Origin of the sequence: Vibrio bivalvicida, assembly GCF_001399455.2 — a bacterium.
GTDB lineage: Bacteria > Pseudomonadota > Gammaproteobacteria > Enterobacterales > Vibrionaceae > Vibrio > Vibrio bivalvicida.
In genome coordinates, this window is the sequence record NZ_LLEI02000016.1 from 1 (window position 1) to 110031 (window position 110031).

Here is a 110031-nt window from a genome sequence, read left to right on the forward strand (position 1 = left end):
AGAACTGAACAGTATTGGGCTATTATGTATTCTCACCTAATTAAGCAACAAAGCCGCTTGAAAGGGAAAGATGGTTTTTTGCTCGCTATTGTTGTGGGGCTTGCAGGGCTGCAAGCTAGTTTGGGATTATATGGCAACTTCCACAAACCAGCGTTTGTATATTCTAGTGTAGATATCGTGTTTATACAAAAAATCTTCATGTGTTTCTTTTTTATGATATTTTTACATAGATTCGAAAATTACTCCAATAAGCTTCTGTGTACATTGGCATCAACGAGCTTTTCGGTGTTTTTTATTCACCCATACATCATTCAAGCTTGGCCTAAACTCGGGCTTGGAAGTATCGGTCAGGGTTCTTGGTTAGTCTTTCTATTTACTGTTGTGATGATTTGTTCAATGTCGGTGGTTCTTGCAAAAACAGCAAAATTAATCTTTAAAAGACACAGTAGAATGGTTGTTGGTTATTGAAAATGAGACAATGAATTCTTAAAACTGATATTGTTATATTATTTTAGATTTAAATAGTAGTTAGTCATATCCATATTTAGTAGTCTCAATTAGCATGTATATATTTCATAGTTTATAGCTTGAAACAAGGAAACTAAGATGAAACTCTTCTCACGACTCTTCGTTCCACTCGGGTTAGCTTTATCTTTGTCTGCGGTTGCTGCAGTAGAGGAGTCCGAGAGTACGGTACTTACAGATACTGATATTATGGGTGCTTACCAAGCAAATCCAGAAGATGTGTTACAAGTACTTCAATCGCTATTGGTAATAGATGGCATTGATACACAGCGAGTGCTTCAGACTGCTTTCGAACTGGCGCCAGAACTCGCCCAAGAAATTTCTGAAATTGCACGTGTTGCAGGAATTGCCAGCGAAGACGTTACTACCGCAGCGCTGCTTTCTGGAGTCGACCCTACTCAAATTGGTGACGCGACTGCGGCGGGTATTTCAAGTATTGCTTTATCTCCACCAGCGATACCTGCTGTCGGTAGCGATGGTGGCGGTGGTAGTGGCGTTATCTCTCCGAACTAATCAAGCAAGAGCTCAACATTGGTTGGGCTTTCTTTTGTCCTCAAAGATCAATCTCGCATGAAAAACTTAGAGAAGCTGGTTTTCTATTCGCTCCTTGTTTTAATCGTTTGGCTCCCTGTACCACTTGGTAGCAATAGGGCATGGGCTTGGTCCATCGCCCAGATCTGGATTGCTCTGCAAACGGTAGCTTTAATTGTTATCTATTGGCGAGCTTTACCTTGGAATTATATTAATAAATACAGTTGGTTGCTTATCCCTATTGGCTTGTTTCAGGTCTGGGTCGCGATCCAATCACTAGTCTTACCTAAAGAGTTAGTTGCTTTCTTGTCACAAAATGCCGCAGAAATATACTCATTAGTGGGGGCAGACAACTACTCAATTAGCTTAGACCGAGGAATGACGACGGCGTCACTGTTGAAGGGCATTTCCTATTTTCTGCTTGTGTTTAATGCGACTCTGTTAGTCAACTCTGGAAACAGACTTAAATCAACTGCTTTGGCGATAGTAATTGCAGGAACCGGTCAGGCTTTCTACGCTGCCCTGGTTGTAAAACTAGGCATAACCGAAAGCCTTATCTGGGGATTACCTGAAAAAGAGATCGCAACGGGTTCATTTGTCTATAAAAACCACTTGGCTAATTATTTAATCATGTCGGCGGCTATGGGAGTGGGGCTGATCATTTCGCAGTTACACATCTCAGAGTCCGGTTCTTGGATAGTAAGATTTAAACGGATTCTTTCAAGTGTTATGAGTAGCAAAATGCTAATCAGGTTATCTCTTGTTATTATGGTGATCGCGTTGGTGCTGACACGTTCAAGAATGGGAAACGCGGCTTTTTTCGTTGCAATTACGGTTACAGGGTTGTTTGCACTCGCTTTTTACCGCAGCAAACCAAGGGCGTTAACTGTTCTAATAGTTAGTATTCTGTTGATTGATACGTTTGTTGTCGGCGCTTTATTTGGATTAGATAAGGTAAAGCAGCGCTTGGTAGAAACATCGGTAGAGTTAGAGTCTAGAGATCAAGTTGTAATGTGGAGTTTGGATATCATTAAAGACTATCCACTGACTGGCACAGGTTTGTCGACTTTTTACACCGTATTTCCCGGTTATAGCCATGCCAGCATAGGGTTTTATGATCACGCTCATAATGACTATGTTCAGTTTGCAGTCGAAGTGGGTGTGCCCGCTACGCTAATGTTGGGTTTAGTTGTTCTGTATGCTCTCTTCTTGTCGTTACAGACTGTATCGAAGCGTAACAGTCACACAATGAAAGGAATCGCATTTGGAAGTGCAATGGCAATCATAGGTGTGTTGATCCATATCTCGGTCGATTTTAACCTCCAGCCAATGGCGAATGCTGCAACGTTTATTATGATACTTTTCTTTTGTTTTGCTGCTTCGAATTTGCCTGCTCGAAATGAAAAAGCTTTTATTGCACAACGAATCCTGAGAGGGGAAGCTGAACATGTTTGATTCAATTCTATTAGTGTGTACGGCAAATATATGTCGCTCACCCATTGCAGAAGCGCTGTTTAGACACCACTTTCCAAATAAACGTATCTTCTCTGCAGGGACAAAAGTGGAAGCGTTGAATCTTATTGACGTGCCAGCTGATAAAGGCTCGATTCAAGCCACGAAATGGAATGGCTTAGACATCTCCGACCACCGCGCTACGCAGGTAACAAGTGAGCTATTAGAGAATAGCGATCTAATTTTGGTAATGGATGAAACCCAAAAAGAGTGCTTATCAAGATATTCTTCTGGTGTGAGAAGTAAGACCCTACTCATTGGTCAATGGATAAATATCGGTGAAGTCGCCGATCCCTATGGCAAAAGCGATGAAGCCTTTGACGTCTGTTTTCGCTGTTTAGAACAGGCGGTGCTCAGTTGGAAGAAGCGAATCCCTAGTTAGAGTTTCTGTTGCGATTCGGTTAACAGCGTGAATAGCTATTTTTTAAAACAGCTGTTCTGCACAAAATGGTGTACTTGTCCGGGCACTATAGATGAGTAGATCAAACTGGTATGGCTGCTTTTAATTTCAGTATGATCCGTCATGCCTTCGATTTTGGTTTCTTCAACCGTGACAGTACCGTCAGACACCATTTTGCTATCCATCAGTAATAACGCTCTCGCTCCAAGAGGTAGTGTCCCGGCAATACAGCCTAGTTTCTGGGGAAAAGACCAATCCCCTTCATGTTGAGCGAGACCAAAAGAGGGAGAGTTGCCCAAAATCGCGCTCATACCAAGCTCTTGAATTCGAGTGACAATCGATGCTCCTTGCATGGGAGAGCCAATAGTGACGACATGTGACACGACTTTTTCACTAGTCTGGCGTGACTGAAGGTAGTGCTTAATAATAAGCCCCCCTAAACTATGACCAACAAGGATATTGGGCATTGCGTCGGACAGCGCACTATCGATAGCTGAAAACACTTGCTGCTCGTCAATGGCTACGCTGTTGTAAGATAAGATCTTGGTGCGGTAGCCAAATTCTCTCAGCTTGTGGCTGAGTGGTTGCATCACCATGCCATGCATATAAAGCCCATGCAAGATAATGATTTTCATATGAATCTCCATAACAACGGATATAGAGAATCTAACCATTTTCGTCAGTAAAATCATCTTTTTTAACGCGATTATGTGTCGCTAAATCAGCGTATTTAAGTGACAGATTGATTCGATTAAATACTATTTAGATGTTCAATTCTTGCGCCTAACTAGTATTGTTGGTTGGTAATAGAGGAGAGTTGCGACCAATATCTAGCATGTTCATACTTGGAGGGCATACTCTCCGGTGTAAAGCAGCCAGCTTAGAGCGGACTACTAACCTCGTCGACCAAATAAAGAATGGACTGGTATGGTATACCGCTGTGATGTGATAGCCCAATCTCGCAGGTGCGACTATTACTGAATCCACGGTGGCATCCATCGGGCACCTGTTCTTTAAGGGGGTGGACAGCGGCTTCGTTTAATTCAGGTGTGGTGAAGCCTTTATCACCAGCCCAGCCACAACAAGAAATGTGTTCTGGTAGCACGACGTCAGATACACAGGCTTTTGCTAGTGACAGCATCTCGCTTTCTAATCCCATACGCCTTGAACTGCATGTAACATGAAGCATGACCGTTTCTTGTTTGGTTGTAATCGAAAGGTGTGGCATCAAGTACTTGGCGACAAATCCGGTTGGTTCAAGTATCTCCATAGGTTTTGTAAAGCTCTCAATGCTGCGTTTGGCGCAAGGGCTAGTGTCCATCAAAACAGGATATTCGCCTTCGTAACTGGATTTCCAAAGAGCGGCTTCTAGCTGCCGTGCTTTCTGGCTTGCAACCTCGGTCATACCTTTACTTTCATAGGGCATACCACAGCATTGTTCATCAAGCTGTTCAGGGATGATAACTTCGAACCCTGCTTTTTTGATGAGTGACAATGTCACTTCAGTTAGGCTGCGTTGGTCATGTGCGTTGCTTTGTTGGCCCATGGTACGGGATGCGCAAGAAGGAAGATAAACCACTTTCTTATCGGAGCGCACTAATAGCTCTAACGCTTTGTCGAGCTTATGACTATTTGACTGAGGTGTTTCAGACATCCAGATTGGGGTTTTGTTATTCGTCATTTTACGAACCCCATTAGTTATCGACGATACTGTTCCCTCACCAATCACTTTTATCGCAATTTGGTTAGCTTTGAGAGAGGCTCGTGTAAGAGTTGTGGTGGTAGCAAAATGGTCGGCTGTCCATTGCGCGATAGGGGTAAATTTTTGGTACTTTGCGGTTCGCAGCTGTTTAACCAAATCACCAGTGTTGATCCCTACTGGGCACCTATCTGCGCATAAGCCGGTCGCGGCGCAAGTATCAATACCTTGGTACTCAAAGATACGCTCTAGTTCCGAGGCTTGAGTTTTTTCTCCTGATGCCCTGCGCCTTTGTAATTCTCGATATAATACGATGCGTTGACGAGGCGAGAGGGTGAGTGTGCGTGAAGGACAGACGGGTTCGCAGAAGCCACACTCAATGCAACGATCGACTAATGAATCCGCTGCGGGCATAGGCTTGAGGTTTTCAATATGCGAATGGGGGTTATCATTAATAATGACACCCGGATTAAGCAACCCTTCGGGATCAAATAAAGCTTTGATTTTCTGCATCAAGCTATAGCCATCTTTCCCCCATTCTAGTTCGACATAAGGCGCCATATTGCGCCCTGTACCATGTTCTGCTTTTAGTGACCCCTGATATTTCACCGCCACTAAATCGGCAACGTCATCCATAAAGTTGCCATAGCGGGATATTTCTTGTTGTGAATCGAAACCTTGGGTGAAAACGAAATGCAGATTTCCTTCTAATGCATGGCCAAAAATGATCGCTTCATTGTACTCATATTGGTCAAAGAGTGCTTGAAGGTCACGTACACCATTAGCAAGGTTTTCTACCGGGAAGGCCACATCCTCAATGATAACCGTGGTACCAACTTCGCGCACAGCACCGACGGCTGGGAACATACCTTTTCGTATCCCCCAGAGCGTTGCAACGGTTTTGGGATCGAGTGTAAATGGCACGGACTCTATGATGGTGTAGTCCGATAGCGAGCCGAGTATGGCCTCGCATTGTGTGTCAATTTCCGTTTGTTCACTCGCATGTGTTTCGACTAAAAGGGCCGCCGCTTCTAAATCGAGTTGTTTGATAAATTCCGGCATTCCCGCTTTGTCAGCGACTGACCTAAGTGCTCGCCCATCCATTAGTTCAACTGCGGCCACAGGGGTTTTCGACAGGGTAGTAACCGCTTTACTTGCTTCTTCAATATTGGCGAAGACTAATAGTGAAGACGCTTTAAAATTATGTTCTATAACCGTGTTGTACGTGATTTCTGCGATGAAACCTAGCGTACCCTCAGAGCCAATGATCAGATGTTCTAATACTTCAATCGGGTCACTAAAATCGACCAGTGCATTTAAGGCATAACCTGTGGTGTTTTTTAAGCGATATTTATGGCGAATTCGTTCGCTTAATTCTGAATTTTGTTGTGTTTCTCTAACCAGTTCAGTCAGTCCGTTAACGATATCTGGGCGAGTGGCGAAAAAAGCAGAAATACTGTCTTTGCATGAAGTATCAAGCAGCGTACCGTCACTTAGAACCAGTTTTACGCTGTCGATGGTGCGATAGGAATTATGCGCTGTACCACAGCACATTCCACTGGCGTTGTTTGCCGCGATGCCGCCAATTTTGCACGTATTAATGGACGCAGGATCAGGGCCAATCTTGCGCTTGTAAGGGGCTAGGTACTTGTTGGCATCGGCACCAATGACTCCGGGCTGCAAGACAATCTTATTACCACCCTCAATGATCTCATGTCCGCGCCAATCATCTGTCAAAGCAATAAGGACAGAATCTGACACCGCCTGACCAGATAAGCTGGTGCCCGCTGCGCGAAATGTAAAATGAATCCCCATCTCTCTGCAGCATTGAATAGTATAGATAACTTCGTTGAGGCTTTTCAGACGTAAAACAATTTGCGGGACTAAGCGATAAAAACTCGCGTCGGTGCCGTAGGCTAGGCGCTTGGCGTGTTCAGTGATAATGCGTTGTTCATCTATTTCAACAGCGAGCAGAGCTTCTAGCTGACGGTACTTATTATCACTTTCTTGATTCGACATCTTTTCTTCCTTGTGCATGCTACTGACAATGTATTTTTATGAGGTCAGTAGTAAAAAGGTGTCACATGCTGGGCTGATTTATTGTGACACCTTTGGAATTACTTAAAATTGGCTAATGAGTCTTGGTTTAAATCGTGAATGCTCTTGGCGCCAGTAAGCGTCATTGCTACGCGCATCTCTTTGTCATAAAGATCGAGAAGATTTTCCACGCCAGTTTGCCCTTGTGCTGCAAGCGCATAGACAAATGAGCGACCGAGTAGAGTACAGTCTGCACCAAGGGCCAGCATGCGAACAACGTCTAACCCCGTACGAACTCCTGAATCTACGAAAATCTTTAGGTCTCCTTTTACGGCGTCTGCGATACTAGGTAGAGCCTTGGCCGTAGAGAGTACACCGTCAAGCTGGCGTCCACCGTGGTTTGATACCACAATGCCATCGGCGCCAAAGGTAACCGCATCTTTGGCATCCTGCTCATCAAGAATTCCCTTGATTACCATTGGGCCGTCCCAGAACTCACGGATCCACTCTAGGTCTTTCCATGAAATAGAAGGGTCAAAGTTATCTCCCAGCCATCCAATATAGTCTTCAAGTTTTGTCGGCTCACCACGATAGGTTGAAATGTTGCCAAGATCATGTGGCTTACCAAAGAGTCCTACATCAAATGCCCAACTAGGGTGGCGCATTGCTTGAAATACTCGACGGGCCGCTGCGTTGGGGCCGCTCATACCTGAATGCATATCTCGATAACGAGCCCCAGGAACAGGCATGTCTACAGTAAAAACGAGTGTGGTAACACCAGCAGCCTTTGCGCGTTCAAGCACGTTCTTCATAAAGCCGCGGTCTTTAAGTACGTATAACTGGAACCACATTGGGCGCTTTATCGCAGGAACCACTTCTTCAATAGGGCAGACAGAAACCGTCGACATGGTAAATGGAATACCTTTATTATCTGCTGCTTTGGCTGCTTGAACTTCGCCTCTTCGAGCGTACATTCCGGTAAGCCCAACGGGTGCTAGGGCAATCGGCATGGCAAACTTTTCTCCGAAGATTTCAGTTTCTAGGCTTAGATCTTCCATGTTTTTTAGTACACGTTGTTTGAGTGCGATATCGGCAAGGTCTTGCGTGTTTCTCCTTAATGTATGCTCTCCATAAGAGCCACCATCAATGTAATGAAAAAGGAACGGTGGGAGCTTAGCTTTGGCAGCGGCACGGTAGTCAGTAGAAGCAGAGATAATCATAAGGTTATTCCTATAAATAATTTATGAGGTGCCTTTCTTTCAAGGTTTAGTATGGTCGACTATAGGTACTAGCCCATATAGGTAATTGGTCGTAAAGGAGGTGTTAATACCCGGGAGTTTTTTGTCAGGTCTATGAGTGTTAACACCTTAAGAACAATACGATTAACTCATTAGTGCGTCAGTGATTTGTAAACCGTAGATAGCAACAAGACCAATCACACCAGTGACAAACAAATAGTAGATGGTTGGGATAATCGTTTTACGCAATGTGGCACCTTCTCGCCCAAGTAATCCTACCGTTGCAGACGCGGCTACTACGTTGTGAATCGCAATCATATTGCCCGCGGCAGCACCTACTGCTTGTAAAGCGACCACAATAGCACTTGATATAGTCAGTGTTTGCGCGACTTCGAACTGGAACTGGCTAAACATCATGTTCGACACTGTGTTTGAGCCAGCGATAAACGCACCTAAAGCACCAACTGTTGCGCTTAGAGCTGGGAAAGCATCACCAACGAGGCCTGCAGCGAAGTTTGCTGTCGTAACAGGCATACTTGCTAAGTCAGCGCCGTTGATTCCGGAATTAATAAAGATACGAACCATTGGAATTGTGAACACTAGGACAAAACCAGCACCAACGAGTGTTTTACTCGATTCGCCGAATGCTTTGGCAAGCGGTACAACACTGCGAGACTGAAGGAGCACAGCGACCAATGCAACAAATACTAGGATACCGCCAGGGAGGTATAATGGTTGGATAGCAGTACTAATCCCTGCTTCACCAAGTATGTTGCCGAAAGACAGGCTGACACTACGAAGCACTGCTTTGAACTCAGCACTGACGCGGCTAGCAACTAGCACAACCGCGAGTAGTACATAAGGTAGCCATGCAAGTGCCATGTTCATAGGTTTAGTTTTAGAGTCATCTAGTTCGATTTTTAGTGAGCCTAACCATTCCGCTGGCCACTTGTTTTCATCCTCAAAATCCCACGTTGATTTAGGTACTAAGAATCCATGTTTTGCAGCAGAAACGACAATGGACAGACCGACTAAGCCGCCAATTAAAGAAGGGAATTCTGCGCCAAGGAAGACACCAGTCAAGGCATATGGAATGGTGAATGAGAGGCCTGCGAAGACCGCAAATGGCAAGATATCTAATCCTTCAGTCCAACTTCTGTTTTTGCCAAAAAAGCGAGTCAGCATCATTGCCATTAGTACTGGGATTAGCGTACCAACACAGGCATGAATCAAAGCGACACTTGATGTAATTTGCTGGAGGTAGGCTTCCCATGTAGAGCCGTTAGCCAGCAGAGCAGCGTCTATGCTATGGGTATCAAGACCCTTATTAACACCGACAATGATTGGAGTGCCCATTGCGCCGAAAGAAACAGGCGTTGATTGAATCATCATCCCCATTAATACCGCAGCGAGTGCTGGGAAACCAATTGCAACAAGTAATGGAGCTGCAATCGCGGCAGGAGTGCCAAAGCCTGAGGCTCCTTCGATAAATGAACCAAAACACCATGCAATGATGATGGCCTGCACACGCCTATCTGGAGAGATATTCGTGAACCCGTTTCGTATAGTCGATATTGCGCCAGTATGTTTTAACGTGTTGAGTAAGAAAATGGCTCCGAACACAATCCATAGTACAGAGAGTGTAATTCCTAGCCCCTGAAATACAGATGCAAGCACACGAGTTGTCGACATGTCCCAAGCAAATAGGGCAATAATGACTGTTAAACCAAAAGCGACGGGCATCGCGCGTTTTGCTGGCCAGTTGAGGCCGACGAGGAGTATGGCAGCTACCACAATCGGTGAGAAAGCCACTAGGGCAAGTAATGTGTCACTCATTGGTACATCCTTTTACATTCTTCAGTTAGGGCTCTAAAGAGTCTCTTAGATTTATTATTTGTGATGTTATTGTTAACTGAAGGTGAATTTACCCCTTTCTTTTTTATTGATATAGGGAAATAATGAAAATTATTAGTTCCAAAAATGACATAATAAATGCGTGCAGATGACTTAATCCTATTTTCTCAAGTAGTAGAACTGGGTAGTTTTAGCAAAGTTGCTGAGATAAATGACCTTACAAATTCGGTAGTTAGCAAAAGAATAGCAAGGCTAGAGGAACAGCTGGGAGTTCAGCTATTATATCGAACAACGCGCAAATTAACGTTAACAGAAGCGGGTAAAGCGTTAACGCATGGTGCTAAAAACGTGAAGCAAGCCGCTCAGGAGGCTATGGACGCAGTTTCAGGCTATGGCGAGAATGTCAGCGGTCATATTAAAATGTCAGTACCTACAATATCGGGGGATCTGATATTGGCCGATGCGGTGGCAGAATTTTGTAATTCGCACCCTGGGTTATCTGTAGATATGTCGCTTGATAATCGTTTTGTCGATTTGGTTGAAGGGGGTTATGACCTAGTAATAAGAACAGGTTATCTTGAAGATTCAAGTTTAATTGCTCGACATATTCTCGATTCACAATGGGTGGTATGTGCGTCTCCTTCCTACATTGCGAGAAATGGTAAGCCGATAGAACCACAAGACCTCGAACAACATAACTGTCTTCAATATGCCTACCAAACAACGGGGGCGAGTGAGTGGGAATTTAAAGCAAAAGATGACAACTACATTGTTAAAGTGGCAGGTTCCTTTTCTACGGATAATGCTACTGCTTTAAGAAAAGCAGCGCTAGGAGGACACGGAATCGCTTATGTTCCAAGATGTTTGGTCTATCACGACATACGTAATGGCCAACTAGTGGACATATTTCCAGAGCAAGTGGGGAAAAAGCTTGGCATCTACGCGGTTTATCCATTTACTCGCCAACCACCGAATAAAGTTAAGTTACTTATAGAACATATTCGTACCCGATACCTTGCCATTTCACATTACTTTTGACCTGTGCGAGTGAGGAGAGGTTCTGATGAATGACATACAAAGTTGCTATCTTCACTTTCACTTTTGTTGAATAAATAAAGGTATTGCCCATCAACGTAGTAATTCACATCTATGGAAAACCCTTCTAGCCTGTCGATGTGGTTTACGAAAACACCGACATCATTAGGCTTAATGGCCCACATAATCTTTTCATAGACCATCTTCAACTCACTATCTGACAGTTTGTAGTTAACCGTGTAAGCAACTTCAAAAGAACGTTGCGCACCGCTACGGAGATAAACATCGCCACTATGATACTGAGTCATCATGTTGCCAGAGGTAAAGAACAGGGTATGTGTTTCATCTATCGCCAGGTACTCATTGAATGAAGCTCGAAGAAAGTGACTTTTGCTTTCTGAACAAATCCAACGTGTTCCAGCAAGCCTACTGTCATCATGTTGTGTTTTTAAGAAAAAAGATACCGTGAGTGAAGTGACGAGCGCTAGAACTATAGTAATTAGTTGCATTCACTTTTCCTTTGAATCGCTATCTTGTTTAAAACTTCAGCCAGAGTATCTTCCTTAGTCGAAAACTGGCGATAAGATTGGTTATCTATAGGGCTTTGTGTGAACACGAACATTTTTGCGGCGAGACGGCTTTCATCGTATAGAGAGCGATAAACTCTTAAATAGACATTGGTCGCACACTGTCTAAAGTGGCGGCTATCTAATCCTTCTACAACCTTGGTTATATCAAATACTTCACCACTAACATTGTTAAAATAAAGGGTTAGCTGGCCAATCTCGAGCTTAGTGTAATCGCTTGTATCCATAAAGTTTGGCATTGATGGCGATAGAAAAAGGTCGCATGCCGTGAGTAACATTAAGTTAGCGAAAACAACAAATAGCGCAGCTTTTGCTCCAGTCGTCACGCCGCAGGTCCCAATTCGATCAACCCAACGTGATTTATCTTTGGCAGCCATTGGTGCTTTCACCACGCCATTGTCGATGCTTGAAGGAGGAGTGCCGATATTTGCAGGTGAGTTGACACAGGGTAAGGTCAAATAGTAGCCCATTTTGCTCACTGTTTTAATTTCAATGTTTTTAGCTTTAAGAGAAATCAACGCTCTTCTTAACTCTGAAATAACATTGGTGAGCGCTTGGTCGGTGACAACACGCCCGTGCCAGCATACTTCGTAGATCTTCTCTCTTTTGACTGGAGTGCCGTGATTTTCAATCAACAGGTTGAAAACATCGAATGTTAACGGACGTAACTCTATTGAGTGGCCAGTGTTATTGCGTAGCGTCCTTGAAGAAGTGTCCAATTGCAAATTGGATAGTGTGACTATGTTCATTACAACAACTTAAACATTATGCCCGCGATCTTAGCGAAGCGATTCTTACCTGAAAGCGAATTAGTGTATAAGTTGAGTGTATAAAATCAACGATTGGATTTATAAAATTAATCACACAGAAATATTTGCAATAAAAACAATTACATGAAAAATTGTGAAATAGTTCATGTTTTACATACAGGCTAATATGAGAGAAATTTTTGGTTGCCATTAAGTTTTTTGGTTGCTGGGTGGTTACTGTGACGACTTCTTGCAATCACATAATAAAGAAACTATGAAAAAACTAATTTTAGCAACAATGATCTTCTCTTCTTTCGCTTCTGCTCAGGATTTTGGTGGGTTTTATATAGGGGCGGGTGTTGGTTCTACAAACTTTGAAGATGATGGCTATACATCAGATATGCAAAAAGTCGTGTCAGAGCTTTACAATGACTCTTCCATTACCGCCAGCAACAATATTGATGGCCAAACATACAAGCTGATCGCAGGGTATATGTTTAACCGAGTTGTAGGTATAGAGGCGCAGTATACCAAGTATGCCCCAATTAAAATAACAGACTCGAAGTCTTTGTTTAATCATGAACAACGTTATTCTTCATATACCTTTTCGGCGAATGTTGGTTATACATTTGACAATGGTCTAAGACCATTTGGTACTGCTGGTTTAGGTAGCATTGATCTCGATGAGTCTGGATCTGAAGCCGGTGGAGCAATTAGACTCGGTGTTGGGCTAGAATACTATATTCCACAGGTAGAAGGGCTTTCATTTCGAGCTGCGTATGAGGTTGATAGTTTTGTTTTGGACTTCAATGGTAAGGAATATAATCAATCTATAGGAAGCTTCTACGCGTCGGCAAGTTACAAATTCTAAGCGTATTGTAAATAAAAATCCGACGCATCCTTGCGTCGGCTTTTCGTTTCGGCGGCCAAGCCGAACTAGGTTTAGAGCCGGGATATTGGTCAGTTATCGTCGATAGTAAAAGGTAATTATTACAATCCGTATTTAATTTTCGATTTTCTAGACAAAAACTGCTGGTGCGGAAGTTTTTGAGCAGGAGTTAGGAGAGCATACGGCAGATTTTCAGCAAAGAGCTGTGGAGCGAAAAGCGTGACACACACAGGTAAATAGCCTTTCGGGCATTGGTATCCCAAAGAGATGGCCAAAATGCAGGTTCTGAGCATCGTAAACTTTATTTACGGCCAAGATAAGCGATGTCAACCTATAAAACAGTTAAATATCAATCTCACTTAGTTTGTGGAGGGATTTAGTTCCTTAGATGATGCCAAGACTTGGGACTGCACGGTTAAAAGAATACAAGGCTGTATCAAGAATGTGAAACATCACCAAAGTATAACAGTGAGCCCAGCTCAATGTGGGGCAAGTTTATCTCCAAGAGCAGCCAATTAATCCTGAGGGCTAGAGTCGACAAATGCGGCACTGGAGCTTGTTCTTAAAGCCGAAAAACCAATTTTGTCAACACAGTGTAACATTTACGACCGCTTTATTGAAAAGCAGTTGTTGGGTGATTAGAGTGACGACTTCTTGCAAACACATAATAAAGAAACTATGAAAAAACTAATTTTAGCAACAATGATCTTCTCTTCTTTCGCTTCTGCTCAGGATTTTGGTGGGTTTTATATAGGGGCGGGTGTTGGTTCTACAAACTTTGAAGATGATGGCTATACATCAGATATGCAAAAAGTCGTGTCAGAGCTTTACAATGACTCTTCCATTACCGCCAGCAACAATATTGATGGCCAAACATACAAGCTGATCGCAGGGTATATGTTTAACCGAGTTGTAGGTATAGAGGCGCAGTATACCAAGTATGCCCCAATTAAAATAACAGACTCGAAGTCTTTGTTTAATCATGAACAACGTTATTCTTCATATACCTTTTCGGCGAATGTTGGTTATACATTTGACAATGGTCTAAGACCATTTGGTACTGCTGGTTTAGGTAGCATTGATCTCGATGAGTCTGGATCTGAAGCCGGTGGAGCAATTAGACTCGGTGTTGGGCTAGAATACTATATTCCACAGGTAGAAGGGCTTTCATTTCGAGCTGCGTATGAGGTTGATAGTTTTGTTTTGGACTTCAATGGTAAGGAATATAATCAATCTATAGGAAGCTTCTACGCGTCGGCAAGTTACAAATTCTAAGCGTATTGCAAATAAAAAGCCGACGCATCCTTGCGTCGGCTTTTTGTTTCGGCGGCCAAACCGAACTAATGAAAGCTTAGGCTGCTTCGGTTGATTCTTCCAAATCAAATGATGCAGCGATAAGTTTTTTGGTGTAATCACTTTGAGGATTATGGAATATTTCGTCTGCTGTACCTTGTTCCATTACTTCCCCTTTTTGCATCACAAGTACACGATCTGATAGTGCTTTTACGACACTTAAGTCATGACTTATGAACAAGAAACCGATGTTGTGCTTGTTTTGAAGATCTTTAAGAAGATCGATAACTGTTAGCTGCACTGACCGGTCTAACGCTGATGTTGGCTCATCAAGCAAAATGAATGAAGGCTCAAGAATCAATGCTCGCGCGATAGCAATTCGTTGGCGCTGACCACCAGAAAACTCATGTGGGTAGCGGTTGATTGAGTGTGGATCTAAGCGCACTTCATCTAGTGCTTTTCGTGCTCTAGCCATACGCTCTGAACGTGTCAACTGTGGTTGGTGAACGGTCAGTGCTTCGGTAATGATGTCTCCAACTGTCATACGTGGCGACAGAGAACCATACGGATCTTGGAATACCATTTGGATGTCTTTTTTCAACTCGAAACGTTGTTTTTCTGACAGTTGACTAACATCTTGTTGTTTAAACTCGATATGACCTGTTGAAGGGAGCAAGCCAATCAAGGCGCGACCTAGAGTAGATTTGCCTGAACCAGATTCGCCTACAATACCTAGTGTTTCCCCTTGTTTCAGTTCTAGCGAGATGCCTTTCACCGCTTCAAAATACTCATTACGGTGCGGCAGAAAATGAGATTTAGTCAGGAACTTAACCCGTATATCGTTGGCTTTAAGTAGCTGCGGTGCCATCTCTTCTATTGGATCTTTGCTACCTTTGGGAATTGAGTTAATCAGCATCTGAGTATATTCATGCTTCGGTTCGGCGAATAGCTCGTCACATTGGCCTTGCTCTACCACGTCCCCTTTACACATAACGATCACGCGATCTGCGAGGTGTTTAACGACACCGAGATCGTGTGTAATGAAGAGTATAGACATGCCCATCTTCGCTTGAATCTCTTTAATGAGATTGAGAACTTCAGCCTGAACTGTCACATCAAGTGCAGTGGTGGGCTCATCTGCAATCAAGATATCTGGTTCATTGATCAGCGCCATTGCTATCATAATGCGTTGCAACTGACCACCAGAGAACTCATGCGGATATTTGGTATAGGCTTGCTTAGGGTTTGGTAGATGGACTAAGTCAAAAAGATCAAGAACTCGCTGTTTTGCCTGAGATCGAGTCACACTACGATGGCACATGATTGCCTCTGCAACTTGAATTCCAACACGCATAAATGGATTGAGCGAGGTCATAGGCTCTTGAAAAATCATACCAATTCGATCACCGCGAATACGTTGCATCTCTTTCTCTGATTTATCTAACAACTCGTCATTTTCAAACTCAATACTAGATCGCGAATCAACAATGGCATTGTTTGGCAAAAGCTGCATTAGTGCATTGGTGGACACCGACTTGCCGCTACCCGACTCGCCAACTATTGCAAGGGTTTCACCTTGTAGCAGGTCGAAGCTTACATTTTTTACCGCGTCTACAATTCCATCGTTGGTGGTAAAACTTACGCAGAGGTTTTTAACCTTAAGAATAGGCATCTGTGACATCGTACATCCTTATTAATTTATAGTGTGTGAGCTTTCCATAGCGGAGTTATATTGCTTGAGCGTCGAAAAATAATGGTGAGCTTTTTGTACATGTTCGAATTCCAGCATCCATTGAGCGCTGCGTTGAGCACTACAAAAAGCCCCCATATGACGCAATAAATCGTCACACTGATTTTGTATAATATGTTGGGTGGCATGAACCAAATCGAATGATTCAATTGAAACAAATTGAAGCTGAGCATAGGTCTGGTTTAGCAGGTTGAACGCTTGCCGATGTTGCCCCATCTTATTGAGAATTTCAGACTGAGAAACCGCTGCGTCACGCAAGCCCGTGACTAGACAGCTAAACTGACAAGGTTTGGTCTGATTATCTATCAGCGCAACTTGCAAGTGAGAAGGTAGGTGACTTAGCACGAGTTCGTATAGGTAATGTGCTTCTGGCCAGTGACCTTGTTCTAGCAATTGCTCTGCTTTTAGATAATGTGTCCAGCATTGCTGCAAATCCATGTCCAAATACTCCGCTGTTTAATACTCGCCCTATTTAAATGCAATTTATTATCCAATGCAAATGGTTATCATTTAAATGCTGGCTATTTAGATGTAAATGATTAAAAAGTGAGCGGTTGAACGTGATTTGGCTGTAAGTCACTAAAACTTAAACAAATGTAGCCTAAACTAGCTTTAAGAAAACAATAACTACAAGGATAGAGTGATGACCATTCAAAGACTTGAAGCGAATCAGCTATATCTATCAGCTGAGCTAGAAAAACTACAAAGCAAGTCGACAAAAGAGTTGGCGCCTATCGATGAGATTGTCGGGCAAGAGCGAGCACAAAAGGCAGTTGAGTTTGCTATGTCGATCAAAGAAAAGGGATATAACATCTATGCGATAGGCCAAAATGGCTTAGGTAAGCGAACCATGATTTTGCGTTATCTCAATCGCCACCAACACGATGAAGCAGCACTATTCGATTGGTGCTATGTCGCCAATTTCGAAGATATTCGGACGCCGAAAGTTCTCAAACTTCCTTGTGGAATCGGCAATCAATTCAAGCAAGATATTGAGAAACTTATGTCTAAGCTTGTGAATGCAATGCCGCTTGCGTTTGACAACGAACTATACTACAGCCGAGCTGACAAACTAAAAAACCAACTTGCGACCAAGCAAGAAGCTGAACTCGCTGTCATCACAAAGGAGGCGAAGTCAAAAGGCATTAGCTTGACCATTACTTCACAAGGTGATTACCAGTTTGTCGCAATGAATGGTGAAGATCTGCATACTGAAGAGACTTTTGAGGAGCTTAGTAAGAGAGAGCAAGAGTACTTTGGCGATACCATTGACGAGCTCGAAGTTGAGCTAAGAAATATGGTGCGCCAACTTACCGAATGGGAAGAGACTTACACAGAGAAGATTAAAAAGCTCAATGATGAAGTCACTTTAGATGTGATTACTCATTTTATTAAGCAACTGAAAAAGGACTACTCAGGCTATCCCGTAATCAAATCTTACTTAACGGAGCTACAGCAAGATATTGTTGATAATGCCGATATCTTCCTCGAACAAAGTGCTGAGCAAGGTGAGGTCGCCACTGCCTCTCTGGATAAAAAATTACCACGCCGTTATAAAGTTAATGTTCTCGTAAGCCGTAAGGGAGACGAGTTCCCAATTGTGGTTGAAGAAAACCCAAACTATCACACTTTGTTCGGTTATATTGAAACGGCGACTTTTAAAGGCACCGTATTTACTGATTTCTCTTTGATTCGTCCCGGTAGCTTGCATAAGGCCAATGGGGGGGTATTGTTGATGGATGCGCAGAAGGTATTAGAGCAGCCTTACGTTTGGGATGGTCTAAAACGAGCTTTGCGTGCTCGCCAATTAAGTTTTACTTCTCTAGAGAAAGAAGTCACGCTCACCGGTACTGTGTCTCTTGATCCAGAAGCGATTCCTCTGGATGTGAAAATTATCTTGTTTGGTGACTACCGCACCTACCAGTTGCTTCAGCACTACGATCCAGAGTTTAGCGAACTATTCCGTGTCACTGCTGATTTTGAAGACGAAATGAAACGTGATAGTGACTCTGAATTACAGTACGCGCGGTTTATTTCAAGCGTCGTAAACGACAATAATATGCTTCACTGCGACCGTAAAGCGATCGCAAGAATCATTGAACACAGTTCGCGATTGGTGGGAGATCAGAACAAGATATCACTTCATTCAGCGAATATCGCCAATTTGCTGCGAGAGTCCAACTATGTTGCGAGACAAGCTAACTCAAACATGATTCGTTCCAGCCATGTGGAAGAGGCGTTGTCTAACCAAGAGCTGCGTGTTAGTCGTTTGAAAGACAGTGTTATGGAAAGCTTTATTAATGGTACAACGTTAATTCATACTCACGGTGAGGCAGTCGGACAAGTTAATGCATTGTCAGTGCTCAGCACCAGTGAATACATGTTTGGCGCACCTAACCGTATAACCGCGACTACTTGCTATGGCGAAGGCGAAGTCATTGATATTGAACGAAGTGTTGATCTTGGTGGTAGTATTCACTCGAAGGGTGTGATGATCTTAACGGCCTACCTGTCCTCAGTGTTTGGTAAGACAGCGAAAGTGCCACTGAATACAACCATTACCTTTGAACAGTCGTACGGTGGTGTTGATGGTGACAGTGCGAGTATGGCTGAGTTCTGCGCCGTTGTTTCAGCTTTTGCCAAGCAACCTAATCGTCAGGATATCGCGATAACGGGGTCGATGAACCAGTTTGGTGAGTCTCAGCCTATAGGTGGTGTCAACGAGAAGATTGAAGGTTTCTTTGACGTATGTGAAATCAAAGGGCGTACTAATGAGCAAGGTGTGATTATCCCGCGTTCGAATATGCATAACTTGATGCTAAGGCCAGATATTGTCAAGGCGGTAGAGAAAGGTGAATTCCATATCTGGGCAATTGATCATGTTACCGAGGCGATTGAACTCTTCACAGGAAAAGCCGCCGGAACACCAAGTGATGAGGGAAGCTATCCGATTGATACCGTGTTCGGGATCGCTCAAGCCAAACTTAATGCATTAAGAAAATAAAACTGACAGAGCCCCGACGAAGGGGCTCTTTCTTATCTATTCGAAACCACGTTCTAACAGAGAATTAAAGCTCCAACACTTCGTTTCCGGAGGCGATACCTCTAGCGAAGGCATCTACATTCTCAAGGGTTGTCTCGGCAATATTTCCTAGTGCTTCATTGGTTAAGAAAGCCTGGTGACCTGTGAACAAAACGTTGTGACAAGCTGAAAGCCTGCGAAATACATCGTCGACGATGACGTCGTTAGATTTATCTTGGAAAAACAGCTCTTTTTCATGCTCATAAACATCAAGACCTAACGCTCCAATTCGACCTCGCTTGAGGGCTTCCACGGCTGCTGCTGAATCTAGTAAGCCTCCACGGCTTGTGTTGATGATCATGACACCATCTTTCATTTGCTCGAAAGCTGCTTCATCTAATAAATGGTAATTTTCGTCAGACATCGGGCAATGTAATGTGATGATATCGCTTTGTTCATATAGCGCTTGTTTAGAAACGTATTTCGCATCCAAGTCAATAGCGAGCTGATTCTCATATGGGTCATGACACAAGATCGTCATACCCAAGCCTTTCAGGATACGCATAGTTGCGATACCAATTTTTCCTGTGCCGATTACGCCTACCGTTTTGCCGTAGAAATTAAAGCCCACAAGACCCTCTAAATTGAAGTTCGCATCTCGGGTTCGTTGATAAGCTTTGTGAAAACGGCGATTTAGGCTCATCATGAGACCGACGGTGTGTTCGGCGACAGACTCGGGGGAGTATGCTGGAACTCGAACAATTTGAATACCTAGTCGTTTTGCGGCTTCGAGATCGACACGATCAAATCCGGCACAACGCATTGCCACCATCTTAACGCCTTGCTGATATAAAGCGTCGAGTACTTTCTCTGAAAGATCGTCATTAACAAAAGCGCAGATAACTTGACAGCCTTGGGCCATTTTTGCGGTTTTAGTCGTTAATTGAAACTCGTGGAAATGGAGATTGAAACCATATTGCTGGTTTACTTTAGAGAAAGAGTCTTCATCGTAAGATTTGGAACTAAATACAGCGACATCTATCATAAAAAACTCTCAAAGGTAAAAGGAGATTAACGGCGCCTATTGAATACCTTATTAGAAAGAAAATAAACCATAAATTTACTAAGGCTATATGCCTATTGCACCGATAGATAAAACATTGATATATATTGTGTTTAAAAGTAAGGGAAGTATGAGAAAATCAATGATTACATTAACCCCAATGACACCAGCTTATCTTGAGCAGGTTATGACATTAAGTATCGCCGAAGATCAGCTCCCTTACGTTGGAACAATAGAAGAAGTTTTGCTCAACGCTGACGATAAAGTTCATCCTCATTTGGTGTTGGCCGATGATAACGTAGTTGGTATTTTTCTTATCGATACGATGTACAGTGGTGGGTACGACTTCGCACCCCGCAGAGCTCTGGGGTTTAGAGCATTCTTAGTCGACATTACGTGCCAAGGAAAGGGGTATGGAAGTGCTACAACGGCTGAGTTGGGTTCTTACCTCGCTCAGCAGTACCCGAACTTTAACACTGTTTACCTGACCGTTAACTGTAAAAATCCAGTCGCATATCGGTGTTATTTAAACAATGGATTTTCAGACAGCGGTGAGCTTTATTTGGGAGGTGCTGCCGGACCACAGCATATTATGTTGATGGAATTGTAATTGATGAGAGATATTCAGAGACTTAAATTAACACTATTATCACTACCCCTTAAGTATTACTAAATTTATATAATGGTCACACAAACTATTCATTTTACTGCTACCGTTATACTTGATAATAAAAATCCGACCAGTATATAACCATCTCTTATTTATGGTTTTTGCTGAAAGGAATCATTATTTCGACGTTTGGTTAGGGTGATATGGATATGTTATTTCAAAAACTCAAAGATGTCTCAATTGCCGTGAGAGCATGGTCAATACTTGGCCTATTCGCAATCGGTTTGTTCGCCAATACTTTGTTGAATATTGATCAATCTCGCCAGCACATGCGTGAAAACTATGAGCGAGGGGTTGAAACTTTGGTTCAAAGCTCGGTGAGCGTTATCGACTACTATCACAAGCAAAGTGAAACGGGCGCATTAACCAAGGAAGTGGCGCAAGCTCGCGCATTAGAGACAATCTCAGCAATGCGATTTGATGGTGACAACTACATCTTCATTGGTGATCGTGACGGTTACCAGCTTGCAAGTGGTGTCCTATCTTTACTTGGTAAGAACATCATGAGCCTGCAAGACAGTAATGGCCTGTATTTCGTGAAGGATCTCTATCAAACCGCAAAAAGTGGCGGTGGTTTCGTCAACTACCACTGGAAGAACCCAGACAAAGAGACTCTCGACCCTAAGACGAGTTATGCGATAATGTTTGAGCCCTGGGGATGGATGGTCGGCTCGGGAATGAATATGGTGGCATTGGAAGCGGTAACCTACCGATCCGAAGTGACTTCCTTGAGTTATGCGGTTGGCATTTTAGTTGTGCTATCGCTGGTGGTTGGCTACTTTATTAAAACCATTACTTCTCCGTTAAAACGTACCCTCAAAGCAATGAATACACTAGCGCAAGGAGAGGGGGACTTAACTCAACGTTTGCCAGAAGAAGGTAGTAAGGAACTGATTCACTTGGCGCGTTATTTCAATCAGTTTGTTGCATCTATTCAATCTATAATGCTCAATATCAGTGATGCAGGTACTCAAGTTTCAGCTTCCGCTACTCAGTTGTCTAATTCTGTACACCACATTGATGATAGCTTGAATCAACAGCAAAACGACGTGGATATGCTGGCTACTGCTATGACTGAAATGCTTGCTACGGTAGAAGAAGTTGCAGGTAGAACCACTGAAGCCAATGACGCAAGTCGACTCGCTGCGAAAGAGACCCAGAATAGCCACACAATCATTCAGAAAAATGTAACCGAAGCCAATGAACTGGCTAAGCAGATTAATTCAGCAGGTCAGGTGGTTCAGAAACTCGCAACCGATGCAAGAAATGTTGACACTGTTCTAGAAGTGATTCGCGGCGTAGCTGAACAAACCAATCTACTGGCACTTAATGCAGCAATTGAAGCTGCACGCGCGGGCGAGCAAGGTCGAGGCTTTGCAGTGGTTGCAGACGAGGTTAGAACGCTATCTCAGCGAACTCAGGAATCAACACTTGAGATTCAGAATATCGTAGAAAAACTACAAACAGGCGCTGAAAATGTAGTCGTGGTAATGAACCAAGGAGCAGATAAGGCTAACCAAGCCTCTGCACTCTCTTCTGAGGCTGGTCAGACGCTTGACAAGATCAATCGAGAAGTTCATACCATTGAAGAAATGGCACAACATATCGCGACTGCTGCTGAAGAGCAAACGGTGACGGTCAACGATATAAATCGCAATGTCGTGAGCCTTAGTGATATGGCAAGCTCTGTATCAAGTGAATCAGCGCAAATGGCGAGTTCTGGTAAAGAGCTAAGACATGTTTCCGAAGATCTTATGAGCATGATAAACCGCTTTAAGCTTGCTTAGCATTTAGGGGAACTCAGTTCACGTAAACCTATTGGAATATCAGGTGCCGCTAGTGTTAGAATCGCAGCAAAATTTCTAGCACTAGCGTATCTATGAGACACCTAAAAACCACTGTCCATCCTGATTTGGAACATTTAGACGACAAACTTATCTTTAAGCGCAATGCGGCGCGCGCCATCGTCGTTGATGGTGAAGATATCCTGCTTCTATATACAGAACGTTACCATGATTACACCATACCAGGGGGTGGTCTTGATGAGGGTGAAGACATCATTGCGGGAATGGTTCGTGAGCTAGAAGAAGAGACGGGCGCTAACAACATTCATGGAATCAAGCCTTTTGGGATCTATGAAGAGTTTCGACCGTGGCACAAAGATAACGCCGATGCCGTACATATGATTTCTTACTGCTATACGTGTAAAGTTAACCGAGAACTCGGTGAGACCAACTACGAAGACTATGAAATTAAGAACGGTATGAAAGCCGTGTGGATGAATATTCACGATGCCATTGCGCATAATGAAAAGACCATCGCCGAAAGCCCGAAAAAGGGGATGAGTATCGAACGTGAAACATTTTTGCTTCACCTTGTTGCGAAAGAAATGCTTTGAATACAGCGCATTTTGAAACTCTATCGAACAAACGCCTGAGGTGAAACAGTGTTAGCATATAGCTGGAAGCTGTAACTTTCTAATCTCCGTTTCGGTACCTGAGATTCAATAAAAAATGCCCCGCTCAATGAGCGGGGCATTTTAGTTTCGAGATGCAGAGATTAAGCTAGAAGCTCTTTCGCTGTGTTTACTACGTTTTCAGTAGTGAAACCGAACATCTTGAATAGTTCACCTGCAGGTGCAGATTCACCAAATGTTGTCATACCGATGATCTTGCCACCGAAGCCAACGTACTTGTACCAGAAGTCAGCAATGCCAGCTTCTACGGCGATACGAACTGTTACGTCAGATGGAAGTACAGATTCACGGTAGTCAGCGTCTTGCTTGTCGAACGCGTCAGTAGCAGGCATAGATACTACGCGTACTTTCTTACCTTCAGCCGTTAGCTCAGCAGCAGCGTTGACCGCTAGCTCAACTTCAGAACCTGTTGCGATAAGGATAAGCTCAGGTTTGCCTGCACAATCTTTCAGGATGTAACCACCCTTAGCGATGTTAGCTACTTGTGCAACGTCACGATCTTGTTGTGCAAGGTTTTGGCGAGAGAAGATTAGCGATGTAGGCCCATCTTTACGCTCGATTGCTAGTTTCCAAGCTACTGCAGACTCAACTTGGTCACATGGACGCCATGTGCTCATGTTTGGAGTTAGACGTAGAGAAGCGATCTGCTCAACAGGTTGGTGAGTCGGACCATCTTCGCCTAGGCCGATAGAGTCGTGCGTGTAAACTTGGATGTTCTGAACTTTCATCAGAGCCGCCATACGCATTGCGTTACGAGCGTATTCCATGAACATTAGGAACGTAGCGCCGTAAGGAACAAAACCGCCGTGTAGCGCGATACCGTTCATGATCGCTGTCATACCGAATTCACGTACACCGTAGTGGATGTAGTTACCCGCTGGATCTTCAGCAGATACTGACTTAGAGCCAGACCACATAGTTAGGTTAGAAGGCGCAAGGTCAGCCGAGCCACCTAGGAATTCAGGTAGCATAGCACCGAACGCTTCTAGTGCGTTTTGAGATGCTTTACGTGATGCAATGTTTGCTGGGTTAGCTTGAAGATCAGCAATGATTGCGTTTGCTTTCTCTTCCCACTGCGCTGGTAGTTCACCGTTTACGCGGCGTTTGAATTCTGCTGCAAGCTCTGGATACGCTGCTTCATAAGCTGCAAGTTTCTCGTTCCACGCTGCTTCCTTAGCTGCGCCTGCTTCTTTCGCATCCCACTGCGCGTAGACATCTTGCGGAATTTCAAACGGACCGTGCTCCCAACCTAGTTCTTTACGTGTAGCTGCAATTTCTTCAGCGCCTAAAGGTGCACCGTGACAGTCGTGAGAGCCAGACTTGTTAGGTGAACCAAAACCGATGATAGTCTTAGTACAGATTAGAGTAGGGCGTGGATCTGCTTTCGCTGCAACGATAGCGGCGTTGATTGCTTCAGCATCGTGGCCATCAACTGCTGGGATTACGTGCCAGCCGTACGCTTCAAAACGCTTAGGCGTATCGTCAGAGAACCAACCTTCAACGTGACCATCGATAGAGATGCCGTTGTCATCCCAGAACGCGATAAGTTTACCAAGACCTAGCGTACCTGCTAGAGAGCATGCTTCGTGAGAGATACCTTCCATCAGACAGCCATCACCCATGAATGCATAAGTGAAGTGGTCTACTATGTCGTGGCCTTCTTTGTTGAATTGTGCTGCTAGAGTCTTCTCAGCTAGCGCCATGCCTACAGCGTTAGTGATACCTTGACCTAGAGGACCAGTTGTTGTTTCGATACCTGGTGCGTAACCGTACTCAGGGTGACCTGGAGTCTTAGAGTGCAGTTGACGGAAGTTCTTGAGATCTTCAATTGAAAGCTCGTAACCTGCTAGGTGCAGTAGAGAGTAAATCAGCATAGAGCCGTGGCCGTTTGAAAGAACGAAACGGTCGCGGTCAGCCCACTCTGGGTTTGAAGGGTTGTGGTTTAGGTGAGAGCGCCAAAGAACTTCAGCGATGTCAGCCATACCCATAGGTGCGCCTGGGTGACCAGAGTTTGCTTGTTGTACACCATCCATGCTTAGAGCGCGGATTGCGTTTGCTAGATTTTTACGATCCATAATAAATACCGATAAATAGATTGTTTCTTAGAAAGGATGTTAAGAGGGGAACGCAAACGTTCCCCTCTAGAAATTCTGTTGATTAAAGCTTAGCTTCAATCATTGCTTCGAGTTTGCCTTGGTCAACTGCAAAGTTGCGGATACCCTCAGCTAGCTTCTCAACTGCCATTGGGTCTTGGTTGTGATCCCATAGGAACTCAGCGTGAGTCATTGCAGCAGGGCGCTCTTTAGCACCTTTAGAGTCAACTAGCTTCTCTACGACTTCACCTTCAGCTGCTTCTAGTTCAGCAAGAAGTGCAGGAGCGATAGTTAGACGGTCACAACCCGCTAGCTCTAGGATCTCACCGATGTTACGGAAGCTTGCGCCCATTACTACAGTGTTGTAGCCGTACTCTTTGTAGTAGTTGTAGATGCTAGTTACAGATAGTACGCCTGGATCTTCTTGAGCTTCGAAGTCACGGCCTTCTTTCGCTTTGTACCAGTCCATGATACGACCAACGAATGGCGAGATTAGGAATACGCCAGCTTCAGCACAAGCACGAGCCTGAGCGAAAGAGAATAGGAGAGTAAGGTTACAGTTGATGCCTTCTTTCTCTAGGATTTCAGCTGCGCGGATACCTTCCCAAGTAGAAGCCAGTTTGATAAGGATGCGATCGTTAGTGATACCAGCATCGTTGTACATTTTAACTAGCTGACGTGCTTTCGCTACGCTGCCTTCCATATCGTAAGATAGACGAGCATCTACCTCTGTAGAGATACGGCCAGGGATAGTTTTTAGGATTTCTTTACCGATGTTTACCGCTAGCATGTCACAAGTGTCTTGTACTTGCTGTGCTTTGTCAGAGCTTTGCGCTTTAGCGTATTCAATTGAAGCATCGATTAGAGGTGCATACTCTTCGATTTGAGCTGCTTTCAGGATTAGAGATGGGTTAGTTGTTGCATCTTCTGGCTGGTACTTTTTGATTGCGTCGATTTCACCAGTGTCTGCTACTACTGTCGTTAGTTTACGAAGTTGCTCTAATTTGTTGCTCATTTCGATCATCCTATTTCATTGGGCTTCCACATCGCTAAGCGACATGGGGGGCAATTGCAAGCGAGTTAAGTAATAGTCGAACTTTCAAACGAAGGACAACTTCGCTTACTCAACTTAAATAATTTTCAACGTATGAACATTTGTTGTGAACATTTGCTCGAACGCTGAGTAAATGATGGGTTCATAATTATCTCATACAGCTAGAAAGTCAATTGTTGAATGAGCTTTTAAGTGATGTTCATCAAGTATTTTTTTAGTTACCTACACTAGGTAGGGAAACTAAACGTTTGCCAAGGTAGCGCAAGGGTTGTAGATAAACTTACTAGACGAAAATATGGGCTGAGAAAATGTAATTAGTGTGAGCAAATGTTGGAAAAAAGAAGCGTCGTGACATATGCTACGACCGTGAGCACATGTTAGGTGCAATTCTTTAGCTGTGGAAGATAAGCCAATGAGTAAATCTCAAAATGACATTTCTGATGATAATGCTGATCTACTGACCGAAATTTCCGTCGCCTACTATCAGGATGGAGCGACTCAGGAAGAAATTTCCAAGAAGTTTTCTGTCTCTCGTGCCAAGGTTGGCCGTATGTTAAAACAGGCTCGCGATGAAGGTATTGTTGAAATTACGGTTAAGTATCACCCGGTGTTTAGTGCCAAAATAGAACAGCGTCTTATTGAACGCTTTGGTGTTAAGCGTGCATTAATCGCCCTTGATCAGCCGGTTGAAGAGCAACAACGACAACAAGTTGCAGGGCTAGTGTCAAAATATATGGCCAGTTCTATTCAAAATGGGTCAGTGGTTACCGTTGGGCAGGGGCGTAATGTTTCTGCCGTTGCTCACCATGTTGGTGTTATTCCTCAGCGTGATGTTAAGTTTGTTTGTGGCATCGGTGGCATTCACCCGAGAGGAGGGATGTTTAACGCCGACCACATATGTCGTCAGTTCGCTAAAAGTTATGGTGGAACGTCGGAAACCCTATATGCCCCCGCATATGCAGAAAACCGAGAGCAGAAGCTCGCTTTCATGCAAAACGCGACCGTTAAGCAAACCTTGGATCTTGCACGTAAAGCTGATGTAGCTCTGGTTGGTATTGGTGATATGAGTGAGAACAGCTACATGGTCGATCTTGGCTGGTTTACGGCTGATGAAGTTGTTCAGTCTCGAATGCAGCAGGGGGTTGTGGGCGATTTTGCAGGTTATGACTTCTTTGACATTCACGGTCAATCTGCCAAAACGGTCATGAGTGACCGCGTTATTGGACTGAGTATTGATGAGTTTAGGCCGATCTCTGAGGTGATTGCTATTGCAGCCGAAAACAGTAAGCCGCTAGCGCTGCTGGGTGCTCTCAGAACAGGTGTGATAGATGTTATTGCTACCAGCGTGAGCAATGCATTAACGGTATTAAACCTTGATGAACAAATGAAGTAATCTGATGAAGTACAAATTCATATTGTTTGTGTTCGCATCATAACTTGTCTTTTGAGATTAGTTTCAAAAAGTCAATAAAAGCACGAATTCTTGATGGCATCTGTAGTCCGTAGTTATGAACAACCCAAACAGGTGCTATCAGCTTGACTTGTTCGCCAGTGACCTGAACCAATTTCTGTTGCAGTAATTCTTCACCGATAGCTAACTTTGGCAGACAAGCAATTCCAAGTCCTGATAACGCCATTAGTTTAATAGTAGGGACACTATCTCCGATACGATTTGCTCGAAAACGATAGCTTATTGAATTCGTGTTACTTGTATCAAACTTTCTCTCGACATTTGTTCCTTCCCACTGATTCGCAATGTAGTCGCAGTTAGCCAAATCAGACTTAGACAGAGGAAGAGATAGATCTTTCTGTGCGATATAATCTGGTGAGCAGCACAACACTTGCTCAAGTTCGCCAAGCTTGAATGCCCTAGCACTCGAATCAGGCAACTCTCCAACCGTAACAGATAAATCAATATACTTTTCAATAAGATTTAACCGCATGTCATTAGCTATCAACTGTGGTTCGATCTGCGGGTTAAGTCTGACAAAATCGCATATAGCAGGGCCTATCAACTGGTTCATCAATGTATGAGGTGAGGTTATCGTTATTGTACCTGCAAGGTCGGCATTGGCACTACGTGCTTCTTCTTCTGCCAGAGACATCAGTTTGTTTAATTCTAAACACCTTTGGTAGAAACGTTGGCCAGCTTCGGTAAGGGATTGGCGGCGTGTAGTGCGGGTAATGAGCTTAACATTGAGGTGGTGTTCAAGTGCTTGAAGGTGATGACTAACGACAGATTTCGACACGTCGAGTTGATCCGAGGCTTTGGTTATCGATCCTGACTCTACGATTTGAACGAAAACTTGCATGCGGTGAAGGTCTGATTTCATTTTATTGTTCGATTAAATAAGACTGTTAGTTATATAGTAAGGTATTTATCTAATCAGTAAAACAATTAAGATTGCATTTGAACTCAAACAATAAGCCTAAAGGAGAGAACCATGAGTATTTTAGTGCAATTTCAACTAAATCACGCGCCTGAGAATAACCAGTTAGTTAAAGATTTCTTTACCGAGATCTTACCAGACACTCGATCTTTTGAAGGGAATATATCTGCACACTTGTTTCAAAATAGCCAGGTTGATAAAACCTTGGTGTTGTTTGAAGAGTGGCAAAGCGAAATGCATTTTAAAAAGTACATTAGTTGGAGAAAAGAGATAGGAGATTTTGACCGACTTGGCGCTCTGTTGTCACAAGAACCAAATATTTCTATCTTATCTAAGGAAGTCTGATGAATAAGGTATGGAGCCCGTCAAATGTTCCTCTACCTGCGGCGAATTACCATCAGTGTGCTGTGATTCCAGCCAGTTCTACGAAACTACACATAGCGGGGCAGCTAGGCATTGATATCAATGGAGATGTTCCTGAAAGTGTCGAAGAGCAAATAGTATTAACTTGGTCCAACCTACAAGGTGTTTTGCATGCCAATAAAATGGACATAGAAGATTTAGTTAGTGTGCGGATTTACCTAACTGATCGAAATGACTTGCCCTTATATCGCCTTGCCAAGGAACGCTTACCTTTCGATGTTGGTGGGTTGCCGACTACATTACTGTTTGTTGAAGGTTTGTTTGACTTACGTTGGAAAGTAGAAATAGAAGCTGAGGCTGCAAAATCTTTTGACAACAAAAAGTGACTGATAAAGGCGGCACTGTCGCCTTTTATTTGTGTTACAAGGTCACTACTAGCGAAGATCCATAATCCCTCCAATCCTATCCAAAAATCTCAGAGCAGTATTGCTAGTGAAGCCGAAATAATTCGTAATGGTGCATAGATCACATTAATGGTTTTTTATAAAGCTCACTCGATTCCATATTTCTCGTTCATTTTTACAGCTCCTTAACAACCAGTAGCCACAATGAACATGGTTTCTCAATTTGTCGCTGTTACCCATTGTTAGAAAATTCGTCTGCTATTTTTGTCGTTTATAGTATAAAACTCATGTAAAGCCTAGTTTAGAGTCAACATTCTAAGTTCAATCAATTCAATCCCTATTTGGTTATATTCTCATTTTTTTTACACATACGTTATGTGAAATTTTGTTGATAAGTGTTGCGTTGTATAAGTCATGTTTATGGCACTATAAATATTGCTGTTTGTATCTATATGACACAATTGTTATTTTGCAGCTAAATTATTTAGATCACTAAAAAAAACATAAAAACCGCAACATCGAGGTAGTTTCGACCATGAAAACCGTCAATAGAAGTATCGACGTCAAATACCTAAGAACTTTTTCGCAGGTTGCTAAGCATAAGAGTTTTACAGCAGCGGCCGAGTCGCTGTTTATGACCCAACCTGCGGTTTCACAACATATTAAGAAGATTGAAAGTACGATAGGGGCAAGTATTTTTGATAGAAAAGATGGTTTTGTACTCACAAAGCATGGTCAGGTTCTACTTGAATATGTTGACCAAACCATGTCTATGTATGAGAAGTTGTTCCACGATTTGGAAAGTGTTGAGTTGCGCGATCAGTTCAACATTGCAATTGCAGAGTCATTTTGCCCAGATATGGTCGACAAGATCATCAATGAATTTAGAACGCTGAACAATATCGACCTGTCCATCACCAGTTTCGCGAGCTGTGGGCATCTGGATATCGATAACTATGACTTGATTTTTTCAGTCAGTAGACTTCCGTGCATTAATGGACGTTCCTACCAACTCAATACAGTCAATTACGCTATTGCTCATTCACATGTGATGGATCCCCGTGAGTGCTATCCGCAACGCATAGTGTATTGTCATACGCTAAATCGATCGGACGTCCAAGACATACTTAAGCAGCATGGAATCGATGCTTCTTTAGTGACGAGCTGGGTTTCAACCAACTCACTGCGTTTGATTAAGAATGAACTCGAAACAAATGGAACGGTATTAATTTTCCCGGAATGGTCAGTTAGAAACCTAGACTGCCGAAAAGTGATCATCAATCAGAAAGCCAACATGTATGTTTGGTGTAGTGATGATGTTACTCACGAGCTCGAAGAACTAGGATTAAAATCTAAAATGCAAGAGCTGTTTGAACTTCGGGAAGATGCGTACATGAAGCAACAAGACGCCAGTTTTAACGCCTGTCACTTACCCTGTGTTTAGAAACTGAGAAAAGAGAGAGTCGTACAAGCAAATCCACTGATCGAAATAGGTATTCCATAGGGGATACCTTTTTCAAATAAACTTTTATTCGTCGCAAGTCCTATTAGGTACATGACAACTAATTGAACACCGCCCAAACCACCTACCATAACTAAGCAAGCCATAGTGAGTTCCGGCTTGATGCCCAACAAAAACGCACACAGAAGCTTTATGTCTCCGGCACCGAAACAGCCAAACAACCATACCATCACTAAAACTAAGAAAATAATAGCAGTTTCTAAAGTTGATTGAAGAATATAACCGTAGTAACAAGCCGCGATTGAATTTATAACAACTATTAACTTACAAAGGCTGTTGGATATTGTTCTGTATTTGTGGTCGCTATTACAAGCCCTAGCAGAACATAGAATGTTTAAAGTTATAAATGTGATTGAAATAACGATGTCTATAATCATATTAGAATAGTAACTTCATTACTTGATATTTTCAATGTGAACAGTATAAAGATACCTTATACTTCCATAAGTAGTAATGTGCCTTATTCGTAATAATAAAAAATTATGTCCATATAAAAACTAATAATTTGTTGTGAGCGGTTTGTGGTGATTTAATTCCTTTTGAAACATACAGGGCCTAGGCCAATATTTTAGAGGAACATTATGTACTACAAAACTTTAGCTAAGCTTGCAGAGCTTAAAATGAAATTCGAAGATGACATCCGTGGTGTAACCGCTGTTGAGTATGCAATTATCGCCGTTGTTATGTCAGCGCTTGTATTAGCTGCTTTCCAAACCGATGCACTTAAAAATGCTATTACTGGTGCTTTAACAGCAGTAACTAATAACTTAACTACAGCTACAGGTAGTAAGTAATTTATTAAACTGAAATTTTAAGGGGCGTTAGCCCCTGTTTCGTTACTACTTAGAATTAATATGAATAGAACAGTTATTCTTGTACTCGTTGCTCTCGCTATTTTCTCTACCTTTATATTTATTAACAATAACTATCTTTTGTCAAATGAAGTTCAACAATCTGAAATTATTAAAACTGAGCCTAAAGTTACTGTCTTAGTCATAGATCGTAAGGCCGAAAAAGGTCAAATAATAACAACGTACTCGCACAAGACAGAGTTGGTTAAATTGACACAACTAGAGGGTGTAGATTATACACCACAGAATGAAATTATAATTAAGCAAGGCGCTCTTTTTAGGCGAGATTTAAATCCCGGTGAACTGATCTCTCAAGAAGATATTTCAAATCCAGGTGATAGAGACTATATGTTTTTGTCCATTAATGAAGGAGAGTTGCCTTACTATTACCATGTGACTGGCCTTGGAGTCGTACAAACACTAGCACTATTTCCTGGTGACAAAGTGAGTTTTGTTTCTACAACTTCTTCCGAAAACAATTTGTTGGAAGAAGGGTATGGTGATGTTGGTGGTTTAGTTAGTCGCGTGATTATTAGTGGCGCAAGGGTTTTACAGGTCATTAAAGGTGATGAAGACGAAGACGCTCAGGATGCGGAAGATAAGCAATACAGCATCGTAATAGCCCTTAAAATGCGTGATGTACTAAAGCTAGAAATGGCACAAAAAGTGGGTGACGTCAATATTGTTCCAGCTGAGATCGAAAACCGTTATTTATCCATTCGTAGCAGTGATTTGCTAGAAACACAATTTGGTGTAAGAGAGTTGAGGGGTAAAGACTAAATGATAGCAAATAAAACTAAGTCAGCAGCTCTGATATGTCTTATTCTCGCGTTACCTTCTTATGCTTCGCAACTGATGAGCTTAGATCAAGGGGCTGCCAAAACAATCAACCTAAAACGTCAGATTGCTACTGTTTTTGTCGCAAACCAACAAATCGCTGACTATAAAATTATTGATGAAAATAAGGTCGTAGTATATGGCGTTGGTCAAGGTAGCACGTCGGTAATTGTATACGATCGCGGCGGAAACGAAATCTACAACGCTGAGCTAGTGGTAAACCAAAGCCTGAGGCTGTTGAAACAGACTATTATTGCACGCTTCCCGGATGAAAGTGTTGTTGTTTCGAATGTCGGTGACCAAGTGGTACTAGACGGCATAGTCAGTAGCGAAGAGGTCAAACAAAAAGTGTATCGCTTGGTGGGTGAGATGCTAAAAAAAGAGCGCCGTAGGCACGCTTATGAGCTTAGGGATGCGGACGGAGAAGAGTATGATGAATTAGACTATACCTCTCGATTTACTTACGATCAGGTGATCAATAATCTTAAAGTTTTAACCACTGAACAAATCAATGTAAAGCTGACTGTCGCAGAAGTCTCTAGCTCGTTTTTGACTGAGTTAGGCGTCACTTATAGCGATAGTGGTGAACCAGGAAAATTCGTTAACAAACTGCTTGATTTCACTGCTCAAGATATTGTTTCTGTTATTTCAGCCAGTGGAGATGACAAGATTGGGCAAGTTCTGGCCGAACCAAATTTGTCGGTGATCTCTGGCGAGCAGGCTAGCTTTCTTGCTGGTGGCGAAATCCCTATTGCTGTTCGTGATGAAGATGGTATCAGCATTAGTTACAAAGAGTATGGTGTTAAGCTAGCCATGGTCGCGAAAGTGACTGATTCTGAAAACATCCGTCTTACACTTATGCCAGAAGTTAGCTCGATTGATGAATCGAACAAAACATCAACAGGCTTAATCTCTGTCCCTACACTCAGGACTCGTCGCGCGCAAACTACCGTTCATCTTAAAGACGGCCAAAGTTTTGTACTCGCTGGCCTCTTAACCTCAGAAGAGCGTGAAGCGCTAACTAAAATTCCATTCCTTGGTGATATCCCAATTTTAGGCGCTTTATTTAGCCATACGACCACAAACCGTTCGAAAACAGAATTGATCATCGTAGCAACGGTCAATCTTGTTGACCCAGTAGATTCAGAAGAGGTCAAGCTACCAAGCTTTAGACGTACTAGTGATATAGAGCGATTATTCCGAATCGATTTATCGGAATTAAATGAGCCAGAACTTGAAGGAACAATAGAACAGGGAGGTTTCAACTGATGCGTTGGATAGTTATTTCAATGTTGGCACTTTTAAGCGCGGCATGCAGTCAAGTAGATACTGCCAACTCGAGTGTTATTGAGCAATTGGAAGAGCGATTGGAGTTTAATACCACTCAAGGTGACGATTCAATGGCGCGAGCAGTAGCTTTTATAAAGGACATAAAAAGACGTGAGCCTAAAGCTAGATTTGTCGTTGAGTACAAAACGGGGTCGAGTGATTTTGTCGCGACTCTACATGATAAGTTTAAAACAGAAGGTGTGGCAAAGGATAGATACAAGGTTGTACTAGCTAACCCTAATCAAGAAAAAAATATTTTGCTCAAAGCCCAGTACGTGCGAATCAGAAGCAGTGATTGTGGAGTGATGACTTTCAGCAAAAGAGAGGCTTACCGATTTGGCTGCAGTGTTGAACACAACCGAAATATTAGCTTAGTTAATCCAATCACACGAGTTCAATAAACATGGATCTAGATATCTTATTTAAAAACTCGTCTTCGAAAATGAAGGAGAGTATATCGGCAAGGGATCTTGTTGTTTCAGATGACGCTGAGTTTATCGAGTCCGTCAACGACTTGTATGCGATTGAAGGCTACGCAAAGCCTATAGAAGTAGCGGACATTGATAACGACAGTGCTTGGAATCATTCTGATATCCAGCTAAATCACGTCATATTGGACTTGCGTGGTGCTAGTAATGTAGTCGACCAAACCTCAGAGATTGCCACGCGCTTAGATGTCAGTATTTCATTACTGGTAGTGTGCGACGTTGATTCGATTAAGTTACGAAACCAGGTTCACTCGTTAGGTGCGAACTATGTGTTGTGGGATGTGGAGCTTGACGCATTACTTGCGGCAATTAAGTCTAGTGAGGACCAAGAATCAAGTGTTAAGCGTACCCGAGTCGCTAAGCGAATCCTGGTCCTAGGAACAAAAGGTGGGGTGGGAGTCTCTAGCGTTAGCTCCCTTCTATGCCACTCTCTGGCAGGACTGGCTAATCTAAAAACTTTGCTTGTCGATCATGATTCAGGCGCAATGAACAGCGATATCTATCTTGGGATAAAAGGGCTTAAAGCTAAGCAAAACAGCATAGATTTAAATCAAATTGATATTGATGATGCAATTGCTAAGACGTACCTCCACTCTGTAATGGATAAGTTGGATTACCTCGTTTTGGAAAAGAATATAGCTTGCCTGTCGGACCATGCGACAACGCTATTTAATTTGTCTAATCAGCTTATTGATCAATACAACTTTATTATCGACTCAGTACCATTGTCTTGCTACGAAGAAATCCATGACCAAGAGTTAAGTGAAAAATATCACCGTATTTTTGTCGTATGTGATCCTTCTGTATCGTCGCTACGATCTTACAACTTATTGAAGAAAAAGCTCGGCAAAACGGAACATGAGTTGGTGTTTAACCTTAATCGCCCTGCAAAAGATTTCATGGTGACACTGCCTAGCGCCAAAGAGCGAATCCGGGTTAAAACTAGCATTGATTTCTCGTATGAACCGGCGTTGGAAAAGGTGCTTATTCAGCAGGGTATCGGGCATTTCATGCAATCCAAATCGTCGGCTTCGATAGCTAATATGGTTTCTACCCTAACGGGCAAGAAGATCAAAACCAAACCACGTTTTTCACTGTTTAGAAAATGAATCAAATAAAAGAAATCTACATCCAACTTAGAGATGAAATCTTTGATGCATTGGATGCCGCGACTCTAGTAGAGATCAGTACGCAAGAGCTTGAAGAGCAGTTAAAAGACTCAGTCAATATTCTGATTGATAAGAAGAAGCTACAAGTGAGTTCACTCAAACGTGTTGAGCTTGTAAAAGCGCTTCTTGATGAACTTAAAGGTTTAGGTCCGCTACAAAAGCTCGTCGATAACGATGATATTTCAGACATCATGATCAATGGGCCCTCAGACATCTTCATTGAGATTGGTGGAAAGGTTGAGAAGTCTCCAATTCAATTTGTCAATGAGAAGCAGCTTAATACGATTGCAAAACGAATTGCCTCTAACGTAGGTCGTCGTATCGACGAATCGAAACCCTTGTGTGATGCACGCTTGATGGATGGGAGCCGCGTTAACATAGTGATTCCCCCGCTGGCCATTGACGGTACGTCTATTTCAATTCGTAAGTTCAAAGAACAAAAGATAAAGCTGGAGAACTTGGTTGAGTTTGGCGCAATGTCGGTTGAAATGGCTAAGCTATTGTCTATCGCCAGCCACTGCAAATGTAATATTTTGATATCGGGTGGTACCGGTTCGGGCAAAACGACGTTGCTAAATGCATTGTCTGGTTTTATCGGAGAAACGGAACGTATCGTTACGATTGAAGATGCAGCCGAGCTTCAACTGCAAAAGCCTCATATTGTTCGATTGGAAACGCGTCAAGCGAGTGTAGAAGGAACTGGTGAAGTACCGGCGCGTGACCTCGTAATTAATGCGCTGCGTATGCGTCCTGACAGAATCATTGTTGGCGAGTGTCGTGGAGGTGAAGCATTTGAAATGCTTCAGGCGATGAATACTGGTCATGATGGCTCAATGTCAACCCTACATGCTAATACGCCAAGAGATGCCATTGCTCGTACCGAGAGCATGGTGATGATGGCGACAGCGAGTCTCCCCATTTCAGCTATTCGACGGACCATTGTAAGCGCGGTCGACCTGATCGTGCAGGTAAAGCGTCTACACGATGGTAGCCGTAAAGTGATGTACATATCAGAGATAATCGGCATGGAAGGTGACAGCGTGGTGATGGAAGACATTTTTCGTTACGAAGCCAGTTCTGAGTTTAAAGAGGGCAAAATCAACGGGGAATTTCGCACACCAGGGTTGTCTACGCGTTCGGTTATCTATGAGCGTGCCAAGTTTTTTGGTCTTGAGGATACGGTGAGGGAGGTTTTTACATGACCCTATTATTGATATTCGCTTGGGCGGGCTTGTTCGTTTATTGGTTGAGTGTGCGTACGCGCCAGAATCGGCAGCTCAACAAGCTTATCCAGATGGAGGCCGAATTTGAAGGGGTAAAAGGTGCCCGATCGGTTATCGATGCACAGCAGTTTGAAAGAGATTTTAAAGCACGCTTACGTCAACAATACAAAGCAGCAGTAAAAGTATTTCAGCCGAATATGGCTCTTAAAATTTTGCTGTTCGTATCAGTTTCTGCGGGAGCAGTCTACGCAATCAACGAGTTCTTTTTTCGTCAAGATTTCATGACATGCTTGGTCATCATTGAACCGATCCTGTTTGTAGTGTTTTTCACCAAGCTTAAGCAAAGGCAAGCTGAAAAATTCAAAAACAACTTTCCAGACGCACTGAACATTCTAAGCGGGGCGATTTCTGCCGGTCAGAGCATTGTGCATGCATTTGAGTATGTAGGGAAACAACTAGACAACGAAGTAGGTAATGAATTTAAGTATATGGCCGAAAGACTGTTAATTGGTGAAGACCCAGACGACGTACTTGAAAGAAGTGCCGCGACTTTCCCGTATTTAGAGTACTTTTTCTTCGCGTCGACAATTCGAATTAACTTGAACCGCGGCGGACAGCTTAAAGACGTGATTAATCGCATTAACCGACTCATGTTCGACTCAAGAGCGGTAGAAAAAAAGAAAAATGCGTTGACGTCAGAGGCACGCGCTTCAGCGAAGATCATCGCTTGCTTACCCGTCATTTTCTTGATTATTTTGAAATTCACCAGCCCAGAGAATTACAACTTCGTCATGTTTGAACCTAGCGGGCAACCAATCTTCTATTACGTGTTGATAAGCGAGTTTATTGGTTTTGTGTGCATCTGGTTTATCTTGCGAGGAGTCGAGTAATGGATCTTCAAACCCTAACGCTGTGGGCTTTCGCATTTTTGTTTTCAATGTTGATTGCGGGTGGTGTACTGAAGGCATGGGACAATACACGAGCCAATATTGCGACGAGAAAAATCATCGGCTCTACTCGAGAGGAACGTAAGCGTATCGACCTGATAAAAGTAGCGCTGTCTCAAGTTAGCTTTAACAAAGACGAAACACGGAAAAAGCTCGTAGCTGCGGGATTCTATAGTGACTATCTGGCTGATGTTTACTATCTAATAAAAATCATCCCGTTTACGGTCTGTTTAGCTCTTATTGGTTTTGATTGCTTTCAAGGTCAAACGGAGATTGCCTTTTCTCTACTCTACTTATTAGGTGCTCTAGGACTATTTATTATCGGGCCTGATGCGTTTGTTACGAGCAGAGGCAAAGCCAATATAAAGCACATCAGCTCTAGATTGCCATTTCTACTCGATCTTATGAATGTTTGTGTTCATACCGGGATGACTATCGAATCAAGCTTAGATTACTTGTCCAAAGAGTTAGCGACCGTCGACCGTAATTTAGCCTATGTGGTGCGTGTCACTGTGGAGCGTTCCCGGCTGGTCGGTTTAGAAAAGGCGTTAGAAGAATTTTACGATCTAGTACCAACTAGTGAATCTCAAAGTTTTGTCATGACACTAGTCCAGAGCCTTCAATTCGGTTCCTCTATTGGGCCTGTGTTGGCGACATTGGCAACGGATATTCGCGAACTCAATATGATGGACCTTGAAGAAAGGATAGGAAAAATGGGGGCAAAAATGTCTATACCTCTTATTGCTTTTATCATGATTCCTATCGTCGTACTGATTGCCGCCCCAGGCATTTTGAGGATGTTGACGTGAAAAAACTAACATTTTACTTACTGCTAATCACCTTTGTTCTAGCGGGATGTACGGCTGTGAACACAGAACTGCAAACCAAAGAAAAGCTAATGATTGGTTCGGGCAATGATCAGCAACTGATTGAGTTTTACAAAGCAAATTTAAAGCTCGAACCGTTCTACAAAGCAAAACTGGTTGATCTTTATTTGACGCAAAAAGACATAAAGTCTGCCGAACTCTATAGAAATACCTATTCAGAGAGTGACTTGGAACAGCCAGAGTTCATATTGACCAATGCTCGACTCGATTATCAAAAGAAAAACTATGCACAAGCATTGGAAAACCTCGATTTGTACTTAGATGAAGGGGGAGAAGAGGGCCAATTCCACCTGCTTAAAGGAAAAATACTTGCTCAGCAGAAACATTTCTCAGAGGCCATTGAGCAATTTGAGGAAAGTAGAAAGCAAGGTGCTTCTGATAGAGAAGCAGGCAACAACATCGCTGTGGTTAAGATGATGCAGTCAGATTACCTCGGAGCAACCGACACTTTGTACGATTTGTACTTAGCTAGCCCTAGCGACAAGAAAGTGCGTTCAAATCTGATTATTTCTTCGGTAAACGCTGATCGTCCGGACATCGCGTTAGAAGTACTCAGACATACCAATAGTGATGAACAGGCGCGAAAGCAACTTGCAGCATTAATGCGCTCTATCAAAAAGAACAAAAGGAGCGGCAGTTCAGTGAGACAGTCGACAGCAAAAACACCATTTAACTCAAGGGGAGCAGGTGCGAGTTTCGTTGCACCAACGACCAAGGTTAGCCGCCTTGCTACCGACAATGAGTTTCAACAGGCGAAGAACAGCCTTGATGGTTCAGAACTTGATCCAAACAAATTGAAACCAGGAGTATTGCCAATTTATCGCGTACAAGTGTTAGCGACTTATACTGCAATTCCTTCTGATTTTCTAAATTATCTTAAGACGAATTATGGAGCGGTTTACTCATACACTCACGGCTTATGGAAGCGTTATTGTATCGGGGAGTTCAATGATCTGGACGAAGCCAAAACATTTCTTACTAGCTTAGATATTAAAGGCGCATTTGTCGTTGATTACACGAAAAAAAGGTACGTTAGACTATGAAGCGATCTAAGCAAAAAGGCTCTCTAACGATAGAGGCTGCGATGGGTATTCCCTTGTTTCTAGCGATTATCTTTGGCTGGGTCGAGGTTTGCATCCTGACATTTAATATGAGCATGACTGACCATGCTTTGACCACCGCAGTCATGCGTACCAAAAAAGCCGGAGACTCAAGCAATAGCAATACAGTGAACTACGCTCAAATGATCAAAGATGAAATGAACAAGGCTGGGGGCGCATTATGGAGCAATGCGGTAAAGCCTGGGAGTGTCAAAATTCGGGTTGATTACTTCAAAGACTACGATGGTTTCTTAAAGTGTACTGACGCATATCAGTCATCAGAAGAGTGTCCTGATAAAAAAGATCAACCGGAAGATATGGCACTGGCAGTATACAACCTCGAATATACCTATGATCCTGTAGTGTCTATCTGGTTTCCAGACATGGCAATCAGGCGAGAAGTTATCACTATTCAAGAATACGAACGATGTTCGTTTAAGATTGGACAGGGGGCTGGCTGTGCGAGTTAAACAAACGGGTTCCTTTGCTGTGGAGCTTGCGTTAGTCCTAGTGTTCGCTTCAGGTTTATTTTTGGTTGTAGTGAATTACATGCTGGCTATCAACAAAAAGGGTCAGTTAGACAGAGCGGCGTATTCGCTTACGACGATCCTCGCGGAAAGAAAACAGCTGTTTAGTGCAGCTCTCGATATCTGTGCGGGTAATTGTCGCAAGACAGAACACGCAACGTATTCCATCGCTTCAGCGTCTATGAAACGTATGATTCCAAACTTTGAAAAATCTAAATTCGGTATGCGTATCGATGAAATTCGATTGGAAGAAACTCTATTGCCAAGCGGAACGATCAATTATAAACGCGTTCAAACAACGCTTACTAAAGGGGCAATTCATGGCTGCGATTTTCCGGATATGAGTGACATAACCAAAGAAAAAGCCATTGAAATGCTGCCCGTGACTTCAAGAGGTCGCAGACTGCCGCTGTACCAAGTCTCGTTGTGCTACGAAATTCCGGTGAATTTAATCGGTGTTACAAGTGGCGAGGTTCTTCGCTTGTTAAGTACATCATATTCATTTGCGAGGGTCTAGGATGAGTACGATCAATAAACATCGTGGTGTGGCAGGAATACTGTTTATCGGTTTGCTACCAATTATGGTTATTTTTATGGCCTTCTCAATGCAAATGGCACAACAAATGCTGGCCCATGCGCGCGTGTTAGAGGCAGCAGAAGTGGCGAGCTTAGCCTTAATTGCAAGCCCTAAAGAAACGGAAGATGACAATGTCAAATATGCACGTCAATTAGTGGATAGATATGTCGTTGACAATATTAATGACGTTGATGTTGAAGTGTATACACGTAATTGTGAATACAAAGATGGTTGCGTGCAAGCAAGTGGAGAGCTTGCCCCCTTCAGTGACTTTGTAGTGAGTGCAAAAGCCGAACATAAATCTTGGATAGCTTATGAAGAAGCAGAGTTGAAGCCAGAATTTGAAGTCGCTGGGCAGTCAGTGACTCGCAAATATCTTCCGCAACCTGTCGATGTGTATTTTATTGGTGACTTTAGTGGCTCAATGACACACAACTGGAAAGGGGGAAAATCAAAGCTGGATGTTGTTAAACAAACGATCGAACGAGTGGTTGAAGATATCGAAAACTTCAATACGGAAGAGAAAAGCCGTGTCGCTTTGCTGGGGTATAACCCTCATCACGTTAAGCAAACAGATGAAGTGATTGTGATGAATACGCAAGGAACGAAGGAGATCAAACGCGGTCGTTGGCCCAAAAAAATTATATACGATTACGCCAGAAGTACCCCTAGTGAAACTGTAAAAAAAATGTTCGACGAGCCGAAGGTTTACAATCAAACAATGGAATACCATCACGGCATGAGCCGAGATGAAGTTGACCGGGTTTACTACAACAATCAGACGTTAATTGCAGACTATTACAAGTTTTATGACATACCGCTGACTGAAGACTATTCAGCATTCAAGGCTCGTCTATCAAGTCGAGATCTGGGAGCAGAGGGCGGAACTTCGTCTTGGAATGGAATTATAGCCGCCGCTCAAGAAGCCAATAGGGCGACAAATATTAACCCCGAACAAGTATTTATTGTCTTGTCTGATGGTGCCGACAACGACGAGAGTTACCTGCAACGCTTAGTTAATCGAGGACTGTGTAAAAAGTTACGATCGACTATTTCATCTAAGAGAAACAGATTCCAAAGCAAAACTGGAGAAGCAGGAAAAACCAAAGTCACGATGGGGGTTATCGGTGTTGATTACAAAGTAAAAGCATCGGATGGATTTGGCGATTGTTTTGGACGTAAAAATATTTATCACGCTAAAGATGGTGATGACGTTTACAAATACATTCTCAACCTTATTAATGAAGAAACAGGAAGACTTAAGGATTAATATGAAATACCCAGTAATTATTACTTCAATCTTACTATCGCCGCTGGGTTATGCGAACTGCTTAGGTAGCGTTGATGAATTCATCACATCGACTACCTTAGTCTCTTCTCATACGGTCAAAACCCAGGTTATCGGTCATTTAACGCAACGTGAAGAGAAGATAGAAAACACGATATTGGGCAGCGATCGTGATGTCGTGCATGTAGAGGCCGGAGATGAAGTGTGTTTTTACGATAAACAGACACAGTCTTTGGTACTTAACTATGGTGTCGATATTTACAAACTGTCACTTAACCATAAGCAAGTGTTAAAGCAGTATTTAGGGCTAGTAAGTGCTAAAGCAAAGATCTATATAGAAGGGCATGCTGACAGTTTAGGCAGCAAGGGGTATAACAAGGCGCTTTCTGCCCGTCGAGCCATGCAGGTAGCCAAGTTTCTTCAAAGTGATTTAAAGCAAGGAAACAGAGTTGTAGAACATGCTTACGGTGAAAGCTCTCCGATCTGTAACCTTGCCGAAAATACGGCGACAGGCTGTAACCGCCGTGTAGTGATAACCGTAAAGTCGTGATGCGTTGCTTAATATTTGCTTGCTTGTGTATTTTGTGGGCCTCGGCGATGAGTGGTGTTCTTTGATCAACAAAGAGCCAGCAGTGGGTGCTGGCTCTTTTGAAATAATGTATGAACTTATATGTGCACAGTTTCAATAAGAATTAGGTTATCTGCTTATAATTGGAAGAGAAGGATCCGCACCCCATTCCGTCCAAGATCCGTCATACACTGCAAGGTTTTGATACCCCGATAGGTAAGCAGCTAGCAGTACGATACACGCAGTTACCCCAGAACCGCAGCTAAACAGAGTGTGTTTAGCTTGCAGAGATAGAGAACCTTGTAGAATCTCTTGCAGCATTTGAACAGGTTTTATTTTATGTCCGTCCATTAGCTCAGAAAATGGTTGGCATACAGAGTTAGGAATATGCCCACTTCTTAAGCCTAGTCGTGGTTCTGCTACCTCACAGTTAAACCGTGCGCGAGAACGGGCATCAACCGTCAAGCTTTCACTGTTGTCAATCTGCGCAAGAACGTAGTCGGCATTAACGAAATAGTTTGGGTTGAGTTGACCGGAAAAGTCACCACTAGACTCTGGCTGGCGATATGACCGAGTTGTCTCACCACCCTTAGCTTTCCATTCTGTTAGTCCTCCATCTAGGATATAGACTTGTTCGTGCCCCATTGCCCGAAACATCCACCACGCTCTTGGAGAGGCAAATGTACCACTATTGTCATAGACAACGATGAGAGAATCGTTGCTAATTCCCAGCTTTTTTGCCAGTGAATTAAACTGTTCTTCACTGGGCATCATATGGGGAAGGGGGGAGTTTAGGTCGCAGAAATCTTTGTCATAATCGAACCTGAGGCTATTTGGAATGAGGTTCGTTTTGTCTTTTTCAACTTCACCGGGGATTTGAAAATCGATGCTTGCATCTAAGATGATCAGTTTCTTATTGCCCATCAACGCATGTAAATCAGTAGGGGTGATCAGAGGCGACATTGGCTATCCTTATGTATTCCAAAGACTTAAGATAAAGCTACACGGTTGCCCGAGAACAAGCAACCGTGTCGTAATTTATCGTTAGGAAATGTGTCGCTAAGCGATTTTGAACCGCTTCATTTGCATGTCCAAGTATTGGGCTACTTCAGCCAGTTCCTGTGCGGATTCGGCAACATGCTTGACGGTTTCACTGTTCTCACGAGTGATATTGTATGTTTGGGTGATATTCTCGCTGACTGTAGTTGTTACCATGCACTGTTCTTCAACCGCTGTGGCAATTTGGGTGTTTGTATCACCTAACTCGTCGATGATGCTATGAATGGCGGATATGTTTTCAGATACAGACTTAGCCTGTAGTGCTGCTTTTGTCACGGTGTCATGACTGGAATCAATGGATTGCCTCGCAGAATCTGCTCCGCTTTGAAGAGAGTGGATCATTGCGTCGATCTGCCCAGTCGCTTCTTGAGTTCTCTTCGCAAGTGAGCGCACTTCGTCTGCGACTACGGCGAACCCGCGACCTTGATCACCTGCGCGAGCTGCTTCAATTGCTGCATTTAAGGCGAGTAGGTTAGTCTGTTCAGCAACTCCTTGAATCACTTCAAGAATACTTCCAATATTCATCGATTCATCATAAAGTTCGCCAACTTGAGCTGAGCCTACTTTCATTGCTCTTTCTGCATTGTCTATTGCTTCCAGTGTATTCTCAACTTCGCTGAGGCTATTGTTAACATTGCCTGTTGCAGACTGGGTAAATGAAGCAGCATCGGAAGCACTTTGAGAGATCTCTGTGGTACTGGTCGACAGTTGCTGCACTGAGGACGAAATCTGTTCCATTTCGTGGCTTAGTTGATCCGAAGATTGATTGGTAGTGTGAGTAATCGCAGACAGCTCCTCAGACATTTGTCCGACCTTGATACAAGAATCGTTAACCTTACCGACGATATCACGTAGTGAAAGAATCGTAGTGCGCATATTGCTGAGCAGATCAGCAATTTCATCCTTACCCTTAATTTCAACGTCGTTAGAAAGGTCCCCTTCAGCGAGCTGAGAAGAGATAACCTTGACCTTGTCAATACCAATTCGAATTGAACGAGTAATCGCCAAAGCCGTCGCAATGCCCACAATAAGGGCAAGAATAGCGAGGGTGACAATGATTTCAATCGTGTCCTCTTTTGCTTCAAGCAACTCTTCTGATAGTACGTGTTGTTCTTCTACAGATTCAAGCTTGATGAGCTCTAGCTCTTTAGAAATATCTAGGCCTAGCTTTAACATTTCTTTTTCGGCTTTATGTTGAGTCTTTCTAAGTTGGGTAACGTCTTCAAAGCCTTGTGCATAAACGTTACGTTGCTCTAGGAACTCGTTTAAAAGAGCGGTATCTCGGCTGTCAGTGATATAGTTTCTGAACTTAGTTTCAAGTGCTGGCAGTTCTATGTTGAAGTAGTTTCTTACTTCGGCTGCAACTTCGTCCTCTTCATTGTGTAGATAGTTGAGCACCGCGATATTGGCGAGCAAAAACTTTTCCATGATGAGTGAAGAATAATATTCGATGTCAGTGTTGGATGCTTTGTGTGCCGCCTCGATCATTTGCTCAAGGTCGTAGATTGCTTTCTTTTCTAGCTCGACCATCTCGACGTAAACCTTGTGCTCCACGGCTTCGGTTGATTGTTTAACGATTTCGAACGAAGCCGCGAACAGATTAACTTCTTTTAAAACAGTATCTAAATGTTTAGTACGCTGTGGGTCAGTCGTCATTTTCAAGTCATCAGCGACCATTTTTCTTAATTTATTAAGTCGAGTTTCATAAATTGAGAGTTGTTGCTGAGAAAGGGTATTGGTGTACTGCAAAGCGCTCAAGCGAACTTTAAGGAAATTAGCTTGGATTTCACCTGCCAAGGTCGTTTCTGAAGAGAGTTCACCATAGTGTTCAAAGTTATGTGCCGCTGTCACCATGCCCCGGTAACTGTATAGAATGGCAACGAGGAAAAACAAAAGACAGACTGCAAATCCAAGGCGTATTTTATTGGCTATAGTAAGATTCAACATAAGCGTCCCTGCCTCATAGTGTGCTAAATGGCCTATTGATACTTATGTAAGCTTATACACTATTTAGCATTTATCTAATTAGTGTGACACTTTACTTATAATGGGGTAGGCAAGAAAAAAAGCGATAGTTACCACTTGTATGCAGGGAGCTTCGCTCTTCATGTAACGTAATGATGGAGCCTTCAGGACAGTCAGAGGCGATTGGTGCTGTGACGAGTGTGGTTTGTCCAGTGTCTAATTGAACGTTCAAATATCGACGGCGGCCATCGAGGGATTGAGTTACCGTCTGAGAAACAACCACACCTTTAATCGAAGAGGTGTGACTTGTTGGTAGGGTAAAAACAAGTAGAACGAGAATGAATGAGAGAATGAGCAAAGCTGTAAGGAACACTTTTGGATTATTCATCATCAAATTTGGGGTCCTTACTGCCTTGCTAACCTAACCGCAAACAGAGCAATTTTGCATTTTAATTAAGTTCATTTCACGCCAAGACATACTCATTGCATCAAGCATTAGAATCTTGCCTTGTTTAGGTGCTCCATAATTTGCGATCACTTTAATTGCTTCCATGGCTTGCACCGCGCCGATAATGCCAACGACAGGAGACATCACCCCCGCCTCGACGCAGCTTAGGGTCGCGTTACCAAACAATGCGCTTAGACACTGATAGCAAGGCTGGCTCTCATCTTGGTAGGTAAAGACACTGATTTGGCCTTCCATTCGGATAGCGGCTCCGGAAACTAAAGGTACTTTTAGATCATAGCAGAGCTTATTAAGTTGATTTCTGGTTTCGACATTATCTGAGGCGTCGAGAACCAAGCTGTGCTTCTTGATTAGTTCTGAAAGCTCTCTATCACTAAGTCGTCTATCGATCGTCTCAACCTCGAGGTGTGGGTTAAGCTGTTTGAGCGAATTAGACGCAGAGAGAACCTTTTTCGTCCCGACATCAGCATCGTGATGTAATACTTGTCGCTGAAGGTTAGAAAGTTCAACCACATCGTCGTCAATCAGAGTTAGCTTGCCGATACCTGCCGTCGCGAGATATTGGCTAGAGGCACAACCCAAACCACCAGCACCTAAAATCAGTACAGAGGCTTGCTTTAGCGCTTCCTGACCATCAAAGTCGAACTGTTTAAGAATGATCTGGCGATTATAACGCAGCATTTCTTGGTCAGATAAGATCTCCAAACTTTACCTCTAGTACAGAGTTGGGTTGAATAACTGAATGTTGACGGTTTCACCCGCTTCAACTCGGCCACGGTCACGCTCAAGAACAACAAAGCAGTTTGCTAAGCTCATTGAACGGAACGCGCCTGAGCTTTGGTTACCAGTTGTCTCAACAATAAATTTACCATCCTCAATTGAATAGATGCCACGTTGGTAATCGGTACGCCCCGGTGCTTTCTTAAACGCACTACGCGTAATCGCTGGGATCGATTCTGGCGCTTTCCATTCACTATGACCTGCAAGCTTGGCCAGCAAAGGCTGAACAAGGACATACATAGTTAATACGGCTGAAACAGGGTTGCCTGGTAATCCGCAGAACCATGCTGTTGAAAGTTTACCAAATGCGAAAGGTTTACCAGGTTTGATCGCTAGTTTCCAAAAACCAATTTGCCCAAGTTCTTCGAGAATATCTTTGGTGTAGTCTGCTTCACCAACACTTACACCACCAGAAGTGACAACGACATCAGCCAGAGACTGTGCTTTTTCGAACGTTGCTTTTAGTGTTTCTTGACAATCTGGGATGATTCCAAGGTCAATGGCTTCACAACCAAAGTTTTCGATCAATGGCTTAATACCATAACGGTTACTGTCATAGATTTGACCTTCAGCTAAGGTTTCGCCGAGTGGCTTAAGTTCGTCTCCAGTTGAGAAAAAAGCGACTCGAGGTTTACGAACAACCGTGACATGGCTAATGCCCAAAGTGGCAATCATGGGAATATCACGAGATGTCAGTCGGGCACCTTTATGTAAAACCACGTCGCCTTGATTGATATCATCACCCGTTGGTCGAATGTTGTTCTGTGGTTTCACATCGCTCTGATTGAACTGAATACCTTGTTCAACTACTTGAGTATTTTCTTGCATGATGACCGCATCGCATCCTTGGGGGATTTTTGCGCCAGTCATAATGCGAATGCAGGTACCTTTTGGCCAGTCCCCTTCAAAAGGTTGGCCTGCAAAAGACTTACCTGTAAGAGGCATGACATGGTTTTCAGCTAGGTCTGCTAATCGAATCGCGTAACCGTCCATCGCTGAATTATCAAAAGGAGGAACAAAAATAGGAGAGAGGATGTCTTCAGCTAGGACAAAACCGATCGCTTCAGCCAGAGGAAGTTGTAAAGTCGTTTGGATAGGTTTGATTGGCGACAGCATTTTATCCATCGCGTCTTCGATTGGCATCAAGCCAGGTGCGTCACAGCATCCCATATAAAAAATCCTATACTTTTATTATTGTCAGATAATCAGGCCACTCTACCACACAAAGCCTTGTGCAATAATGACCTTCGATAAAATATGGGTGTAATTATTCAAAAATCCGAGTATCCTTGTCAGCCATCCTAAAGGGGTAAATAAGAGGAAGTGGTATGTCAGGTCTTAGCGAATCCGCAAAGTTAGTAAAAGATGCGCTAGAACAGAGAGGCTTAGAGACGCCGATGGCGCCTAATCAGTTCAGTCGAGAAGAGAAAAAAGAAAAAATCCAACACCATATGCGTGAAATATTATCTCTGCTGGAACTTGACCTTACCGATGACAGTCTTGAAGAAACACCGCATCGTATTGCGAAGATGTATGTGGATGAAATCTTCTCTGGTTTAGACTATTCAAACTTCCCGAAAATCACGGTGATCGAAAACAAAATGAACGTGAGCGAAATGGTTCGCGTCAAAGATATTACCGTGACAAGTACGTGTGAGCACCATCTTGTCACTATTGATGGCCGTGCCGCAGTCGCTTATATTCCGCGCGGCAAGATCATTGGCCTTTCAAAAATCAACCGTATTGTTCGCTTCTTCGCTCAACGCCCCCAAGTCCAAGAGCGCATGACCCAACAGATCCTCGTTGCTTTGCAAACGTTACTTGAGTCAGATGATGTAGCGGTAACCATCGATGCAACGCATTACTGTGTAAAGTCTCGCGGTGTGATGGATGCGACGAGCGAAACCACTACCACAGCGTTAGGTGGCATCTTTAAGTCTATCCCTGCAACGCGACATGAGTTCCTGCACGGAATTCGATAGGGCAGCGACTGCGTTATCAACTTATTCAAAACCGCTTCTATAATGAGGCGGTTTTACTTTTTAAATCGAGAGAGATGCTCTTTCGATAAACCATTAAGGTTAATATTGTGACGAATTCATTTAAGACACTTGGTCTTCGCCCAGAACTATTAGAAACACTCGACAGCTTGGGCTACACAGAGATGACCCCTATCCAGCAGCAAGCACTGCCAATGGTATTGGCTGGTAAAGATGTGATTGGTCAAGGTAAAACGGGCTCTGGTAAGACGGCGGCATTCTCTTTAGGGTTACTAAGCAACTTAAACGTTAAGCGATTCCGAGTACAGACTTTGGTTCTGTGCCCAACGCGTGAGTTAGCAGATCAAGTCGCGAAGGAAATTCGTACGCTCGCGCGCGGTATCCACAACATTAAAGTACTCACGCTGTGTGGCGGTATGCCTATGGGGCCGCAAATTGGCTCGCTTGAACATGGCGCTCATATATTAGTCGGAACTCCAGGTCGAATCCTTGATCATATGTCTAAAGGACGTATCAATCTTGATGAACTGAATACTCTGGTTCTGGATGAAGCTGATCGTATGCTTGACATGGGATTTGAAGAGGCGATTGATACGATCATCGACGCCGCGCCTATCAAGCGACAAACACTGTTGTTTAGTGCCACCTTCCCAGATAACATTGAGTCGCTTGCCGCAAAAGTGATGGTTAAGCCAGAAATGGTGAAAGTGGAGTCGACACACCAAAAAACTACCATCGAGCAGCGTTTCTACAAGTTGGATAATACAGAAGCAAAAGATGATGCACTCGAAGCACTGTTGTTGACTCACAAACCTGAATCTTCAGTCGTTTTTTGTAATACCAAGAAGGAAGTGCAAAATGTTGCGGATGAACTCAGCCACCGTGGCTTCAGTGTGGTTGAACTGCATGGCGACATGGAGCAACGTGAGCGTGAACAAGCATTAACCATGTTTGCCAACAAGAGTATTTCGATTCTTGTGGCAACTGACGTAGCAGCACGTGGTCTTGATGTCGACAACCTTGATGCTGTGTTTAACTTCGAACTGTCACGCGATCCGGAAGTACATGTTCACCGTATTGGCCGAACCGGACGTGCTGGTTCAAAAGGAGTAGCGTTTAGTTTCTATAACGAGAGAGAAGAGTACCGTGTCGCGCGAATTGATGAGTATATGGATATTGCGATTTCGCCTTCACAACTGCCTGAAAAACGAGTTGAGCGTCCTTTCTATCCAAAGATGCAAACCATTCAAATCTTAGGTGGCAAAAAACAGAAAGTACGAGCGGGCGATATTTTAGGTGCACTCACCAAGCAAGCAGGTCTTGATGGTAAGAAGATCGGTAAGATCAATATTCTTGCGATGGTGTCTTATGTCGCAGTAGAGCATGACATCGTTAAACCCGCACTTAAACAACTGCAAACAGGCAAAATGAAAGGTCGTAATTTCAAAGCACGAGTCATGAAGTAACTCAGTAGCAATCTCAAGCCCCCAGTTGTACACAACTTCTGGGGTCTATGTTTGGCATCAAAAAAATCAATCAGAGAACTTATAAACCACACCCAAGTTTGTCATCCAACCTATATCTCGCTGAACAAGCGGACTGTTTGAGTCGTACTCTCCTGTTCTTCACTCAAAAAAGAGCCAACCTCTGTGGATTGGCTCTAAGGTCGACGGTTGGATGGATTAACTGTCGAATAGGTATAGATATTCCGCGTAACCCTCAGCTTCCATTTCTGATAGAGGAATAAATTTCATCGCGGCGGAATTCATGCAGTAGCGCAAGCCCGTGGGAGCAGGACCATCTTTGAATACGTGACCTAAGTGCGAATCTGCAAAACGACTTCTTACTTCAGTCCTTGGGTAGAGTAGGTGGAAGTCGGTCTTTGTTACTACATAACCTTTGTTTATTGGTTTAGTAAAACTTGGCCAACCTGTACCAGATTTATATTTATCCGTTGACGAAAACAGTGGTTCGCCAGAAACAATATCAACATAAATACCTGGCTCTTTGTTGTCCCAGTACTTGTTTTTGAATGCGCGTTCAGTGCCTTCTTCTTGTGTCACGTAATATTGCAAATCAGTCAATTTAGCTTTGATTTGTTTATCTGAAGGCTTGCTGTAAGCCTTGATATTAGCAACGGTGTTTTTCTCATCGATCAATTGACGCAGCGTAACTGGATTTTCATCACGGTCATCACCAAAGATCTCATCAAGATATTGGTCTCGCCCAGAGGCATAGCGATAGTAGTTGTAGCGCACTTTATTACGTTTGTAATAGTCTTGATGATAGTTCTCAGCAGGCCAAAACTTTTCAAATCTAATCAGCTCCGTTTTCAATGATTTCTTGAAAACTCCAAGATCATCGATCTCTGCCATAAACTGCTCGGCAATCATCTTCTGCTTATCATTGTGGTAGAAGATTGCAGGGCGGTACTGCGGGCCTCTGTCAACAAACGAACCTTTATTGTCTGTTGGGTCTATATGACGAAAGAACTGATCTAGGACTTGCTCATAGCTGACGACTTTCGGATCATATTTGACTTCTATTACTTCGATATGTCCCGATTTTCCAGAAGACACTTGTTTGTAGGTTGGACTTTCTAATTCGCCACCCGAATACCCGGAAATAACGTCAATTACGCCGTTGAATTTTTCTAGGTCTGATTCGGTACACCAAAAGCAGCCTCCTGCTAGCGTGGCAACTTCGTATCCTTTTGACGTTGTGTTTTTCGGCATGTCACTGTCTGCTGTACCTACAAAAGAGGCGAGGGCAGCAACGGCTGCGATCGCGGATAGGACAAACTTAAACTTTACTTTCATATCAACCTCATCGATTGTTTTCGTTATCGATTAATAAGAACGGCCAAAGCAAGAAAAAATTACCAATCTGATATAAGTTTTATTGGTTTGCTTTCGTTGAAGATCAAAAAAGACGCTGGGAACGCGTCTTTTAAAAGATTGGAATTAAACGGCAGCTGTTATCCCAAAGATGGGAGAACACCCGCAGTAATAAGAATTTGTGCGCCAACTATTAATACACCAACCGTACTGCCAACGGCTAAACCAAGGTTTCCACCAAATACTTGGTAATGCTCGTCATCGGCTTGTACACGGGCCTTCTTAACCATCAATATGGGTAAGAAAATCGCAAGAACAACCAGTGCAATGGCTGCATAACCAAGAGCCATGATAAAGCCCTGTGGATAGAAAAGAGCGAAGCCCATCGGTGGAACAAAAGTAATTAAGCCAACCAAGGTTCGTGAATGTCCTTTGCCTTGCTTCTTAAGCGTGTCACCCAAAAATTCAAACAAACCTAAACTTACTCCCAAAAACGAGGTGAGCAGTGCTAGATCGGCGAACAGTCCGATCGTTTGACCTAAGCTAGAAGCATGGACAGTTGTCGAGAGCGTCGAAATTAACGCGCTAAGCCCTTGGTTCTCTAGCAACGTAGATTGGTTCACAACGCCTAGCGTCACAATTTGCCAAAACACATAAACGACTAAAGGAATCGCAGAGCCAATCAAAATCGCTTTGCGCAGCGACGGGGTATGGCCATCTAAGTAGTTAACAATTGCAGGGATGCTACCGTGGAAACCAAATGACGTAAAAATGACCGGAATAGCGGCAATCACCAACCCTTGTTCAACCGGCATACTCAAAAGGTAAGATTCGGTGACATTCGGTGCCAAAAACGTCAGCACCATCGCCATCGCAACGATCTTGATTAAAAATAATACGCGGTTCACTTTATCGACTGTCGCGGTACCAATCACAACTACACTAGCCACAATTAGTGTAAAGACTACCGTTGATGTAGTGTTCGAAACCTCAATGTCTGTGAAGCTTGCAATACGCTCGGCAAACTGTGCCCCACCGCCAGCTATGTACGCTGCACACAGTGCATAGAACAAAAACATCATGGCAAAGCTAGCGATCCATTTCCCTTTTGTCCCTAAAAACTGCTTCGCGAGTGAATGTAATGTCGCATCTTGATCTGCGTGTTGGTGGACTTCAATCATCAATAAAGCGGTGTATGCCATAAGGGCCCAAAGTGCAACCATGACCATAAGTGATGTTGAGAAACCGATTCCGGCCGATGCGAGGGGAAGTGCGAGCATGCCAGCACCAATGGTGGTACCCGCAATGATCAAAGTACTACCCAATACCTTTGATTTTGTCATTGTATAATATTCTTTACATTAGGTTGATTTTAATGGCTGTTTTGGCTAATTAATAAACAGAACATAGCCTAACTAGCTGCAATGTTGGTGATTGTGTAAAATATATCGAACATAATCAAGGGGAATGTACATATATATCACTATTGGTGTAAAGGTTCCTATACAAAGTGGTGGGAAGTGGGTGACGTAAACGTTTACTTGGGATGAATTTCAAATCGTCACCACAATTTACTTTGCCCTTTCAAAAAACTGTCATATAAGTGCTTTAAAAAGGAACAATAAACCCGCATATTCGAGTGAGAGTCCGAATAGGGTTCTAAGAAGTGTTTTTATTAAGGAGGTCAGAATGAGTGACCAAACAGAAAACGAAGAATGCCTTGAGCTATTAGATGCGATGGAAATTGGCTTTGAGCTCTCAGATTATGAGCAGTCAATTGAAGAACTCGCAGAAGAAATCTTCAAATAACAATTCTTCAACAATGATATCGCTACTAAGGTAGCAAACGGAAAGAGCCAGTGCATTCGCGCTGGCTTTGTGCTTTTATTGAAAAAGAAGACGTTATTGCAAGGCTAATTGATTGAACTATCTCGCCCACTTACACATTGCAGATCATTGCGATTCGAATTTACTTGGCAACTTGCTAGGTGATTTTGTAAAAGGTAATCCTGAATCTCAGTTTCCAAACAACGTCTCCCAAGGCGTGCGCCTGCACCGATATGTCGATTCATTCACAGACCATCATGAGCAAGTTCTCGAAGTAAAAGGCTTGTTTCCAAATGGAGTAAGGCGCTTTTCAGGTATCGCTTTGGATATGTTTTGGGATCACTGCTTAGCTAAACAGTGGAGTCAGTTCCACTCGAACTCACTGAATGAGTTTTGCCAACAAGCAGAGCATCGTGTATCTCTCGACAGCCACAATGAACTACCTGAGCGCTTCTTACGTGTTTCCTCCGCGATGTGGCAAGGACGTTGGTTGGAGTCTTACCAGCACCTAGACAATATTGAATATGCGTTGCAACGGATGTCTGGTCGGTCTCCCAGAATGGAGCGGTTAAGTGATTGTTTTCCACATATTGAGCGAAATTATGACCACTTGGTTGAGACATTCTCAACCTTCTACCCTGATGTGCTAACTGCGAGCAAAAGTTTTTGATAGAATCGTCGGCCTTGCAATTAAAGGTTACGCGCATGTCGACACAATTTGAAGCACTAGGGCTTTGCTCAACACTTACCCAAACCACTGACAAACTCGGTTTTAGCCAACCAACCGAAGTACAAGCACAGGCAATTCCACATGTTCTTGATGGTGCAGATGTCCTTGCTGGTGCCCAGACCGGTACGGGTAAAACTGCTGCTTTCGGTCTGCCTATATTGCAGAAGCTGATTGCGTCTGATGTGAAACGCGATCCTCAAAATAATGATGTGCTGGCTCTGGTACTTGTGCCTACCCGAGAGTTAGCACAACAGGTGTACGATAACTTAGTTCAATATGCGCAAGAGACGACAATAAAAATCGTCACCGCTTATGGTGGTACCAGCATGAATGTACAGACTCGTAACCTGAATGAGGGTTGCGACATACTGATTGCTACACCTGGGCGCTTGCTCGATCATATGTTCTGCAAAAACATCAACTTGTTCAAAACGCAATACTTAGTATTGGATGAAGCGGACCGTATGTTGGATATGGGATTTATGCCGGATATCAAACGTATCCTTAAGCGCTGTAATGAAGAACGTCAAACGCTGTTTTTTTCTGCAACCTTTGATAAACGAATCAAAGCCATCGCCTATAAAATGCTTAATGAGCCGGTTGAAATACAAGTAACGCCGTCTAACAGTACTGCTGAAACGGTGAAGCAGATGGTGTATCCGGTTGATAGAAAGCGCAAAGCGGAACTATTGGCATACCTGATTGGCTCAAGAAACTGGCAGCAAGTGCTGGTGTTTACCAAAACCAAGCAAGGTAGCGATGCCCTAGCAAAAGAGCTGAAGCTTGATGGGATCAAGGCGGCGTCAATTAATGGTGATAAAAGCCAAGGAGCACGACAGAAAGCGCTGGATGATTTTAAGTCAGGCCAAATTCGAGCGCTTATTGCCACCGATGTAGCCGCTCGTGGCCTAGATATTCAACAGCTTGAGCAGGTGGTTAACTTTGATATGCCGTATAAGGCAGAAGACTATGTCCATCGAATCGGACGAACAGGTCGTGCAGGCAAGGAAGGTTTTGCGGTATCGTTAATGAGTCGCGATGAAGAGTACCTACTCGAAGCGATAGAACGCTTACTCGACAGTAAACTGCCTCAAGAATGGCTGCCAGGCTTTGAGCCGAGTCTGATTGAACAAGTTGAGCCTGAAAAGTCGCCACAAAGAAGAGGGCGTAACGCTGATAAGCGTAGAATGAAAGCGAAACTTAAGATTCATGCCAATCGCGGTAAGAAGAGATAGTTAAAGAGACAAGGCTGGCGTTGTTAGCAACTAAGCCTACTACTTTGGAATCTGATCAAGGAACGTAGTCGTGAAGTTAACCCTCATTACATTGAAAGATGCAGACGAGTTGTTAGAGTTTGAGTTGGCTAATCAAACTTGGTTCGAGGCGTTTATACCGCCACGTGAAGAGGGCTTCTATTCTCAGGAAGGAGTTCAGCAGCATATCCGTGAGTTCCTACTCGACTATCAATGTAATGAGATGGTTCCTTTGCTGATCAAAAATGGCCAAAATCAAATTATCGGTAGGATAAATTTGACTAACATTGACTCGGTGAGGAGCACCGCTCATTTAGGTTATCGTGTAGGGAAAGCGTCGATAAATCGAGGTGTCGCTAAGTGGGCGGTTTCGGAAGTGACGAAAATCGTTAAAGATAAGGGCATCAACAAACTGTTTGCTTATGCTGCGACGGAAAACCCTGCTTCACAGAATGTACTCACAAGTAATGGTTTCCAACCAGTCAAAGTTGTTCACGACTATGCCGAGTTGCATGGTGAATCAATCGACTGTATCGAATTTAAACTCTTGGTTAGATAAACCATCTTGTTTCAGAATATTTTAATTAGGATCTAATTCTTAATAATACCTCTTTAATATCAGTAAACTAAAGTACCAACTTTATCAAGATTGAATCAGAGTTCTGCTTTGATAACCTTGACTTAACCCTTACATAGACTATTACTTAGCGATAACGCAAAGGTTTATCCATAGATTCAATGGGGGCTACAATGAGACTACTTCTGACGCTGGTATGTGCACTTTTGTTATCTACTACCGCCGTAGCAAAAACAGATATTACTATTTACGGTGATGACACCTACCCACCTTATTCCTATGTTGAAAGCGGCAGACTGACAGGGATCTATACTGTTGTTTTAGAGAATATCTTTGCCAAGATGCCTGACTATAACATCACCTTGAAAGGCACTCCTTGGAAGCGAGGGTTATCTCAAATTGAAGGCAGTAAGATATTTGCGCTTTACCCTCCTTATAAAAGACCAGAGCAAAGACCCTATATGGAATATGACGTACCTATCTTAGATGAAAAGTTGGTCGTTGTATGTCAAAAGTCAGTTTTGAGCAGTGCCAAACCGAATTGGCCAAATGACTACCTAGGCTTAACTATTGGTAATAATGCAGGTTTTTCGGCGGGCGGTGACGAGTTTTGGTCTGCAGTGAAGGCGGGAAAAATCAAAGTCACCGAAACGAAAGGGACACCTAAAAACCTACTAAAACTCATCGCGGGTCGTATTGATTGTTACATGAACGACGCATTGTCAATTCAGTGGGAGTTGAAGAAGCTTCAAAACGAGGGCAAGTACGATGGTCAAAGTGTGGTCGAAGGGGCGACGATTAGCTCAGAGCAGGGGTTCTTAGGTATCGTAACCAATGGCGCTAGTTTTCCATATAAAGAGAACTTCAAGGCGGAATATCACAAAATATTGTCTGAAATGAAGCAAAGTGGAGAAATTGATAAAATCGTCAACGACTTTATTAAATAACTTTGTAAACAAAATAAAAACGGAAGCGAGTGCTTCCGTTTTTATAGTTAAGCGTATTGAGCAACCATACTTTCCCAACTTTTTTTCTGTGTCGCTAGCTCTTGCTTCATTTGTTGATAGCGCAGCTTAAGAAGAGATTTCTCGTACTTCTTGGCTAGATCATTTTTCTTCGATTCTAATACTTGTTTCTTTACATCGTAATAGTCCGACATTTTACCCATCAACGCTTCAAACTCTTTGTTCAGCGCTTCATTAATCAAGGGGGCGTTAGGTAGCTTACTGACGTTGCGAGAGGCGGTATTAAGAGCTTGTTTAGCTTTCGCCTTTTCAATCTTAAGCTTAGGAGTAACTCGGAGCTTTTGGGTCAAACCTAGCCACGAACACGACTTAATAAGCCATTTAGTCGGATCGTATTGCCACCAATAGATGCCATTGCGATAATCATTTTCAAAGATATGGTGGTAATTATGGTAGCCCTCACCGAACGTGAATACAGCCAAGACTGCGTTATCACGAGCGGTATTTTTATCAGTGTAAGGTTGACTTCCCCAAATATGCGCCAAAGAGTTGATAAAGAAAGTCGAATGATGGCTTAGTACCAGTCTCAATACGCCAACGGCTAGAAGCATACCCACAATATCGCCATGTAGTAGGCCAATCGCGATAGGAATACCAAAGTTAGTTACAATTGCGAGTGGTACATAGTATTTGTGCTGCCACATAACAATCTTGTCTTTTTGTAAGTCACGGCAGTTGCTGTAATCTACATACGAATTCGTCTTGTACTCACGTAACATCCAACCAATATGAGAAAACCAAAAACCCCGTTTGGCCGAATATGGGTCTTTATCGTTGTTGTCGACATGCTTATGGTGGATACGATGATCAGAACTCCAGTGCAGAGCGCTGTTTTGTAGGGCAAAAGCACCTCCTAATGCAAAAAGAAAACGTAGAGACCAGTGAGCCTCATAGGTTTTGTGTGACCAGAGGCGATGATAACCTGCGGTAATTGAAAGATTACAAAAAGAAAAAGCGGCTAAAAACCAGAATAGGTGTTCAACACCGTACCCCGCCGTAATGCCATACCAAGGAACGATAGCAATAGAGACGATGAACGAAGATAAAAAGATAAATATGTTTAACCAAATCAGAGGTGGTTTGCTAGAGCCCGACATGGTGACTTCCTTTCAGCTAACAGTTGTTCGCTAGAATATCAGCGTACAAGTGTAAGTCAAACTCAATCGCGGAGTTTGATGTTCAACTCACGTCTCTATAGAGTCAAAATTGTAACTGAGTTTGTAATATCTCTTTAGAGTAGATAACTATTCACTCAATCACGCCTCTTGCTCCAGAATGATTGGCTTTTAGTTAAATGTTTTATAGTATGAAGAGGTAAGCTACCCTTACAGGAAGTAATAAGGAACTATAAATGGAACTAAAAGTAGCTGAATATAGCGACTATGAGCGTATTGCGACTCTGCATGCGCAAAGCTGGAAGCAATTCTACCAAGGGATATTGGGCAAAGAGTTTCTCGAATGTGAAGTGCTTGAAGAGCGAAAGTCTATCTGGCAAACCCGTCTGATTAACCCCCCTTTTAATCAACACGTCCTGCTTATTGAAGAGGGAGGGCTGTTATGCGGGTTTATCTGTGCGTTCGGCAATCATGACTTTGAGAAGGGAACGATCATCGATGCGCTGCATGTCGACCTTGCATATAGAGGAAAAGGTTTAGGTGTAAAGTTAATTGCTGAAATGGCTAAGTGGATTGAACAGTACTTTCCCGATAACGGTGTATACCTTGAAGTTATGAAAGACAACAAACAAGCGGTCGAATTCTATGAACACCTAGGTGGTGAATGTCATCTTGAACGCTTATGGAACGCACCGTGTGGTAACCAAGTTCCAGAGCTTGTTTATAGGTGGAAATCAGGCAAAGACTTGGCAGTCCACGTCAAATCTCACACTAGGTTAGACGTTGTAACGGATTGATACAATTAAAGTTGTATTCTGATATTTCTCGGACATTACACTTATAGCCTTTAGGTAGTTTTAGATAAAACCTTTTAACTACCTAACGGCCTATTAATGAAAAAAACCTTGCTCTTCACAGCGCTTAGTAGTGCGCTTTTTCTCGTAGGATGCGGTGAAACTGCTCAAGGAAAGAAACAAATGCCAGCGCAACTGGTAGTCGCGCAGCAAGCCCAGTTTATTCCTCATCAACAAAGTAAATCTTATATTGGTCGCGTCGAGGCCGTCGAAGATACCAGCATTACCGCGCAGGTCACGGGCTATTTGAAAGCTCGCCACTTTGAAGAGGGACAAATGGTTGAGAAGGGCCAACTTCTCTATACGATTGAACCCTCATCTTTTAACGCTCAAGTAGCGAGCGCAAATGCCGCGTTGGCTCAAGCTCGTGCCACTCTTAAAAAAGCACAACTCGATTTTAAACGAGGTGAGAATCTACTTCCTAAAGGTAGTATTTCTCAATCTGAATTTGATAACTTGAATGCCGCCCTACTAGGGGCACAGGCTCAAGTTGAAGCGAGCATTGCGCAATTACACTTGGCTGAAGTTAACCTTTCATATACACAGATCAAAGCTCCATTCTCTGGTCGAATTGCACAAAGTAAAGTGAGTACTGGTGACCTAGTGTCACCTCAATCGGGTATTTTGACTACGCTGGTTAGCCTAAACCCCATCCATACAAGTTTTAGCATAAGTGAAAGAGAGCGCCTTGAACTTGGCATTGATCGAGTTAAAGGTGACGGCGACGCAGATTTGGTAGAAGTACAAGTTGTGCTAGAAAACGGCCAGCCATTTGAATACCTAGGTAAATTGGACTTCTTAGGTAATCGTATCGACCTAAATACGGGGACTATCGCGATGCGTGCTGTCGTAGAAAACCCGGACTACCGATTACTTCCAGGCCAGCATATTCGTGTTGAACTGCGTGAAAAACAAGCGCAAGACGTGATTGTGATCCCTCGTCGTGCTGTGCAAACCGATCTTGAAGGAAACTTCGTGATGGTGGTGGCTGAAGGTAATATTGCAGAAAGGCGTAACGTAGAACTAGGCCGCCAGTTAGATAATGGCGTCATTGTTAAAAATGGTTTAAAGGCAGATGAACAGGTCATCACTCAAGGCTTGCAACGTATCCGTAACGGTGTACCTGTTCGTTTTGAACAATCAAAAGATGCTGATTAAAGAGGTGTAAATGTTAAGTCGTTTCTTTATCCAGCGTCCTAAGTTTGCGCTGGTTATATCAATCATACTGACTTTGGCAGGGGCTGTCTCATTGGCGATCTTGCCTGTTGCTGAGTATCCTAAAATTAGCCCTCCGTCGGTGAGTGTATCTGCTTACTATACAGGTGCAAGTGCTGAAGTTGTGGAACAGGCGATAGCTGACCCTATAGAGACCTCAGTCAATGGCGTTGAAGATATGATTTATATGTCTTCAAAGAGTGCCAATGATGGTTCGTATAATCTGAACGTCACATTCGATGTTGGCACCGATCCCGATATGGCTCAGGTTAACGTACAAAACCGTGTTGCACAGATTGAGTCGAAGCTTCCACAGGAAGTAAGAATGGTTGGTGTGACGGTGAAAAAGCGTTCACCAGACCTACTTATGGTGCTCAACTTCTACTCGCCAAACGGTAAGTATGATGACCAGTTCCTCATCAACTACGTTAACCTAAATATTAAAGACCAACTGGCGCGTGTTAGCGGGATCAGTGAAGTGAATGTCTTAGGTGGCGGTGAGTATGCGATGCGCGTTTGGTTAGATCCTGAAAAAATGGCTAACCTAAACTTAACCACTACCGATGTTTATGCTGCTTTGGCAGAGCAGAACGTTCAGGTTGCAGCGGGTCGTGTCGGTGCTGCGCCATACAGCAATCCTCAAGAAGTTCAGTTTAACTTGGTGACTAAAGGCCGCCTAGAGACGGCTGATGAGTTTGAAAATGTAGTACTGCGCGCGAGTCAAGATGGTTCAACAGTGTATTTGAAAGACGTTGCACGCGTCGAACTGGGCAAAAAGTTCTACGATGGTAACGGTAAGTACCGTGGTCAAGATGCCTCCATCGTGACGTTGTCACTGCAGTCTGATGCCAACGCGCTGGAGAGTGGTAAAGCGGTAATGGCCATGCTTGAGAAGCTGAGCCATAACTTCCCTGATGGTGTTGCTTACGAAACAAGTTACGACACAACGGTGTTTGTTGCCGAATCAATCAAAGGTGTAGTCAAAACGCTGATTGAAGCCATTTTACTTGTTATCGCGGTAACTTATCTGTTCTTGGGTAGTGCTCGTGCCACATTGATTCCGGTCGTTGCTATTCCAGTTTCTTTGATCGGTACATTTGCTGTTATGCAGATGACGGGCTTTACGATCAACACGGTGACCTTATTTGGTTTGATTCTCGCGATCGGTATCGTGGTGGATGACGCAATACTGGTTATTGAGAACGTTGATACCACGATGGCGAAAGACCCAACAATTTCGCCACGCAAAGCGACACTGATCGCGATGAAAGAGGTAACCGGACCAATCATCACGTCAACTTTGGTTCTACTGGCAGTATTCATTCCAGTGGCGATGCTTCCGGGTATTACGGGTATCATGTATCGCCAATTCGCGTTGACTATCTGCATCGCGGTTGTGATCTCATCGATCAATGCACTCACGCTATCACCAGCGTTGTGTTCTTTGGTACTGAAACAGGGTGGTGGAAACACAGCTCGTTGGTATCAAGCATTCAACCGAGGCTTAGAAAGCGTTACTGAAAAATATGGCCAAGTGGCAAGCTTCCTTGTGAAAAAAGGCGTGCTTCTCTTTGCCTTCTTCTTTGTGGCCTTGGCTGCCGTTACATATTTCTCGAAAACGACGTCGACGGCGTTTGTACCTCAGGAAGATAAAGGCATCTTGTTAGTTAACGTACAGTTACCAGACGCGGCATCTCTGTCTCGTACAGAAGAAGCGACTGAGCAGCTGCTTGAAATGGTGGAGCAAGAGCCTGGTGTAGATGGTGTCACTTTGGTCAATGGTTATGCCTTCATGACGGGTGCGTCTGCTTCCAATGGTGCGTCACTGTTTATCAAACTGCACGACTGGGATATGCGTAACGCACTAGACGGTGACCATTCGGCACAAGGTATCTCGCGTCGTATTAACGGTCGTGCTGCAGTTGAATTACCGCAAGCCGTCGTCTTTGCGATGGGTCCACCAGCCGTACCGGGGATGGGGGCTGCATCGGGCTTTGAGTTTGTACTGGAAGATACGCTAGGCCGGAGCCGCAGTGACCTTGCAATGGTAATGGATGATGTAATTGAGAAAGCGAACCAGCAGCCTGAGATATCTCGTACCTTTAGTACTTTTCGTGCCAATGTTCCTCATTACTACGTGGACATTGATCGTGAAAAAGCGCAGCAGTTGGGAATTCCTTTGTCTGAGGTCTTCCAGACACTGCAAGGTAACCTAGGTTCTCTGTACGTAAATGACTTCACCATGTTTGGTAAGAACTTCCGCGTAACCATGCAAGCGGACAGTGAGCACCGAAGCAATATGGATGATCTCCAGCGCTTCCATGTTCGTTCTTCATCGGGGGAGATGATTCCACTAAGTACATTGGTGACGCATGAGCAGATCTTTGAGCCAGATGTCGCGTGGCGTTACAATATGTACCGTAGTGCTGTGATTCAAGGTCAGCCAGCTCCGGGTTACTCAAGCGGTGACGCGATTGCAGCCATGGAACGTGTCGCAGCCGAAGTCCTTCCGCAAGGGTATCAGTATGAATGGACGGGTATGGCTTACCAAGAGGTGTTGGCGGGTAACCAAGCGATCTTCGCGTTCGCATTAGCACTGATCTTTATTTACCTGTTTATGGTTGCTCAGTATGAAAGTTGGACTATTCCGGTTGCGATTATACTGGTGGTGCCAGTGGCAACCTTGGGCTCTTTCTTAGCGCTTAACCTCACAGGTACGCCACTTAACTTGTACGCGCAGATAGGTCTCGTTCTGCTCATAGCTCTCGCTGCGAAGAACGCAATCTTGATTGTCGAATTCGCTAAGGTTGAGCGTGAAAATAACGGTGTACCTATCGATGATGCAGCAGTCAAGGGCGGTACTTTACGTTTCCGCGCGGTAAACATGACGTCGTGGTCATTTATTTTGGGTATCTTCCCACTAATCTTTGCAGCAGGTGCGGGGCACGTGAGCCAAAACTCGCTCGGTATTTCGTTGATTGGCGGTCTACTGTGTGTGTTATTGGCGGGTACATTCTTAATTCCGGGTTTCTACGCATTCGTTCAGCGCAGACGTGAAAAGGCCCATGGTGGTAATACCAAATTGATTCCTTTAGATGACGATTAACGTTTGGTAAATTGAAAATCCCCTTAGCTAATTGGCGAGGGGATTTTTAATCTCTAGAACGATTCCCATCAGTAGAGATAATAAAAAAGCCCTAACCTACGGGCTAGGGCTTCCTCAATGACTCAATCGCTTAAGATTAGGACGTTTTGAATTCAGCAACGGCACTATCCATTTCAGTTGCCTGTGCAGAAACACGGTCAACTTCAGTCAAGCATTGTTGCGCTGAGCCCATATTACCTTCTGAAATGGAATTGAGTTCAGTGATCGACTCGCTGACTTGATTCATTACGATCCCTTGCTCTTCGATCGCTGACGCAATACGTTCGGAGTTCGCTTGAATATTTGTCATATCATCAATAATTTGGGTTAGGCTGCTATCGAGTGTGCGTGATGCATCGAGCGTCTGTGAGCCCTGCTCATTACATTGATCAATATTGGTGACCACTTCAGACATCTGTGACTGTATGGCGGTAACGACTTTGGTAATCTCTTCTGTTGATTGGTGAGTACGGCTTGCCAATGCCCTAACTTCATCTGCAACTACCGCAAATCCACGTCCTTGTTCACCGGCGCGCGCAGCTTCGATTGCGGCGTTAAGCGCCAGTAGATTGGTTTGTTCCGCTATCTCTTGAATGATGTTGACGGCATCACCAATCTTATCCACGTGATTGTTTAAATCACTGATAGATTCCTGACTGCTACCTAAGATAGAAGAAAGTGAATCGATGTTTTGCACCGTTGTTTCAACAACCTTACGACCATTCTGCGCATTGACCGAGGCTTGCTGAACACCTTCTACGGCGACAGCGGTACTTTCGGAAATTTCACTGATGGTTGATACCATCTCTTGTACCGAAGTAGCCATAGTACTGGTATGATCGGCTTGAATATGGAACTGCTCCATAACATTTTGCAGCTCGTTGTGCATGGCTGAAGTACTTTGTGAAAGCTCTGAAGATTTAGTCTGGGTGCTAGATATGAGCTGCTCGAATTTATCTAGCAGTCGATTGAAATAGCTTCCGATAACAGAAAGCTCATCATTTTTGACCAAGTTGGCGCGTAACGATACGTTGTTGGTACGAGCAATTTCTTGGATTGCCGCAAGTAACACGGCAACTTGATTGTTAATGGTGCGCGAAATCTGGAAGATAAACCCGAATATGATTAACACAACCAAAGTCGTGACACCGGTTTTTAGGGTTGAGAGTCGTTCTTTTGTCGCTATAGTTTCATCCGTTAATGAAGAAGAGAAAGACTTAAATTGTTCTTCCACAGTGTGTGATAGGTTGCGAGTTTCCCCAAGCAGCCCTTCATTATACTTAAGACCGATGCGTTGGCTTTGGTCTATATAGGCCTGAGCTGCCGACTTAAGTGAAGAAGCGTCATTTGGGATAAGATTTGTGTTGAGCTTGCCTTCAAGAACCTGTTTGTCAAATTCAAACAATTGAACTAGCTCATCGCTAGACAAAGAGTTTCTAATCGAGGCGAGTTCAGAATTGTAGCGACCAACAATTTTTTCCTCAGGTTTTAGGCCACGCAGTTCAAAAGCTGAAACCAAGCTGTTGAAGCCTGTTTGATACTTGAGAATATCTCGTTTAAGTTGGCTACTTGAAGGTAAAGAATGTTGGGTTAACAGTGTCGAAAGTTCCGATTCAAGTGCTAAAAAGGTATCCATGTTCTTGTTAAACTTGCCAAGATATTTCGTATCTTTACGAAGCAGAAAGTCTTTCTCGTTGCGCCTTAGGTTAAGAAGTCGAATCTCTAGTTTGGCTACTAATAAACTCGCGTGATTTAGGTCAGCGGTAGATTGGGCGAAGTGAGTTGAGGTTAATAGTACTGAAACAACCCCTAAAATGGCGACAGCACCCAATGAATACAGCTTATTCTTGATATTCATGAGATTACCTTATTTGTTAAGCAGTTTGATTTATAGGTAGTTAATGTGATGTTAGTTGCTATTCGTGAATATATCAATTAACGATATGTTCCTCATTTTGTATGTTGACAGTATTGATCTGGCGAACACCATTAAGAGAAGTAAATGTTTGAAAGCATGAATAAATATCAAGCACTCATATTTGACATGGATGGTACCATAATTGATACCATGCCTGCACATTTAAAAGCTTGGAAACAGACAGCCAATTATTATGGATTTCCTTTTTGCAAACAATGGCTACACGGCTTAGGTGGAATGCCTAGTTATAAAATTGCAGCTGAGGTCAACAAGAAACACAACTTGGCTATAGACCCGATGGAGGTATCGCGTTACAAAATGGCTGCATTCGCATCGTTAGATGAACATGGAGAAACAATTGAATGTACCGTAAAAGTACTTAACCATTTTCATGGTAAAAAGAAACTCGCGGTCGGAACGGGGAGTCAACGAAAGAATGCCGAGCAATTACTGAGTAAGGCTCAATTGCTCGACAAGTTAGACGTTGTAGTAACAGCATCAGATGTAATTAACCACAAACCCAATCCCGATACGTTTTTACAAGCGGCGCGTTTACTAGATGTTTCTGCTTCAGAGTGTCTGGTGTTTGAGGATACTGAGTTAGGTTTGCAGGCAGCGCACGCTGCGAAGATGGATTGTATGATGGTTGAAGGTGGGGAACTCGTTTTCTACCCGTATAACCGATAAAAAGAGCCGCAAATTTTGCGGCTCTTTTATAAATTATCGATCCCAGTACGTTTCTTCTAAACTATCTTCGCGTTCAGGTAGTGCACGAGCGAGGCGAGGTGAGTGCTGAGTTAATACCTCGTAACTCACACGGTTTGCATACTTGCAAATCTGCGACAGCGAAGAATAGGTCAAGTAAGGTTGATCGTGCTTAGACGAGTTAGGCACATTCACTTGGTGGTGGCTGTTTGCAGCCATATCGTGCAGTAGTGCCGATAGCGCAGCATCTCCTGCACCGTTGGTATTTTTTATCTCGAGTGGACCACCCAAGTAAGGGCCAATATGAGAGTATACTTTCACAGGAGTCTTACAGTCTGATTTGCGCATTGCGCGGCTAAACTCGTACTTGTTGAACTCTGCAATATTACCAGGTAAAAGAGGTAGTTCTGTCACACGTTTTACAGAGTCTTCTGTGTAGCCAGCCATGTATAGTCCGACAGAGCCCGCCGTACATAGAACGACATCTACCCATTCCAATGCTTTATCGGCTGCAAGCAGCGGATCTTTTTCACCGGTTAGGGCTTCACCTTCTTCCTCGTTCATAGCCACGATTGCGATGTTTTCTTTAATGTAGTCTTGCCACCATTTGGCATTGCCTTCAATTACCCACTTAGTACCAAGTGTCAGTACTACTGGGACATTCTTAGACTTTGCAATCTCAATCGCGCGTGCTACTGCTTGTGGCATAGGATCTTCTGGCTTGCCACGCATCAGATATGAAGAAACGACAAGCGCAGACGCTTTGTCGAATACATCTTCGGGGATGCTGTCTGGGCGAAGCTTGTTCATATGACCTTCGTTAATTGCGAAAGTACGTTCACCATTTTCTGAAATCAGCGTATAGCAACGACCAATAGAGCCTTCAACCATTTGTAGGTGGTTGAGGTTCATACGTGAAGAAGTACGACATAAATAGCGATATGCAAAAGAACCCACCTCGATGTTTCGAGACATGACACCAAGAAGGACGGATTTGCTGTCGGCGAGTACAGAATAGTTATGTAAAGTGTTACCGATAGTATCGCCAGGGTATTGGTGCGTTATAAGTTCGCGTTCGACTAGTTCTTCGTAGAGAGCGTCCGCCTTACTTTCTTCCAAAACTAATGAGTGTCCTTTACTCAAGTCATATTTCGCAAGAAATTCGTCATCGACTCTAGCTTCAATATCAACGATAGTTTGACCAACACCGACAACGATAGGGCGGTAGAGTTTTGGCGATTGTTTCATCTGATTGACGAGTGGATCACGGGTGTGAGTTGGAAAATAGTGCTTGGATTTGCGCTGTCCGGGAAACTTCATGTTTAAAGTGGCGTTGGAAATTTTCCCGCATAATATCACATTAAGTTAAGATTGCTTTCATATTTATTACATAAAAAAGTGCCAGTCAGTGCTGACTGGCACTTTAGTAACCTATTTGTCTTGCGTTATGCTGTTGTACGCTTTCGTGCCCCACAAAGGTACGGTTGAAAGGCTGTGTTTGAAGCTGCCCTCAGTTTCTTTTGTAGTGTAGGACAAGTAGAGTAGCGTTTGGTTTTCAGCGTCATAGATGCGACGAACTTTCATTGACTTGAAAAAGATACTTTTCGACTTTTTAAACACCACTTCTCCAGATTTACTTTTATCAATCTGAGCAATCATTTCTGGTGTTATATCGCCTGTTTGACGGCAGGAAATCGAGCTATCACTCGGATCAGCAAGGCTAAAATCAGCTTCGATTGAGGCAATATGACAAGTAACTCCTGTCACTACGTCATCCTTCAAGTTTTGGATTTTAATGTCTTTCATTGTGAACCATCCTAAGCCAACGTCACCGACTTCGTTATCGGAACAACCAACTAAAAGTCCTGTTAAAAGAATTGCAGTGAGCAGTTTTTTCATTCTAAGTCCTTGCTATAATTTAGTTTTCTGATTTTTTGGCTAGGTTATCTGCTTCATTTATCAAGCAAGAAGACCAACTGGCGCAACTCGATTGTTCACGAGTTTTGCCTTAATGCTTAAAGAGATAAGGATTTAATTGAGTACAGATATCATATCAGGTTTTTGTATACTTTAGTGCACTGCATTTTAAAAGACTTGAGGCTTCAAGGTGTTATCTAGTAAGCTTCAGGCTAACTTCCACACGTGAGTACAGGTCTAACCGACGTTATGGCGATACCTAAGATAGCTGAAATCAAGAATGAGTGGCTTTATCAACAAGTCGATGTTGAGTACCCAACTAAAGAAAGTATCGCTGGTTTGGCTCTGTATAAGGCGAAAGTTGCAACTTGTGAATATGAACAACTAAGCGAAGTGCCGCAAGATAAAGGGGTGTTTGGCTGTGATGATATCTTTCTTGTTGATTTCCACCGCTTAACCGTTATGTTCGCTTTGCTCCAAGCTCGCAAGTGGCAGCAGCAAGCAGAGAAAGATCTGATCTTAGAGTTTCTTTCTCAGATCATCTATTCAGAACCATGCCGTCTATATCTAGGTTTCAAATTTGGCGAGGCTGTTGCCGCTGCAATCGTGACGCAAAATGAACAAACTCTATTAATTTCCGATATTGTTGTAAACGATACCTCTGGTCACTTTAGTGAGCAGGATTTCATTTCGGGTTTATGCACCAAATTGGGAATAGCAGAAATTAATCAGACTTGCTTAACAATTGAGCGTTAAGCTTTAGTTATTTTCTTGCCAAGGTCACTAGTTAACGAAACTGTGCATCACAAATTCTATTAGCTAAAATATCATTAAGAGTGAGCGCTAGTTTGAAATGTTTTAAATGGTGATGCACTTTAAACTTCTGATTATAAATCCTTAATAAACCAGTGAAGTGTTAAGCTGGTCATTCCAAAAATAATCAACTGTCTTATTATTTCTCGTAGAAAATTAAGAGGGCAATTGATATGACAAAACCTCATGCTCAATGTGTGATCTTCGATTGTGATGGGACATTGGTCGACAGTGAAAGGCTTTGTTGCTTAGCACTATGTGACACTTTTAATCATTTTGGCGCAACTTTGTCTATGGATGAAGCCGTCAGTCACTTTGAAGGTGGAAAGCTTGCAGATATCCTTGCGGCCACAAAGCAAAGATTGAATGTCAACGTTTCTATTGACCGCCTCGAACCGATATATCGTCAGCGTCTTGATCAGTTATTTGAAGGGCAATTAAAGCCAATGGACGGTGTTCATGAAGTATTAGAGTACTTAAATGAGCAAGGGATTGAATACTGCGTCGCGTCAAACGGTCCAAGAGATAAAATCGAACGTTGCTTAGAGCTAACCGGTTTGTTGCCTTTCTTCAAAGGTAAAATCTTTTCTGCATTTGACACCAATAGCTGGAAGCCGGAACCTGATCTTATTTTCTACAGTGCGATGAACATGGGCTTTAAGCTTGAAGAGTGCATTTATGTCGACGATACGCCGAAAGGTTTAGAAGCAGGTGTCAGAGCTGGCGTGCAAACTGTTCATTTAACGGGGTTAAATGACAAGCATCACACGCTAGAGCTTAAGAAAATTAGCCATTTAAGAGAGCTAGAAGAAATGCTTTAATGAGAGCCGTTGTGGTGAGTAGACGAGAGCGTTCCCACACGTTGAGATAGCGCACTTATGGGAATAAATTGTGTCACATTCTCAAAGAATGAACCACACTCCGCGCAAAGCATGTTGTTGCTGTCTGACAGTAAGTACTCTTCACTGCCACATAGCGGGCAACACAGTACGTCGTTGAGCATCTCTTCTTTATTCATAGGGGAATCTCCCGGCAGCGATAATAGAAACAATATATTATTAAACTTGTTATATGGTTCGACAGAGTAACTGGGTACAAGTTTCCTGACAATTCCATTTTAGTCGAATGGATCGCTGTATCGATTAAGATATGGAACTATCCATGAATAATGGGAAGCATTTCATATATTGGTAAGATATTTTTGTGAATCACATCTGACAAAAGCTCGTGATTATGCGAGCTTTTGTCATATCTGTGCTTAAGTTCTTTTAGCTAGATAGGCTTCGTAATCGGGAATTTCGATGTCAACTTCTTGTTCGATTAACTCAGATTCAAAAATAAATTTAGCGGTTGCGCGGTTAGTCGCGACGGGAATATTCCACACACTGGCAATTCGAAGTAGGGCTTTAACGTCTGGATCATGGGGGACAGCGTTAAGTGGGTCCCAGAAGAAGATCATAACATCAATTTTTCCTTCGGAAATTAGCGCGCCAAGTTGTTGGTCGCCTCCCATTGGGCCACTGATCATACTCTTGATAGCGAGGCCAGTGTCTTTGCTCAGCATTGAGCCTGTTGTCCCTGTCGCGTAAAGAAAGTGACGTTGTAGCTTTTCTTTGTTCTCTTTTACCCAGCGCAGTAGCTCTGGTTTACAATTGTCATGGGCGACAAGCGCTACGTGTTTGTGCGCAGGCAAAGTACGAGTCGTTTTTTCCATCTAGACTTCCTAATTGTTCTCGTTATAGACATAAAATGTTGGTCGATACTCTGAAGGTGATAAAGACTGTGCAATCACATCAGGGTTCAGGTTATTGGGTGTCAGTGGCTCAATCACAGGTGCTTCGATTTTGTTGTAGTGTTCGCCTCGCAGGTACCGCACGGCTTGCTCAATTGATAGTCTGCCTTGAAGTACCATTTTATCAGTTGGGGCAAATTCCACTCTATTTCTTAGTAGTCCGCGGTATACACCGTGACTTAGGTAGGTAGATACCAAACCAATTTTATTTGTTTTATGGGCACTACGTAGCTCACTGATTGCGGCCTCAACCGCAACTGCACTTCCCACTATATAATCAATATTTTTGTTATCAATGGCTTTTTGTACAAGGTTGCGCTGTAGCTCTTTGTCATTGTCGGCCCAATAGGTTTCTACAACGTTAATGTCGCTCTCTTTTATTGCTGAATAAAAACCCTGAATCACAGGTTTAGTGCCGCCGCTAGACTTAGGGCCAGGTAATAGAGCAACGTTTGATTTTCCAGAGCCAAGAGGGTGTTTTGATTTTAGGTATTGACCTGCATAGTAGCCCATCCAATACCAATCAACACCAACTTCGCCTTTTAGGGCCGCTTTATTATTGTCATCGACCAGTAGTTTATTGACAGTGGCAAACACAGGTACAGAAGATGCGACGGAGTTTAGCGACGAATAAAACAGGTTAGGTGCGACTGTGCCCAAGATAATGGCGTCTGCTCCCCATCTTACGCACAAAGACATGTGCTCTCGTTGCTTTTCGAGATTGAGATACCCCCCCGCCTCAAGAACGCGAAGATCAACACTTTCTTTTTCAGCCTCATCGACCATTCCGAAGTTGACAGAAAGCCAATATGAATCCTTTAAATGGGGATAGATTGCGCAGATACGCTCAGGTTCTGTTGCATAAGCATTGGCGTTCAACAGCGAGAGAGTAAGCAGTATAGAAGTAGTTTTGATTGCGGAGATCAAAGACATGCAGCTTTTCGTTGGTAATGGGCGAATAAACACTGCAAAATATAGCGCATAATAGAAGAGTTAAGAAGTGAAGATTCTCAATGTTACTTGCTAAAGCGAGTATTGGTCGTAAGTTGCTGCTGGCATTCTTGGCGATGGCACTGCTGGTATTAATCTCTGCCCTGATCGGTATGTTCGGGTTTTCTTCAGTTGCAAAAACCGAGCGCAACGTCGTTAACTCAGCAATTCCCTCCATGATTGAAGCTCGTCAAGTATCAGAGCTTAGTTCACGTATTATCTCTTCGGTTCAGACACTCTCTAATGCAAAAACAGAAGTTGAACGTCAAACGTCCGGCAAAGCACTATTTAGTCAATTAGAATCCCTGCTAACACACATCAAGCTGTTGGGTTCAGATTCGTTTGATTTATCACTGTTGAATAGACTGGAATCTAATGTGCAAGGTGTTATCGACACTTTGGAGAAGCTTGGAATTGTGGTCGAAAGGCGGCTCTTATTGAGTGATGATTTAGCCATTCGCACAGAAGAGTTACGTAAGCTGGCACGTGAGCTAGAACTATTGACGCGCACGCAAGTATCGAATACGTCAACGATTGCTGTAGCTAACGTGACTCACATTTACGCTCTGTTGAATAAAAACGAAAAAGAGCAGGCGTACAGAGCGCTTGATACTTTGGTTGAGGTTGATCTCGATTTGGCGGAGCGACTGCATGAGCTTCACCTACTCGCATTTAAGCTGCTCAATCACATTGAAGAGACGCGCACTATCTCTGATATTGACCGTATCAAAACCATTCGTGAAGAGTTTAAAAACAACCTAACGATCATGAAACGCCGTGTACAAGCGGTTGAAGACCCTACACGTTCAACCCAAATGACGGCGTTACTTGAAAAGCTAGAACAGCGTGAAGTGGTATTCGATGTGCTGACTCAACGCTATGAAAATGAACGCTTTGCGCGGCAATTGATGCAAGACACTTTAACTCAGTTCTCGACATTAAACAGGACAGTAAACAAGCTGGTTGATGACTCAAATGCTGCCACAACTCGGGCGGTAGCTGAGCTAAAAACAACGCTCAACTATGCACAACTGACGCTAACAATCATTACTATTTTGGGGATGCTGATTGTGGTGTTGATAGTGTGGAAGGTTGTGTACATCTCTGTGGTTAAGCGTCTTGCCGTGTATTCTTCAGCTTTACTCTCGATTGCCAAAGGTCAACTGGAAGTCGATCTAAAAGTTAAGGGGAATGACGAACTGGCGCATATGGGGCAAGCAATCATTACTGCTCGAAATACTGCCAAAGCGTTGAAGGTTGTTGCAGAAAGCGAAGCTGCTGCAAAACGCGAGCTTGAGGAGCACAAAGGACACCTTGAAGAGTTAGTCACCGAACGAACCCATCAGTTACAAAATGCCAATACGCGCTTGAACGAAGAAGTCGAAAACCATGCACGTGCTCGCAAGGAAGCGGAGCAAGCAAGCAGAGCAAAATCGGCATTTTTGGCAACCATGAGTCATGAAATCCGAACGCCGATGAACGGTGTGTTGGGCACTGCGCGTCTTTTAAAAGATGCTGGGCTCAATACCACTCAAGCGCATTATGTCGATGTCATTAATCGAAGTGGCTCAACATTGTTAGCGATATTGAATGATGTATTGGACTACTCAAAGATAGAGGCCGGACACCTCGAAATTCGCCCCGTAGACTTTAACCTGCCAGCAATGGTCGACGACATAAAGCAATTGCTACTTGGGAGGGCGAATGAGAAGTCATTGCAATTAGAGTACTTTATTGAAAGTGATGTCGACAAGTATTGGTGTGGTGATGTGACTCGTATTAGTCAAGTTCTAAACAACTTAGTGGGTAATGCCATTAAGTTTACTGAGCAGGGCAACGTGGATATTTACGTATCTCTCGACCCAGATACGCAAGGTAACGTTATGTTCGAGGTATCAGATACTGGGGTAGGAATAAGCGCGGATGAGCAGCTCACTCTATTTGATGCATTTACCCAAGCTGCTGGTGGCATGGGTGCTAAAGGTGGGACAGGGCTAGGTCTAGCGATAAGCAAGCGGATTGTTGAAGCGATGGATGGACAATTGTTTGTTGACTCAAGTATGGGAGAAGGGAGTTGTTTTTGGTTTTCCATACCGCTGGCTTTAGGCCAAGAGTTTGAGGAGCAAGAAGTTGCGACGGATTGCAGTATTAAAGCCAAGGTGTTACTTGTAGAAGACAATCCAGTGAACTGCTTAGTAGCTGAAGGGTTCCTTAGAAGTATGAATCACCAAGTGACTACAGCAGTGACTGGCGAAAAAGCACTAACGTTATTTAAACAGGAACCTTTTGATCTCGTGTTAATGGACATCAATTTACCTGATTGTAATGGGGTGGAACTGCTGAAAGAATTCAAAGCTCATGAAGTTAACAGTGGCGTGCTCAGTCACACGCCTATGATCGCGGTCTCGGCTCATGTTTACAACGAAGAAGTTGAAAGCTATTTGGCGGCTGGATTTGATGGTTACCTATCTAAGCCGTTAGATAAAGATCAATTATGCCAAGTAATTCAAAATAGTTTAGAAGGGAAGCCGTTGCTACTTGCCCAAGGTAGTCGTGATGATGTAGAAATAGGCAGAATACAACGGTCAATTATTAATCCAGATGTTATTTGGGCTGATATGGAAGTATTGGGCAAAGATAAAATGAAAGACATTTGCCTGCTGTTTAACCAAGGAGCTGATGACATACTGAATTTGCTCAAAGTAGCTGCCGAGTCTGGGAATCAATATGATACAGTTCAATTAGCTCATAAGCTAAAAGGCTCTGCTGGTAGCCTAGGGTTAGATTCCTTATACGATTTTTGCTTAGAAATTGAAAAATCGTCAATGCCGATAGCGAGTTATCAAGGAAGTAAAGACGAATTATCTTCGCTTGTTGCGCAGTCAAAAGATGCGCTCAAAGACCTATTAGATTAGAGAGTTTATGAACCAAGTAGAATCAAAACAACTATCCATGGCTCAAATTACTGAAACGGATTGGCCGCTTTTTGAACGATTGAATCAAGACGAAGATGTGATCCGCTACGCGTTCGACAAGCCATCTAATAAACAAATTCGAGAGCGTTTTGAGTCTCGGTTACCTGTTTGGAACTGGCCCGATAAACACTGGCTGTGTCTCGTCATTCGCGAAAAAAATACAGGTAACGCTATTGGTGTGACGGGGCTTTGCCTCTCTGAGCAGAGTGCAGAGGAAGTTGAGGTTGGTTATCTACTATTACCTGAGTTTCATGGTAAAGGCTATGGTACGGAATCTTTGGTCGCGCTGATTGATTACACGACCAGTCAATTTCCAATCAAAACGGTCAATGCTATCGTTACTGACGGAAATATCGCGTCATGTAAAGTCCTTGAAAAAGCAGGCTTTACCCTTTCGGAACGCGAAAAAGATGCCTACAAGTTGGGTGGTAGTTATTACGATGACTTAATCTATCGTTTCCAAGTCGAGCCATAGTCTATGACATGACAGCCGATAAGGTTAGTAATATCTGTGCGGTGTAGTAGGTGATCATAATAACATGGCGAGAAAACGCCGATTGACTACGAAAGCGATCTACGGCAAGCACCACGTCGGAGAGAATAAAAATAAGTGCTCCCAACACCGCATAACCGGCTCCCGACCCAACAGCGGCGTTCCAGTGTTCAATGGTGCCCCAAGCCATTGCAAGAATCCCTAAGCTATACACTGCAATCGGTAATTTCCAATTGCCTAGATTTGGCAATAGTAATAAATAGATCAATGTGCCAATAGAGAGAAGCGTGAGAAAAATCCAAGCATTTACCTGCATGTCGACAGCACTAAAAAACGCGATACTATAGGCGAGGTGTGCTAACAAAAACGCTCCAAGTCCTTGTATGAACTTGTCTTTAGGGTGCATCAAATAAATATCACCAAGACTCGATAAAACCAGCCCAATACCTATCCATAACGTGTAGTTTGTCTGCCCATGGTGATTCAAAAAAACAAGAAGAGACATCAAAAGAATTGGAGTAGGCTTAGAGAGATAAAAAATCCAACGATTGCTTTGGTTAATACTCCATACGTGTATGACACACGTAAAGACAATCAATAGCCACATAAATCCTTCTTATAAAAAAAGCAGCGAATGCTGCTTTTTAGATTAATAACTTAGCTAAACTTACGCAATAGCAAGCTCAAGGATCTTACGGCTCTGTTGCAAGTCAATCGCTTGGTTTTCACCGAGTGCGACCATACCATGCTGACTTAGTTGGCTAATCACCGCATCTACCGCTTCTTCTTTACTGTTACCGTACTCACCAAATTGGGTGGCGACACCGAGTGATTGATAGAAGGATTCAATGGCTTGGATTGTTTGTTCAGCGAGTTCGTCAGAGGCTTCTAAGCCAAATACGTTTTTGCCCATTTGTTCTAGCTTCTGCTTTTTAACGGCAAATTGATTACGCAGTAAAGAGGGTTGAACGATTGCCAGAGAGCGGGCATGGTCAACTCCCCAAAGGGCAGTAAACTCGTGGCCAATCATATGGGTCGCCCAATCTTGTGGGACACCAGAGCCAATCAGGCCATTTAGAGCTTGGTTTGCTGTCCACATAAGGTTTGCACGCCAAGCATCACTGTCGCGGTTAGCAAACTCGAGCCCAAGCACTTTTAGGTTTTTAAGTAACGCTTCAGCATAGCCATCTTGGACCATGCCATCATGTTCTTTGGTTAGATACTGCTCGCAGACATGAACCCAAGCATCGACAATGCCATTGATAAGCTGTTTCTCTGGAAGAGTTTTCATTACGTCTGGGTCCATTACCGCAAACTTGGGCTGAACATGTGGAGTCATGAATGGAAGTTTGTCGTGTGTTTCCGATTTAGTGATTACAGCTCCCATGTTTGACTCAGAGCCTGTTGCTGGAAGAGTAAGAATCGCTCCTAGTGGAACAGCTTCGGTGACTTGATGTTTACCTACCATTATGTCCCAACCATCGCCTTCGTACTTAGCAGCGGCAGCCACATACTTCGAGCCATCAATCACGGAACCACCGCCAACAGCAAGAATGAAATCGATGCCTTGCTGCTTAACTAAAGAGACTGCTTTATCAAGAGTTTCTTTGGTTGGGTTAGGTTCAACACCAGAAAATTCAAACCATGAATGACCCTCAAGTGCTTGTGTTACCTGATCATAAACGCCGTTACGCTTGATTGAGCCACCACCATAAATGACGAGGACTTTTTGCTCAGAAGGTATGATGGTTTGAATACTTTGGATTTGACCTTGACCAAAATTAATTTGAGTATGGTTTACGTAAGAAAATTGCATCTTATTGTGCCTCTTGCTTCCAATTGGGGTGGGTTTTGTTTGTCGTTGTTTTGCATATTAGTATTGACAAGGTGCAACTTAAAGGTCAATTTCTCTATTTGTTATGCCTATTTCTATAAAGTTTGAAACTAAGGGGAAAGTGACATGTCACTTGCTGAACTAATGAAGCTATACGTAGACCAAAATGGTCTTGGTCATTTGGAAGGTATAATTGAAACCGAAATCAACGGCCTTTATTTTTACAGAAGCAGCCAAGGCAATGCGCGCAAACCTTTTGTCTACCAATCTGGCGTAATTGTACTTGGGCAAGGAAAGAAGAATATCTACCTCGGCAATCAACCTGTGGAATACGGGCCAGATGACTATTTGGTGGTAGGTGTTCCTATGCCCCTAGAATGTGAAGCCATTGCTGTCGATGGGGAGCCACTGCTTGGTTTGAGTATTGATATTGACCAACATGTGCTCCACCGTTTAGTGAATAAACTGGAATCGATGAACTGTTATAAACCATGCGCTGATAGTCGCTTACAGTCTGGACTCAAGTCAGTTGCGATGGACAGCGACATGCTAGATGTCTGTATGCGACTAATGAAGGCTCTATGTAATCCGGTTGAACTGGTGGTGCTAGGCGAGAGCTTAATGGAAGAACTTGCTTTTAGAGCATTGATGAGCCAAGAAGGCCACGTTTTGTTTGATTTGGCTCGGTATGACGGACATTACGCTCGGGTAGCTAAGGCTCTTGATTATCTGCATAAAAACTATAACCAACCTGTTACTGTTCAAGATCTTGCCCAATACGCCAACATGAGCGTGTCAGCTTTTCATCAAGCATTTCGCAGCGTGACGTTAGCCTCACCGATCCAGTACATCAAGAAAGTACGTTTGGATAAAGCCCGTGAGTTAATTCAATTGGAGGGAATTAAGGTTGGGGAGGCTGCTCGTTTAGTTGGGTATAACAGTGCGTCGCAGTTTTCTAGAGAGTTCAAACGACACTTTAATGAAACACCGAAAGCCAAGTTTGTTAGTTAATAGTAAAAAGAGGAAACTCGGTATTACAAATTTACAGTGTTTTTTGAGTGTGGTTTGAGTAATATAATGAGAACAAAGAGAATTGTTCTCGTTTCCCTATAGGAGATCTAGTCAATCTTCTGTAATAAGCCCTTTTATCAGTGAGATGAAAGGGCTTATTTTTTGTATAACGAACACATTAAAAACAAGTTATCGATGCAAAATAAGTATGTATATTTTGCATGGTAGTTACTTTGTATTGCGAGTCATTTTGTAGTCTGACGAAATAATAGGTGTTATTTCTCCATACTAACCTACGGTTATTTTACAAAATATTTTAAGTATTCGGCATTGATAAAGTCGAAGTTTAATTTTGTAAACAATAACTTAAGGATAAAGTGACATGTACATACAAAGGTCTGGTTCGGCTAAACTTTTTACCCTCAGTACGCTGAGCGTCGCCTGTTTAATGGCGTTTAACGGCTATGCTGCGGTCGTCTGTGGCAATCTTGAAAACTGGGACTCCTCGGTGGTCTATACGGGGGGCGACCAGGTCCAACATTTAGGCTCGGGGTATCAAGCGAATTATTGGACTCAAGGAAATGATCCTATACAAACCTCAGGAGAGTGGGGGCATTGGAAAAATTTAGGCAGTTGTGATTCGGCAGGCGGTAATGAAGTACCAACCGTGTCAATTACTTCACCTTTGGTAACAGATTCAATAACAAAAGGTGACGATGTCACCATTGCTGCTAATGCAAACGATATTGATGGCAGTGTGGCAAAAGTTGAATTTCTCGTGGATGGAACGCTTGTCGCGCAAGTGACGGCTGCTCCATACACAACATCCTGGAATGCGACGCTGGGAAACCACCAAATTAGTGCTATCGCGTATGATGATGTGGGTGCGCAAAGTTTGGTTAGTCACGTAGAGATCTCTGTTACGGGTTCAAATCCCGATAATGTAGCACCAACGGTAGATGTTTCATTGTCGGCGACCAGTGTTGATATAGGATCTGTTGTTACCTTGACCGCCAACGCTGATGATTCTGACGGGACTGTGAATAAAGTCGACTTTTATGTTGCAGGCCTGTTGGTTGGTACTGCTGCGTCGGCACCATACACGCTGGACTACACGACTACTCAAGCTGGCAGCCTTTCTATCTATGCTAAGGCGACAGATAATCTTGGGGCAAGCACCAACTCCACTATCGCGAGTTTAACGGTGACTGGCGCATCACCTGAAGCCAACTGCCGCCCTGACGGCCTTTATCAAACTGAAGGCGTTAGCGTACCTTATTGTACCGTGTATGACGAACAAGGGCGTGAGCAAATGGGGTCTGATCATCCGCGTCGTGTTATTGGTTATTTCACCAGTTGGCGAGCAGGTGATGATCCTCAAGCTTCTTACTTAGTTAAAGATATTCCTTGGCAGCAATTGACTCACATTAACTATGCATTTGTGGGTATAGGTTCAGATGGCAAAGTTAACTTAGGTGATGTTAACGATCCTAATAACGTAGCGACTGGCAAAGAGTGGCCTAGTGTTGATATAGACCCAACGCTTGGTTTTAAAGGGCACTTTGGCGCACTGGCGACTTACAAACAACGTTACGGTGTTAAAACTTTAATTTCGATTGGTGGATGGGCTGAAACCGGCGGACATTTTGACGCGGATGGAAACCGTGTTGCTGACGGTGGGTTCTACACCATGACAACAAATGCCGATGGCTCAATTAATCATGCAGGGATTGAGAAGTTTGTCGCTTCTGCTGTTGATATGATGCGTACTTACAAGTTTGATGGTCTTGATATTGACTATGAGTACCCAACTTCAATGGCGGGAGCCGGAAACCCATATGATAAAGCCTTTATGGAGCCGCGCCGCCCCTATTTATGGGCTTCTTATCAAGAATTAATGAAGGTACTCCGTGAAAAACTGGATGCTGCTTCTGCTCAAGATGGTGTTCACTATATGCTGACCATCGCGGCTCCTTCTTCTGGTTACTTACTTCGCGGTATGGAGACCTTTGATGTTACCAAGTACTTAGATTACGTCAACATCATGTCTTACGATTTACATGGTGCTTGGAATGACCACGTAGGTCACAATGCCGCACTATTTGATACAGGTGAAGATTCGGAACTGGCACAGTGGAACGTATATGGAACCGCAGCTTATGGCGGAATTGGATACCTAAACACTGACTGGGCCTACCATTACTTCCGAGGTTCAATGCCCGCTGGTCGAATTAATATCGGTGTCCCATATTATACCCGAGGATGGCAAGGAGTAACGGGTGGTACCAATGGTCTATGGGGGCGTGCGGCATTACAGGATCAAACTCAATGTCCGGCAGGAACAGGTGAGGGTGAGAAGAACAATTGCGGTAATGGCGCTTTGGGTATCGACAATATGTGGCATGATAAAGATCCACAAGGCAATGAAATGGGAGCGGGTTCAGGTCCTATGTGGCATGCAAAAAACCTAGAGAAAGGGATCTGGGGGACTTACAGTTCGGCATATGGCTTAGACCCGGCAAATGATCCTACAGATCAATTCGTGGGAAGCTACACTAGGCACTATGACAGCGTCGCTGTTGCCCCTTGGTTATGGAATGCAGAAAAGAAAGTGTTCCTATCTACGGAAGACGAGCCATCTGTCTCGGTGAAAGCGGATTATGTTATCGATAAGGAAATAGGCGGTATCATGTTCTGGGAACTTGCAGGGGACTATAACTGCTATGTTCTTGACAACAATCAGCGCACTTCAATTGACGTGACTGAGCAGGCTTGTGCAAATGGAAATGGTGAATACCATATGGGTAACACCATGACCAAAGCGATATATGATAAGTTCAAGTCAGCCACCCCTTATGGCAATAAGGTTGCTACCGGGGCAGTACCGACAGAAGCAGTAGATATTTTAGTCAAGATTAGTGGGTTTAAGGTTGGCGACCAAAATTATCCGATCAATCCGAAAGTGACCTTTACCAATAACACGGGGCAGGCGATCCCTGGTGGTACCGAATTCCAGTTTGATATCCCAGTATCGGCGCCAGACAATGCTAAAGATCAATCCGTTGGTGGATTAAAAGTCATTGCTTCTGGTCATACGCGAGCGAACAACATTGGTGGACTAGATGGCCCAATGCATAGAGTCTCGTTTAGCTTACCAAGTTGGAAAGATCTTCCTAGTGGTGGGACGTATGATCTTGATATGGTTTACTATCTACCTATTTCAGGGCCAGCAAATTACACTGTAAATATTGCTGGGGTAGAGTATGCATTTAAGTTTGAGCAACCGGAGTTGCCTTTAGCTGATTTGTCCAATGGTGGTAACAATGGGGGCAATAACGGTGGCGACAATGGCGGAGATAGTGGAAACGCTACAGCTTGGGAACCCGGTGTTACTCAAGCGCAAAATGGCAATACCTATTCACATAACGGTAAGTGCTTTGTCGCAAAGAATAACCCGGGTAGTTGGGAAACGCCTACTCAGTCAAATTGGTTCTGGGATGAAGTGACGTGCACACAATAAAATAGATAGAAACCAAGCATAAAGGCCTTGGTAGTAAACCAAGGCCTTCTGTCCGTCTAGATTGAATTAAAACTTGTAACTCTCTGGGACAACAACTATGCCATTGTCAGAAATATGGAAACGTTGGGCATCTTCCATTGCGTTGAGACCGATAGAAGTGTTGGGAGGTATCGATACATGTTTGTCTATAATACAATTCACTAGTTTGCATCCTTCGCCAACTTCAACATCATCAAACAAAATACTGTCGACGATTGTTGCACAGTCATTGATACGAACATTAGATGAGATAATTGAGTGTTGAACTGACCCCCCAGAGTTTATAACGCCACTCGCAATGATGGAGTTGATAAAAATTCCCTCGTTACCTGTGGCCGAAGATACTGTTCTGGCGGGTGGTAATTGTGATTCGTAAGTTCGTACCCCCCAGTTAGGCTGGTAAAGATTCATCTGAGGTACTGGTTCGAGTAAATCCATATTGGCTTGATAAAATGAATCGATTGTACCGACATCTCTCCAGTAGCAATCTCTCGCTACACGCCCTCGATCAGAACAAAAGTTGTAGGCGTAAACACCTTGTTCATCGATCAAGCGAGGAATTATATCGTTGCCAAAGTCATGAGACGAGAGTTCATTGTCAGCATCATTAAGTAATGCGCGCTGTAACGTTTCCATCTCAAATATATAGATTCCCATAGATACTAGACTTCGATCAGGGTTATTAGGTAAGGACTCTGGTTCGTTAGGTTTCTCTGAGAAGGTTTCAATCAAGCCATCTTCATTGACTGATAGGACCCCAAAGGCCGAAGCGTCGTTTCTATCCACCTCCATCGAGGCAATAGTCAACTTGGCCCCATTTTGAATATGATCTTTCAACATCTCGGCATAGTCCATCCTGTAGATGTGATCGCCAGATAATACGATGACGTGTTTCGCTTCGCTACGATCTAATAACCAAAGATTGTGATATATGGCATCGGCTGTTCCTTCGTACCATTTTCCCTTACCGCGCATCTGGGGCGGTACAACAGAGATAAATTCACCAAGTTCAGGATTAAACAATGACCATCCATCTCGTAAATGCTTTTGCAGTGAATGAGATTTGTACTGTGTCAGTACTAAGATTTTACGCAGGCCCGAATGAAGACAGTTGGTCAATGTAAAATCAATTATGCGGTATTTCCCCCCAAAAGGAACGGCTGGTTTGGCTCGGTCATCCGTGAGCGGGCTTAAACGAGAGCCCATACCACCAGCTAAGATAACGGTGAGCGTATCTTGCATTTTCTATCTCCATATAGCGCACAAGGGACATATGAAGGTTAGTTCAAGATTTAAGCCAAGAAAGATACAACGTGCCGATAAGGGGCCTTGCAGTTACCTACAAAGAAAATGTGTGATCTTGGTGCGCTTAAACGACTTGTTGCACCAAATTTAGGCAATGGAGTGGGTTTCGCTTACTGAAAGAACAGAGACTTGATTTCGCCCCATTGTTTTTGATTCATATAGTGCAATGTCTGCACGTTTATAGGTTTCTTCGGCTTTATCTGATATCTCAGTGACGCCGGCGCTAATGGTAATGTTAAGTTCACTTTCAATGTTGATGGCTGCTCGAACTCGGTTTAGCACCATTTCGGCTTCTTTTAAATCGGTATGAGGCATGATAATAGCGAACTCCTCACCACCAATTCGAGATACAACGTCGGTTTCACGTAGTTGATGAACAAGGCTTTTTGCTACCTCTACAATAACCTGGTCACCGCGGTCGTGGCCATATTTGTCGTTGACACGTTTGAAATGGTCAATATCAATCAAAGCTAACGTTGCAGGCTCATTTTTTCTGTAACGTTTTGACCGTAGTGTTTGATTTTGAATCTCAGTGTCGAACTTGCGCCGATTCCAAAGTGAGGTCATCGGATCTTTTTCACTGAGTTCTCTAAGTCTATTTTCCAGCTCTTTTCTGTGCGAAATATCGACAAATGAAGCGACATAGAATTGAATAACACCAAATCGATCTTTGACAGTCTGAATGCGAAGAATTTCAGTAATGATTGAGCCGTCACGACGTCTATTGACCACTTCACCTTCCCATAACCCTTTGTCTTCAAGAATTTTCCACATATTCATATAGAACTCTTGTTGATGCTTACCAGAAGCAAAAAGAGAAGGGGGCTGGCCTTTGACATCTTCGAGTGTGTATCCGCTGATACGAGTAAATTCACTATTGACCTGAATGATACGGTTATTGCGATCGGTAATGACGACAGCTGACATGCCATTCATGGCCGCTCGCGCTATTTTGCTGTCTAAGCTATTTTTCTCGTGTCTATAGTTCCATGTGACGAAAGTAAATGTCAGCAAAAACAGTATGATGAATATGAATGCGGCTTGAGTATAGAGATCATGCCTTGCATCATCGGTAAAGGCATGAGCGTCGTCTAACGATGTTTTAATGAAAAATACTAGTTCTTCAACGTGCTCAACATCATTAAGCTCAGTACTTGTATAAGAAATCCAGTAATCCCGTTCTTTAACTGTACCGAATTTGTTCAACTGCAATTCACGCCACAGCAAAGGGTATTGATGTGCGATATTCCATTCGCGGTGTTCGTTAACAAGGTCTCCTAGGATCTTGTCGCCGGTTGTAGACATCAAGTAATAGCCTTCACCTGTCACAACATTAGGAAGGTTGGTGTGGTTTCTTTTATAGGCAAGTCCACGATAAATACGCGTTAAATCGAGGTTGGCAATAAAGTATCCTTTACGTTCACCGTCCAATGTGATCGGGTAGATAACGCGGTAAGCTGGTATATGGGGGTTTACTATATTGCCATTTTCGATCTCAAGATCAATGCCATAGTTACCGGTGTCGTGATTGCCCAACTTGCGCGCAAAAGCGAAGTAGTCCCGGTCACCTTTGAACTGCAGCCTCTCTTTTTCGACTATCTCGAGAAACCGTTCGCCACTATTAATACGAACGATTTCCATGCCACTGGCATCTAAGAACCTAAGCTGAGAGTAGTACCCTTGTGTGCGTGCAATCAGCAACCAAAACTCTTCGAGAGCATCAAGATTCTTACGTGTTGGGTTCAAGATAGCTTGGTTAAGCATACCATTGTTCGATAAATAGCGAAGTGAAGACCCTATTTTTTGAAGTGAAGTTTGTAACTCAACTTTGGAGTATTCAAGTTTGTTGCGATTGAGTCGCTCTACATATTGCTGAGTTTGTTGGTTGACTAACGAGAACTGAGTATAGAAATAAAGAAAGGGTACGAACGACAGTGCACAAAAAACGGCAAGAAATTGGAAGATAATTTTGGAACCACGTTTGCGCATTTAATTATTCTAATAATTAAGTTAGTCAATAAGGGTTAAATCATACTACGATCTTACTACTTTTACTGTGAGCATGGTTGAATATTGGTTAGTTTGGAACGTCGTGTTTTAAAGAATTGTGCATTTTTACATAGAGCCGGGTACCCGACTCTGACTCTAAAGGGGTAGTAGAAGCAAAAAAAAGCACCTTTACAGAAGAAGGTGCTTCGCCATCTATCGGGGGAGTTGGCAATAAAAACTAGACCGCTGCCGCTTGTTGTTTCTTTTCTGCTTTGCTTTTTAGGAATGCGTAAGTGAAGCCTGTTACTGCGGTACCTGCTGCGATTGCTACTAAGTACATTAATACTGGAGAGATTGCGTTAGGGATTAGCAGTACGAACAGGCCACCGTGTGGTGCCATTAGTTTTGCGCCGAACAGCATCGATAGCGCACCGGTTAGTGCACCGCCAGCCATACAAGAAGGGATGACGCGCATTGGATCTTTCGCTGCGAATGGGATTGCACCCTCAGAGATAAAACACAGACCAAGAACGAATGATGCTTTACCTGCTTCACGTTCGCTTTGTTCAAACTTGTTCTTAGCAAGGAATGTTGCCAGACCCATACCTAGAGCAGGAACCATACCTGCCGCCATGATTGCTGCCATTGGCGCGTACGTATGAGAAGCCAATAGACCAACACCGAATGCGTAAGCCGCTTTGTTAACTGGACCACCCAAATCAAAACACATCATTGCACCAAGAATAATACCTAGTAGCACTGCGCTGTCGGATCCCATGTTATTTAGGAAGTCAGTCAGACCGTTCATAATGCCTGAAACCGGGCCACCTACGATATAAATCATTACTAGACCAGTGAACAGCGTTGCCACAAATGGAATGATTAGAATCGGCTTGAGTGCTTCCATCGATTGTGGCAGTTGCACTTTATCTGCTAAGAACTTGGCTGTGTAACCTGCAATGAAACCTGCTGCGATACCACCCAGAAAACCTGCGCCAGTTGAGCTAGCAAGCATACCGCCCACAAGGCCCGGAGCCAGACCCGGACGGTCAGCAATAGAGAAGGCGATGTAACCAGCAAGCACCGGAATCATTAGAGCGAATGCCGAGCCTCCACCGATGCTCATCAGTGCCGCTGCTAGCGTGCCTTCTTCTTTAAACGCTTCGATACCAAATACGAAGGATAGGGCGATGATCAAACCACCGGCAACTACCACAGGAAGCATGTGCGATACACCCGTCATTAGGTGTTTGTACGCACCTTTCTTCTCTTCTGTTGCTGAAGATGCACTAGAAGATCCAGAGTGTTGGTATTCACTTGCTTGTTCAAACGCTTTGTCCATTTCTTCTGCTGTTTTCTTAAGAGCTGGACCGGTTTTTGTGCGGTACATTTTCTTACCGTTGAAACGGTCAAGGGGCACTTCTATATCAGCTGCGATGATCACTAGATCTGCGTCTGCGATTTCTTGGTCAGTCAGTTGGTTTTTCGCACCTACTGAGCCTCGCGTTTCCACTTTGATTTGGTGACCACGGCGTTTGCCTTCTTCTTCTAGTGCTTCTGCTGCCATGAAAGTGTGTGCAACGCCAGTAGGACATGCAGTGATAGCGACAATCTTCTTTGTTGCAGATACGCTTTCTGCTTGTGCTGCATATGTTGTTGCTTGCTCTAGTGTTGCCGCGCTTTTAACAGCAGTTTGTAAGAAAGCGGCTGCGTCTTTTGCAACGGTACTGATATCTGCTTGGTAGACTTTTTTACCTACGAAACGAGAAGTATCGACTGGAGTGTTAGCCGCAATTACGATCGCTTCTGCTTGTGCAATGTCAGCGTCTGTCAATAGCGTTGGTTCAACGATGTTTGATTGGCATTCAATCTTAGCATTCCAACCCAGTTTTGTGGCCGCTTGTTCGAGTAGGCCTGCCGCAATGATGCAGTTAGCAACACCACTTGGACAAGCTGTAATAATGGCAATATTCATACTGATAACCTTCTGTTCCTTAGTTATTGTCTAAGCTCGTGTTAGGGTAAAGCTCGCTCACTTGCGTTCGGAGCTTGATGTTCTCCAGTTCTTCCTGACTGGTTAGGCCAACGCCAACTTGGCTCACTGCTAGGGCAGAAAGCGCAGTAGCGAAGCGCAGTAAATCGTTATTAGGCATCACTTGCATGTGACCCCAGCACAAGCCCGCGACAAGCGTATCGCCTGCGCCAACTGTGCTAACTACATTCATTTTTGGTGGTTGTGCGCGCAACCATTCACCTTGGCTTAGCCACATCACACCGTCAGCGCCCATTGAAACCACAATATTTTCAATGCCTTTATCGCTTATTGTTTGTGCTGCTGCTTGGCATTGCTCTGGTGTGGTGAGGTGTTCGCCAACGAAGTCGCTTAGCTCTTCATCGTTTGGTTTGATCAACCAAGGATGCGCATCGATACCTGCACGCAACGCTGCTTTGCTGCTATCGAACAGTACTTTTTTGCCTTGCTGGTGTAGCTTTTCAATCCACGCCGCACATTGTTCTGCGGTTACGCCGCCAGGTAGGCTACCGGCAAGTACGAAGTAGTCGTGCGTCTCTGCAAGGCGGAATAGGGTTTGTTCAAAGCGCTCGATTTCTTTTCCTGTTACTTGAACGCCAGGGAAGTTGATATCGCTCACTTGGCCACTAGCTTCAACCAGTTTTACGTTGATACGCGTTGCGCCTTCGACTTCAACAAACTCGCTTTTCACTTTGATGTCGTCGAATAGTTGGTGGAATAGCTCAGGGTTGTCTTTACCAAGAAAGCCTGTCACGGTCACGTCTGCGCCAAGGTCACTCAGTACTTTCGCCACGTTTACGCCTTTGCCTGCAGCATGCAGGTTGCTCTTTTCTACAAGGCTAACTGAACCTACTTTTAGCGAGTCCAGTGAGCCAGTTAGATCAAGGGCTGGGTTAAGCGTGATGGTAACGACTTTGTTTGTCTTCAATACTGTCATTCTTTCGCTCCTTAACCTTCGCCAAGGCCAGAAGCTATCGCCTTACCAATAGAGTCAATTGCTTGCGGTGCATCTGGGCCGTCAGCAAAAAACTGAAGTTGGTGGCCATGTTTAACACCAAGCGCGATGACCTTCATCAGGCTTTTTGCATTCACCGCTTTGCCATCACCATCTAGGTTGGCAACGCGAATGTTTGATTCAAATTTTTTGGCCTCAGCGACTAACATAGCGCCAGGACGAGCGTGTAGGCCGTGAGCATTCTTAATCTTGAAGACCGCTGTATTTCCATCTTCAGCCGCTTCCGTTGTCACTTCTTCACCTTTGAATAGCGCAAGAATCTGTTCAGCAGATGCATCAAGTAGTTTGTTGTGTTCATTGTTAAACACAAGCTTTGAAATTGTGGTTAAGATAGATTTATGTGCGCTGTTGCAAGCAGCAAACGCAACAAGGGCGCGCACTTTGTTGCCTGAAAATGCACAGTCGTTTGCTGTGGAGACAAAAGAGACGCCAGTACGAGTCACTTGTTTATCACTACCAACCAACCACAGACCCTGGCCAAGGTGTGTAGGGGTTTTAGTTACAATATCTGCAACAAATTCAGAGCCAGCGCAGCCTGTATTTTTGAGTAGGCCACCTGCTACAGCACTCATCTGCACCATATCACTGGCTGGGAATTGCAGTTGTACTAGTGATGCATCAAAATCTGCTTCGAGTTGAACATCGCCATTAAGTAGGGCAATGAGTTCTTGTGCGTTTGTGGCGTTGCGTAGACGCTGCTCAACACCATCTGCGCCAAGAACTTTCGTTAGTTGCTTAAGAATGCCTAAATGTTCGTCCGATTTAGCGGCAATACCGATAGCGACGAATACAGTGTTACCATCACCCCAGTCAACCCCCTGTGGGAAGTGATGCACAGCGACACCAGTGGTTTTTACCATAGTGCGGGTGTCAGTAGTGCCGTGCGGGATCGCGATACCATTACCAAGAAAAGTAGAGTTTTGTTGCTCACGATTGAGCATGCCTTCAGCGTAGCCTTGATCTACAAGTCCTGCATTGCTGAGGCTCTTTGCGATATTTTTAATCGCTTCAAATTTGTCACTTGCTGCTTGTGCCAGTGTAATGTCGCTTTTCGCTAACTTAAGCATGGTGCTTCTCCAGCTTTAAGGTTTTAAAATCGTTCAATTAGCCAACAGGGCTTCAATATTCCTTTTGCTTAATTGAACTGAATCGATTCAGCAAAAAGAGAAAAATATGTGGATTCAGCACTTTTCCTTAATAACTAATTGATTTAAAAAGGTGTCGATGAGTTACACAAGACATATTTGAGTGATTTGCCTCACTTTATCGATTTTGCTGAATCCTTTCAGCTTTAATACTGAATCGTTTCAGCATATAATTCAACTCATCGTGGGATCATTTATAACGTATTATGATCCGGCGCACAGAACAAAGGTTGATGATATGACACTAGATGAAATAGCAAAACTTGCGGGTGTTTCAAAAACAACGGCTAGCTATGTAATCAATGGTAAAGCTCAAAAATATAGAATAAGTGAAAAAACCCAACGCAAAGTGATGGCGGTGGTGAATGAATACAATTATCGACCAGACTTAGCAGCAAGCACCTTACGGGCAGGGCAAAGCCGCTCTTTTGGTTTAATTATTCCAGATCTAGAAAACACCAGTTATGCGAGGTTGGCCAAATTGTTAGAGCAAAACTCGCGTTCAGCAGGGTATCAAATCCTGATTGCGTGTTCTGATGATGAACCTGAAACAGAAAAAAGTGTTGTACAAGCTTTAGTGAGCCGTAAAGTCGACGCCCTGTTTGTTGCCAGTGTTATTCCTTCTGCTAGCGAGTTCTACTTAGAGCTAAAATCAAAAGGTATACCCGTTATCGCACTTGACCGCCCGTTAGATGATGAGCATTTTTCCTGCGTGATAAGTGAAGATTTTGGCGGTGCGTTTGATTTAACTCAGTCTGTGTTGTGTGACGGTGTCACTAGTGTTGGTTTGATTGGAGCGCTTCCTGAATTGAACATTTCACGTGAACGCGAATTAGGATTTATGTCAGCAGCGAGAAAGAACAATGTCGGTGCTAGAGTTGGTTATGGTGAGCACTTTAACCGCAGAGATGGCAAGCAAGTACTAGAAACTTGGTATCACAACAACACTGTACCCGATGCTATTGTCACTACGTCATATACTTTACTAGAAGGTGTATTAGATGTACTACTAGAGAAACCTGACTTGGCGAGTCAGATTAAGTTAGCGACATTTGGTGATAATCGACTTTTGGACTTCTTGCCGATGAGAATCAATTCGTTGCCACAGCAGTTCGAATTGATCGCAGATAGTGCAATGGAACTAGCGTTAAATGCGGCAGCTAAGCGATATAAAGCTGGGGTCGAGTTGGTCCCAAGAAAGATAGTCGTAAGATAAAGCTAAGCCCTGTTGTTAACAGGGCTTAGTTTTTATCTATAGACTAAAGGAGCACTTAGTATTGGAACCTAACCGACATAGTCACCTGCGGACCATAAAGCCCATTGTTACGAGTCTCAGCTGAAAGTGATAGTTGCTGCGTTGAATGGAATCTAACCCCCGCATGGAATACAGAAGCATCATCGTTTCGGCCGATTCGCCCCGTTGCTTCAACTTGATCTGTTAGCCATAGGCGTACGCCAACGTTGATTTCAGCCTGTGTGTCGCTTTCACCACCAGCTTCTTCGGTATACTTCACCTGATGGACAAGCAACTGGCCATAAACGTCAGCAAATTGGCTGATTGGGCCATTAAAACCAATCCCACCAGCGAGATCATAATCTTTGTCAAACTGAGTATCAGCACGGAGAATAAAGTGAGAGTTTTCCGTGAAGAACGTACTAAACTCAGCACCAGTCATTTCTGGACCAATAGCAGTTCGGACTTCGAAAAAGTTATAGTTAAAATTATTTGCCTGAGCGCCTGTGCTGATGCCTGCGAACGCTAAGGCACTGGCCAACATGATTTTCTTCAAAAGTAGTCTCCGACTAGCAACAATAAATTGACTAATTGATTTGGCTTGCAATAAACAAGCCAAATCATAACGTAATCAGAGGACTAATTCAGGGCATTTATAGGATTTGAAGACGATCTACTTCAATTTCTGGCGTATTTCCACCTTCATACTCTCCGAAAAGGCGAACTTTAGTTGTATGGTCAATCGGCTGCGTCATATGAATGTCGTCATCCAGCTCAACTTGAATCTCACCTTTGCCGTCAGAAAAAATAAAGGTATCGCCTTTTACTTGTCTAAGAAGGTTTCCTTCTACAACAACATTCTTCTCTGTGAACATACTGGTATCACTCAGGAGTGAATCTACCGTGGTAAGTTCGACTGGTCCGTTAAACTGGATTCCTGTCCCTGTTTCATGACGGCCGTCTTTCGCAAAGGCTAGAGTTGGCGCAAGGATTAGAGTGGCTACGGTCGCTAGAACTACTTTTTTCATGTCAATTTCCTATTGTTTAATGGGTCGTGTTCGTTTGATAGTGCTATTAAAACAAACTTATTTTGAATCCATGCTGAGCATAAGATTCATATTCCATTCATATTGTTGAGAAAATTGGGTGATTGCCGTTATTATTAGTGCTATCACATAGATTTAGTAAGTTCAGATATCTCATGCAGTCAACGATTAAGGCGTTAATGGTTCAAGGCACGACTTCCGATGCTGGAAAAAGTGTTCTTGTGGCAGGTTTATGCCGTGTTTTAGCTCGAAAGAAAGTCAAAGTCGCCCCGTTTAAACCACAGAATATGGCGCTAAATAGTGCTGTGACCCCCGATGGTGGTGAGATTGGACGTGCGCAAGCAGTGCAAGCTTTAGCGTGCAATATTGAATCTAGTGTTCACATGAATCCGGTATTACTTAAACCAAACACTGACATGGGCGCACAAGTGATCTTACAAGGCAAGGCGACGACAACGGTCGATGCCATTGGATATCGGAGCTACAAAAAAGTGGCCTTGCCAGTCGTTATGGAGTCTTTTTCGATCTTGCAGTCAAAATATGAATCGGTATTGATTGAAGGTGCTGGGAGCCCTGCGGAAATCAATTTAAGAGAAAATGACATCGCCAACATGGGATTTGCAGAAGAGGCCGATGTACCAGTGATCATTGTCGCCGATATCGATCGTGGAGGGGTGTTTGCGCACCTTTATGGAACGCTGGCGCTACTCTCAGAGAGTGAACAAAAACGAATTAAAGGGTTTGTCATTAACCGATTCAGGGGAGATATCTCCTTATTGCAATCGGGTCTAGACTGGTTGGAAGAAAAAACAGGAAAGCCTGTGATTGGTGTTTTACCATACCTCCATGGTTTTGACTTAGAAGCTGAAGACGCCATTAACGCGCAGCAAATCACTAGTGAAAATGCTAAGTTAAATATTGTCGTTCCTGTCTTTCCGCGTATCAGCAACCATACCGATTTTGATGCATTAAGACTGAACCCAGATATTAACCTAAAGTATGCTGGCAAAGGAGAGCGCCTTACAGAAGCCGATTTGATCATTCTTCCTGGTTCGAAGTCTGTAAGGAGTGATCTCGACTACCTTCGTCAACAAGGATGGGATAAAGACATCAATAGGCATCTTAGACTAGGAGGGAAAGTCATGGGGATCTGTGGTGGATACCAAATGCTGGGTACGAAGATTGATGACCCTATGGGTATTGAAAGTACAGCTGGCTCAACCCAAGGCTTAGGGCATCTTGCTGTTGAAACAGAACTGAAAGAAAGTAAAACCCTGAGTAATATAAGCGGTGTGATGACTCTCAATGGCAAAGAAGTATCAGTGGCTGGATATGAGATTCACGCCGGAATTAGCCAAGTCACAGGATGTTCTTTAGTTAAACTGGAAAGTAGTAACAGTGATGGAGCGGTTAGTGATTGTAATCAAGTGCTAGGGACTTATCTACATGGTATCTTCGACTGTCCAGACGCAGTTTCGGCCATCTGTCTGTGGGTAGGTGTCGATGAAATTGCGCAAATCGATCATAAACAGAATCAGCAGAAAGCAATTGACAGGATTGCTGATGCTATAGAGCAGCATCTTGATCTTAAGAAGCTTTGGCCAGAATTATGATAACCATGACCGATGTTAGAATCTGCCTTTTCGCAATGTTTGCTTGTACGAGTTTTACTGTCAATGCAGAGACGCTGCGTATTTACGCAGCTTCATCTATGACCAATGTTGTTAACGAAATTGTTGACCAGTTTGAAACAACACATTCGCTCAGGGTAACGACAGTTTATGGTGGAAGTGCCTCGCTAGCTCGCCAACTTGCCCAGGGGGCGCCAGCGGATGTCTATATTTCAGCCAATCTTAAATGGATGGATTACCTTGTAGACCAACAAATAGCAGCTAGTGACGCCGTCACTAATATTGCGGCGAATGAGTTGGTGGTTATTGCACCTAAAGGTAATAATGTAGGGTTAGATATTAATATGGCGGGCTCTTGGTTGTCTGCGTTGAATGGCTCAAGACTAGCCTTAGGGCAAACCAATGCGGTCCCGGCCGGTATTTATGCCAAAGAAGCGTTACTAAATATTGGTATATGGGATGACATAAAGTCGTTTTTGGCTCCGACGAGTAATGTTCGAATCGCTCTTACTTTAGTTGAAAGGAAAGAAACGCCTCTTGGGATTGTTTACAAGACTGATGCGCTACTGAGTGATAAAACAGAGATTGTTGCAACCTTCCCACATAACTCTCATTCGAGCATTTTGTATCCGATGGTGACGCTTAATAACAAGGCACATACACGAAGGTTTGCACAATTTGTGAACTCACAGCAAGCGCAAACTATTATAAAGCGCTTTGGTTTTTTAGAGGCAAAAGAGCAGAGGTGAATTTGCTAACCGACTACGAATATCAAGCACTGTTGTTGAGTTTGAAAGTTGCGTTTTTCGCAATTGTTTGGCTAATTCCTCTCGGTATAGCACTTGCTTGGTTATTAGCAAGAAAGCAGTTTATTGGTAAAAGTTTGATCGACGCGATCATCCATCTGCCGTTAGTTTTACCACCAGTAGTGATTGGCTATCTATTGCTCATTTCAATGGGCAGGCAAGGAGCATTTGGAAACTGGCTGTTCGAACATTGGGGGCTGGTTTTTTCTTTTAGTTGGAAAGGAGCTGTGCTCGCATGTGTCGTCGTTGCGTTACCCTTGATGGTGCGTTCAATAAGACTTAGCTTAGAAAGCGTCGATGGTCGGCTAGAACAGGCTGCAGCGACGCTTGGCGCCTCACCAATTAAGATCTTTTTTACTATCACCTTACCTTTGACGATCCCTGGGATCATTACTGGAACCATGCTTTCATTTGCTAGAAGTTTGGGTGAGTTTGGGGCAACCATTAGCTTCGTCTCCAACATTCCCGGTGAAACTCAAACAATTCCATTAGCAATGTATACCTTTATTGAAACCCCTGGCTCGGAACAAGAAGCGATGCGGCTGTGCTTGATTTCCATTGCCATTGCTCTTGCATCCATGCTGATATCTGAGTGGCTTGCCAGAGTCAGCGCACGTCGATTAGGAGCAGATGCATGAACGAAATTACGACGTGCTATCAACAGACGTTAGGTAATACGCATTTCGACATTGATCTAAAACTCCCAAGTAGGGGAATTACCGCTGTGTTCGGTCGTTCGGGGGCTGGAAAAACGTCTCTGATTAATGTTATCTCGGGGCTGACACAGCCGGAAAGCGGAGTGATTAGCGTAGGTAGTAAAACTCTTTTTGACTCCGCTCGTAAGATCAATGTCCCAGTCCACAAGCGTAACGTTGGCTACGTGTTTCAAGATTCTCGATTGTTTCCTCATTTCAAAGTCGAGCGCAACCTAAACTATGGCGTGTCAGTTTCCGATTCAAAGCACTTTGAGCAAATCGTACAACTCTTATCACTTGAGAATTTGCTTTATCGTTACCCCCACCAATTATCTGGTGGTGAGAAACAACGTGTCGCGATAGGGCGAGCTTTGTTGTCAAAACCAGATATCTTGCTCATGGATGAGCCGCTTGCCTCTTTAGACTTACCGAGAAAGCGAGAAGTGATGCCTTTTTTAGAGCAGCTATCTCAAACAGTTGAAATTCCGATTATCTACGTATCACATAGTTTGAATGAAGTCCTTCGACTTGCGAGTCATTTAGTGGTTATAGATGAAGGAAAAGTCGCCGTATCTGGTCCAATTGAAGAGGTGTGGTCTTCAAGAGCAATGAAACCTTGGCAATCCTTTTCTGAGCAAAGTTCCCTTTTTGAAGGTTGTGTTGTTGAGCATAATAATGACTACGCATTATCTAAAATCGAACTGGCACCAGGGGTTAGATTATGGGTACAGAAAATTGAAGGAGAGATCGGCTCTCCTGTAAGGCTTCAAGTACGAGCCAATGATGTGTCTTTAATGCTTGCGAAACCTAGACATACCTCTATTCGCAATGTGTTGCCCGGTAATGTTTCCAAGATAGAAACTCACAGTAATAGCCAAGATAGAATCAGTGTGTCAGTTCAAGTCGAGCTATCGAAAGAATGCAAACTAATGGCAACCATTACGGCTTGGGCAAGAGATGAATTAGATCTTAAAGCGGGTAACAAGGTGTATGTACAAATTAAAGGGGTGAGTGTGACTCAAAGAGATATTGTCCTATCCCATTAAAAAACGCCGCATATTGCGGCGTTTTTGTTTTAGCGTATTTGTGATTTAGTAAATACGTCAGTAAAGTCACGCTTCAAAATTGGGTCGCGGCGCGCTTTTTTGATTTGCTTAACCATATCTTTAACGCAGTTGTGCAGTACCTGATCAAGTAATTGCGCGCGGTACTCTTCCTGCTGCTGCTCTGACATGTCTTTTGGAAGATCCAAAGTAGGGAACTCTTCCATTACGTTCAGACCAGCAAAAGCTTGGCTTACAGAAACTAAAGCATGGAATTGCTCAAAGTTGTCTAAAACATTCTGGGCACTGCTTGGCAGCTCATTCCAAGACTCGCGAACAGCATCTTCAGAAACTTCATGGATTGACGTTACCATCAAATGCATTGCTTCCGGAACATCATCAAATTCAATTACTTGGCGAAGTTCAGCGGAAACCTCTGCTAGATCTACTTTTTTCTGCTCTGTTTGATTAACGTCAGACATGGCTATTTTCTCTTAAAATGTGTGTGTATCGGCGCTATCGTAAAAAATTGGGGCCAAATGTCAACCTTGGATGGATGATTAGAACAAGGTGAAGTATGCTTTTGTTAAACATGTGATTTCTTGATTGTTTTTGCTCATTGGTCCATTTATTACTTAATGGTCAAAAGACATGAGTTGAGACGTTGTTAACTAAGGGTAGTGGAATAGTGGAAGTAACAGGCTCATCGATGAAGATCCTACTGGTAGATGACGTTCAAATGGAGCGGATCCAACTTGCTATCAGGTTGAAACAGCTAGGACATAGTGTAGAGATGGCGAGCTCAGGTGAAGAAGCTTTAGCGCTATACCCTCAGCTTGAACCAGACTTAGTGTTGCTCGATATTTCCATGCCACAAATGAACGGATTTATTGTTTCGTCAAAAATCAGAGAGTTTTACCCTGACTGGGTACCAATTATTTTCTTAAGTAGCCATGATGAACCAACCATGATCGCAAGTGCAATTGAAGCTGGTGGGGATGACTATCTGATCAAACCCGTCGACAAAATTGTGCTTAACTCCAAATTGATTGCGATGCAACGAATCGCCTTCATGCGTCGAGAGCTGAAACAAAAGACGGTAGCACTGGCAAAAGCCAATGAAGAATTAGCCAAGTTAGCGCAAGAAGATGGGTTAACTAAAGTTAAAAATCGTCGTTACATTGACGAAAAACTGGCTGAGATGATCTCTTTACATGGGCGCCATGAGTTGCCATTAAGTATTATCATGCTAGATGTAGATAGGTTCAAACTTTACAACGACAATTATGGCCACATAGAAGGTGACAAGTGTTTAGTTGAAATTGCTGCAATCCTAAATCGTTTATTCTCACGAAGTGGTGAGACAGTTGGGCGCTATGGTGGTGAAGAGTTTGTCATCATACTTGGTTATACAGACTTTGAAACCGCGATGAACAACGCACAGCGAATAAAATCAACCTTAGAAGACGCTAGTTTACCGCATGAGTATAGTGACGTGTCATCCGTAGTGACAGTGTCACAGGGTGTGTTGCAATTTGTTCCTAGTGGACGCGAATCTATAGAACAGGTTTATGAACGTGTTGACGAACGCTTATATCAAGCCAAAGAGAATGGGCGCAATCAATTTGTTGCTGTTGACTTAACTACTTAGCTAAAACAAACACGGTTTCGGCCTGACTTTTTCGCCTTGTATAGCGCATTGTCAGCCGCCTTCATTACCTCTGATACCTTATTTGATTCGCTACTGTCAGCGACGCCGATACTGATAGTGACGTTTACATAATCTTTTTGTTTTGCCACCCCACGTTTTCTTGACCCGACTTTGTCATCTTTTGGACGAGAGTCTTGATTGCGCAGGGTCATGTCGTAACCCTCAATAGAGGCTCTCAGGAGTTCGAGGTGATCATGTGTATCCTCTAATAGCTTTCCTTTAAAGAGTACGGTGAACTCTTCACCGCCATAGCGATAAACTTTAGCGCGGCCACCAACTTGCTGAAGTTTGCTTGCTACCAGTTTAAGGACATCGTCTCCAGTATCATGACCATAAGTATCATTGAAAGATTTAAAATGGTCGATATCTAACATCGCTATGGTGTAGCTTCGGCCTAAATGTTTTAGATCAGATTCCAATGCGAGTCGACCAGGGATTTCAGTAAGTGTATCCATGAACGCAAGCTCGTAACTTGCTGAAAGGAGATAAACGAGTAACAGAATACCTGCCAACGAAAACATGGTGCTAGAAATGTAGGTGACATGGAAAAAAACAAACGTAGTGGCAGACAACAAGGTTGCTGAATAAATGACCACATCAATGATGCTATTTCGATTCAACACGCAGATAGACAGTATGAGCACCATTGCTAAAAGAAAAACTACAAGTATAAATGGTAGCTTTGATATTTCGGGCAATACGAATAGAAATGTCTCATCGATATTGTCAAATCCACCTTCATAAAAATAAGTGAGGATTAAATGTGACCACAACACAAGCATTGCTATCTTGAAAAGATAGAACCCAAAGGAACGGGTAAATAATGCGGAATCTTTGTAGCTATAGACAAAAATGAGTGCAATCGGCAGTAACGCGGCAAGAAGCGATAGCTCAAGAATTGTCGTACCCAAAGAGAGGGGGGATTGCAAACGTTCTTGTATCAACCAATATGAGACTAATAGTGCTGACGCAACCATTGCAATTCTACTTTGTTTGAAAACATCCCCTAGCACTATAGTTATAACAAACAAAACAAATGGAAGTTTAGATACGATACCCAAGTTTGAATAGGTTAGGCTGATAACGTTATTCATTCCAAATGCAATAAACGTCAGCAACATCAAAGGCAACGAGAGACGGAACCAATTTGTAGAGACGAGAGAAAATGACATTCAACCTAGCCTGACAGGATCTAATTATTGATTAGCAACTTGCTAAGAATACTTTTATTTGATGAATTTCCAAGCTTTTTACTAAACTTATAGATGAAAATTCGTGTTACGTATAGATAGTGGTCATATATTGGTGTTGAAATGCGCAATTACGTAGAAACGAGCAACATTTTAAAACATACTAGAAAGAACAATCGCCTCAAAAGGAGTTGATAGATATGCAGATAAGTGTGGACGTACATAATTATATGGAAACCTTAGTCGGTCAAGAGTTGACAAAAGCAAAGTATGTTAACAACTTCGACCATGAACAACTAGCTGACCTTGCATGCCTTGCCTTATCCCAACTGCGACCAGTATACATTCGCTACGATATTGACTTTCTTTCAGCACTCCCAGAAGAGCGCCTAGTGACATTGAAAGAGTATGCAGCCACGGCTTTAGAAGCCGCATGTACAATGATTGTTGACGATCGCAGGAAAAACAGGAAAGATGAAATTCTTGTCGTGTTTAGCAAACAGCAGATGTTTGACGATAACATTGAGTTAGAGTGGTTTGAAAAACCAATTCTTAAGAAAAACTAATCGTTACCAAGGAGTACTTTGTGGGACTTTTTTCTCGCTTGTTTGGTGGTCAAAAACAACAAACTAAAGTTGACGTTGAGCCACTAGAATATAAAGGTTTTCTTATCTATCAGGAAGCATTGGCAGAAGGTGGTCAATATCGAATTGCGGGTCGAATTACCAAGCAATTTGGGGACGAAATCAAAACACATCGTTTTATTCGCTCAGATGTGTTGCCAAGTGCAAACGATGCCAACGAATTTATGCTTAAGAAGGCGCAAATGTTTATCGATCAAATGGGTGACAACATTTTTTAGTAGATTCTCCCCCAAATTGACAAGCATCATAATTTTAAGAGCCATTAGTCGTTATTCTGATGGCTCTTTTTGTATGTGGATGTCACATAGTTAATTGTTTTAATGAGATTTTTCGCTTACTGGTTTGACCTCCTGTCACTTTCATATAGTGTGGTTAGGTAGCAAATTGATAAGCAAAATGGTTCATTACCATCGGTTATATGTAATGATATTTTGTGTTTTTGTTACAAAATGCTTGAAGTATCTAAAATCGTTGGATAAAAACAGAACAATCATTGTTGCGAATAGTCAAGGAATAGCTAATGCAAATTGGTGTGCCAAAAGAAATACTCGCTGGAGAAACGCGAGTGGCTGCATCGCCAAAGTCGGTTGAGCAGTTATTAAAGTTAGGTTTCGAAGTTAATATCGAAACCGGAGCAGGTGAACTGGCGAGTTTTGAAGACTCTGCTTTCGAATCTGCGGGAGCAAAAATTGTATCCACAGAAGAGGTTTGGGCGTCAGACCTAATTCTTAAGGTGAATGCTCCTCTTTTCAGTGAAGAAAATGATGAAATAGCGCTGTTGAAAGACGGTGCGAGTTTGATCAGTTTTATCTGGCCAGCGCAAAACCCTGAATTAATGGAAAAGCTTTCTAGCAAAAACATTAATGTAATGGCAATGGACGCAGTGCCTCGTATCTCTCGTGCGCAAGCACTAGACGCGCTCTCTTCAATGGCGAATATCGCTGGTTACCGAGCAGTTGTAGAAGCTGCCCATGAGTTTGGGCGCTTTTTCACGGGGCAAATCACGGCCGCTGGTAAAGTGCCACCAGCGAAAGTACTGGTCGCAGGCGCCGGTGTCGCGGGTCTTGCGGCAATTGGTGCTGCTGGTAGCTTGGGCGCTATTGTCCGTGCTTTTGACGTTCGTCCAGAGGTGAAAGAGCAAGTACAATCGATGGGGGCAGAATTTCTAGAAGTTGATTTCAAAGAAGAATCTGGTTCTGGCGATGGCTACGCGAAAGAGATGTCTGACGAGTTCAACAAAAAAGCGGCTGAGCTTTATGCTGAACAAGCAAAAGACGTTGATATCATTGTTACTACGGCTCTGATTCCTGGCCGACCAGCCCCGAAACTTATCACCAAAGAAATGGTTGATAGCATGAAGGCGGGTAGTGTGATTGTCGATTTAGCGGCTGCTAACGGCGGTAACTGTGAATACACGGTTGCAGATAAAGTCATCACTACAGAGAACGGTGTGAAAATTGTCGGCTATACTGATATGGTCGGCCGCCTTCCTACGCAATCATCTCAACTTTACTCAACAAACATTGTTAACCTACTCAAGCTGTTAGCCAAAGAAAAAGATGGCAATATCAACATAGATTTTGAAGATGTAGTGCTTCGCGGTGTAACCGTTGTTAAAGAAGGTGAGGTGACTTGGCCTGCACCTCCGATTCAGGTATCTGCGCAGCCAGAGCAAAAACCAGCCCAAACAACGATAAAGCCAGAACCAAAAGAAGAAGAACCAACGTCTCCTACCAAGAAGATCGTCGGCTTGGTTGCTGGTTTAGGTGCGTTTGCATGGGTTGCCTCTGTAGCTCCTGCGGCATTCTTATCGCATTTTACGGTTTTTGTTTTAGCGTGTGTTGTGGGTTACTACGTAGTTTGGAATGTTACTCATGCATTGCATACACCACTTATGTCGGTAACGAACGCGATTTCAGGCATTATTGTTGTGGGTGCGCTACTGCAGATTGGACAGGGTAATGGCGTTGTTTCATTTTTATCGTTTATAGCGGTATTAATAGCAAGCATCAACATCTTTGGCGGATTCACCGTCACCAAGCGTATGCTTGAAATGTTCCGTAAAGACTAAGGAGTAACAGGGAATGTCTGCAGGATTAGTACAAGCGGCTTATATTGTTGCTGCATTATTCTTTATATTGAGCTTAGCGGGTTTGTCTAAGCAGGAGTCTGCAAGATCGGGTAACTACTACGGTATTGCAGGTATGACGATCGCATTGATCGCAACGATCTTTGGCCCAGAATCTGAAGGGTTTGTTTGGATCCTTATTGCGATGGTGATCGGTGGTGGTATAGGTATCCACTATGCTAAGAAAGTTGAAATGACAGAAATGCCAGAGTTAGTGGCAATTCTTCACAGCTTTGTTGGTATGGCTGCGGTATTGGTTGGCTACAATAGCTATTTAGATGCACCAGAAGCTGCGACCCATGCAGAACACGTCATCCACTTAGTGGAAGTGTTCTTGGGTGTCTTCATCGGTGCTGTTACCTTTACTGGTTCAGTGGTCGCGTTTGGTAAACTTCGCGGCATTATCTCATCTTCACCTCTAAGCCTTCCGCATAAACACAAAATGAACCTTGCAGCGATTGTTGTTTCAACTTTGCTTATGCTTCATTTCGTCAATGCCGATGGCAGTATGTTTGCTCTAATCGTAATGACGTTAATCGCATTTGCGTTTGGGTACCATCTGGTTGCTTCTATTGGTGGCGCAGATATGCCAGTGGTAGTATCAATGCTTAACTCGTACTCAGGATGGGCGGCAGCGGCAGCGGGCTTTATGTTAGCAAACGATCTGTTAATCGTAACAGGTGCTTTGGTGGGTTCGTCTGGTGCCATACTTTCATACATTATGTGTAAGGCGATGAACCGCTCGTTTATCAGTGTTATTGCTGGTGGCTTCGGTCAGGAAATCGTTATTTCATCTGATACTGAACAAGGTGAGCACAGAGAAACAAATGCTGAAGATGTGGCTGAGCTGCTTAAGAACTCAAAGTCAGTTATCATTACACCAGGGTACGGGATGGCGGTTGCGCAAGCACAGTATCCAGTGCATGAAATTACCGAAACACTACGTTCACATGGTGTAGAAGTACGTTTTGGTATTCACCCTGTAGCTGGGCGCTTGCCTGGTCATATGAACGTTTTACTTGCCGAAGCAAAAGTGCCTTATGACATCGTGCTTGAAATGGACGAAATCAATGACGACCTTTCTGAAACGGATACAGTATTGGTTATTGGTGCGAATGATACAGTAAACCCAGCCGCTCTTGATGATCCAAATAGCCCAATTGCGGGTATGCCAGTACTTGAAGTGTGGAATGCGAAAAACGTTATTGTATTTAAACGCTCAATGAATACAGGTTACGCAGGGGTACAAAACCCACTGTTTTTCAAAGAAAATACTCAGATGCTCTTTGGTGATGCTAAAGAGAGTGTGGAATCTATCTTCAAAGCTTTGTAGATTAGGATTACATTATACGGAAGCCAGCGTTATGCTGGCTTCTTTTGTTTTATGAGTATTATTTCTGACATTGATATTACATTTCAGTTTTATATTTTTGCCATAATGTTTTACTCTAAATCATAACTTACTGATTTAATGAATTTTTGCATTGATTAAGACAACAGTTAAAGTGATCGCAATGGGTATTGCGTTCTTATCAGGTGGTGTATCTGCAGAGTCTTTACCAGAGCGTATCGACCGTTTTGTTGATCTGTTCGATCAAGCACAAGCTACGGTTTCTTATGATATCCGAAGCTTACAGTCAGATTACCCAACTAGGCTACTTACTCCGGAATCAATGTTGCCACAAACGTCGGCATATCCTTTAAAAGATATTCAGAGGTTGTATCAACTTGCGCAAAATTGTACGGGGAAGTTGCCACTAAGCCCTTTAATTACAGAGCCACTGGTGTTTACTCGTGCGATGTGTAAAGGGAACAGGCTCAGCGAAAAATGGTTTGCACGAAGTGCATTAATTCACCCAGGCGGGGGAACCTATGCGAGTAGATATGTTCAAATATACCCAGAGTATATAGAGCAGTTACAGCAATATATGCATATAAAAGAGCGTCCAACTGCTTCAGATACTACTTTGCTAGGCAGACTACAAAGAATGGATGAAGATGCAATGGTAGCCTTGATTGCTGGCTCTAGTATGTTTCTTGAGCGCAATGAACTGTGGTTAAGAAAAAGTGACAACTACTTAATCTATCCAGAGAGTGTTTGGAAACAAGCCGTTGAAGAAGCGGGATTGTCATTTAGTTTAAGAAAAGAGACAAATAGCTGTTTTGTACAGCGTGGCAACCTATGTTGGGACGTTGAAGACCATTCAGATATATTACGCATTAGTATGGTGGCATTGGTTATTGCAAACATACTGTTAGTGCTAGGATGGTCTGCATACCGTTGGAATACGAAGAGACAAGAAATGAAAAGCAGGATGTTGATCCTGCAAATCTTGACTCATGAACTTAGGACGCCGATTGCAAGCTTGTCTTTAACTGTTGAAGGATTCAGACGTGAATTCGAACACCTACCTGAATCCGTGTATGATGAATTTCGCCGTTTGTGCGAAGATTCCAGACGCTTAAGGCAATTAGCTGAAGCTAGTAAAGACTACCTTCAATCAGATAACAAGCCTTTAGCGACAGATTGGGTGCCTTCAGTCCAAGAGTGGCTGGAGTTTAAGGTGGAAGAAGAGTTTAACGGAAAAGTAAGACTCTTGGTAAATCAAGATGTGGCGGCCAAGTTAAATGTGTACTGGCTTGGCACATGTATAGATAATTTGATCCGCAATGCCATCAAATATGGGGTTGCACCTGTTGTACTAGAAGTCACAACAGATACACAGAAAATCACGGTTAAAGTGCAAGATCAGGGCGAACTGTCCGCTAAAGATTGGCGCCAGTTACGTAAACCTTTTGTGAGCAAAAGTGGACTTGGTCTTGGTTTAACCATAGTGGAATCTATGGTTGGTCGAATGGGCGGTAAAATGTCATTAATTGGGCCACCAACAGCGTTTATATTGGAGATACCTTGTGAAACAGACACTGCTTCTTGTTGAAGACGATAAAAACTTAGCTGACGGTTTATTGGTTAGCTTAGAGCAAGCGGGGTATGAGTGCTTCCATTCAGAAACGATCGCAGACGTAGCACAGTACTGGGATAAAGCGGATTTGGTTATTCTTGATCGCCAACTCCCTGATGGTGATTCTGTTGATCATCTAGTCGAGTGGAAGAAGATCAAAGATGTGCCAGTGATCTTGCTGACCGCGCTAGTTACGGTAAAAGACAAAGTAATGGGGTTAGATGCTGGAGCAAACGACTATCTCACCAAACCATTTGCTGAAGCAGAATTGTTCGCACGGGTCCGTGCACAATTACGTGCACCAGAAGGTGAAGCGCAAGATGACAACAAGGTAGAGACTGAGCATCTTTTGATTGATAAAGCGACACGTGAAGTCACATATAAAGATGAGCTGATTACCTTAACCCGAACTGAGTTTGATCTATTGTTATTCTTGGCGAGTAACTTAGGCAGAGTTTTTACCCGTGATGAGCTACTTGATCACGTATGGGGTTACAACCACTTTCCAACAACGCGTACCGTCGATACGCACGTACTTCAGCTTCGCCAAAAACTACCAGGTCTCGAGATAGAAACATTACGTGGCGTTGGCTACAAAATGAAGGCTTAATGGATAGAATCAAGCTATTAGTTGGCGCACTGATTATGAGTGCGCCAACAACTGCCGAACAAGTACCATGGTTTGAAAGCAACTCACCTTTGACGCAAGCGCATCGGCATCTTTTAGACGGTGATTTACCGACGATGTTTTCATCGTTGGTGGAAGTATGGCAACTCGAAAAGAATCGTGAAATTACCCCCCATTTGAATGATCTGTTTCTTCAGTCGTTAGATGTTGATTGCGGAAAAAGTCTAGATAACCGTTCACTCCCAGAATGGATAAGCAATGTGACTGTTCGTCGAACAGAGATCCAAAGCCCGGGGCGGGATGCGTATCGTGCGATTGTTGAAATCGAATCAAACCGAGATATTAAAGATATTTCATTGACTCGTTGGGTCTCTAAAACCCTTTCAATCGACAACTCTTTAGTCCATACGATTCCTAGCAGCGATATCGCTAGTCAGAAGTACGTTAAGCGGTACAACCTAAATAGTAGAGTTCGAAGTGGACTATACAGAATCGATGTGACGGCCGCCGATCAATCATCTTGGAGTTCCTGGCTAGTACTTGGTGACCCAAAGGCGAAAATGAGTGTACGCTGGGACGCGAAAGCTCAATGGAAGTTGGACCGAAACGCACTGTTAAATTCACACTGTCCGCTACCGAAACTGGATGTTGCGCTTTATGACTATATAGATGGAAGCTACAACCAAGTTTGGAGCGAAAGCTATGACTCTGATTACCCAACATCTCTGAACAATACCAATGTCGAAAAAGGGAGGTATGTTTTGGCCGTTTCGATCACTCACCAAAGGTGGCAAGGACCAATAATTGTGGAACAGTCACAAATAATTAGTAAGACACATGATGTTTCTGTGGAGGAATAACTAAAGTTAATAGACAATAGAACGATATAAACATATGGAACTAAAAAGTTTATACCGATTATGGAAAATAAAATAAAACTTCTTACATTGTCTATTGCACTTGCAGCCAGTTCGGCATCGGCTGCGAATTACGCTATCGAAGCTCGCGGAGACGCAATGGGCGGAGTCGGTGTAGTTTCTGCAAATTTCTTAACCGCACCATTTTATAACCCAGCATTAACGGCGATTTATCGTCGTAATGATGACGTGGGGATGATCACCCCCAGCTTTGGTTTGTCATACAGCGATGAGCATATGATGGTCGATGATCTGGAGAAGGCGTCAGATATCATTAATCAAGCTGTTGATGGCGACTATTCCAACGTGTCTGAATTGGAATCGACTTTAAATGCACTCGAAGGTGATGTTGCTAATCTCGAACTTGGCGGCGTTGTGGCATTTGCAATACCTAATCGTTACATAGCTGCAAATGTATTTGGTAAGGCTTATGCAGAATCTTTCGCTCAGACTGATATATACTCAGGGGCCAACAGTGCTACCCCAAACCTAAATCCAGCAATTAACGCAGAACTAAGTGGGGTGAACGCTGTAGGTCTTGGAGTGACTGAAGTTGGACTCTCGCTTGCCAAATATCAAACGTTTCTAGGGCAGCATATTGCATTTGGTGTAACGCCCAAGCTACAGCGCATTTATACATACGTATATCGCGCCAACATTAACAACTATGATATCAAAGACATCAGAGAAAATGGTCAAGGCGAGACAATGTTCAACCTAGATGCTGGCTTCTTATGGTTTTATGGTCCGTTACGCGTTGGCTTTTCAGCGATGAACTTAGTCTCTCGTGATATTAAATCTCAAGAACTGTCAGCTTCAACCGTGACATCGAAAATTGACGCTAGTCAGTCAAGAACATTCGGCGCGGTTACTTATGATTATCAGATGCGCCCTCAATACACCGTAGGTGTTGGGCTTGTTGCAGACTACGCGACTCTAAGTGTGGATTACGATCTAGACGAAGAAGAGAAGTTCACTAACTTTAACGATAACACTCAAATGCTAAGAGTTGGTGGAGAGATTGACATTATGCGCCAACTTAAACTTCGAGCGGGTTGGAATCGAAACCTAGCATATGACAACCTCGATGACACCGTGACCGCAGGTATTGGGCTTTCTCCACTAAACCTGTTCCAACTTGATATTGGTGCGAGCTACACCAATGAAAACTCGATGGGCGCGTATATCAACTTCTTAACCAGCTATTAAGCACCTAGAATCGCAACCAGTGAAATACTGGCACTTATGATGAAATCATAATATAGTCGGCTCCTAAATTTTTAGGAGCCTTTTTTATGTTTGATGATTTACCGCCACTTTCTCACGAAGAGCAACAAAAAGCTGTCGAGAAGATTCAAGAGTTAATGGCAGAGGGAATAAGCACCGCTCAGGCAATAAAAATGGTCGCTGAAGAAATCCGGGCTCAGGCTGCGAAGCAGTAATTTATACGCTGATTAACAGATAAAGAAAGGGAGAGCAGGAGATTGCTCTTTTTTTGTACCTGGCATTTATGAGGCACTATAACTAATTGCATGTGTGGTAAATAGTCATGCGCGCCAATCTAAGCAAAAACAAAGAGCAGCAAGCTGTAATTCATTTTAAGTCTGTAATGTTTCTGAAAGTATTGTCGGAGTGCTTTTATGTAATTACAAATGGCGTTAAATCAATAGCTTAGCGTAGTGTTATGTTCTAGCTCTGATGGTTATGATTTGGATTGTGTAATAAAATTACAGGTTTGTAAGTTTTGTCTGCAAGCGCTTACTATCAGCCAGTTATATATTCTGAGGTGTGATCGTGTAACCTTGAAATCAAGAAACATCTAAGGTCACTGGCTGATATCTGCGCCGAATATGTGGATAGAGGTCTAAAAACTGAGAAATACCATTGTCTGGGTATATTTGGGGAATCTAAGCCGATATGAGATACCAGCGCTGAATCGAGCGGTTCGGAATAGGCTGCATAATGATTACGTCAATACGCATTACAGTGTCACTAATGTGGGGTTACGTTGTAATGTATTGGAGGAGATAGAAGGGAATATCTATTGACCAATCGATATTCTTAGTTTAGTTGAGCTTTATGACCCCTTGGCAAAGCGCTTAGGAGGAATCGATGGTTCTAAACGTTTTAACAAAGGTTTGTTGTCTGAACCGGCAACTTGGTACACATAGTTGCCTTGGCCCGTTTTTATCGTGACCGTTGTGCCATCGAATAGAAACCTGGTCGAAATCAGGCGTTCATTGCGATAAACACCTCGTTCGTTAAGAAATAGGACGTCGGTATTGTAATCGGGAGCATCTACCTCGATCCATTTTCCATAGACATTCCTTGGATGGACATAATCTTGATAGCTTAAATAGATTAATGATGAAAAACATAGTGCTAGAAGAACCCACACAGTAGTAAACAAAGCAGTCATTAAGTGGTTTTTTTGCATTGTCAGGTAAAATTTAAGTTGCCGTTAAATGCTTAAGGCGACGGCCGTTGTGCGTAGATTAAGGTGAAATGGCTCTTTGTCGAGTATTTAGCCTAGCCAAATGCAATGGAAAGTGTGATTAAGACCGAGCTAGCAGCTATGTGTTGAGATGTTAAAAATGTCACTTTTCTTCCAAAACAGGAAAGTAGTACAGCATTTGTTCAGGTGATATATCGCTATTATGTTATTCTTCCGTGACTTGATTATTTAAGAGCAACGCAATATGCCAAACGCTATTAAAGAAAAACTGTTCCCTGAAGGGAAGATATTTTATCAAGCCCACTCAATGCACGCGCACCCATCTGCAGGGTTAATGGTCCAGCAGCCAGTTCCGCTGAGCTTTATAAAAATGTCGAGATACGATGCATCTGTGTCAGATATTGTCATGACAGGGCCACTGGCTAAAATCATAGAATCTTTGCACGCTATATCGCTTCGAAGTGAGTCTATCTATACCACCGATAAACACAAAACGATAAAAGTTTGGTTTAATCGTATTGATAGGAAAATAGAAAAAACACCGATGTACCCGATGGCAGAGGCTGTGATACACAACACCTCTTTTCTTATCATTAAAGGGACGGGAGTGGGGCTAGGGAGTACAGTTGTAGACCTATTACAGGGTGTAGGAGTAAATGATGTTTCATTCAGGCTCGGTCTTGATAGTATTTTTAGTGGCGAGCTTAAAGATAGCCCGCTCAAATATATTATGTTAGAAATGTCTGTCTTTGAGCTTTTGAGCCAACCAATAGACTTACTGTTCAAAAAAGTTTGGACAAAACACCTAAAATCAAAACACTCATCGCCTTTAAAGTCAGATCCACAAGGGAAAGCCGCATTCTTAAAGCTTAAAAGTTTAGTTGAAAAACATATCAAGCCACTTGTTAAGCCGCACCATCTTGACGTAGGAGTAGATATGAATATAAGTAGCATTCCCTACAGCATGCCTAAAGGATGGAAGAACACCAACTTGGCCCCTTTATTTAGTCGAGTAAAGGCGAGGGCATCTCTACTTACAGCAGATGACTATATCATTCGTGTTGGAAGTAGCTTTAATAAACACCATGCTGGCTTTGTCGTAGATCTAGACACTCACAATATTGAAATAGATGAACTAGTCTACTTTCTGTCTTACTATGAAGAGAACAAAAAGCTAGTCAATTGCTTTCTAATGTCTGGCTTGGATGATTTGTAACTCGTTTAAAGTACGGGAACCAGATATCTTATTCGATGGACATATACGCTTTTCCATTCCTATCGGGTCTATCTCAACACTATGTCTTTCCAGCGCTATTTTGGTAGCGTTATTTCTATGCTTTGTATCAGTTTGATTTGGGTTCTCTATATGACCACTTTAACTTAGACAATATCCGTCATTCATTGACTATAATTGTTGGGTCAATCAATATTTTGGTATGTAGCATGAAGCACCACAGTTTAGGGGGGCCTCCTTATAGTTTCCAAGTAGATGGTAAAGCGGTCTGAATTTATCCTGATTTGGTGCGAAGTATAGCGCGTGAGATGCCTGACTTTGATATCACTATCGAAGCAATCCCCTGGGATAGAGGGCTTAATTTGTCTATCCCATTTTAAAATGTCCTGTCTTCAGCAAAGTAGAAATGTCCTGTTAA

At 43.3% G+C, this 110031-nt stretch carries 98 protein-coding genes and 1 pseudogene; 60 read left to right on the plus strand and 39 right to left on the minus strand.

The annotated features are described in order from the left end of the window. The 4 genes and pseudogenes from APB76_RS02905 to APB76_RS02920 all read left to right on the plus strand — a co-directional run. Positions 1 to 468, plus strand: a pseudogene (locus APB76_RS02905) (hypothetical protein); the annotation flags it as partial. Positions 469 to 606: 138 nt separating this feature from the next. Beyond that, a complete protein-coding gene (locus tag APB76_RS02910; protein ID WP_054962995.1) occupies positions 607 to 1038 on the plus strand; it encodes a hypothetical protein in 432 nt (143 codons plus the stop codon). Between the two features lie 57 nt (positions 1039 to 1095). After that, on the plus strand, positions 1096 to 2511 hold the full coding sequence (locus APB76_RS02915; RefSeq protein ID WP_049846316.1) for an O-antigen ligase family protein: 1416 nt from the start codon (positions 1096 to 1098) through the stop codon (positions 2509 to 2511). Continuing rightward, entirely contained in the window at positions 2504 to 2950 is a 447-nt protein-coding gene (locus tag APB76_RS02920) for a low molecular weight protein-tyrosine-phosphatase (RefSeq protein ID WP_049846084.1), read from the plus strand. Before APB76_RS02915 ends, APB76_RS02920 begins: the two co-directional genes overlap by 8 nt. 35 nt (positions 2951 to 2985) lie before the next feature. Here the strand turns inward: APB76_RS02920 and APB76_RS02925 are convergent, their stop codons facing one another. The 4 genes from APB76_RS02925 to APB76_RS02940 all read right to left on the minus strand — a co-directional run bounded on the left by APB76_RS02925 (position 2986) and on the right by APB76_RS02940 (position 9778). Further along, positions 2986 to 3603, minus strand: coding sequence for an esterase/lipase family protein (locus tag APB76_RS02925; RefSeq protein WP_049846085.1), 618 nt, complete (start codon positions 3601 to 3603; stop codon positions 2986 to 2988). A gap of 245 nt (positions 3604 to 3848) precedes the next feature. Further along, positions 3849 to 6686 carry an FAD-binding and (Fe-S)-binding domain-containing protein gene (locus APB76_RS02930; RefSeq protein WP_082880268.1) on the minus strand — a complete coding sequence of 946 codons (2838 nt, stop codon included), beginning with the start codon at positions 6684 to 6686 and terminating at the stop codon, positions 3849 to 3851. Between the two features lie 98 nt (positions 6687 to 6784). Then, entirely contained in the window at positions 6785 to 7924 is a 1140-nt protein-coding gene (gene lldD / locus APB76_RS02935; protein WP_054962993.1) for an FMN-dependent L-lactate dehydrogenase LldD, read from the minus strand. Positions 7925 to 8086: 162 nt separating this feature from the next. Further along, positions 8087 to 9778, minus strand: coding sequence for an L-lactate permease (locus tag APB76_RS02940; RefSeq protein WP_054962992.1), 1692 nt, complete (start codon positions 9776 to 9778; stop codon positions 8087 to 8089). Between the two features lie 156 nt (positions 9779 to 9934). On the opposite strand from APB76_RS02940, the gene APB76_RS02945 reads away from it, so the two are divergent. Further along, on the plus strand, positions 9935 to 10834 hold the full coding sequence (locus tag APB76_RS02945) for a LysR family transcriptional regulator (protein ID WP_049846089.1): 900 nt from the start codon (positions 9935 to 9937) through the stop codon (positions 10832 to 10834). Here the strand turns inward: APB76_RS02945 and APB76_RS02950 are convergent. Both APB76_RS02950 and APB76_RS02955 read right to left on the minus strand, forming a co-directional pair. Next, a complete protein-coding gene (locus APB76_RS02950) occupies positions 10825 to 11340 on the minus strand; it encodes a hypothetical protein (protein ID WP_054962991.1) in 516 nt (171 codons plus the stop codon). The two genes, APB76_RS02945 and APB76_RS02950, sit on opposite strands and share 10 nt — an antisense overlap. Next, on the minus strand, positions 11331 to 12167 hold the full coding sequence (locus tag APB76_RS02955) for a winged helix-turn-helix domain-containing protein (RefSeq protein ID WP_054962990.1): 837 nt from the start codon (positions 12165 to 12167) through the stop codon (positions 11331 to 11333). Before APB76_RS02955 ends, APB76_RS02950 begins: the two co-directional genes overlap by 10 nt. 274 nt (positions 12168 to 12441) lie before the next feature. On the opposite strand from APB76_RS02955, the gene APB76_RS02960 reads away from it, so the two are divergent. Then, positions 12442 to 13038, plus strand: coding sequence for a porin family protein (locus APB76_RS02960; RefSeq protein ID WP_049846093.1), 597 nt, complete (start codon positions 12442 to 12444; stop codon positions 13036 to 13038). A 696-nt stretch (positions 13039 to 13734) separates the two neighbouring features. Next, positions 13735 to 14331: a porin family protein gene (locus APB76_RS02965; RefSeq protein WP_049846093.1), complete on the plus strand. Its 597-nt coding sequence runs from the start codon at positions 13735 to 13737 to the stop codon at positions 14329 to 14331. Positions 14332 to 14407: 76 nt separating this feature from the next. On the opposite strand, the gene APB76_RS02970 is transcribed toward APB76_RS02965, so the two are convergent. Together APB76_RS02970 and APB76_RS02975 are read right to left on the minus strand one after the other, a co-directional pair. Continuing rightward, positions 14408 to 16030 (minus strand): ABC transporter ATP-binding protein, encoded by a 1623-nt coding sequence (locus APB76_RS02970; protein ID WP_049846094.1) that lies wholly within the window; start codon positions 16028 to 16030, stop codon positions 14408 to 14410. 12 nt (positions 16031 to 16042) lie between these two features. Continuing rightward, the gene (locus APB76_RS02975) at positions 16043 to 16537 is read right to left on the minus strand and encodes a hypothetical protein (RefSeq protein ID WP_049846095.1); all 495 of its coding nucleotides are present in this window, start codon (positions 16535 to 16537) and stop codon (positions 16043 to 16045) included. Positions 16538 to 16742: 205 nt separating this feature from the next. Between APB76_RS02975 and APB76_RS02980 the strand changes: the two genes are divergently transcribed. Continuing rightward, on the plus strand, positions 16743 to 19103 hold the full coding sequence (locus APB76_RS02980; RefSeq protein ID WP_049846096.1) for a Lon protease family protein: 2361 nt from the start codon (positions 16743 to 16745) through the stop codon (positions 19101 to 19103). Between the two features lie 64 nt (positions 19104 to 19167). Here the strand turns inward: APB76_RS02980 and APB76_RS02985 are convergent, their stop codons facing one another. Beyond that, positions 19168 to 20166, minus strand: a complete 999-nt coding sequence (locus tag APB76_RS02985; protein ID WP_054962989.1) for a 2-hydroxyacid dehydrogenase — start codon at positions 20164 to 20166, stop codon at positions 19168 to 19170. Positions 20167 to 20326: 160 nt separating this feature from the next. Here APB76_RS02985 and APB76_RS02990 point away from each other — a divergent pair, with 160 nt between their 5' ends. The 3 genes from APB76_RS02990 to APB76_RS03000 all read left to right on the plus strand — a co-directional run bounded on the left by APB76_RS02990 (position 20327) and on the right by APB76_RS03000 (position 23252). Continuing rightward, a complete protein-coding gene (locus APB76_RS02990; RefSeq protein ID WP_054963001.1) occupies positions 20327 to 20794 on the plus strand; it encodes a GNAT family N-acetyltransferase in 468 nt (155 codons plus the stop codon). 209 nt (positions 20795 to 21003) lie between these two features. Continuing rightward, the gene (locus APB76_RS02995) at positions 21004 to 22641 is read left to right on the plus strand and encodes a methyl-accepting chemotaxis protein (protein ID WP_054963000.1); all 1638 of its coding nucleotides are present in this window, start codon (positions 21004 to 21006) and stop codon (positions 22639 to 22641) included. 92 nt (positions 22642 to 22733) lie between these two features. Further along, complete coding sequence (locus tag APB76_RS03000; protein ID WP_054962988.1) at positions 22734 to 23252, plus strand: NUDIX hydrolase; 519 nt, start codon at positions 22734 to 22736, stop codon at positions 23250 to 23252. Between the two features lie 161 nt (positions 23253 to 23413). Here the strand turns inward: APB76_RS03000 and tkt are convergent, their stop codons facing one another. After that, the gene (gene tkt, locus APB76_RS03005; RefSeq protein WP_054962987.1) at positions 23414 to 25405 is read right to left on the minus strand and encodes a transketolase; all 1992 of its coding nucleotides are present in this window, start codon (positions 25403 to 25405) and stop codon (positions 23414 to 23416) included. An 82-nt stretch (positions 25406 to 25487) separates the two neighbouring features. After that, entirely contained in the window at positions 25488 to 26438 is a 951-nt protein-coding gene (gene tal, locus APB76_RS03010; RefSeq protein WP_004747746.1) for a transaldolase, read from the minus strand. 451 nt (positions 26439 to 26889) lie between these two features. Here tal and APB76_RS03015 point away from each other — a divergent pair, with 451 nt between their 5' ends. Next, positions 26890 to 27870 carry a sugar-binding transcriptional regulator gene (locus APB76_RS03015; protein ID WP_049846320.1) on the plus strand — a complete coding sequence of 327 codons (981 nt, stop codon included), beginning with the start codon at positions 26890 to 26892 and terminating at the stop codon, positions 27868 to 27870. A 37-nt stretch (positions 27871 to 27907) separates the two neighbouring features. Here APB76_RS03015 and APB76_RS03020 read toward each other — a convergent pair whose 3' ends face one another. Further along, a complete protein-coding gene (locus APB76_RS03020) occupies positions 27908 to 28810 on the minus strand; it encodes a LysR family transcriptional regulator (RefSeq protein ID WP_054962986.1) in 903 nt (300 codons plus the stop codon). A 111-nt stretch (positions 28811 to 28921) separates the two neighbouring features. Here APB76_RS03020 and APB76_RS03025 point away from each other — a divergent pair, with 111 nt between their 5' ends. From APB76_RS03025 to APB76_RS03035, 3 genes are all read left to right on the plus strand, one after another. Continuing rightward, on the plus strand, positions 28922 to 29212 hold the full coding sequence (locus tag APB76_RS03025; protein WP_049846103.1) for a putative quinol monooxygenase: 291 nt from the start codon (positions 28922 to 28924) through the stop codon (positions 29210 to 29212). Further along, positions 29209 to 29616 carry a RidA family protein gene (locus APB76_RS03030; RefSeq protein WP_193395070.1) on the plus strand — a complete coding sequence of 136 codons (408 nt, stop codon included), beginning with the start codon at positions 29209 to 29211 and terminating at the stop codon, positions 29614 to 29616. The genes APB76_RS03025 and APB76_RS03030 overlap by 4 nt, the downstream gene beginning before the upstream one ends. Before the next feature lie 553 nt (positions 29617 to 30169). Beyond that, entirely contained in the window at positions 30170 to 31078 is a 909-nt protein-coding gene (locus tag APB76_RS03035) for a LysR family transcriptional regulator (protein WP_054962984.1), read from the plus strand. On the opposite strand, the gene APB76_RS03040 is transcribed toward APB76_RS03035, so the two are convergent. Then, positions 31075 to 31533: a prepilin peptidase gene (locus APB76_RS03040; protein WP_054962983.1), complete on the minus strand. Its 459-nt coding sequence runs from the start codon at positions 31531 to 31533 to the stop codon at positions 31075 to 31077. The genes APB76_RS03035 and APB76_RS03040 overlap by 4 nt on opposite strands. A gap of 204 nt (positions 31534 to 31737) precedes the next feature. Here APB76_RS03040 and APB76_RS03045 point away from each other — a divergent pair, with 204 nt between their 5' ends. From APB76_RS03045 to APB76_RS03105, 13 genes are read left to right on the plus strand one after another with little or no spacing between them, the layout of a single operon-like run. Then, positions 31738 to 31950, plus strand: coding sequence for a Flp family type IVb pilin (locus APB76_RS03045; protein WP_049846107.1), 213 nt, complete (start codon positions 31738 to 31740; stop codon positions 31948 to 31950). A gap of 60 nt (positions 31951 to 32010) precedes the next feature. After that, complete coding sequence (locus tag APB76_RS03050) at positions 32011 to 32787, plus strand: CpaB family protein (protein ID WP_054962982.1); 777 nt, start codon at positions 32011 to 32013, stop codon at positions 32785 to 32787. Further along, on the plus strand, positions 32788 to 34113 hold the full coding sequence (locus APB76_RS03055) for a type II and III secretion system protein family protein (RefSeq protein ID WP_054962981.1): 1326 nt from the start codon (positions 32788 to 32790) through the stop codon (positions 34111 to 34113). After that, positions 34113 to 34574 carry a hypothetical protein gene (locus tag APB76_RS03060; RefSeq protein ID WP_049846110.1) on the plus strand — a complete coding sequence of 154 codons (462 nt, stop codon included), beginning with the start codon at positions 34113 to 34115 and terminating at the stop codon, positions 34572 to 34574. The genes APB76_RS03055 and APB76_RS03060 overlap by 1 nt, the downstream gene beginning before the upstream one ends. A gap of 2 nt (positions 34575 to 34576) precedes the next feature. Then, positions 34577 to 35770: an AAA family ATPase gene (locus APB76_RS03065; protein ID WP_054962980.1), complete on the plus strand. Its 1194-nt coding sequence runs from the start codon at positions 34577 to 34579 to the stop codon at positions 35768 to 35770. Further along, entirely contained in the window at positions 35767 to 37032 is a 1266-nt protein-coding gene (locus APB76_RS03070) for a CpaF family protein (RefSeq protein WP_054962979.1), read from the plus strand. The genes APB76_RS03065 and APB76_RS03070 overlap by 4 nt, the downstream gene beginning before the upstream one ends. Next, complete coding sequence (locus APB76_RS03075) at positions 37029 to 37943, plus strand: type II secretion system F family protein (RefSeq protein WP_054962978.1); 915 nt, start codon at positions 37029 to 37031, stop codon at positions 37941 to 37943. Before APB76_RS03070 ends, APB76_RS03075 begins: the two co-directional genes overlap by 4 nt. After that, positions 37943 to 38809, plus strand: a complete 867-nt coding sequence (locus APB76_RS03080) for a type II secretion system F family protein (RefSeq protein WP_054962977.1) — start codon at positions 37943 to 37945, stop codon at positions 38807 to 38809. The genes APB76_RS03075 and APB76_RS03080 overlap by 1 nt, the downstream gene beginning before the upstream one ends. After that, the gene (locus tag APB76_RS03085; protein WP_054962976.1) at positions 38806 to 39930 is read left to right on the plus strand and encodes a tetratricopeptide repeat protein; all 1125 of its coding nucleotides are present in this window, start codon (positions 38806 to 38808) and stop codon (positions 39928 to 39930) included. Before APB76_RS03080 ends, APB76_RS03085 begins: the two co-directional genes overlap by 4 nt. Next, on the plus strand, positions 39927 to 40457 hold the full coding sequence (locus tag APB76_RS03090) for a TadE family protein (RefSeq protein ID WP_054962975.1): 531 nt from the start codon (positions 39927 to 39929) through the stop codon (positions 40455 to 40457). The genes APB76_RS03085 and APB76_RS03090 overlap by 4 nt, the downstream gene beginning before the upstream one ends. Continuing rightward, complete coding sequence (gene tadF / locus APB76_RS03095; RefSeq protein ID WP_054962974.1) at positions 40447 to 41031, plus strand: tight adherence pilus pseudopilin TadF; 585 nt, start codon at positions 40447 to 40449, stop codon at positions 41029 to 41031. Before APB76_RS03090 ends, tadF begins: the two co-directional genes overlap by 11 nt. Before the next feature lies 1 nt (position 41032). Then, on the plus strand, positions 41033 to 42361 hold the full coding sequence (locus tag APB76_RS03100) for a pilus assembly protein TadG (RefSeq protein WP_193395068.1): 1329 nt from the start codon (positions 41033 to 41035) through the stop codon (positions 42359 to 42361). Between the two features lies 1 nt (position 42362). Beyond that, positions 42363 to 42929: an OmpA family protein gene (locus APB76_RS03105; RefSeq protein ID WP_054962973.1), complete on the plus strand. Its 567-nt coding sequence runs from the start codon at positions 42363 to 42365 to the stop codon at positions 42927 to 42929. A gap of 147 nt (positions 42930 to 43076) precedes the next feature. Here the strand turns inward: APB76_RS03105 and APB76_RS03110 are convergent, their stop codons facing one another. The 5 genes from APB76_RS03110 to moeA all read right to left on the minus strand — a co-directional run bounded on the left by APB76_RS03110 (position 43077) and on the right by moeA (position 48387). Beyond that, a complete protein-coding gene (locus APB76_RS03110; protein ID WP_054962972.1) occupies positions 43077 to 43910 on the minus strand; it encodes a sulfurtransferase in 834 nt (277 codons plus the stop codon). Positions 43911 to 44006: 96 nt separating this feature from the next. Further along, positions 44007 to 45953: a methyl-accepting chemotaxis protein gene (locus APB76_RS03115; protein ID WP_054962971.1), complete on the minus strand. Its 1947-nt coding sequence runs from the start codon at positions 45951 to 45953 to the stop codon at positions 44007 to 44009. Positions 45954 to 46044: 91 nt separating this feature from the next. Further along, a complete protein-coding gene (locus tag APB76_RS22485) occupies positions 46045 to 46362 on the minus strand; it encodes a hypothetical protein (protein WP_237767875.1) in 318 nt (105 codons plus the stop codon). Positions 46363 to 46392: 30 nt separating this feature from the next. Further along, the gene (moeB, locus tag APB76_RS03120) at positions 46393 to 47142 is read right to left on the minus strand and encodes a molybdopterin-synthase adenylyltransferase MoeB (protein WP_054962970.1); all 750 of its coding nucleotides are present in this window, start codon (positions 47140 to 47142) and stop codon (positions 46393 to 46395) included. Between the two features lie 9 nt (positions 47143 to 47151). Beyond that, a complete protein-coding gene (gene moeA / locus APB76_RS03125) occupies positions 47152 to 48387 on the minus strand; it encodes a molybdopterin molybdotransferase MoeA (RefSeq protein WP_054962969.1) in 1236 nt (411 codons plus the stop codon). A 158-nt stretch (positions 48388 to 48545) separates the two neighbouring features. On the opposite strand from moeA, the gene folE reads away from it, so the two are divergent. Then, the gene (gene folE, locus APB76_RS03130) at positions 48546 to 49199 is read left to right on the plus strand and encodes a GTP cyclohydrolase I FolE (protein ID WP_054962968.1); all 654 of its coding nucleotides are present in this window, start codon (positions 48546 to 48548) and stop codon (positions 49197 to 49199) included. Positions 49200 to 49306: 107 nt separating this feature from the next. Beyond that, positions 49307 to 50683 (plus strand): ATP-dependent RNA helicase DbpA, encoded by a 1377-nt coding sequence (gene dbpA, locus APB76_RS03135; RefSeq protein ID WP_054962967.1) that lies wholly within the window; start codon positions 49307 to 49309, stop codon positions 50681 to 50683. A gap of 216 nt (positions 50684 to 50899) precedes the next feature. Here the strand turns inward: dbpA and msrB are convergent, their stop codons facing one another. Further along, entirely contained in the window at positions 50900 to 52036 is a 1137-nt protein-coding gene (gene msrB, locus APB76_RS03140) for a peptide-methionine (R)-S-oxide reductase MsrB (RefSeq protein ID WP_054962966.1), read from the minus strand. Positions 52037 to 52194: 158 nt separating this feature from the next. Next, positions 52195 to 53397, minus strand: a complete 1203-nt coding sequence (locus tag APB76_RS03145) for an aromatic amino acid transport family protein (RefSeq protein ID WP_054962965.1) — start codon at positions 53395 to 53397, stop codon at positions 52195 to 52197. Positions 53398 to 53975: 578 nt separating this feature from the next. Here APB76_RS03145 and APB76_RS03150 point away from each other — a divergent pair. The 4 genes from APB76_RS03150 to APB76_RS03165 all read left to right on the plus strand — a co-directional run bounded on the left by APB76_RS03150 (position 53976) and on the right by APB76_RS03165 (position 57388). Next, positions 53976 to 54551 (plus strand): acyl carrier protein phosphodiesterase, encoded by a 576-nt coding sequence (locus tag APB76_RS03150; protein WP_049846127.1) that lies wholly within the window; start codon positions 53976 to 53978, stop codon positions 54549 to 54551. A gap of 35 nt (positions 54552 to 54586) precedes the next feature. Next, positions 54587 to 55846 (plus strand): DEAD/DEAH box helicase, encoded by a 1260-nt coding sequence (locus APB76_RS03155; protein WP_054962964.1) that lies wholly within the window; start codon positions 54587 to 54589, stop codon positions 55844 to 55846. Between the two features lie 70 nt (positions 55847 to 55916). After that, complete coding sequence (locus APB76_RS03160; RefSeq protein WP_049846129.1) at positions 55917 to 56423, plus strand: GNAT family N-acetyltransferase; 507 nt, start codon at positions 55917 to 55919, stop codon at positions 56421 to 56423. 191 nt (positions 56424 to 56614) lie between these two features. Continuing rightward, positions 56615 to 57388: a substrate-binding periplasmic protein gene (locus APB76_RS03165; protein ID WP_054962963.1), complete on the plus strand. Its 774-nt coding sequence runs from the start codon at positions 56615 to 56617 to the stop codon at positions 57386 to 57388. A 47-nt stretch (positions 57389 to 57435) separates the two neighbouring features. On the opposite strand, the gene APB76_RS03170 is transcribed toward APB76_RS03165, so the two are convergent. After that, positions 57436 to 58563, minus strand: coding sequence for an acyl-CoA desaturase (locus APB76_RS03170; RefSeq protein ID WP_054962962.1), 1128 nt, complete (start codon positions 58561 to 58563; stop codon positions 57436 to 57438). A gap of 254 nt (positions 58564 to 58817) precedes the next feature. Here APB76_RS03170 and APB76_RS03175 point away from each other — a divergent pair, with 254 nt between their 5' ends. The 3 genes from APB76_RS03175 (at position 58818) to APB76_RS03185 (ending at position 63756) form a co-directional block, all read left to right on the plus strand. Further along, positions 58818 to 59378 carry a GNAT family N-acetyltransferase gene (locus APB76_RS03175; protein ID WP_054962961.1) on the plus strand — a complete coding sequence of 187 codons (561 nt, stop codon included), beginning with the start codon at positions 58818 to 58820 and terminating at the stop codon, positions 59376 to 59378. Positions 59379 to 59474: 96 nt separating this feature from the next. Continuing rightward, positions 59475 to 60593 (plus strand): efflux RND transporter periplasmic adaptor subunit, encoded by a 1119-nt coding sequence (locus tag APB76_RS03180; RefSeq protein ID WP_054962960.1) that lies wholly within the window; start codon positions 59475 to 59477, stop codon positions 60591 to 60593. A gap of 10 nt (positions 60594 to 60603) precedes the next feature. Then, positions 60604 to 63756, plus strand: a complete 3153-nt coding sequence (locus tag APB76_RS03185) for an efflux RND transporter permease subunit (protein ID WP_054962959.1) — start codon at positions 60604 to 60606, stop codon at positions 63754 to 63756. A gap of 136 nt (positions 63757 to 63892) precedes the next feature. Here APB76_RS03185 and APB76_RS03190 read toward each other — a convergent pair whose 3' ends face one another. Next, entirely contained in the window at positions 63893 to 65653 is a 1761-nt protein-coding gene (locus APB76_RS03190) for a methyl-accepting chemotaxis protein (protein ID WP_054962958.1), read from the minus strand. 144 nt (positions 65654 to 65797) lie between these two features. Between APB76_RS03190 and APB76_RS03195 the strand changes: the two genes are divergently transcribed. Next, on the plus strand, positions 65798 to 66400 hold the full coding sequence (locus tag APB76_RS03195; protein WP_054962957.1) for a beta-phosphoglucomutase family hydrolase: 603 nt from the start codon (positions 65798 to 65800) through the stop codon (positions 66398 to 66400). A 33-nt stretch (positions 66401 to 66433) separates the two neighbouring features. Here APB76_RS03195 and APB76_RS03200 read toward each other — a convergent pair whose 3' ends face one another. Then, positions 66434 to 67738: an inosine/guanosine kinase gene (locus APB76_RS03200; RefSeq protein WP_049846137.1), complete on the minus strand. Its 1305-nt coding sequence runs from the start codon at positions 67736 to 67738 to the stop codon at positions 66434 to 66436. Positions 67739 to 67849: 111 nt separating this feature from the next. After that, entirely contained in the window at positions 67850 to 68317 is a 468-nt protein-coding gene (locus APB76_RS03205) for a CreA family protein (RefSeq protein ID WP_054962956.1), read from the minus strand. A gap of 267 nt (positions 68318 to 68584) precedes the next feature. Here APB76_RS03205 and APB76_RS03210 point away from each other — a divergent pair, with 267 nt between their 5' ends. Further along, the gene (locus APB76_RS03210; RefSeq protein WP_054962998.1) at positions 68585 to 69091 is read left to right on the plus strand and encodes a hypothetical protein; all 507 of its coding nucleotides are present in this window, start codon (positions 68585 to 68587) and stop codon (positions 69089 to 69091) included. 230 nt (positions 69092 to 69321) lie between these two features. Further along, positions 69322 to 69969, plus strand: coding sequence for an HAD-IA family hydrolase (locus APB76_RS03215; RefSeq protein ID WP_054962955.1), 648 nt, complete (start codon positions 69322 to 69324; stop codon positions 69967 to 69969). On the opposite strand, the gene APB76_RS03220 is transcribed toward APB76_RS03215, so the two are convergent. The 3 genes from APB76_RS03220 to torT form a co-directional block, all read right to left on the minus strand. Next, positions 69966 to 70166 carry a hypothetical protein gene (locus tag APB76_RS03220; RefSeq protein ID WP_054962954.1) on the minus strand — a complete coding sequence of 67 codons (201 nt, stop codon included), beginning with the start codon at positions 70164 to 70166 and terminating at the stop codon, positions 69966 to 69968. The two genes, APB76_RS03215 and APB76_RS03220, sit on opposite strands and share 4 nt — an antisense overlap. Positions 70167 to 70406: 240 nt before the next feature. Beyond that, the gene (locus APB76_RS03225; protein ID WP_049846141.1) at positions 70407 to 70862 is read right to left on the minus strand and encodes a methylglyoxal synthase; all 456 of its coding nucleotides are present in this window, start codon (positions 70860 to 70862) and stop codon (positions 70407 to 70409) included. 9 nt (positions 70863 to 70871) lie between these two features. After that, positions 70872 to 71873, minus strand: a complete 1002-nt coding sequence (torT, locus tag APB76_RS03230; RefSeq protein WP_064429684.1) for a TMAO reductase system periplasmic protein TorT — start codon at positions 71871 to 71873, stop codon at positions 70872 to 70874. An 80-nt stretch (positions 71874 to 71953) separates the two neighbouring features. On the opposite strand from torT, the gene torS reads away from it, so the two are divergent. Further along, positions 71954 to 74845, plus strand: a complete 2892-nt coding sequence (torS, locus tag APB76_RS03235; protein WP_054962952.1) for a TMAO reductase system sensor histidine kinase/response regulator TorS — start codon at positions 71954 to 71956, stop codon at positions 74843 to 74845. 7 nt (positions 74846 to 74852) lie between these two features. Further along, complete coding sequence (locus APB76_RS03240; protein WP_054962951.1) at positions 74853 to 75380, plus strand: GNAT family N-acetyltransferase; 528 nt, start codon at positions 74853 to 74855, stop codon at positions 75378 to 75380. Between the two features lies 1 nt (position 75381). Here the strand turns inward: APB76_RS03240 and APB76_RS03245 are convergent, their stop codons facing one another. Together APB76_RS03245 and APB76_RS03250 are read right to left on the minus strand one after the other, a co-directional pair. Further along, positions 75382 to 76005 (minus strand): lysoplasmalogenase, encoded by a 624-nt coding sequence (locus APB76_RS03245; protein ID WP_049846145.1) that lies wholly within the window; start codon positions 76003 to 76005, stop codon positions 75382 to 75384. A 60-nt stretch (positions 76006 to 76065) separates the two neighbouring features. Beyond that, on the minus strand, positions 76066 to 77214 hold the full coding sequence (locus APB76_RS03250) for an iron-containing alcohol dehydrogenase (RefSeq protein ID WP_054962950.1): 1149 nt from the start codon (positions 77212 to 77214) through the stop codon (positions 76066 to 76068). Between the two features lie 144 nt (positions 77215 to 77358). Between APB76_RS03250 and APB76_RS03255 the strand changes: the two genes are divergently transcribed. Continuing rightward, on the plus strand, positions 77359 to 78243 hold the full coding sequence (locus APB76_RS03255; protein WP_049846147.1) for an AraC family transcriptional regulator: 885 nt from the start codon (positions 77359 to 77361) through the stop codon (positions 78241 to 78243). A 382-nt stretch (positions 78244 to 78625) separates the two neighbouring features. Beyond that, a complete protein-coding gene (locus APB76_RS03260; RefSeq protein WP_054962949.1) occupies positions 78626 to 81763 on the plus strand; it encodes a chitinase C-terminal domain-containing protein in 3138 nt (1045 codons plus the stop codon). Between the two features lie 66 nt (positions 81764 to 81829). On the opposite strand, the gene glgC is transcribed toward APB76_RS03260, so the two are convergent. The 5 genes from glgC to fruB form a co-directional block, all read right to left on the minus strand. Next, on the minus strand, positions 81830 to 83044 hold the full coding sequence (gene glgC / locus APB76_RS03265; protein ID WP_054962948.1) for a glucose-1-phosphate adenylyltransferase: 1215 nt from the start codon (positions 83042 to 83044) through the stop codon (positions 81830 to 81832). 150 nt (positions 83045 to 83194) lie between these two features. Then, a complete protein-coding gene (locus APB76_RS03270; RefSeq protein ID WP_054962947.1) occupies positions 83195 to 85096 on the minus strand; it encodes a sensor domain-containing diguanylate cyclase in 1902 nt (633 codons plus the stop codon). Positions 85097 to 85334: 238 nt separating this feature from the next. Continuing rightward, positions 85335 to 87071, minus strand: coding sequence for a PTS fructose transporter subunit IIBC (gene fruA, locus APB76_RS03275; protein ID WP_054962946.1), 1737 nt, complete (start codon positions 87069 to 87071; stop codon positions 85335 to 85337). 19 nt (positions 87072 to 87090) lie between these two features. Continuing rightward, entirely contained in the window at positions 87091 to 88065 is a 975-nt protein-coding gene (gene pfkB / locus APB76_RS03280) for a 1-phosphofructokinase (RefSeq protein ID WP_054962945.1), read from the minus strand. Positions 88066 to 88076: 11 nt separating this feature from the next. Next, positions 88077 to 89210, minus strand: coding sequence for a fused PTS fructose transporter subunit IIA/HPr protein (gene fruB, locus APB76_RS03285; protein WP_054962944.1), 1134 nt, complete (start codon positions 89208 to 89210; stop codon positions 88077 to 88079). A 316-nt stretch (positions 89211 to 89526) separates the two neighbouring features. Between fruB and cra the strand changes: the two genes are divergently transcribed. Beyond that, positions 89527 to 90504 carry a catabolite repressor/activator gene (cra, locus tag APB76_RS03290; RefSeq protein ID WP_049846154.1) on the plus strand — a complete coding sequence of 326 codons (978 nt, stop codon included), beginning with the start codon at positions 89527 to 89529 and terminating at the stop codon, positions 90502 to 90504. Between the two features lie 55 nt (positions 90505 to 90559). Here the strand turns inward: cra and APB76_RS03295 are convergent, their stop codons facing one another. Both APB76_RS03295 and APB76_RS03300 read right to left on the minus strand, forming a co-directional pair. Beyond that, positions 90560 to 91066, minus strand: a complete 507-nt coding sequence (locus APB76_RS03295; RefSeq protein ID WP_193395072.1) for a hypothetical protein — start codon at positions 91064 to 91066, stop codon at positions 90560 to 90562. A gap of 109 nt (positions 91067 to 91175) precedes the next feature. Continuing rightward, a complete protein-coding gene (locus APB76_RS03300; RefSeq protein ID WP_049846156.1) occupies positions 91176 to 91550 on the minus strand; it encodes a YgiW/YdeI family stress tolerance OB fold protein in 375 nt (124 codons plus the stop codon). A 173-nt stretch (positions 91551 to 91723) separates the two neighbouring features. On the opposite strand from APB76_RS03300, the gene APB76_RS03305 reads away from it, so the two are divergent. From APB76_RS03305 to modC, 4 genes are read left to right on the plus strand one after another with little or no spacing between them, the layout of a single operon-like run. Continuing rightward, positions 91724 to 93181 (plus strand): cobyric acid synthase, encoded by a 1458-nt coding sequence (locus APB76_RS03305; RefSeq protein ID WP_054962943.1) that lies wholly within the window; start codon positions 91724 to 91726, stop codon positions 93179 to 93181. 5 nt (positions 93182 to 93186) lie between these two features. After that, positions 93187 to 93948, plus strand: coding sequence for a molybdate ABC transporter substrate-binding protein (gene modA, locus APB76_RS03310; RefSeq protein ID WP_054962997.1), 762 nt, complete (start codon positions 93187 to 93189; stop codon positions 93946 to 93948). A gap of 2 nt (positions 93949 to 93950) precedes the next feature. Continuing rightward, positions 93951 to 94643 carry a molybdate ABC transporter permease subunit gene (gene modB, locus APB76_RS03315; RefSeq protein WP_054962996.1) on the plus strand — a complete coding sequence of 231 codons (693 nt, stop codon included), beginning with the start codon at positions 93951 to 93953 and terminating at the stop codon, positions 94641 to 94643. Further along, the gene (gene modC, locus APB76_RS03320) at positions 94640 to 95746 is read left to right on the plus strand and encodes a molybdenum ABC transporter ATP-binding protein ModC (protein WP_054962942.1); all 1107 of its coding nucleotides are present in this window, start codon (positions 94640 to 94642) and stop codon (positions 95744 to 95746) included. The genes modB and modC overlap by 4 nt, the downstream gene beginning before the upstream one ends. Positions 95747 to 95775: 29 nt before the next feature. Here modC and APB76_RS03325 read toward each other — a convergent pair whose 3' ends face one another. Beyond that, complete coding sequence (locus tag APB76_RS03325; protein WP_054962941.1) at positions 95776 to 96225, minus strand: DUF3069 domain-containing protein; 450 nt, start codon at positions 96223 to 96225, stop codon at positions 95776 to 95778. A 206-nt stretch (positions 96226 to 96431) separates the two neighbouring features. On the opposite strand from APB76_RS03325, the gene APB76_RS03330 reads away from it, so the two are divergent. Further along, positions 96432 to 97394, plus strand: a complete 963-nt coding sequence (locus tag APB76_RS03330; RefSeq protein ID WP_054962940.1) for a GGDEF domain-containing response regulator — start codon at positions 96432 to 96434, stop codon at positions 97392 to 97394. Here APB76_RS03330 and APB76_RS03335 read toward each other — a convergent pair. After that, the gene (locus APB76_RS03335) at positions 97391 to 98626 is read right to left on the minus strand and encodes a GGDEF domain-containing protein (protein ID WP_049846161.1); all 1236 of its coding nucleotides are present in this window, start codon (positions 98624 to 98626) and stop codon (positions 97391 to 97393) included. The two genes, APB76_RS03330 and APB76_RS03335, sit on opposite strands and share 4 nt — an antisense overlap. Before the next feature lie 218 nt (positions 98627 to 98844). Here APB76_RS03335 and APB76_RS03340 point away from each other — a divergent pair, with 218 nt between their 5' ends. From APB76_RS03340 to APB76_RS22490, 9 genes are all read left to right on the plus strand, one after another. Next, positions 98845 to 99210 (plus strand): late competence development ComFB family protein, encoded by a 366-nt coding sequence (locus tag APB76_RS03340; RefSeq protein ID WP_054962939.1) that lies wholly within the window; start codon positions 98845 to 98847, stop codon positions 99208 to 99210. A gap of 20 nt (positions 99211 to 99230) precedes the next feature. Continuing rightward, positions 99231 to 99506 (plus strand): HlyU family transcriptional regulator, encoded by a 276-nt coding sequence (locus tag APB76_RS03345; protein ID WP_054962938.1) that lies wholly within the window; start codon positions 99231 to 99233, stop codon positions 99504 to 99506. 302 nt (positions 99507 to 99808) lie between these two features. Then, positions 99809 to 101359: a Re/Si-specific NAD(P)(+) transhydrogenase subunit alpha gene (gene pntA, locus APB76_RS03350; RefSeq protein ID WP_054962937.1), complete on the plus strand. Its 1551-nt coding sequence runs from the start codon at positions 99809 to 99811 to the stop codon at positions 101357 to 101359. A 13-nt stretch (positions 101360 to 101372) separates the two neighbouring features. Beyond that, positions 101373 to 102749, plus strand: a complete 1377-nt coding sequence (pntB, locus tag APB76_RS03355) for a Re/Si-specific NAD(P)(+) transhydrogenase subunit beta (RefSeq protein WP_049846165.1) — start codon at positions 101373 to 101375, stop codon at positions 102747 to 102749. Between the two features lie 181 nt (positions 102750 to 102930). Continuing rightward, positions 102931 to 104355 carry a sensor histidine kinase VxrA gene (vxrA, locus tag APB76_RS03360; protein ID WP_054962936.1) on the plus strand — a complete coding sequence of 475 codons (1425 nt, stop codon included), beginning with the start codon at positions 102931 to 102933 and terminating at the stop codon, positions 104353 to 104355. Continuing rightward, positions 104330 to 104989, plus strand: coding sequence for a response regulator transcription factor VxrB (vxrB, locus tag APB76_RS03365; RefSeq protein WP_049846167.1), 660 nt, complete (start codon positions 104330 to 104332; stop codon positions 104987 to 104989). The genes vxrA and vxrB overlap by 26 nt, the downstream gene beginning before the upstream one ends. Continuing rightward, positions 104989 to 105867, plus strand: coding sequence for a DUF2861 family protein (locus APB76_RS03370; RefSeq protein WP_049846168.1), 879 nt, complete (start codon positions 104989 to 104991; stop codon positions 105865 to 105867). Before vxrB ends, APB76_RS03370 begins: the two co-directional genes overlap by 1 nt. Positions 105868 to 105927: 60 nt before the next feature. After that, entirely contained in the window at positions 105928 to 107133 is a 1206-nt protein-coding gene (gene traF / locus APB76_RS03375) for a conjugal transfer protein TraF (RefSeq protein WP_049846169.1), read from the plus strand. 86 nt (positions 107134 to 107219) lie between these two features. Continuing rightward, positions 107220 to 107366: a YoaH family protein gene (locus APB76_RS22490; protein WP_074181686.1), complete on the plus strand. Its 147-nt coding sequence runs from the start codon at positions 107220 to 107222 to the stop codon at positions 107364 to 107366. 635 nt (positions 107367 to 108001) lie between these two features. Here APB76_RS22490 and APB76_RS03380 read toward each other — a convergent pair. Next, a complete protein-coding gene (locus tag APB76_RS03380) occupies positions 108002 to 108343 on the minus strand; it encodes a DUF2850 domain-containing protein (RefSeq protein ID WP_235431362.1) in 342 nt (113 codons plus the stop codon). 280 nt (positions 108344 to 108623) lie between these two features. On the opposite strand from APB76_RS03380, the gene APB76_RS03385 reads away from it, so the two are divergent. Further along, the gene (locus tag APB76_RS03385) at positions 108624 to 109595 is read left to right on the plus strand and encodes a hypothetical protein (RefSeq protein WP_054962935.1); all 972 of its coding nucleotides are present in this window, start codon (positions 108624 to 108626) and stop codon (positions 109593 to 109595) included. The last annotated feature ends 436 nt before the right edge of the window (positions 109596 to 110031 follow it).

Excerpts from the sequence above, each read along its gene's own strand:
- APB76_RS02910 (WP_054962995.1), top strand. The coding sequence starts at position 607 with ATGAAACTCTTCTCACGACTCTTCGTTCCACTCGGGTTAGCTTTATCT.
- APB76_RS02915 (WP_049846316.1), top strand. The coding sequence starts at position 1,096 with ATGAAAAACTTAGAGAAGCTGGTTTTCTATTCGCTCCTTGTTTTAATC.
- APB76_RS02920 (WP_049846084.1), top strand. The coding sequence starts at position 2,504 with ATGTTTGATTCAATTCTATTAGTGTGTACGGCAAATATATGTCGCTCA.
- APB76_RS02925 (WP_049846085.1), bottom strand. The coding sequence starts at position 3,603 with ATGAAAATCATTATCTTGCATGGGCTTTATATGCATGGCATGGTGATG.
- APB76_RS02930 (WP_082880268.1), bottom strand. The coding sequence starts at position 6,686 with ATGTCGAATCAAGAAAGTGATAATAAGTACCGTCAGCTAGAAGCTCTG.
- lldD (WP_054962993.1), bottom strand. The coding sequence starts at position 7,924 with ATGATTATCTCTGCTTCTACTGACTACCGTGCCGCTGCCAAAGCTAAG.
- APB76_RS02940 (WP_054962992.1), bottom strand. The coding sequence starts at position 9,778 with ATGAGTGACACATTACTTGCCCTAGTGGCTTTCTCACCGATTGTGGTA.
- APB76_RS02945 (WP_049846089.1), top strand. The coding sequence starts at position 9,935 with ATGCGTGCAGATGACTTAATCCTATTTTCTCAAGTAGTAGAACTGGGT.
- APB76_RS02950 (WP_054962991.1), bottom strand. The coding sequence starts at position 11,340 with ATGCAACTAATTACTATAGTTCTAGCGCTCGTCACTTCACTCACGGTA.
- APB76_RS02955 (WP_054962990.1), bottom strand. The coding sequence starts at position 12,167 with ATGAACATAGTCACACTATCCAATTTGCAATTGGACACTTCTTCAAGG.
- APB76_RS02960 (WP_049846093.1), top strand. The coding sequence starts at position 12,442 with ATGAAAAAACTAATTTTAGCAACAATGATCTTCTCTTCTTTCGCTTCT.
- APB76_RS02965 (WP_049846093.1), top strand. The coding sequence starts at position 13,735 with ATGAAAAAACTAATTTTAGCAACAATGATCTTCTCTTCTTTCGCTTCT.
- APB76_RS02970 (WP_049846094.1), bottom strand. The coding sequence starts at position 16,030 with ATGTCACAGATGCCTATTCTTAAGGTTAAAAACCTCTGCGTAAGTTTT.
- APB76_RS02975 (WP_049846095.1), bottom strand. The coding sequence starts at position 16,537 with ATGGATTTGCAGCAATGCTGGACACATTATCTAAAAGCAGAGCAATTG.
- APB76_RS02980 (WP_049846096.1), top strand. The coding sequence starts at position 16,743 with ATGACCATTCAAAGACTTGAAGCGAATCAGCTATATCTATCAGCTGAG.
- APB76_RS02985 (WP_054962989.1), bottom strand. The coding sequence starts at position 20,166 with ATGATAGATGTCGCTGTATTTAGTTCCAAATCTTACGATGAAGACTCT.
- APB76_RS02990 (WP_054963001.1), top strand. The coding sequence starts at position 20,327 with ATGATTACATTAACCCCAATGACACCAGCTTATCTTGAGCAGGTTATG.
- APB76_RS02995 (WP_054963000.1), top strand. The coding sequence starts at position 21,004 with ATGTTATTTCAAAAACTCAAAGATGTCTCAATTGCCGTGAGAGCATGG.
- APB76_RS03000 (WP_054962988.1), top strand. The coding sequence starts at position 22,734 with ATGAGACACCTAAAAACCACTGTCCATCCTGATTTGGAACATTTAGAC.
- tkt (WP_054962987.1), bottom strand. The coding sequence starts at position 25,405 with ATGGATCGTAAAAATCTAGCAAACGCAATCCGCGCTCTAAGCATGGAT.
- tal (WP_004747746.1), bottom strand. The coding sequence starts at position 26,438 with ATGAGCAACAAATTAGAGCAACTTCGTAAACTAACGACAGTAGTAGCA.
- APB76_RS03015 (WP_049846320.1), top strand. The coding sequence starts at position 26,890 with ATGAGTAAATCTCAAAATGACATTTCTGATGATAATGCTGATCTACTG.
- APB76_RS03020 (WP_054962986.1), bottom strand. The coding sequence starts at position 28,810 with ATGAAATCAGACCTTCACCGCATGCAAGTTTTCGTTCAAATCGTAGAG.
- APB76_RS03025 (WP_049846103.1), top strand. The coding sequence starts at position 28,922 with ATGAGTATTTTAGTGCAATTTCAACTAAATCACGCGCCTGAGAATAAC.
- APB76_RS03035 (WP_054962984.1), top strand. The coding sequence starts at position 30,170 with ATGAAAACCGTCAATAGAAGTATCGACGTCAAATACCTAAGAACTTTT.
- APB76_RS03040 (WP_054962983.1), bottom strand. The coding sequence starts at position 31,533 with ATGATTATAGACATCGTTATTTCAATCACATTTATAACTTTAAACATT.
- APB76_RS03045 (WP_049846107.1), top strand. The coding sequence starts at position 31,738 with ATGTACTACAAAACTTTAGCTAAGCTTGCAGAGCTTAAAATGAAATTC.
- APB76_RS03050 (WP_054962982.1), top strand. The coding sequence starts at position 32,011 with ATGAATAGAACAGTTATTCTTGTACTCGTTGCTCTCGCTATTTTCTCT.
- APB76_RS03055 (WP_054962981.1), top strand. The coding sequence starts at position 32,788 with ATGATAGCAAATAAAACTAAGTCAGCAGCTCTGATATGTCTTATTCTC.
- APB76_RS03060 (WP_049846110.1), top strand. The coding sequence starts at position 34,113 with ATGCGTTGGATAGTTATTTCAATGTTGGCACTTTTAAGCGCGGCATGC.
- APB76_RS03065 (WP_054962980.1), top strand. The coding sequence starts at position 34,577 with ATGGATCTAGATATCTTATTTAAAAACTCGTCTTCGAAAATGAAGGAG.
- APB76_RS03070 (WP_054962979.1), top strand. The coding sequence starts at position 35,767 with ATGAATCAAATAAAAGAAATCTACATCCAACTTAGAGATGAAATCTTT.
- APB76_RS03075 (WP_054962978.1), top strand. The coding sequence starts at position 37,029 with ATGACCCTATTATTGATATTCGCTTGGGCGGGCTTGTTCGTTTATTGG.
- APB76_RS03080 (WP_054962977.1), top strand. The coding sequence starts at position 37,943 with ATGGATCTTCAAACCCTAACGCTGTGGGCTTTCGCATTTTTGTTTTCA.
- APB76_RS03090 (WP_054962975.1), top strand. The coding sequence starts at position 39,927 with ATGAAGCGATCTAAGCAAAAAGGCTCTCTAACGATAGAGGCTGCGATG.
- APB76_RS03100 (WP_193395068.1), top strand. The coding sequence starts at position 41,033 with ATGAGTACGATCAATAAACATCGTGGTGTGGCAGGAATACTGTTTATC.
- APB76_RS03105 (WP_054962973.1), top strand. The coding sequence starts at position 42,363 with ATGAAATACCCAGTAATTATTACTTCAATCTTACTATCGCCGCTGGGT.
- APB76_RS03110 (WP_054962972.1), bottom strand. The coding sequence starts at position 43,910 with ATGTCGCCTCTGATCACCCCTACTGATTTACATGCGTTGATGGGCAAT.
- APB76_RS03115 (WP_054962971.1), bottom strand. The coding sequence starts at position 45,953 with ATGTTGAATCTTACTATAGCCAATAAAATACGCCTTGGATTTGCAGTC.
- APB76_RS22485 (WP_237767875.1), bottom strand. The coding sequence starts at position 46,362 with ATGATGAATAATCCAAAAGTGTTCCTTACAGCTTTGCTCATTCTCTCA.
- moeA (WP_054962969.1), bottom strand. The coding sequence starts at position 48,387 with ATGGGATGCTGTGACGCACCTGGCTTGATGCCAATCGAAGACGCGATG.
- folE (WP_054962968.1), top strand. The coding sequence starts at position 48,546 with ATGTCAGGTCTTAGCGAATCCGCAAAGTTAGTAAAAGATGCGCTAGAA.
- msrB (WP_054962966.1), bottom strand. The coding sequence starts at position 52,036 with ATGAAAGTAAAGTTTAAGTTTGTCCTATCCGCGATCGCAGCCGTTGCT.
- APB76_RS03145 (WP_054962965.1), bottom strand. The coding sequence starts at position 53,397 with ATGACAAAATCAAAGGTATTGGGTAGTACTTTGATCATTGCGGGTACC.
- APB76_RS03155 (WP_054962964.1), top strand. The coding sequence starts at position 54,587 with ATGTCGACACAATTTGAAGCACTAGGGCTTTGCTCAACACTTACCCAA.
- APB76_RS03165 (WP_054962963.1), top strand. The coding sequence starts at position 56,615 with ATGAGACTACTTCTGACGCTGGTATGTGCACTTTTGTTATCTACTACC.
- APB76_RS03170 (WP_054962962.1), bottom strand. The coding sequence starts at position 58,563 with ATGTCGGGCTCTAGCAAACCACCTCTGATTTGGTTAAACATATTTATC.
- APB76_RS03175 (WP_054962961.1), top strand. The coding sequence starts at position 58,818 with ATGGAACTAAAAGTAGCTGAATATAGCGACTATGAGCGTATTGCGACT.
- APB76_RS03180 (WP_054962960.1), top strand. The coding sequence starts at position 59,475 with ATGAAAAAAACCTTGCTCTTCACAGCGCTTAGTAGTGCGCTTTTTCTC.
- APB76_RS03185 (WP_054962959.1), top strand. The coding sequence starts at position 60,604 with ATGTTAAGTCGTTTCTTTATCCAGCGTCCTAAGTTTGCGCTGGTTATA.
- APB76_RS03190 (WP_054962958.1), bottom strand. The coding sequence starts at position 65,653 with ATGAATATCAAGAATAAGCTGTATTCATTGGGTGCTGTCGCCATTTTA.
- APB76_RS03195 (WP_054962957.1), top strand. The coding sequence starts at position 65,798 with ATGTTTGAAAGCATGAATAAATATCAAGCACTCATATTTGACATGGAT.
- APB76_RS03200 (WP_049846137.1), bottom strand. The coding sequence starts at position 67,738 with ATGAAGTTTCCCGGACAGCGCAAATCCAAGCACTATTTTCCAACTCAC.
- APB76_RS03205 (WP_054962956.1), bottom strand. The coding sequence starts at position 68,317 with ATGAAAAAACTGCTCACTGCAATTCTTTTAACAGGACTTTTAGTTGGT.
- APB76_RS03210 (WP_054962998.1), top strand. The coding sequence starts at position 68,585 with ATGGCGATACCTAAGATAGCTGAAATCAAGAATGAGTGGCTTTATCAA.
- APB76_RS03215 (WP_054962955.1), top strand. The coding sequence starts at position 69,322 with ATGACAAAACCTCATGCTCAATGTGTGATCTTCGATTGTGATGGGACA.
- APB76_RS03220 (WP_054962954.1), bottom strand. The coding sequence starts at position 70,166 with ATGAATAAAGAAGAGATGCTCAACGACGTACTGTGTTGCCCGCTATGT.
- APB76_RS03225 (WP_049846141.1), bottom strand. The coding sequence starts at position 70,862 with ATGGAAAAAACGACTCGTACTTTGCCTGCGCACAAACACGTAGCGCTT.
- torT (WP_064429684.1), bottom strand. The coding sequence starts at position 71,873 with ATGTCTTTGATCTCCGCAATCAAAACTACTTCTATACTGCTTACTCTC.
- torS (WP_054962952.1), top strand. The coding sequence starts at position 71,954 with ATGTTACTTGCTAAAGCGAGTATTGGTCGTAAGTTGCTGCTGGCATTC.
- APB76_RS03240 (WP_054962951.1), top strand. The coding sequence starts at position 74,853 with ATGAACCAAGTAGAATCAAAACAACTATCCATGGCTCAAATTACTGAA.
- APB76_RS03245 (WP_049846145.1), bottom strand. The coding sequence starts at position 76,005 with ATGTGGCTATTGATTGTCTTTACGTGTGTCATACACGTATGGAGTATT.
- APB76_RS03250 (WP_054962950.1), bottom strand. The coding sequence starts at position 77,214 with ATGCAATTTTCTTACGTAAACCATACTCAAATTAATTTTGGTCAAGGT.
- APB76_RS03255 (WP_049846147.1), top strand. The coding sequence starts at position 77,359 with ATGTCACTTGCTGAACTAATGAAGCTATACGTAGACCAAAATGGTCTT.
- APB76_RS03260 (WP_054962949.1), top strand. The coding sequence starts at position 78,626 with ATGTACATACAAAGGTCTGGTTCGGCTAAACTTTTTACCCTCAGTACG.
- glgC (WP_054962948.1), bottom strand. The coding sequence starts at position 83,044 with ATGCAAGATACGCTCACCGTTATCTTAGCTGGTGGTATGGGCTCTCGT.
- APB76_RS03270 (WP_054962947.1), bottom strand. The coding sequence starts at position 85,096 with ATGCGCAAACGTGGTTCCAAAATTATCTTCCAATTTCTTGCCGTTTTT.
- fruA (WP_054962946.1), bottom strand. The coding sequence starts at position 87,071 with ATGAATATTGCCATTATTACAGCTTGTCCAAGTGGTGTTGCTAACTGC.
- pfkB (WP_054962945.1), bottom strand. The coding sequence starts at position 88,065 with ATGACAGTATTGAAGACAAACAAAGTCGTTACCATCACGCTTAACCCA.
- fruB (WP_054962944.1), bottom strand. The coding sequence starts at position 89,210 with ATGCTTAAGTTAGCGAAAAGCGACATTACACTGGCACAAGCAGCAAGT.
- cra (WP_049846154.1), top strand. The coding sequence starts at position 89,527 with ATGACACTAGATGAAATAGCAAAACTTGCGGGTGTTTCAAAAACAACG.
- APB76_RS03295 (WP_193395072.1), bottom strand. The coding sequence starts at position 91,066 with ATGTTGGCCAGTGCCTTAGCGTTCGCAGGCATCAGCACAGGCGCTCAG.
- APB76_RS03300 (WP_049846156.1), bottom strand. The coding sequence starts at position 91,550 with ATGAAAAAAGTAGTTCTAGCGACCGTAGCCACTCTAATCCTTGCGCCA.
- APB76_RS03305 (WP_054962943.1), top strand. The coding sequence starts at position 91,724 with ATGCAGTCAACGATTAAGGCGTTAATGGTTCAAGGCACGACTTCCGAT.
- modA (WP_054962997.1), top strand. The coding sequence starts at position 93,187 with ATGACCGATGTTAGAATCTGCCTTTTCGCAATGTTTGCTTGTACGAGT.
- modC (WP_054962942.1), top strand. The coding sequence starts at position 94,640 with ATGAACGAAATTACGACGTGCTATCAACAGACGTTAGGTAATACGCAT.
- APB76_RS03325 (WP_054962941.1), bottom strand. The coding sequence starts at position 96,225 with ATGTCTGACGTTAATCAAACAGAGCAGAAAAAAGTAGATCTAGCAGAG.
- APB76_RS03335 (WP_049846161.1), bottom strand. The coding sequence starts at position 98,626 with ATGTCATTTTCTCTCGTCTCTACAAATTGGTTCCGTCTCTCGTTGCCT.
- APB76_RS03340 (WP_054962939.1), top strand. The coding sequence starts at position 98,845 with ATGCAGATAAGTGTGGACGTACATAATTATATGGAAACCTTAGTCGGT.
- pntA (WP_054962937.1), top strand. The coding sequence starts at position 99,809 with ATGCAAATTGGTGTGCCAAAAGAAATACTCGCTGGAGAAACGCGAGTG.
- pntB (WP_049846165.1), top strand. The coding sequence starts at position 101,373 with ATGTCTGCAGGATTAGTACAAGCGGCTTATATTGTTGCTGCATTATTC.
- vxrA (WP_054962936.1), top strand. The coding sequence starts at position 102,931 with ATGGGTATTGCGTTCTTATCAGGTGGTGTATCTGCAGAGTCTTTACCA.
- APB76_RS03370 (WP_049846168.1), top strand. The coding sequence starts at position 104,989 with ATGGATAGAATCAAGCTATTAGTTGGCGCACTGATTATGAGTGCGCCA.
- traF (WP_049846169.1), top strand. The coding sequence starts at position 105,928 with ATGGAAAATAAAATAAAACTTCTTACATTGTCTATTGCACTTGCAGCC.
- APB76_RS22490 (WP_074181686.1), top strand. The coding sequence starts at position 107,220 with ATGTTTGATGATTTACCGCCACTTTCTCACGAAGAGCAACAAAAAGCT.
- APB76_RS03380 (WP_235431362.1), bottom strand. The coding sequence starts at position 108,343 with ATGACTGCTTTGTTTACTACTGTGTGGGTTCTTCTAGCACTATGTTTT.
- APB76_RS03385 (WP_054962935.1), top strand. The coding sequence starts at position 108,624 with ATGCCAAACGCTATTAAAGAAAAACTGTTCCCTGAAGGGAAGATATTT.